Origin of the sequence: Photobacterium minamisatsumaniensis (genome assembly GCF_050336695.1) — a bacterium.
In the GTDB taxonomy this organism is placed as follows: domain Bacteria; phylum Pseudomonadota; class Gammaproteobacteria; order Enterobacterales; family Vibrionaceae; genus Photobacterium; species Photobacterium minamisatsumaniensis.
Genome location: NZ_JAKJSI010000010.1, coordinates 1 through 115343 on the forward strand (window position 1 = coordinate 1; position 115343 = coordinate 115343).

Genomic DNA, 115343 nt, shown 5'->3' on the forward strand with positions numbered 1-115343 from the left:
TATTAGTGATTTAATTATAAATTAAAGCTTTAATTTGCTTACATACGCTCTAGGGTTTCGATACCTAGAAGGTCAAGACCCTGTTTGATTGTATTTGCTGTTAATAGTGCTAATTTTAGACGGCTTTGTTTTACGTCTTCTTCAGCATTTAGAATTGGGCAAGCCTCGTAGAAGCTAGAGAATTTACCAGCCAATTCAAACAGGTAAGTACACATCAGGTGTGGTTGACCTTCACGTGCTACCGCAAGAATAGATTCTTCGAACTGAAGAAGCGTAGACAGCAGCGCTTGCTCTTTTTCATCTGTGATAACAACAGGATGAGTAAGATCAGCTTGTTTTACGTCAGCACGCTTAAAGATAGACGCAACGCGGGTATATGCATATTGCATGTACGGTGCAGTGTTACCTTCAAACGCTAGCATATTATCCCAATCGAAGATGTAATCTGTTGTGCGGTGCTTAGACAGATCGGCATACTTCACGGCAGCCATTGCTACAGTGCTTGCGATTTTCGCTTTCTCTGCAGCATCTAGATCAGGGTTTTTCTCTTCGATTAGCTTAGCGGCACGAATTTCTGACTCATCAAGAAGATCAGCAAGGCGAACAGTACCACCTGCACGGGTCTTAAATGGGCGACCATCTTTACCTAGCATCATACCGAATGCGTGGTGCTCTAGGCTCATGCTTTCAGGGATATAATCTGCTTTACGAACAATTGTCCATGCTTGCATTAGGTGCTGGTGCTGACGTGAATCGATGAAGTAAAGTACACGATCGGCGCCAAGTTGCTCGTAGCGGTATTTTGCACAAGCAATATCGGTCGTGGTGTACAAGAAGCCACCGTCACGCTTCTGGATGATAACACCCATAGGCTCGCCGTCTTTGTTCTTGTACTCATTAAGGAAAACAACCTGTGCGCCATCACTTTCAACGGCTAGGCCTTTTTCTTTAAGATCAGCAACGATCGTTGGCAGCATGTCGTTGTACATTGACTCACCCATAACGTGCTCACGTGTTAGTGATACGTTTAGGCGATCGTAGTTACGTTGGTTTTGGATCATCGTAACATCAACAAGCTTTTTCCACATATCAGCGCAGTATTCGTCACCGCCCTGTAGTTTTACAACGTAGCCACGAGCGCGTGCTGCGAACTCTTCATCTTCGTCGTATAGCTTTTTAGATTCACGGTAGAAGGTTTCTAGGTCTGATAGCTCCATTGAAACTTCGCCAGATTCTTTCTGAACACGTTCAAGGTTTGCGATAAGCATACCAAACTGTGTACCCCAGTCACCGATATGGTTGGCACGAATAACGTTGTGGCCAAGGTGCTCAAGCGTACGTACAACAGCATCACCGATAATGGTCGAACGTAGGTGACCAACGTGCATTTCTTTTGCCACGTTGGGTGCAGAATAATCGACAACAATGGTTTGTTGCGTTTCTTTAGCGACACCAAGGCGTACATCAGCAAGTGCTTTTTCAGCTTGCTCGGCAAGCCAAGTTTTGCTTAGGAAAATGTTGATGAAGCCAGGGCCTGCAATTTCAACTTTTTCAGCAATACCATCAAGGTCTAGTTGTTCGATAACTTTTTGTGCGAACTCACGAGGGTTAGTACCAATTTTTTTGGCTACGCCCATTACACCGTTAGCTTGGTAATCACCAAACTGAGCTTTCGCAGACTGGCGAACAGCAGCAGGGCTACCCGCAGGTGCTCCTGCAGCTTCTAGAGCCTGGGAGACTTTGTCGTTAATTAGTGCTTGAATGTTCACACGCTTATCCTTTAAATCATTCGTAACGCCAATAAATATTAGCGAGGCAAAAACGTCATCGTATTCAAGTGTAATTGCCGTCAAAAATAATCACGTTCTTTGATCTATAAAGATAGCACCAAAGGGTTTTTAGTTAACGTGAGTATTGTTGACGGAGCCACCTCAAAGGCGTCGAGGAGGGCATCTTGAATACGTTGGTTGCATTACCCTAATAATACCCACAAATTTAGGTCGTTTGGCAAGGTGAAAAGGCGAATGTTGGCGATTTTTTTTTTACATTCCTAAGCGGGTGAAAATTATGCACGAGTCAAGATACCACAAGGCCTGTGCTGGCGTAGTTCGCACTTTCATCAAGATGAAAACTATGGATAATTATGCGTTCGAAACAATGGGGCGTTTAAGTGGTTTATTTTTGATATAAAAGGCTTCCCGCTTCATGAGAACAATATTGGAGAAAAAACATGCAGACGCTTGAGCAAAAAGGCTTGTTACCCGCCCAGATGTTGGAACAACTACCAACGTTTATGGCTAAGATTGAGCAACTTGCGAGTGAAATAGGCATATCGCTAGAGAACCACCAAGCTGACCATATTGCACTGCGTGTTAATGATTGGAAAGCCGCGGAGCAATTACACCAAGCTTGGTTATCCTATGGTGAAGAATGGTCAAATAATGAAATTAATGGCCGGCCAATTATTGTTATAGGCTTTCATTCACCGATAACGGTTAAAAACTGGACTATTGAGGCGTTAGAGTTGCCTTATCCTGGTGATAAAGCCTATCCGCAAGAAGGGTGGGAGCATGTTGAGTTTGTGGTGCCTGCTAAGGCTGCCAGTACTGATGCATTGAAGGTAGTGCTGGATGAAACGTTTCCCGTTCTTAAAGCTTCGTGGAATACACTCGGCGATAAAGGTATAAAAGTGAAGGCCAGTTGTCCATCGGGGGAGCATGAGCGTTTAGCAAACCCAACTTATGCATTCAAAAAAGGGGGGGTATGTATCAAGCTACACCCTTGTTCCTTAAAAGCCGTTATCGAGAGTGAGCAAGCATAACGGTTACCAAAATGGTTACTGGTATTGGTAAAGAGAAAAGCGAAAGACCGGTCTTTCGCTTTTTATCATTACGCTCAGACCTAAAGGATTACTGTGCGGTTTCCGTGAACAAAGACTTTGTCATCAAGTACTAATCCAAGCGCTTTACTGAGTACCGATTTTTCGACATCACGCCCTGCTCGTGCCATATCAGTGGCACTGAAGTTATGATCGATAGGGATGACGTTTTGCGTAATGATTGGGCCTTCATCAAGATCGTTGGTCACAAAGTGGGCCGTGGCGCCAATAATTTTTACGCCACGTTCAAAAGCTTGTTGATATGGCTTCGCCCCAATGAATGCTGGTAAGAAGCTGTGATGAATATTGATGATTTTATGGGGGAATTGAGCAACAAAGTGCGGGGTTAGAATTCGCATGTACTTTGCCAAAACGACATAATCAGGATCGTATTGATTCACTGCATCGAGTAAGCGCGCTTCATGTTCCTCTCGGCTTATCCCTTCATGGCTAACGTGGTGGAAGGGAATATCAAAGTTTTTTGCCAGCTTGGACAGGTGATCGTAGTTACCCACAATCGCCGTAATATCAATGTCTAATGTCCCATCAAATGCTTTAACCAAAATATCGCCAAGGCAGTGCGCCTCTTTGGTCACCATTATTACGACGCGTTTACGCTCGGGGCCAACGAGTTGGCGGTGGCTGTTTTCTGGTAAAGCACGGTCGAGATCAAACAGGAAGGTTTCGTCGTTGAAATACCCTTCAAGCTCTGTGCGCATAAAGAAACGGCTATGGGAGTGATCAACAAATTCATTGTTATGCACAATATTGAGCTGATGTTTGTAGCAAATATTGGTGATTTTCGAGATCAGACCCATTGCGTCAGGGCAATCTGTCAGGAGAGTTTTCTTATCCATGCTGTTCCTTGCACTAAAATAGAGGAGTTCCTTTCTTTTATTTACAGGGGATTGTTTTCAGGGTCAAAGAAAAACGTATTGAGTTAATGGATTTAATGCATGGTGATAATGACATTAATGAGGATCGACCTATGTTAGGCCTTCTGCGAAAACGAGCATTATTTTTTAGTTTATTAGTTTCATTTACCTTGATGAATACAGCTGTTGCCGAAACAAAGGCCGCAGATGATCCAACATCGTTATATAACCGTTTAGGTGGTTTGGCACCTATTACTGTGGTTGTGAATGATTTTATTGATGTCATGGTGGTCGATGACACGTTGAATGCGAACCCTGCGATTGATGCTGCACGCAAAAATATACCCGCTGCTTATTTAAAATATCACGTTACCAGTATGGTCTGCCAGGCAACCGGAGGCCCTTGTCAGTACCATGGCCGTGCAATGAAAGAGTCACATAGCCACTTAAATATTTCGGTTGCAGAGTGGCAACATATGGTGGTGTTGCTTAAAGGGGTCTTTGATAAATATGAAGTACCAGAGCAAGAACAACAAGAGCTGCTCGCTATTGTTGATTCCACCCAAGATGACATTGTCATGGAAAAATAGGCGACTAGCGGCAAGCACCAGTTACTGGCTGGCGATAGGTTAAATCAGTAACTTGTGCCTTGTTGAGTCAATGGGAATTGCGAGTTGGGCGGTGCTGTTTGAATTAGTCGTGGTCGGCACTGTGTATAGTTGGCATAATGGGCAGCTGTCTTACTGTATAAATAACCAATACTCATATTGCGATGATAGCTAAATTTTTTGCTTCAGGTGGCGCACTCGATAAAGCCATTCCCGGATTCCAAGCTCGTCAGCCTCAAATCGACATGGCTCAGGCTGTCGCCGATGCGATAAAAGCAGAAGATCAGCTGGTGGTTGAAGCGGGAACAGGAACGGGGAAAACGTTCGCCTACTTGGTGCCGGCCTTGGTTAGCGGTAAGAAAACCATTATTTCAACAGGTTCAAAGAACCTGCAAGAGCAATTGTTTCATCGTGATTTACCGTTAATGACAGATGCACTGGGTTTTACCGGGCGCGTGTCATTGCTAAAAGGTCGCTCTAACTATTTGTGTCTCGATCGAATGAGCCGACAAATCACTGAGAGCCACGGTATACATTCCGATCCTAAATTATTGAGCCAGTTGGTTCAGGTACGCACTTGGTCATCATCGACTAAGAGCGGCGATTTAGGTGAGTGTGAAATTATTGCAGAAGATAGCCCAGTGATCCCGATGATCACCTCAAGCAATGATAATTGTATTGGGCGAGAGTGCCCATCTTATGAAGAATGCTTCGTTGTCAGAGCCCGGCGTCAAGCGATGGAGTCGGATGTCGTGGTGGTTAACCATCATCTATTTCTGGCTGACTTGGCCATTAAAGAAACGGGGTTTGGCGAGCTGATCCCTGAGGCTGAAGTCTTTATTTTTGATGAAGCTCATCAAATGCCTGATATTGCGAGCCAGTATTTTGGCCAAAGTTTGTCGAGCCGCCAAATTCAAGAGCTGGCAAAAGACGTTGAGATTGGCTATCGCACTGAAGCCAAAGATATGAGGCAGTTGCAAAAAACGGCTGATCGCCTATCACAAGCGGCGGCTGATATGCGCATTGTACTGGGTGACCCTGGTTTTCGCGGTAATTGGCGAGAAGTGATCACCAGCCCCGCGATTCAGCGTGAGATCACCCGTTTGACTGATGCCTTAGATCTAACTCATGAAGTGTTAAAACTTGCGTTAGGTCGAAGCCAGTTATTGGATACCGCTTTTGAACGGGCAACGTTATTAAAAGCGCGTTTGAAGCGTGTGTGTGACACTTCCATAACCGGTTATTCGTATTGGTATGAATGTACCCCCCGTCATTTTAGTCTGAATATTACACCGCTATCGGTGGCAGAGAAGTTCCATGAGCAAATGGAGCAGCAGGGTGGAGCATGGATTTTCACCTCTGCGACACTCGCGGTAAATGACGACTTTAGCCACTTTAGCCAGCGGCTTGGCTTAACACCCAAGCAACAGTTTTCCTTAGAAAGCCCTTTCGATTATGCGGAGCAGGCCCTGCTCTGTGTTCCTCGATTTTTGCCTGAGCCTAACAGTATGGGAATCGCAGATCGATTGGTGGATATGCTCTCACCGTTAATTGAAGAAAATAATGGTCGTTGTTTCTTCTTGTGTACATCACACCAAATGGTCAGAGATTTAGCCGAAGGTTTCCGAGCAAGGCTCGATTTACCGGTTTTAGCCCAAGGCGAAACAACAAAACAGAAGCTATTAGCCGAATACCTTGAACGTGGTAATGCTTTGTTAGTTGCTACGGGAGCCTTTTGGGAAGGGGTTGATGTTAGAGGACAGGCATTAAGCTGTGTTATTATCGACAAATTACCGTTTACGGCACCGGATGACCCGTTGCTGAAAGCACGAATAGAAGATTGCCGCTTACGTGGTGGCGATCCCTTTTCGCAAGTGCAAATCCCTGATGCCGTGATAACCCTTAAACAAGGGGTTGGCCGCCTGATTCGAGATAAAAAAGATAAAGGTGTATTAGTGATTTGTGATAACCGTTTGGTTACTCGCCCTTATGGCGCAGTATTTTTACGCAGTCTACCGCCCATTCCACGTACTCGCGATGTGGAAAGCGTTGGCCAATTTTTGTCTTCGGTGAATGGCGCTACAGTGCCAGTTAACCATGAAGACCAGCATTCAGAGGCTTGAATGAGCACCAAAATTCTTGCAGTCGATACTGCAACTGAAAACTGTTCCGTTGCCCTTATGGTAGGTAACGACATTATTTCTCGCTGTGAGTATGCTCCGCGTGAGCATACGACTAAGATTTTACCAATGGTTGATGCCGTCTTAGCTGATGGTGGTGTAAGCCTCAGTCAACTGGATGCATTGGCATTTGGCCGTGGCCCAGGTAGTTTTACGGGTGTACGTATCGGCATTGGTATTGCTCAAGGGCTTGCGTTTGGCGCTGACTTACCCATGCTTGGGGTTTCAACACTTGCGGCCATGGCTCAAGGCACTTACCGCACTCACCAAGCAGAACAAGTACTCGCCGCTATTGATGCCCGTATGGGGGAAATCTACTGGGGACAGTATATCCGTCAAAATGATGGTGATTGGGCGATTAAAGATCGTGAAATTGTTGTCAAACCAGAGATCTTGCTTGAGCAATTCCAAGCCGGAAATGGTACTTGGTTCACGGCTGGTACAGGCTGGGATAGCTATGCTGAATTGTTAGCACAGTTACACGCAGTACAGGTAAAAGGTTCTATTTTGTATCCAGATTCAGTGGATATGGTGCATTTAGCTCGGTACGCATTAGCCCGTGGTGAGACGGTGGCAGCAGAAGAAGCCAGCCCCGTTTATGTACGTGATACCGTGACATGGAAGAAGTTGCCAGGTCGTGAATAAACGGCCGCATTAAAAAACGAGCAAGGCTGTGTCATCTTTATGGTACGGCCTTGATGAAGCTTAACTAGGCTAACTGGACAGTCTCTATGGTTTCTATTCAGCGCTTACCCGTAACAATCCAGCCCCAACCGAAGGCAAAAGCAAGCCCATCATCGGCCCCCATTTCCTCTAAGCCGACTGTTGTTGCGCAAGCCGTTGCTCAAACCGTTCGCGATCCTGAATTAATTCAAGATGCCCACTCTCGTATTCAGTATGATCAGCCTGAAGGTAAGAACCGCGATGCGATGGCATCTTACATGGGGGTTATGCACCAGCAACGCAAAGATGAACTGTCTGCGATGGTCGGGGTCGATCTCTATGTTTAAGCCCATAGAGTATCTATGGGAGGTTGTTTGTATCTTCACCACTTATATCGGAGTTTCTGATGTTTAGAACGCTATTTCTTGGGCTGGTTACAGCCTTTATGGTAGGCTGCGCATCGTTGCCGCCAAGCCTCCATACGACAACGGAGACACCCGTTACCGATGTAAACGTATTGATGAGTGATCTTGAAGCGAATACAGGCCATGAAGTACGGTTAGGCGGTATTATTGCCGCACTGAGTAATGGTAAGGAACGTACCCGATTAGAAATCGTGGCGTTACCTATTGGCAAAGATGGTAAGCCGAAATTGAACGCAAAGCCACAACACCGCTTTGTTGCTTATGTTGATGGTTTCCTCGAGCCACTTGAGTACAGCATGGGCAAGTTAATTTCTGTTGCTGGTAAGGTTGCAGGTGAAGAGCAGGGCACAGTGGGGCAATTTGCTTATCAATTCCCTGTTATTGACGTAACTGGCAACCAGCTGTGGCAAGTAAAACAAGAAATTTGGTTTGATGACTTCGACCGCTTTAACAATTGCATTGGTACTCGCTGTCCAGTGAATCAGCTGGGTTACGGCCTATCACGCGGTGAAGTCCGGGAGCGAGTAACACAGTAAATGAGCCAATATATGCAGCGTATTCAATTTCATTTACCTGCCACCAAGCTTGAAGGTTTGTGTTCATTTGAGTATCCACAGCAGGTCGTGAGCATGGCTATGCCATTGCAGGCTATTCCTACCAATAAACCAATTATGTTGCTGCTTCATGGCTGGCAAGATAACGCGGCGAGCTTTTCGCCGTTGTTTACATCATTAGCCGAAAGTTATCGCTTAATTGCACTTGATTGGCCTGGTCACGGCTTGTCTGAAGCTAGATCGAACGACAATTACTATCATTTTGTAGATTATGTTGATGATCTAAACCAAGTGGTCGATTTGTTATCAGAGAGTCCCGTATTTATTTTAGGGCACTCTCTGGGGGCACTAGTTGCGCTGTGTTATGCCGCAGCATTTAGCGAAAAAGTGCAGGGGCTGATCCTTATTGAAGGTCTTGCTCCACTGCATGAAGGAGCCAGCTTAGCTCCCCAGCGCTTGAGGCAAGGGTTGCTCAGCCGTCAGCGTTTTCGTGATCGAGAAACACATAGACAAAAGCGGTCAATGGCGTCATTTGAGCAGGCATTGGATTTGCGCTGTAATATTAACAACCTGACATCAGAACAACTTTATCCGTTAGTACAAAGGGCCACTTACCAAAAAGGTGGTCGTTGGTACTGGCGGCATGATAATCGGCTACGTTGTGATTCTCTCTACCGTATGGCAGAAGATCACGCTTTAGCGATGGTAGCTTCAGTGGCATGCCCCGTATTATCAATCATAGGCCGTCAAGGCTATCGCCAGCTGAAACTTGACCCGTTTGAGCAAGCGAATTGGCAAAATATGATCCAGCATGAGGTGGATGGTGGACATCATTGTCACCTTGAAAGCCCGCGAGCAGTGAGCCAGCAGATTACTCTGTTTAGTTCACAATTTAACGCCCTAGTATAATTGTTAGGTGCTAATTATTCAGTAAACGTGCTGTAGTATGTCGTAATTAGATGACTTATATACCCTATAGCATAGTGGTGGCGTGTCACCAATAAAAATGAGGAGAGTGCAAAGTGGATAAGGTGTGGCTTAACCGCTATCCGGAAGATGTACCGGCAGAAATAAACCCTGATCAGTACCCGTCGTTAGTTGAAATGTTTGAACAATCAGTACAAAAATATGCTGATCAGACTGCCTTCATTAACATGGGGCAGGTTATGACATTCCGTAAATTGGAAGAGCGTAGCCGTGCATTTGCTGCTTATCTGCAAAATGACCTTAAACTGCAAAAAGGCGACCGTGTCGCAGTAATGATGCCAAACCTACTGCAATACCCAATTGCGTTGTTTGGTATTTTACGTGCTGGCTGTGTTGTGGTTAACGTTAACCCGTTGTACACCCCGCGAGAGTTGGAGCATCAGTTAAATGATTCTGGCGCGAAAGCCATTGTCATCGTCTCAAACTTTGCTCATACGTTAGAAACGGTGGTTAAGAACACCAATGTTCAACATGTTGTGTTGACTAGCCTTGGTGATCAGCTGTCTCGTCCGAAGCGTACAGTGGTAAACTTTGTGGTGAAGTACATCAAAAAGATGGTACCTAAGTATCATTTACCGCATGCTACCTCGATGCGTATGGCGCTGAAAAAAGGCCGCCGTATGCAATATGTTAAGCCGTTTATGTCTGGTGAGGATACTGCCTTTCTTCAGTACACCGGTGGTACAACAGGTGTAGCAAAAGGCGCTATTTTAACGCACCGCAATATGTTGGCGAACGTCATGCAAGCGAAAGGTGCGTATGCACCAGTGCTGACCGAAGGCCGTGAGCTGATTGTGACCGCATTGCCGCTCTACCATGTTTTTGCGTTGACCGTAAACTGCTTACTATTTGTTGAAATGGGTGGTCGAAATCTACTGATCACTAACCCGCGTGATATTCCAACGTTTGTGAAAGAGCTGCAACGTTATCCGTTTACCGCGATCACGGGTGTTAATACCTTATTTAATGCACTTGTGAATAATGAAGATTTCCATGAAATCGACTTCAGCAACCTTCGCTTGTCTGTTGGTGGCGGCATGGCGGTGCAACGTGCTGTCGCTGAAAAATGGAAAGAAACCACGAATAACTATTTGCTTGAGGGTTATGGTCTAACTGAGTGTTCCCCACTTGTCGCGGCATACCCTTATGATCTAGTAGACTATAATGGATCTATTGGTTTACCTGTTCCATCAACAGAGGTACGAATTGTTGATGATGAAGGACAAGTATTAGCCAATGATCAGGTAGGTGAGCTGCAGGTTCGTGGCCCACAGGTTATGCAAGGCTACTGGCAACGCCCTGAAGCAACCAAAGAAGTATTGACAGATGATGGTTGGCTGTCTACTGGTGATGTTGTACGTTTCGATGATGAAGGTTTCTTGCATATTGTTGACCGTAAAAAAGACATGATTTTGGTCTCTGGTTTTAATGTCTATCCGAATGAAATTGAAGACGTTGTTGCGCTTAACAGTAAAGTGTTAGAAGTTGCAGCGATTGGCCAGCCGCATGAAATTTCAGGTGAAGTGGTTAAGGTTTGTATCGTGAAGCGCGATCAAAGCCTTACACGTGAAGAACTACTCGACCATTGTCGTGAGCACTTAACGGGTTATAAAATACCGAAAATTGTTGAGTTCCATGACGAACTACCGAAAACAAATGTTGGTAAAATCTTGCGCCGTGTTTTGCGTGAAGAGTCTGAAAAGCAAGAACAACAAGCCTAAGGCTTAGCGTATTGTTAACATATTCTAATGCCGGCTATACGCCGGCATTTTATTGGTGATTTGATAGTGAATTTTGAAATAATCACAAGTACAACCCGTTTGGAAACTGTGTGCTTGCATGCTCGAAACCAAACTGCGGTAATGCTTGATACCGAGTTTGTTCGAACCCGTACTTTATATCCAAAGCTGGGTTTAATTCAGTTATTCGATGGTGAATTACTGTCATTAATCGATCCACTTGAGATCGAAGACATGACACCGCTTTGGGATTTGCTGCGTGACCAGTCTGTCATTAAAGTGCTACATGCTTGCGGTGAAGACTTAGAGGTGTTCCAGCATTATGCGGGCTGCCTACCAGTGCCGATGATCGATACACAATTGATGGCATCTTTCTTAGGTTATGGTGTCTCTGCTGGCTTTGGAACGTTGGTGAAAGACTTCCTTGGTGTTGAGCTTGATAAAGGCGAGGCGCGCACCAATTGGATGGCTCGCCCTCTTACCGATAAGCAATTAGACTACGCTGCTGCTGATGTTTACTACTTGATGCCGCTATATCAAAAGCTGCTACCACTGGTAGAAGAAAAGGGCTGGTCTGAAGCATTAGAGCAAGAGTGTGCAGGGTTGATGTTAAAGCGCATCAAAACTGTTGATCCTGATAAAGCCTACCTTGATATCAAAAATGCATGGCAACTGAACCCTCAACAACTGGCCATTTTGCAGAAAGTAGCAAGGTGGCGAGTATTAGAAGCCCGTAAGCGTGATTTAGCGTTGAACTTTGTTGTGAAAGAACTCAACCTTTGGAAACTAGCGCGTTACAACATTAAATCTAAAGCCGTAATGGGCAGTGAAGGGTTTGAACCAATGGAAGTGCAGCGCCATGGTACCCGTTTATTAAAAATGGTTTATGACACTGACGATATGTCGCCAGAGCAATATCCAGATAAAATTGTTCGCTTGGTAGATTTAACAGGTTATAAGCAAAAGGTGAAAACGCTAAAAGATGTTGTTACTCGCGTTGAATCTGAAACGGGTTTAATGCCAGAATTTTTAGCCTCAAAAAAACAAATAAATCAGCTTATTTCTTGGGCATGGAAGAAGCAGCGTCCACAAGATGATTTACCCGATATGCTTAAAACTTGGCGTAAGGCATTGTTTGAAGAAAAAGTACTGCCTTTGCTAGATAAATAAGCACTCGATTCGATATTGAGCAAAAAAGCCCTCACGACTATTAATTTGCTGCAACTTAATAGTTATGAGGGCTTTTTTATTTTCAGTGGTATTGCTCTATTCGACTATTTATCTTCGTCTGGGAGCGTTACGTTCAGTTCTAGCACTGATAAGTCTTCTTCTTTTTGGTCTAAGTTGACTGTTACTTGCTCAGGGCGGATCTCAACGTATTTTCGGATCACGTCCAAAATGTCTTTTTTCAACTGAGGTAAATAGCTTGGCGTACTGTGATCACCTGAACGACGCTCAGCAACAATAATTTGTAGCCGCTCTTTGGCTAAGCTCGCAGTTGTTGTTTTTTTGGGACGGAAGAATTCTAGCAAAGCCATAGTTCATTACCCTCCAAATAGACGTTTTAGGAAGCCTTTCTTTTCTTCATCAAGAAAACGGAATGGGCGTTCTTCTCCAAGCAGGCGAGCAACAGTATCTTCATATGCTATGCCGGCGTCAGATTCTTTATCGAAAATAACGGGTTCACCTTTGTTTGATGCGTTTAAGACTGCCTGACTTTCAGGGATAACACCTAAAAGAGGGATATGGAGAATTTCTTCCACATCAGTGACGCTTAGCATCTCACCTAAGGTGACACGCGCCGGGTTATAGCGAGTGAGTAGCAGATGCGTTTTCACTGGGGCTTCGGCATTTTCAGCACGGCGAGACTTGGAATCTAGAATACCTAGGATTCGGTCAGAATCTCGCACAGAAGAGACTTCAGGATTCGTGGTCACAATGGCTTCGTCAGCAAAGTACAATGCCATGAGCGCACCAGTTTCGATGCCTGCAGGTGAATCGCAAATAATGAATTCAAAGCCCATTTCAGCCATGTCATTAAATACGCGTTCAACCCCATCCCTGCTCAACGCGTCTTTATCACGAGTTTGAGAAGCAGGTAGTACGAAAAGGTTGTCCACGCGCTTGTCTTTGATTAATGCTTGATTAAGGTTTGCTTCACCATTAATCACGTTAACAAAGTCATATACTACTCGGCGTTCACAGCCCATGATCAGGTCAAGATTACGCAGGCCGATATCGAAATCGATCACCGCTGTTTTCTTGCCCGTTAAGGCAAGGCCTGATGCAATAGCTGCACTTGAGGTTGTTTTACCCACGCCACCCTTACCAGAGGTAACAACGATAATACGTGCCATCTTTAATTCCTTATCAAACGTTATAGAGCCAAATGCTCTATGTTTAAATTATTTTCAGCAAGTGAGATAACGACACCTTTACCCCAAAATTCGTCCTGAATTTTATCGCTTAACCAGTAGTTACCAGCTATCGAGATTAGTTCTGATTGGACGTTTTTACAAAAAATTGTGGCCTGTTGCTGGCCATTTGCACCTGCAATTGCACGCCCACGTAATGTACCGTAAATATGAATACAGCCATCAGCAATGATTTCAGCGCCGGCGCTTACATGGCTCATTACCACTAAATCACAATTTTTTGCATAAATCTGTTGGCCAGAGCGTACCGGGTTTCGGATTATTCTTGTTGGCTCCATCATTGGTTCAGCGGCATTTACTTGTTTGGCTGCATTCATGATGGCAAAGCCGGCCTTTTTAGCCGCTTCTTGTCGATCAGCACCTTTACAGCCGCTGATGCCAACAGGGATCATACCTGCAAGTTGCACACTTTCTTTTAACCGTAAAAAGTCAATGCCATTTCCTGCCTGACTGATATCAATAACGACAGGTGCAGCAGCAAAAAAATTAGGTGCCTGTTCGACTTTCTTTTTTAAAAAGTCGGCTGCTTTTTCTATGTCGCTATCCACTAGGTGGAGAGCGGAGAGGGTGAATGACCCTCCTTTAAATTCTGCTGTCTTTGCCATATAAGTAGGACGACTGACGCTAAATTAGCCGTTCGGGTACGTTATCTCTAGGTACTTAGCATGTTATATTCCCAAGCGTATATCAGCAAGCTATCCTTGCTTTTGCGTTGGAAATTCAGACAACCGTCTCATCCAAATGGTAGATTGCCCTTAGGAAGGGAATGATTCTTTGATATTGTGGTCTGAATGATGAGTCATTATAACGAATAGGTTAGATTCGTATGTTGTGTTCTATTTATAAAAGCCCGAAAAAAGACGGTACATATTTGTACATTAATAAGAAAGATGACTTTACTGCGGTACCACAAGAGTTGATGACAACCTTTGGTATACCTCAGTTTGTGATGGTGCTGAAACTTGAAGGTGAGCGGAAGTTAGCTCAAGCTGATATAGAGAAGGTAAAGGCGGCATTGGGTAGTACGGGGTATTATCTGCAAGTTCCGCCTCCTATAACGAATTTGCTTGAAGAGTATAAAGCTGAGAAAGCAGCAAAAAATACATAAAGGTAAATGTATGCAAAAGCGATTGATATCGGCCTTAGTGGCCCTAGGAATAGGATTTTCATCTGCAGCAATGGCTGCAGATGATGGCTTCAATAAGTATGTTGAAGGGCTAAAAGCAGAAGCTAAAGAAAAAGGAATTTCAGAGCCAATTATCAATTCTGCTTTCGACGGAATTACTTTTATTGAGCGTGCTGTAAAAGCGGATAAAAACCAACCTGAGCGAAAATTAACGCTGGATGAATATATCCCAAGAGCGGTACCCGATTGGAAAGTAAAACAAGCTAATGATCTTTATCAAAAGCATAAAACAGTACTCGACCGGATTGGAACACAATATGGTGTACAACCACGGTTTATTGTTGCCCTTTGGGGGGTTGAAAGTAATTTCGGTCGCTTAATGGGAAATTATAATGTTATAGAAGCTTTATCAACATTAGCGTACGAAGGGCGTAGAGAGTCCTTCTTCCGTACCCAAGTTATGGCGGCATTAGAAATATTAGATGCCAAACATATCAGCCCAGAAAATATGAAAGGTTCATGGGCGGGAGCAATGGGGCAGCCACAGTTTATGCCAACCTCGTTTTTATCTTATGCCGTTGACGGTAATAACGACGGGAAAGTTGATATTTGGCAAACAGAAGCCGATGTTTTTGCCTCTGCCGCTAATTACTTAAAGCAGGCTGGTTGGAATGATGATTATACTTGGGGGCGCCAAGTTAGCATTCCAAATAGTATTAACCGTGATGCATTAGGCACCGATAAAGAGAAGGGCCGATCCCTTTCTGATTGGCAAGAGCAAGGTGTTAGGCGCCTTAATGGGCAAGCATTACCTCAAGTTGATATAGACGCTTGGCTTATTCAACCAGATGATGGTAAAGGCAGGGCTTATTTGGTTTATGGTAACTATCAGTCGTTACTCAAATGGAATCGATCTCACTATTTTGCACTAGCGGTGAGTCACTTAGCAGATCAGATACGCTAACAATACGCAGCAATTACATAGCAGACTAAACCAGACTTCATTGTCTGGTTTTTTATACCTGTCGCGCAATGACGTGTCAGGAAAGGTTATTCTTTGTGAATATATTAATCTATATATATAAACGGAAATAACTGAGTGCGGTAAAGGAATATAACAATGTTTAAGAAAAAAAAACAGGGTGAAAAGGCAAGCAATTCATACTGTGAATGATTTTACAATGTGCCCTGTAAGCACTAAATGGTTGTTATTTAATGAGTTAGAAACAAAAAACCCAGCTTTAAGCTGGGTTTTTATTAGAATTTAACAACAAGAGTAAAGTTATTAAAGTTCGAAATCTTCTAGAGACTTACCTTCATCAAGTGCTTTTTTCAATGCGCTTGGTGTACGACCTTGACCAGTCCACGTTTTTTCTTCACCGTTTTCATCGATGAACTTATATTTAGCTGGACGCTGAGCTCGTTTTGCTTTTGGAGATTTATTTAGGCTAGAAAGTAATTCTTCTGGGTCGATACCATCAGCTAGAAGCATTTCACGGTATTGAGCTAGTTTATCTGTACGTTCTTTTTCTTTCGCGATTTCTTCAGCTTCAGATTCTTCACGCTCAGTAACAACTGTTTGAAGCTTTTCTAGTGCTTCCTGAAGTTGTTCTAGAGAATATTCACGAGAAAGTGCGCGAAGACTACGAAGGTTCAATAGTGCTTTCATTGCATCAGACATTTTTTTATTTCCTGTTGGTCTAAAACTATAAAAATAATAATAGCAGTGACAATTCTATAATTGCAATAATAATACTTTTAATCAGTGAATGACAAATAAAAAATGTATTCTTGATTTGTTTTTTTTGTATTTAGCGGGGAGAATTCTCATTTGTAATAAATTGTAATGGGTATTTACAGTCAGATCCTTCAGTAAAAGACTTTTTTTGTGACTATGTTTGCCATTTGTTTCATATTAAAAAGCGTATTTTAAATTATTTTTAACATCACTTCGCCATTGTTTCTTTTTTAACCATAGTAGCAAGACTATTCACTATTTCTGTTAATTTTTTCACGTTAAGTTGTTGCAATCGGATTTCTATTCCGTAGAATCAACCATTCCTTGACTAAGGGTAGAGGCGCATTATCTATAAGTAATAAACCGGAGGTGATTCCGATGAGGGTTTATGAAAGGAGCTAATGCCGAAGTAAATAAAGCTATCGAACTTTGTTTGCTGGGGTTGTCACCGAATAGGGACAGCACTGCCATAGTATATAATTACATTAACTATGGAGCGCTACTGTGGAGTCGGAAAAGGGTAACTTCTCTTCCTTACACTCTCTTAATCACGACATGATGTCGTGCCAACAGTAGATCTCCAACCAGGATCGGTTGTAGTAGAGATCATGAATATTGTAGATTTTTCACATTCCTCAATGTCGTTGTTACCACCTTTGGTAGCATTGGCTCTTGCGATTTTAACCCGACGCGTCTTAGTGTCTTTGGGTGTTGGCGTAGTGCTTGGTGCATTCTTGCTGACAGACTTTTCTATTGGAAACACAGCTAGTTATATTGGTACAACGGCATTCGGACTATTTATCGATGACGGTGCTATTAATAGCTGGAATATGAGCATTGTTGCATTTTTGGTGTTGTTAGGAATGACGACAGCATTGCTAACGCTTTCTGGTGGTACACGAGCATTTGCTGAGTGGGCGCAGACTAAAATTAAAAGTAAGCGTGGTGCGAAGTTATTAGCAGCATTCTTGGGTGTCTTCATTTTTGTTGATGATTACTTCAATAGTTTAGCTGTTGGCTCGATTTCGCGCCCAGTGACAGATCGCTATTACGTTTCACGTGCAAAGCTTGCTTATATTTTGGATTCAACTGCTGCACCAATGTGTGTACTAATGCCGGCATCAAGCTGGGGTGCATACATTATTACGTTGATTGGCGGCATTCTGGCATCACATGGTGTGACTGAATATACGCCATTAGGCGCGTTTGTTCAGTTGGCTCCGATGAACTTTTATGCTGTCTTTGCATTGATCATGGTGTTTGTTGTGGCTTGGTTCCAGATTGATGTGGGCCCAATGAGAAAGCATGAGCTAAACGCGAGTCATTGCCGCGGCTTCGATGAAGGTGATGAAGACAAGCGTGCTAAAGACTTAAATGACGAGCTAGAAATTGAAGAAAGCAAAAATGGCCGTGTTTCTGATTTGGTTATGCCAATTGTTGCTCTTATCCTTGCCACTTTCTTCTTTATGATCTTTACAGGATACCAAGCACTTGCAGCTGATGGTTTAGCATTTAACCTTCTTGGCGCTTTTGAAAATACCGATGTAGGTATGTCACTCGTTTATGGTGGTACTATCGGATTTATTGCTGCCCTTATTCCAGTGCTGCGTCAGCGTCTTCCTGCTTCAGATGTTGCTGTAACATTGTGGATTGGTGCTAAGTCAATGTTTGGTGCGATTCTGATCTTATTGTTTGCGTGGTGTATCGGTAGCGTGATCAGTGACATGGCAACAGGTAAATACCTATCAACCTTGGTTGAAGGTAGCATTAACCCAATGTTTCTACCTGTTATCTTATTTATGCTTGCTGGCTTTATGGCATTTTCGACCGGTACGTCATGGGGTACGTTCGGTATTATGTTGCCAATCGCTGGTGACTTAGCAGCGGCAACCGATATTATGCTGATGCTACCAATGCTGGGCGCTGTACTAGCCGGTTCAGTTTTTGGTGACCACTGTTCTCCGATTTCTGATACGACTATCTTGTCGTCGACGGGCGCACGCTGTCACCATATCGATCACGTATCTACTCAGCTACCTTATGCGTTGTCTGTGGCTGTTGTATCGTCGATTGGTTTCTTAGTATTAGGCTTTACAGGTTCACTTGCTGTGGCCTTTATGACGGCAACACTCGCCTTTATCTTAGCGTGTGTAGCGTTATCTTGGTTGTCTCGTCGCCCACAAGTTGCGACAGCGAAAGCTTAATTGCTTAAACCACATTGTTAATAAAAAGCCTGCGTTTTGCAGGCTTTTTTTATGGTTACGGCTTAGGGTGAATAACTACAATCGCTCACCGTAAAGCGCTGCTTAATGACTGGCCGGCATGAGTAGTAGAACGCGATGAAAATTGTAAGAAATGTGCTGACTCTTGCGCTTGCTCCTTTCAATTTCTATGGCTTTTCTGTAGCATCTCGGCAGTTTTTATGCACCAATCGTATGACTAGGGAAGCTTAATGGCCCAGATGTATTTCTATTACTCTGCAATGAATGCGGGTAAGTCAACCACACTGTTACAGTCTTCTTTTAACTATCGCGAGCGCGGAATGACACCTGTCATTTTTACTGCCTCTATCGACGATCGTTTTGGCAAAGGTAAAGTTAGCTCACGTATTGGCTTGCAAGAAGAAGCTGAATTATTTAACTCAGCCGATGACTTGTATGCACGCCTTCAAGATATTCAGCATGCACAAAAGATAGACTGTGTTTTAATCGATGAATGCCAATTCTTAACCAAAGAGCAGGTATATCAATTAACTGAAGTCGTCGATAAGCTCCATATTCCTGTGTTGTGTTATGGCTTACGCAGTGATTTCCGTGGTGAGTTGTTTGACGGAAGCCGCTACTTGCTGGCTTGGGCAGATAAGTTGGTTGAGTTAAAAACCATTTGTCATTGTGGTCGCAAAGCAAATATGGTGATCCGCCAAGATGAAACTGGCCGTGCAATTGCCGATGGTGATCAAGTTGAGATTGGTGGTAATGATCGCTATGTCTCAGTGTGTCGCAAACACTACAAAGAAGCACTAGGTCGTTAATCAAATAATGATGAATGTAATGTAAGCCGTTCACTTACGTTTTTGTTTAACTCGCTTCTTTAAACAAATAAGCCTTACAATCGTGAGGCTTATTTATTTATTCCCTCGTAAATTCTCCCACTTTTCTTAATCTTAGTTTTCTGATTTTGCCATGTAAAATTACTCATAACTATGCATATGCGGGTAAGCTGATGTTTTATCCGGAGAATAGCGCATAGTTATCCGAGGTGATGTTTTTGGGGAGTATTACGCTCAATAATTATTACTTAACAAGTTACTTGAACAGATTTAAGATAGCCCACTTTTTCTCACGCTCTAAATTTAGCCATCTCTATATCGCTAAACGAGGCCTGAAATCTAAGGAATATCGTGATATCTAAATTACCCCGTTGGGTCGAGTCTGGGGCTTTCGTACTCGCATTGGTTGCTGGTTTTATTAATGCTGCAGGGTTATTGGGTTTCCAGCATCAATCAGTTTCACACTTATCCGGTACAGCGACATTGGTAGGCACTGGGTTTGTAAACTCTTCAATGAGTGATGTATTTTATTTATTTGCGATCATATTTAGTTTTCTTATTGGCTCTGCAATATCAGGCTACTTTCTACATGGTGGCACACTAAAGTTAAGTCGTAATTACAGTGGTGTACTGACGTTAGAAGCCATTTTTCTTTTTTGTGCCGCTTATTTGTTAACTAAAAACTCTTTTGGTGGGCTCTATTGGGCTTCTGCGGCTTGTGGACTACAAAATGCACTCGCGACCAAATATAGTGGTGCCGTCATTCGAACCACGCATGTGACGGGAATATTTACCGATTTAGGCATTATGCTTGGCGCAAAAATAAGGGGTGAGCAATTTGATAAAAGAAAGGCATTACTGTTTCTGTTAATTATCTTGGGCTTTATTTCTGGCGGTGCGCTTGGGGCCTACTCCTTTAATTACCTTCAATTTTATGCGTTGTATGTTCCAGCGAGCTTTTGTTTATTTTTAGCGCTGTCTTATTCTCTTTATCGCACCAAAGTTAGACGCTGATGTTGGGAAGAAAAACAGCCAATAGCCACTCTCTTGGCTGTTTTTGCTTATGAGGTCGTCTTGTTCGTGACGTGGACAGCAAGCGTTATGCTTTGTTGTGTCTTTCTTCTAAACGCTTCGTGATGTCCGCCAACGATAGCCCTTGATCTTGTAGCAAGACAACAAGGTGATAAATCAGATCTGCTGATTCGTTAACTAACTCCGCCTTGTCACCCGACGTTGCCGCAAGCGCGACTTCAACGCCTTCTTCGCCCACTTTTTGCGAAATACGTTTGGTACCGCGGGCATAAAGGCTTGCGGTGTATGAAGAGTCAGGATCTGCACCTTTACGAGCAGATAAGACTTGTTCAAGTTGATGAAGGAACACCAAGGCTGGCTGTTGTACTTCGCCTTCTTGCGCGCTATCTCCATCAAAACAGGTCGTAGTGTTTAAGTGGCAAGTTGGACCAATAGGGTCAACTTGTACTAGTAATGTGTCTTGATCGCAATCGAGCTTGATGCTTTTTAGTTGCAGCACATTGCCAGAGGTTTCCCCTTTTGTCCAAAGGCGTTCTTTGGTACGCGACCAGAATGTCACTTGCTTGGTTTCAAGCGTTTTGTTTAGCGCTTCGTCATTCATGTAGCCAAGCATTAAGACTTGGCCACTGGTGTTGTCTTGGACAATAGCAGGGACTAATCCGTCTACTTTATCCCAATTAATACTGCTTGTTAGGCTCATAGTCGGATCTCCACATCTTGATGTTTCAGGTATTGCTTAAGTTCATTGATATTAATGATTTGTTTATGGAACACTGAAGCTGCTAATGCGCCATCAACATTCGCTTTGTTGAAGGCATCGGCAAAGTGCACCATTTCACCGGCACCACCCGAGGCAATAAGTGGCACATGGCAAACATCGCGCACCATATTCAGCTGGGTAAGGTCATAGCCATTACGAACGCCGTCTTGGTTCATCATATTTAGTACAATTTCACCTGCGCCACGACGCTGAACTTCTTCAACCCAGTCACGGGTTTCCCAACGTGTTGCTTTGGTACGGCTTTCGTCACCAGTAAATTGGTAGACTTGATACTTACCCGTGTCGGCATCGAAGTACGAATCGATACCAACAACAATGCACTGCACACCAAACTTATCAGCAAGCTGGGTGATGAGTTCAGGATTGGCCAGAGCTGGTGAGTTGATTGATACCTTGTCAGCCCCAAACTGCAAAATACGGCTCGCGTCTTCAGCTGACTTGATCCCACCTGCGACACAGAATGGGATATCGATCACCTCTGCGACACGGGCGACCCAACTCTTATCCACTACGCGACCATCGCTCGACGCGGTAATATCATAGAAAACTAACTCATCGGCGCCTTCTTCGGCATAGCGTTTGGCGAGAGGTACAATATCACCGATGATTTCATGGTTACGAAACTGCACGCCTTTCACGACTTGACCGTCACGGACATCAAGGCAGGGAATAATACGTCTTGCTAGCATGGTGTTACTCCTTTGCCTTATTCATTCCAGCAAGTAAAAGCTTGCTCTGCAGTAAACTTACCGTCTAATAGCGCACGACCAACGATGACACCTGCCACGCCGGAGCCTTTCAGGGCAGCAATATCATCCAGTGAGCCAATGCCACCAGATGATTGAAACTGTACTTGCGGGTATTGCTGACACAGATCGATGTACAGCTCTACGTTAGAACCTTCCAGTGTACCGTCGCGTGAAATGTCGGTGCACAGCACGTGCTTTAATCCGACTTTGAGAAAATCGTCCAGTAGTGCTTCAATCGTCACTCCTGAATCTTCCTGCCAGCCAGATACTGCGACTTTACGATTGCCGTTAGCATCAATGTTGACATCCAGTGCTAGCACGATGTGCTCAGGACCATATTTTTCCATCCAGCCTTTAACAAGCTCAGGCTGTTTAACCGCCGTGGAGCCGATTACGACACGTTGTGCGCCAGCATTGAGCAAATCTGCGACGTCTTGCTCGGTGCGAACACCACCACCAATTTGAATATTGGCTGGTGTGCTGGCAAGTAGCTGCTGAATTAAATCAAGCTGACGAGCTGAAGTATCTTTGGCACCAGTAAGGTCAACGAGGTGAAGCCAGTTTGCACCAGCTTGATGATAGAGATTAAATTGCTCGGCTGGGTCGACCTTATATTCGGTTACCTTGCCATAGTCACCTTGAAACAGGCGGACAACCTGACCTTCAATTAAATCTAGCGCGGGAATAATCATAACAAATCCTTTTGGTGTCCTTACATTTCAAGAAAATTCTGAATCAGCTGTGAGCCTGCTTTACTTGAACGCTCTGGGTGAAATTGTACGCCAAAGTAATTACCGCTCTGCACTGCGGCGGTGAAGGCATTGCCATAATCACTACGGGCTATAGTACGGCCGCCATTGGTTTGGCTATTTTCCATATTAAAGACTGGCATGGCGTAGCTATGAACAAAGTAAAAATAACTGCCCGCAGGTATATCTTTAAATAGCGGGTGATCTGCTTCTGGCGTGATAGTGTTCCAGCCCATGTGAGGTAGTGGTAACTCACCGACCTCCATCTTTTTCACGGGCGCATCACATAGACCAAGGCATGATACAAGTTCCGTCCCATTTTGGCCTTGCTCTTCAGATAGCTGGCCGAGTAACTGCATACCGAGACAAATGCCCAACAGTGGTTTATCAACCTGTTTTACCAGATTGATCAGATCACGCTCCTCGAGGTTTTTCATCGCTTCACTTGCTGTTCCCACACCGGGAAGGAACAGCTTATCAGCAGCCAGTACAACCGTTGAGTCTTTGCTGACCGTGACGGCATAACCAAGTCGCTCGATTGCGAAGCGAACAGAGGAGACATTGGCACAGCCAGTATCAATGATCACAACCTGTTGGTTTGTGGTACTCATTACAACACTCCCTTGCTGCTTGGTAGCTCATTACCTTCAACCCGAATAGCCTGACGTAATGTACGGCCAAAGGCTTTGAATAAGCTTTCAACAATGTGGTGATCATTGTTGCCGTCTGAGGAGAGGTGCAGTGTACACGCTAGCGTGTCGGTGAGAGAGCGGAAGAAGTGCGATACCATCTCTGTTGATAAATCACCAACTTGTTCGCGGCTGAACTGCGCATCAAACTTCAAATAAGGGCGTCCAGATAAATCTAATGCACATTGTGCTAGGCATTCATCCATCGGCAGGCTAAAGCCAAAGCGACCGATGCCGCGTTTATCTCCTAGCGCACGTTTTAGGGCTTCCCCTAATGCCAATGCGGCATCTTCCACACTGTGATGATCATCAATGTGCAAGTCACCATCAACCGTTAGCTCCATACGGAAACCACCGTGAGTGGCAATTTGATCTAACATATGGTCGAAGAAACCAAGGCCTGTTTCAATACGGTTACCGCCTGACTCATCAAGGTTCACTTTAACCCGGATGTCAGTCTCTTTGGTTGTACGCACGACTTCTGCGATCCGAGGGCGAGTAGTAAGATCTTTAACGATCTGTTGCCAGCCTAAAGTCTCAGGGTTGTATTGAATACCTCGAATAGCCATATTTTCAGCTAATTGAAGATCTGTTTGGCGATCTCCTATTACCGCTGAGGTTTCAAAGTTGACTTTGCCTTGCTGCAGGTAATCTTTCACCATACCCAGTTTGGGTTTGCGGCAACTGCAGTTGTCTTCTTCGAAGTGCGGGCAGATCAATACATCGTCGAATTTGACCCCTTGCGACTCAAAGATCTCCATCATCATGTCATGCGGGGCATCAAAATCAGCCTGCGGGTAGCTGTCGGTACCAAGGCCATCTTGGTTGGTTACCATTACCAGTTTATAGCCAGCATCTTGCAGTTGCAGTAGGGCTGGGATAACAAAAGGCTCTAGCTTTAGCTTATCAAGACGGTCAACTTGAAAATCGACTGGTGGTTCAACAATCAGTGTACCGTCACGATCAATAAATAAAATGTTTTGCTTGCTCACAATGTACGTCCTTAATACTTAATTCTTTCCTAGCTGCTCGCGAATAAAGGCCAGCGTCTTTTCGCATTCGTCACGGTTGCCGACACTGATGCGAATGCAGTTTTCAATGGGTGAACGGCGTAGAATAATACCGTGATTCCACAGTGCGTTGAATAAGGCATCGGCATCGAGGAATTTCACGAGTAGATAGTTGCCGTAGCCGTCATAAACGGTGACGCCTTCGAGCATGCCGAGACCGGCTTGCAAATATGCACGGTTTGCACTGATATCCAGTACTTGGAATTTAGTTTTAGCCTTGCCTGCAGGTGACAGTGCCTGTACTGCGATATCTGCTACGGGAACAGGCACGGGGTAAGGGGCAATAACCTTAAGCAGCAACTCTATAACGTCTGGGTTCGCAAGGGTAAAACCACAACGAAGCCCTGCAAGTGCAAATGCCTTTGATAACGTTCGTAAAATGACGAGGTTAGGGTAGCTGTCGAGTAAATTGGCTGTCGTCGCCTCTGGGCAGAAATCGATATACGCTTCATCAACCACAACCAGTGCTTTATTCGCAGTCATATCGAGTAGCGCTTCGATATCCTTGCGGTTGATTAGGTTGCCTGTTGGGTTATTTGGGCTACAGACAAAAACCAGCTTGGTGTTGTCTAAGTTGGCTTGAATACCGTCAAGATCAAGTTGCCACTCACCGGTTAGTGGAACGGTTTTGGTTTTTACATCAAAGGTTTCTGCACTTATGGCATACATGCCATAAGTAGGAGGACAATAAATAATACTGTCTTGGTTTGGTTCACAGAAAGCGCGGATTAGTAGTTCAATACCTTCATCGGCACCACGTGAAGTGAGCACCTGCTCTGTGCGAACACTTGCGTAGTCAGCATAGGCTTCAATTAATTCTGTTGGCTGGCATGTGCTATAGCGATTAAGGCGTTCACATTTGATATTGTATTCGTTCACAAAAGGAGACTCGTTGGCATTTAGCCAGATATCACCATTTCCACCTAATCGTCGAGCTGACTGATAAGGCGTGAGTTCTCGTATTGTTTTTCTTGCGAGTTGTTCAATACTCATCGTATATCCCTTAATTAGCTTGTTTGTCAGCTTGTGCGGCCAATTTTTCCATACGAATGGTGACTGCTCGCTTATGTGCATCAAGGCCTTCAGCTTCGGCAATAGTGACAACTGTTGGAGCTAATTCACTTAAGCCACTTGCTGAAAGTTCTTGTACCGTCATACGCTTAGAAAAATCAGCTAAGCCAAGACTAGAATAGGTACGGGTATAGCCGTATGTCGGAAGCACGTGGTTTGTACCTGAAGCGTAATCGCCGACCGATTCTGGCGACCAATTACCTAGGAAAATCGAACCCGCGTTGTCTAGTTGCGACACTAACTCTCGAGGGTTACGTGTCTGCACAATAAGGTGCTCAGGACCATAGTGGTTCGAAATTGACACACACTGGGTGAGACTATCAGCAATGATTAGAATACTTGAGCCAAGTGCTTCACGGGCAATGTCGGCTCGTGATAATTGCTTAAGCTGCTGTTGAATGGCATCAGCGGTGCGATCGGCAATACTCGGGTCGGGTGTCACAAGCACGACTTGAGAATCAGGTCCGTGCTCGGCTTGGCTAAGTAAATCTGCGGCGATGAAGTCGGGATCCGCTGTACTGTCCGCGATGACTAATACTTCTGAAGGACCTGCTGGCATGTCGATAGCCGCACCTCGAAAGTCGTTGCTGACTTGGCGCTTTGCCTCGGTGACGAAAGCATTACCCGGACCAAAAATCTTATCTACTTTCGCTACGGTTTCAGTACCGTAAGCCATTGCAGCAACCGCTTGTGAGCCGCCAGCATTGTAGATTTCAGTAATGCCACATAGTTCGGCCACATACAGAATTTCATCGGCAATCGGTGGTGGTGAGCAAAGAACAACTTCACGACAACCCGCAATTTGTGATGGTACGCCTAACATTAATACGGTTGATGGTAATGGTGCACTTCCGCCTGGAATATATAGACCCACAGAGTTAATCGGGCGAGTGACTTGCTCACACACAACTCCTGGCTGAGTTTCAACACGTAGTGTTGGCTGCTTTTGTGCTTTGTGAAACGTCGCAATATTCTGATAAGCCTGCTGGAGCGCCTGCTTCATCGTGCTCGTTAAACGTGCCGATGCCGCAGATACTTCCTCTTGACTGACTTTAATTGAGTCTGGCTTTACACCATCAAACTTCTCAGTTAGCTCAAGCAAAGCCTGATCGCCACGTTGACGAACATCGTTAATCACATTAGCAACAATTGCTGTGATGTTAGCCCCTTCAGTGATAGCGGGGCGTTCAAGCAGGCTTTCTTGTTGGCTTTCGCTGAGTGATTGCCATACAACCGTTTTCATGGCTTACTCCATCATTTTTTCGATTGGTAGAACAAGAATGGAGCTTGCACCAAGCTCTTTAAGTTGCTCCATGGTTTCCCAAAATAGGTTTTCTGAACTCACTAAGTGAATCGCTACGCGAGTTTTATCTTGTGATAGTGGCATTACAGTTGGATCTTCTGCGCCAGGTAATAGGTCTTTGATTTGATCAAGGCGATCTGTTGGCGCGTGTAGCATGATGTACTTCGATTCTTTCGCTTGAATAACACCTTGCATACGGGTTAATAGGCGCTCGATAAGCGCTTGCTTATCTGTAGAGAATTCACCTGTACGTTGAATTAAAACCGCTTTCGAACGAAGAATCACTTCGGCTTCTTTTAAGCCATTAGCTTCAAGTGTTGCACCAGTTGAAACCAAATCACAAATCGCATCGGCTAAGCCAGCACGTGGAGCGACTTCAACTGAACCATTGAGCATACAAGTACTAAACTCTACGCCTAGCTCATCCATGTAGCGTTTAACAAGCTGCGGGTAAGTCGTTGCAATACGCTTACCTTGTAGATCTTGCGGGCCGTTGTAGTCAGCATCTTTATCGACAGCGATAGACAGGCGGCAACCACCAAAATCTAGACGTCGTAGTTTGGTATATTCTGCAGGTTCACCACGAGCAATTCGCTCTAAACCGACTTCTTCAAGCTCATTTTCACCAATGACACCAAGGTCAACCACACCATCCATGATTAAACCTGGAATATCATCATCTCGTACAAGGAGTAGGTCGATAGGCATGTTTTCGGCGTGAACGACTAAACGCTCGCCCACCATATTGAATTTTACGCCACAGCGCTTGAGTAGGTTTTGGCACTCTTTACTTAAGCGTCCTTTCTTTTGAATTGCAATTCGAAGTCGTTGTGTCTGCATTGTATTAATCCCTATACTCGATGTTGAGCTTAAAATTGAAAAACCCCCGGAAGATTGCTCTTCCGGGGGTCTGAATTTTATTTTTCGCTGACCGCTGGAAGAGAATTTTGCGTCTTCCAGAGCGAGGCGTATCCTCCCGAAAGACTAATCAGGATGATGATGGTGATGTAGGTTAACCATTGGGATACGCATAAATATGTACTCTGTATAAATCTTTATTAACGCTTGCTTGTTAATCACATTAACCAAGCTGGATTTATTTTGCAATGGTATTTTTACGGATTTATTAAATTTCTTCGAGGCTTAGGAATTCATATCTGGATTTATCGTATTTAGCTCAAAAGTTAGCCTTATTTACCATGGGTTTTAATGTGGAACAAGGCTGTTAAATAAGGGCGCATTACAAGTGGTTAACATAGAATGGGTGGAGATATTTGGTTTTTATACATAGATATCTAGCAGGCCTTTAGGTGGTCGTTTTTTGGGCTGCTGTTTTTGATCCTCATTTTCAGGTTCAGTTTTTGGCTCAACTTTTTGTTTTCGCTCGTTGATAAGTGATGCTTGTGTGACTTTTTTTAATTGTTTCTGGGCAGACAGTGGGAGATTGCTATTAGGGTTTATCATGTCATTACCTCATCATCATCGCTTCAGAATAAAAGTGCTGGTCACTATTTAGTCGGCAAATAAAGGAAAAGGTTGAATAAAATTTGTTCGAAAATGTGATTTTTGTGGGGAAGATCGACGTTTTAGTGGGGGGGGGGCTATATGAAAGAGCGAGACCCTACCTTAGCAAAAGTAAGGTAGGGAACTTTAATGAGGATTAGCCGCAGCACTTTTTGTGTTTTTTGCCACTGCCGCATGGGCAAGGGTCATTACGACCGATTTTTTCGTTAACAGCTGGGCGACTTTCTACTTCTGATGCGGGAGCTGGTTCAGGGTATTCGCCATCAATGTAATACCATTGACGCTGACCATTAATGTCTTCTTGTAAAAAACGCGAGCGCTCTTGAAGGCAGTATTCGTTTTCTCCGTCACGGTAGTAGGCTTTGAACTCGACGAAACCTTCGCCAGAATTAGCAATTTCACTCGTGATTATTTCAAGACCAAGCCATTCACTATGTACCGAATCGGCAATTGCGTCTCGGTGTTGTTCTGCTTCACAGCTTGGGTGATAAGTAGCAACGACATAATCAACAAGACCAAGTACATGCGCGCTGTATCGTGAGCGCATCAGTTGTTCAGGGTGTTGGGCATTCGCTGGATTTTGATGGATAGGTTGACAGCACTCTGCGAGAGGGCGTTGACTGCCGCAGGGGCATAACAAACTTTGCTGGGCCATGGTTTACTCTGTTACTGTTCGCTCAAAAATAGTCGCCCATTTTAAGGACTCTAAGTACAGTTCTGCAACGATAGATTCACTGAGGTTCAATGATTGACAAATAAGTTTGATTTTTTGCCAGTCAGCATTGTCATAGGCGATTGCTAAGCGCAATAAACAGCCGAGTTTACCTTGTTGGAACACGAGCGCTTGGCGAACAATTACTTCCAGAGGCAGTTGTTCTATCAATACTTCAATAGGTTGATCTAGCATTGAATCTAGTAGCGAAAATAATCCGGTTAAAAAGGCGTGATTACGGCTTATCTTCGGCTCAAGGTGCTGCGAGAGGCGTTCACAAAAGCGTGCTCGTTGTATCGATAGGTTATATAAAGAGGCTGGCTTATCTTCAGTGGCATGTGATGTTGCCACAAACATAATAAAGCGCCTGAGCTTTTCTTCTCCGAGGTATACCAAGGCTTGTTTGAATGAAGATATTGGCTTTGCACGGGTGTAGGTTATGTTATTAACATGATGGAGTAGCTTGTATGAAAGCGATACATCGGTTGCAATAATCTTTTCTATTTTATCGAAATCAACGTTATGTTGACTTATCTCTTTGTATAACCGTAGTGTCGTCAGTGCCGAAGGTGACAATGTTTTACGGCGCACCATTTCTGGCTTACTAAAAAAGTAACCTTGGAAAAGATGGAACCCCGCATCGTAGCACTGTTGAAACTCCGCTTGGGTCTCAACTTTTTCTGCCAGAAATATCAGTTTACTTTTTTTGTGATATTGAATAAAAAAGCTAGCTTTTTCGATCGGAGTAACTCGAACATCGAATTTAATGATATGAACATAGGGCAGAAAACGGTTCCACTGTGGTGACGGAACAAAATCATCAAGAGCTAAGGTGTACCCTTTTTGGTTTAATTCAATGATCGCTTCTAGTAATTCATCCGTCGGCTCACATGTTTCCAGTATTTCAATAATGAAACATTGTTTTTTAAATAGGAGTGGTGTGCGGTTAACAAGGCTGGTGTAAGGAAAATTAACAAACGCTTTTCGGCCTGCAGTAATATCTGTTGTACTCGAAGACAGAAAGTTATCTGCTAGTAAGCGGTTAGTCGCTTGTTCATCGGCAATATTGGGGAAGGCGTTGTTTGGGCCATCCCGAAATAATAATTCGTAGCCAATGGTTTCCTTGTTCCTGTTCATCACTGGTTGGCGAGCAAGGTATGATTTCATGAAAAACTGTCAAATAGAAACGATCAGATGAAAAATTGTATGCTGTTATTCATACAAAGATATGTCTGAACAATTGGTATTAGTATTACAGATATTTGCACATATAAACAGAGTTACTTATGTAAGAGCAAGCACAACTGATTTAGAACATGGAATTATTTATCGTAATGATAAATAATGGTACTTCGTTCGCTAAAATTATAAATGATTCATGACTGTATTTATGGTCATACAAGCGGGATTGCTTGTAGGTGCTGGTGTGTTTGTGACGATGTTATTAATGGCATGGCGCAAGAACCGAAAGCAGGAAGCTCAAACTAAAATCCTCCCTATTGGGCTTATTGGTGGCTTTGCCAATTTTTGCGACACACTTGGTGTCGGTAGTTTTGCCATTAAAACGGCAGGTTATAAACAATTCAAATTGGTTGATGACAAGCTACTGCCCGGTACATTGAATTGCCAGGCGGTGTTGGCAACGGTCATACAGTCTCTGATTTTCCTAACAGCAGTTGACGTTGATCCGATTACTTTGGTTTCAATGGTGGTTGCTGCATGCTTAGGTGCGACCGTTGGTGCTCGTTTGGTGTCTAGCTGGGACCGTCAGTTGATCCGGATCGTGATGGCAGGGGCTTTGCTGGTGGTTGCCAGTCTGATGCTGGCCGGTCAGCTAGAGTTGTTCCCGCTGGGTGGGATGGCGTTAGGTTTATCGGGTTGGAAGTTGGCCGCCGCTATCCTGGGTAACTTCTTGTTCGGGGCATTGATGACCGTCGGTATTGGCTTATATGCACCATGTATGACTTTGGTCTATTTGCTGGGCATGCACCCGTTGGCTGCTTTTCCTATTATGATGTGCTCATGTGCTTTCTTAAGCTTTTTCTCTGCCGGTGGTTTCATTCGTATGAACCGGATCAATAGCCGCGCGGCACTAATAGTCGCAATTACTGGCCCTATAGGTGTGGTGATTGCGGCGTATTTGGTGAAATCGCTAGATATGCACTTGCTGGCTTGGTTAGTGATTGGAGTGGTGTTATATACTTCTATCACCATGTATCGCTCATGGCTCAAAGAGAAAAGCGTGTCCTCGCAGCAGCTGGCAGAATCCTAAGTTATCGGGTAATTATTATAAAAAAGGTACGCAATGCGTACCTTTTTGCTATTTATTCGTACCGTTTAACAGGAAGTCGCGCGTTTCAAGTTGATAGCCTTCCGCGGAATAAACCAATACTGAACCATGATCATACCAGTCACCCAGTACGATCCGTTCAGCGGGAAGGCCTGCGACTTGAAGTTGGTGGACTGCGGGGCGATGAGTGTGTCCGTGGATCATTTGCTGAACACCGTTATCAGCCATGACTTTCTCAACTTCTTCAGCAGTAACATCCATAATGCTGAGACTTTTCATCTGGTTATTTTGGTTGCTGCCGCTGCGCATTTTATTGCCGATTTGCTGGCGATAGCGTAGAGGCAAACGAAAGAACAGCCATTGAATAATGCGATTGTGTACTTTTTTTCGATAGCGTTGATAGCCTTCGTCTAGGGTACACAAGGTATCTCCGTGTAAGAGTAGGGTTGGCTGTCCATACAGGTCGACAACCGTATGCTCAGGCAGAAGTTGCACACCGGTCTCTTGGCTAAAACGCTTACCAACCAGAAAATCTCGGTTGCCATGAATGAAGTAGCAAGATACACCGCTATCGGTTACTTGCTTGAAGGCGTGTTTGATTTTCTGATGAAAAGGAGAGTCGTCATCATCGCCAATCCACATTTCGAACAAATCCCCAAGTACATAGAGTGCATCAATGCCTTGGGTTTCCTGCTGCATAAATTGGAGGAAGCAAGCGGTAATATCTGGACGGTCAGCACTTAGGTGCAGATCTGAAATAAAAAGAGTTGTCATAGGAATGAAGGGTGACACAGAGGCCACCCTTTGTGAAGAATTACTCTTCGATAGTTACGTTGTTGATAACAATATCTTCAACAGGCACGTCTTGGTGTACATAACCCCAGTTGCCAGTAGAAACAGCTTTGATTTTGTTTACTACGTCCATACCTTCAACAACTTCTGCAAATACACAGTAGCCCCAGCCATCAGGCGTCTCTGATTTGAAGTCTAGGAATTTGTTGTCATTAACGTTGATGAAGAACTGAGAGCTTGCAGAATGCGGTTCCATTGTGCGAGCCATTGCCAATGTACCTACTTTGTTGCTTAGGCCATTGCTTGCTTCATTTTTGATTGGAGCACGCGACTCTTTTTCTTCCATGCCAGGTGCCATACCGCCGCCCTGAACCATAAAGCCGTCGATTACACGGTGGAAGATAGTGCCGTTGTAGAAATCTTCACGACAGTATTGCAAGAAGTTTGCACACGTTTCAGGCGCTTTTTCTGTGTTAAGCTGAATTTTGATGTCACCAAAAGTAGTGTGAAGCGTTACCATGAGATTGTCCTTTAATGGATGTACATTGCTTTAAGTCTTGGATTCTATCCTACTCGGTTTGAGCGTCAATATTAACTCGTATTGATAGCGATCTCAGGCTTAAATAGGTGAAAATTTAGCCTTTTGCCTAACTATAGATGATGGGTGTTTAGTTGGCATGGATCTAAAGGGGAGGATTGATGGTTGAATATATGGTCGGTCTGTATTCTTTACGCAGCCATAATTCGTTAGAACGGCATTTTTCCTTGCCTTAAACAGCCAATAAAGGTGTAATTACCCCCTTATATCGTAACCCCCAAAATGAGTACCGAAGAGACATGTTGAAGATCTATAACTCACTTACAAGACAGAAAGAGGCATTCCAACCCATCCAGCCTGGTAAAGTAGGCATGTACGTCTGTGGGGTTACCATCTACGATTTATGTCACATCGGTCACGGTCGTACTTTTGTTTCTTTTGACGTGGTTTCTCGTTACCTACGCTACTCAGGCTACGATTTAACGTTCGTGCGTAACATTACTGATATCGACGATAAGATCATCAAGCGTGCGGCTGAAAATGGTGAAAGCTGTGATTCTTTGACTGAACGTTTGATCGGTGAAATGCACACTGACTTTGATGCGCTAGGTATGAAACGTCCTGATATCGAACCACGTGCGACAGAATTCATTGCTGAAATCATTACGATGTGTGAGCGTTTGATTGAGCGTGGTTTTGCATACGTTGCGAGTAACGGCGATGTCATGTTCGAAGTGAGCAAGTTTGAAGAATACGGTCGCTTGTCTAAGCAAGATCTTGACCAGCTTCAAGCGGGTGCTCGTGTTGATATTGAAACAGCTAAACGTAGCCCACTTGATTTCGTACTGTGGAAAATGTCGAAGCCGGGTGAGCCAACATGGGAATCACCATGGGGCGCTGGCCGTCCGGGTTGGCACATTGAGTGTTCAGCGATGAATTCAGCAATTTTGGGTGATCACTTTGATATCCATGGTGGTGGTTCAGATCTTCAGTTCCCGCACCATGAAAACGAAATTGCGCAATCGTGCTGTGCGACGGGCTCTCAGTATGTAAATACTTGGATGCACAGCGGCATGGTTATGGTTGACCGTGAAAAGATGTCTAAGTCTTTAGGTAACTTCTTCACTATTCGTGATGTACTAGGTCACTTTGATGCTGAAACAGTTCGTTACTTCCTTATGTCTGGCCACTACCGCAGCCAGTTGAACTACAGCGAAGATAACCTTAAGCAAGCTCGCTCTGCACTCGAGCGTCTTTACACGTCATTACGTGGTTTAGATTCGTCAGTTGAAGCTGCTGGTGGTGAAGAGTTTGTTGCTCGCTTTAAAGAAGCAATGGATGATGATTTCAACACGCCAGAAGCATACTCAGTACTGTTTGATATGGCGCGTGAAACTAACCGCCTAAAAACAGATGACGTAGCTGCCGCTTCAGCATTGGGCGCACGTCTGCGTGAATTGGCAGACATTCTTGGCTTGCTTGCACAAGAGCCAGAAGCTTTCCTTCAAGGTGGTGCTGGTGAAGATGATGATGTCGCTGAAATTGAATCGCTGATCCAACAGCGCCTTGATGCGCGTGCTGCCAAAGACTGGGCCGCTGCCGATGATGCACGTGACAAGCTACTTGCGATGGGAATCATCTTAGAAGATGGCCCACAAGGTACCACTTGGCGTCGTAAATAAGCCTCTGAGTCATCGTTAAATTAGCGTTCTAAAAGCCGGAGTTTTTACTCCGGCTTTTTAATGCCTGTTATTGTGAATTATATTTTCTCTGGCAGCTCGGCGCCGCATTTCTTGCAATAATCGGCATCTTCTTCATGGCCGCTGGTCGAGCAGTTCATACAGCGAATGAGATTTCGCTGGGTTTTCATTTCTTGGCTTAGTTCTGCGGTAATGATCCCCGTTGGTACTGCCAGAATAGAATAGCCCAATAGCATGGTGAAAGATGCTAAGGCTTTACCTAGATCTGTCTGCGGTACGATATCGCCATAACCTACCGTTGTTATGGTGACGATAGCCCAGTAAATGCTGGTAGGAATACTGGTGAAGCCATTGTCTGGCCCTTCAATCACATAAAGTAATGATCCTAATACAGTCACGAGAATAGCGACGGTACTGAAGAAGACGAGTATTTTCCGCTGAGCCATCAATAACGAACGCAACAGAATATTAGAATCTCTTAGAAAGCGTGCGAGCTTCAATATCCGGAATATCCGCATTACCCTGATCAAGCGAACAATCAATAGGTAATTTGAACCAGGGAAAAGGAAAGCAAGGTAGCTAGGCAGTATGGCGATTAAATCGATGACGCCATAAAAGCTACGGGCATAGGCCCATGGCTTGGGAGAGCAATAGAGGCGAAATAGGTATTCAATGGTAAATAGAATAGTAAATAGCCACTCAAGAGCAAAAAGTGCCGTTGGATAGTGGGTTTCTATACTGCTAACCGATGACAGAATCAGAACCAGTTCAGAGCAGAGGATTGCGATAATCAGTGCAACATCGAAGCGCTGTCCTGCTTTGGTTTGGGTGCCGAAAATAACTTGGTAAATTTTCTGACGCCGATTGAGAGTAACCATAGTGCCTTGTTTCTTAGGTGATAATTACTAAGGATATAAGCAAATGGTAAAACTATGAAGCGAGAGGCTGTAATGAGAGGCAGAAATTACGAGAGGCAAGCTGCCTTGCCTCTTTATATTAAGCTTAGCCGAGCCGACAGCTATGCGAGGCCGGGGAATAATGCCCGCAGACCATTGGCGATAAACTCAATACCTAATGCTGCCAAAATCAAGCCCATTATACGAGTGATTACGTTGATTCCTGTTTGACCTAGGAAACGAACAATAATGGGGGCGGCCCTAAAGAGTAGCCAACAACTGAACGCAAATATCACAATGGTGGCGGCGATACCGAGTGTATTGGAAACACTCGGATAACGTGAGCCGTAAACAATGGTGGAACTTATTGCACCAGGGCCAGCCATTAGTGGCATAGCGAGAGGTACAACACCGATTTGCTCGCGGCTAATTGATTCCGACTTTTCTTGTTTATTCTGTTTATCTTCACCCAACTTACCGCTCATCATTGAGAAGGCGATAGTCAGTAGTAGCAATCCACCAGCAACACGAAATGAATCCAGCGAGATGCTAAACATGTCCAGTAGAAACTGGCCTGCTAGCAATGAAACCGTCAGGATAATAGTAACGGCAATATTGGCAGTATAAGCCGTTTTATTTCGTTCTTCTTTACTCATGTGAGCGGTAAGCGAAACGAAAATGGGCATAATGCCGATTGGGTTAACGGCAGCAATTAAGCCGACAAAAAATTGCAGAAAAATGGCAAGTTCGAGTGTTTGCATTTTTAGTATTCTAATTGAATTATATAAAGAAGCAGGCTTCGTTACTCAACATCCATCAGTATAGGCAACCGTTGTTAGTTTACAGAAAGAAAGGCAGGCGAAAAGCATGTCGATCCATAGAGTAAACTTTCGAGTAATACAGTGATGAGTTATTGATCGGCGATACTTTAAGCCAAACGATTGCTGAGTACCAATTAAAAATAGTTATATCCCCCGTTATTTTAAGTAATTTATAAATGTGTTGTTACCGCCCTGTGAACGATTACTTTTTGCGGTTACTCTTAGTGGGTAAGTTTTGTGCTACAAAGATGAAACAAATCACTCTTGCAAAGATTTGATAACGTGATGATGATCACGAATAAATCTGAATATGATCGTTTATGTAGAATTATTACGTAATATAGAACGCAGATTAATGCTTCTGAAAATCGCAAAAGGTTACTTTTCAACCGATGAGGTCTCATAGTCGCCTTTAAAGTTATTGGATTAGAGTGGTTGAGATCAAATTTTGGTAAAGTGTAATCCTAAATGGTTACAAGTGATCTAAATCAATTATTTTCACGGCGTGAAATAATATAATCAGTTTTGAAAGCAATTTACTAAGTATGTGTGTTGCGGGATTGTTGAAATGATGCATTTCCTCCATCCAGCCGCCTTAAAGGATTTAAGACGTATCCTTACTAAAGAATTTTCAATATTAAGTTAGGAGTTAACTATGCCTGTAACAAATATGGCTGAACTAGATGCAATGGTTGCCCGCGTCAAAGCTGCTCAGAAAGAGTTTTCAACTTTTTCTCAAGAGCAGGTTGATAAAATCTTTCGCGCAGCTTCTCTTGCTGCGAACAACGCGCGTATTCCACTAGCTCAACAAGCTGTAGCAGAATCTGGTATGGGTATTGTTGAAGATAAGGTTATCAAAAACCACTTCGCTTCAGAATTTATCTACAACAAATACAAAGACGAACCAACTTGCGGTATTTTGGAAGAGAACGACGAGTTCGGCACCATGACTATCGCTGAGCCAGTAGGTATCATTTGCGGTATCGTACCGACAACTAACCCAACATCTACTGCAATCTTCAAATCTCTAATCTCCCTTAAAACACGTAACGCAATTATCTTCTCGCCACACCCGCGTGCTAAAAACTCAACGAATGATGCTGCTAAATTAGTACTTGATGCTGCTGTTGCTGCTGGTGCACCAAAAGACATCATTGGTTGGATTGACCAACCTTCAGTTGAGCTTTCAAATGCACTGATGAAGCATGACGACATCAACCTTATCCTTGCGACTGGTGGTCCAGGTATGGTTAAAGCAGCTTACTCTTCAGGTAAGCCAGCTATCGGTGTTGGTGCGGGTAACGTACCTGTTGTTATTGATGAAACGGCTGATATTAAGCGTGCTGTAGCATCTGTACTTATGTCTAAGACATTCGATAACGGTGTTGTATGTGCTTCTGAGCAAGCAGTTATCGTTATGGACGAAGTGTATGACGAAGTGAAAGCACGTTTTGCTTCTCACAACGGTTACGTATTGTCTAAATCTGAAGCGGATAAAGTACGTAAAATATTGCTTATCAACGGTAACCTAAACGCAGATATCGTAGGCCAGCCAGCGACTAAAATTGCTGAAATGGCAGGTGTTACTGTTCCTTCTGATACTAAGATCCTTATCGGTGAAGGCGTTGAAGTTAAGTACGAAGACGAATTCGCACACGAAAAACTATCTCCAACATTGGGTATGTTCCGCGCAACTTCTTTTGAAAATGCAGTAGAACAAGCTTGTACTATGGTTGATATCGGCGGCATCGGTCACACATCGGGTCTTTACACTAATCAAGATGTAAATAAAGATCGTATCAAGTACTTCGGCGACAAAATGAAGACTGCGCGTATTCTTGTAAACATTCCGACGACTCACGGTGGTATCGGTGACCTTTACAACTTCAACGTTGCACCTTCTCTAACTCTTGGTTGTGGTTCATGGGGTGGTAACTCTATCTCTGAGAACGTAGGTCCTAAGCACCTTATCAACAAGAAAACTGTAGCGAAGCGAGCTGAGAACATGTTGTGGCATAAACTACCTAAGTCTATTTACTTCCGTCGTGGTAGCCTTCCAATCGCAATGAGCGATCTAGAAGACAAGAAACGTGCATTCCTAGTAACAGACCGTTTCTTATTCAACAATGGCTACGCTGACGAAGTAGTATCACTGCTTAAAGCACAAGGTATTGAAGTTCACACTTTCTTCGACGTAGAAGCGGATCCAACGCTATCTGTTGTTGAGAAAGGCGCTGAAGCAATGAAGAGCTTCCAACCTGACGTGATCATCGCTCTTGGTGGTGGTTCTCCGATGGATGCAGCTAAGATCATGTGGGTAATGTATGAGCACCCAGATACTCACTTTGAAGAACTAGCAATGCGCTTTATGGATATCCGTAAGCGTATTTACAAGTTCCCTAAGATGGGCAAGAAAGCTGAGCTTGTATGTATCACTACTACATCTGGTACAGGTTCTGAAGTTACACCTTTCGCTGTTGTTACTGACGACAAGACTGGTGCTAAGTACCCACTTGCAGACTACGAGCTAACACCACAAATGGCTATCGTTGATGCGAACTTGGTAATGAACATGCCTAAGTCGCTAACGGCTTTCGGTGGCTACGATGCAGTAACTCACGCACTAGAAGCCTACGTGTCTGTTCTTGCTAACGAATACTCTGATGGTCAGGCACTTCAAGCACTTAAGATGCTAAAAGAATACTTACCTTCAAGCTATGCGAATGGTGCAAACGACCCAATCGCTCGTGAGAAAGTACACAATGCTGCGACTATCGCTGGTATCGCGTTTGCGAATGCCTTCCTAGGTGTGTGTCACTCAATGGCGCATAAGATTGGTGCTGAATTCCACATTCCACATGGTTTGGCGAATGCACTACTAATCTCTAACGTTGTTCGTTACAACGCGAATGACAACCCAACGAAACAAACAGCATTCTCTCAGTATGCTAGCCCTCAGGCTCGCCGTCGTTATGCTGAAGTTGCTGACCACTTGGGTCTGTCGCAAGCTGGCGACCGTACAGCTCAGAAAATTGAGCGTCTACTAACTTGGTTAGAAGAGCTGAAGATTGACCTAGACATCCCAACATCTATTCAAGGTGCAGGTGTTGCAGAAGCTGATTTCTTCGCGAAGATTGATACACTTTCAGTTGAAGCGTTTGATGACCAGTGTACTGGTGCTAACCCACGTTACCCTCTTATCAGCGAGCTGAAAGAAGTTCTAACGTCGGCTTACTACGGTACTCCGTATGTTGAAGGTGAAACTTTCGAAGGTACGACTGTTATCAAAAAATCTGAGCCAGTTGTTGTAAAACCAACAGCGAAAGCAAAGAAAGAGAAAGCTGAAGCTTAATCACCATTATTGCTAGCGCATAATGCAGTTATTATTTAGCCCGCCACTTTGGCGGGCTTTTTATATCTGTGTATTTATTGATTAAACAAAATAAGAGTCGCTTTATCGTTGAGGCTCCGTTTGCATAACCAACAGATCAACTGACTTCCGCTTCAATCATTCTGCCGTTGAAGTAGTCGTTAGCAACGATGTACTCCGCACTTCTCACTATTTCATACTGCATAGGCAAGCTCACGACATTGCTGTTGTGTTCTGACTGGCAAGATGAACAATTAATCGTCAGCGGGACAACACCCCCTACACGAATGTTGAACTCCGCTAATTCTTTGGCCCAGCTTTGGGTTAAGCCAGACACCATCGCTTTAGAGCCAGAGTTGAGCATGTTTTGTGAGTTTCCCTCATTAACTGCGAGGTTAATAATGACTCCCCGGCATTCGTGCTCACGCATGTAGTGGGCTGTTTGCTTGCCAAAAGTGAAAAATGACGTCGCTTCTTCTGCCATTGATCGACTGAACTGATCAACGGCTGACGGGCTTAGTAGTGACGGTAGTTCAGCGCCTAGCCAGCAGTTGGTGAGTACATCAATTTGACCATAGTGCTGATGGACGTTACCTATCATGGTGGCGATAGAAGGTTCTGACTGATCGGCAATAAGATAAGATTGACACTGTGCCCCAATCGCTTGGCAAGCTTTCAGCGTTTGATGTAGTTCATACTGACGTACATCAACCAATGCAAGCTTTGCCCCTAAAGAGGCAAAGTGAAGTGAAATTGCCTTGCCTAAAGGGCTGCCTGCAGCAGTAATGAGTATGACTGATTGAGCAATATTCATAACTCTTCCTATCTCAATTTGGCTGAAATTTAGTTTTAGTCGAGTATTCAGCACTAAGGTTGAATCAACCTGCTTACAAATAATTAACCTAACATTACGGCGTTATCAGTAACATAACTGTGAAAATGCGCCCAAAGTGCCGTTGTCTGTTTTTAAATGTTAGTGAACTGTGATCGTAGTGCGGGGTCTTGGTTGCAAAGCTATGAGGGTGGTCACGAAATGAACGATTTTGTGATAAATGATAGATTTAAATGCAATTGGTTGCATTTGTTGTGTTTGTGTAATTAATTGTACATATTCGCGGGCTGATGCACCTAGGGTTAAACTGGCGAGCACGCTAGCTTTGATGCATCTCAGCAAATCGTTTTGCTTGAATCAGTGATAGGTATAAATCTTGTGGTGATGCTTGAATGGTTGCGTCTTCTTTCGGCGGTAAAAGACGGCGTTCATGACCTGAAAGGTTGTGGTAAATCTCCTCTGGCATGCCTTTAGTCCCTTGCGGTGGAAAAGTAAGGGCTGTTGGTTGTAGGCCTTGCAGTAAACGTACATCTGCTAAGCCACTATCTTGAAATAATTGGGCTTGCCGTGCGCCATTCTCATAACAGCGTTCAGAGGTCGTTAAAGGTTGTGGATCTTGCAGCTCAAAATAAGCGCGAAGCTCTGATTCTGTTTTTCCGGGTTTGGGCAGTGCATCAACAGGGGTTGTTTCAAGGTAGTCGGGCGACAACATCGCAAGCATTAATCCAAAGTCAGCACGGCGTCCACCTTCAACCGCATGGTTGAGGTGAGTACCTAGCTGCACTTCGCTTATCAGCTGTGCTTTGTCTAATGTATGGATCTGCATTCAATCGCACCGGAATTAAGGTAGCAAAGAGTTTGCTACTTAGAGGTATATCGGTGCGAGTTGGAATTTCTTTAGTGAAAAAGAGGTTTATTTTTCAAGTGAGGCGATTGCTACACGCATTCGGTGTAAGGCTTCATCCAGTATCTCGGTGCGGCAGGCAAAATTTAGCCGGACAAATTTTGAATTACCAAAATCAGCACCTGGTGAAAGCCCTATACCTGCCTGCTCAAAAAATTTAAACGGGGAAGGTACCGGCAGCGGTGAAGCGTCAATCCATGCGAGGTAAGTCCCTTCAATTGGGTGGAGTGTTAAATAGGGCATGCTATTGATGGCGTTCTCAAGCTTCGTTTTATGATTCTGTAAGAAAGAGAGCTGATTATCTAACCATAGCTGACCGTGCGCATAAGCGGCCTCTGCTGCCGTATAAGCCAACACATTTACACCGGGAACAATGCCCGCCTTGGTTTTGATAAACTGTCGACGTATTTGTGGATTTGGAATTATTGCCATTGAAGCGCCTAGACCTGCGATATTGAATGTTTTGCTGGGCGCTATCAGGGTAATTGAACGATTAGCTGCACTGTCATTTAAACTTGCAAATGGAATGTGCTTGCAGCTTGGGTCAAGAATGAGATCGCTATGGATTTCATCGGAACATACTGTGAGGTTATGTTTCTCGGTAAACGCCAATACTGACTCAAGATCACTTTTATTGTAAACCGTACCGCCTGGGTTTAATGGGTTACAAAAGAGCATTAACGTTGAGTTTGGGGTTACAGCACCATCATCAAGCGACATCAACCAACGCTGTTGCTCAAGGTTAACCGTAAGAGTTGAAAGCTGTCGGTTAGCAAGTTTGATGGATGATTTGAAGGGAGGATATATAGGGCTTGGACATAGTACACTTTGCTCAGGCGAGGTCTGTGAGCGTACAGCCAAGTTGATCCCGCAAACCAGCCCCGGTAAATATACAATCCATTCTGGCTCGATATGCCATTGGTAAAGATCAGCCATTCGCTCGACTAACAGTGTTGTCAGTGATTCTGGGGCGCTGCCGTAGCCAAAGACACCATGGTCGACATGTCGGTGTAGTGCTGCCGTTATGGCCTCTGGTACTTTGAAATCACTGTCTGCTATCCACATGGGCAAGATATCTTGCCCTTTGTATTTATTCCACTTGATACTGTTGCTTTGGGTTCTATCGACGGGTTGTTCAAACAGGTGGTTCAAAGGTGTTTCTGCCATGGTGAGTTCCTTGACGGTGAGTAATTCCAGCGATCTCCATGTGTATTATTGCCACAAAAAACAGATATAAAAAAGCCTTGGTCAATAATGCCAAGGCTTTATATTTGCATTCCCTATCTTTGCTTAGTTATTGATAACTTTGCAGCTTAGAATGTAGGTTTCATGCCAAATTGATCTGCAGCGTAGGCTACACGCTCTTCAGGTGTCGGTGGCTTAGCGGGAACACCCAAATTTTCAATATGTCGAAGGCGAGGTAATAAGCCTGCACCATTAGCCGTTTGAATCGCCAACCCTGGCCTCGCATTGAGTTCAAGTACCATGGGGCCGTAGACTTTATCGAGTACCATATCGGTACCCATGTAGCCTAGCCCTGTCATTTCCCATGCACTTGATGCAAGGGCCAATAGTTTGTGCCAATCAGGTACCGCGAGCTCACTCAGTAAGCGGTCGGTATCAGGGTGATGCTCAATGGGCTGATCAAACTGTACAGCACGAACAGCCTTTCCTGTCGCAATATCAATACCAACGCCAACAGCACCTTGGTGCAAATTAGCTTTGCCATCTGAAGCGGATGTTGAACAACGCATCATTGCCATTACAGGGTAGCCTTTAAATACGATCACTCGCACATCAGGCACACCTTCATAACTAAAACCATCGAAGACATCATCAAATTGGATGAGGTTCTCAACCATCGCAACATCGTTTTTACCACCTAGCGAGAACAAGCCCGCTAAGGTATTGGTAATGTGACGCTCAACATCCTGCTTGTTGATTTCGGCACCAGATGGTTTGACATAAACACCATCTTTATGACGAATGATAACCAATATGCCTTTGCCACCCGATCCCTGTGCTGGTTTTATGACAAAACCCGGCCAGTTCTTCACCATATCGTGAACGCGTCTAACGTACACTTGGCTATCGATGACACCAATCAATTCCGGCACTGTCGCACCCGCTTGTTTAGCGATGAGCTTGGTTTTTAGCTTGTCATCAACAAGTGGGTAAAGGCTACGATCATTGTAACGACCAATGTAGCTGTGATTACGTTGGTTCATCCCCATAATGCCGCGGTCGCGTAACTTAAATGGAGACGTAAACTGTGATAACAGTGACATCGTTAGTCCTCCACAAGTGGTTTGAAGCGGCGAAGTTCACTTAAACGGTAGCCGGTGTAATTACCGAGCATTAAAATTAACGCCAGAATAATCAGCTGAATACCGATGAAATTGAACGTCAGGTGGCGAACCAGCGGGTTAGTCATTGCGAGGTAAACCAATATAGCGGTAAGTAATGAACCACCACCTTGGATTAATACTTCTTTTGCCCCTTCTTCTTCCCAAAGAATCGACATACGTTCAATGGTCCAAGAAAGAATGATCATCGGGAAGAACGTAATCGAAAGCCCTTCAACCAAACCAATCTTAAAGGCGACAACGGTGAAGACAGAGATGATCATTATGACCGTTATGATCACCGCGGATATTCGCGCCACCAGTAATAGGTTCAGTTTCGATAGGTAGCTGCGAATAACCAAGCCTGTACCGACGATGAGTAAGAAACCCAGAATACCGGTGACGAGCTGTGTTTGAACAAACGCAACGGCAATCAACACCGGCATGAAGGTTCCCGAGGTTTTCAAGCCGATAATAATACGCAGGAACACAACGATCAGTGCACCGATAGGCACCAGCATAATGGTTTTGAACATAGCTTGTTCTTCAACCGGAAGGCTATGAATCGAGAAGTTCAGTAAGTCTTCTGCTTGTACCTTTTCGCGGGTTGCTTGTTGCGGGGTAATATCTTGCGCAATAATAGAGAAGCTGATATTTGAATTGCGACCGCCAATAACATCAAGCAGTGAATGGCCTTGTTGATTCCATAATAAAATATTATCAGGTTTACCTTCTTGACCGGTTTGAAGGTTAAAGAGCTGCCAGATTTGACCATCCCAAACCTCAACCATTGGGCTGATACTTTGACGACGGCGACCATCTTCTAGTTGTAAACCACCCACAATTCGGGCGTGAATACTTTCTAGCGAGAGAAGGTTAATAATGGCATCTTCACGGCTGAGATTATTAAGCAGTAGCGATGCATTTTGATTGTTGCGGTCGTTAAATTGTTTAATGAGCTCACGGGTTAGGGTGGTGTTATCTGCAGAAAGGTTGCGAGCTTGATCCAATAGAGCGGTTGCTGCTGTTTGTTGAGGGTTATCTAAGCTAACAGCAACAGTGTCTCCTTTTGGAGGTTGAGCTTTAAAGCTGGCTTGATCATCGACTAACATCTGCGTTTTGTAATACAGGATCTGTTTACCGCTGGCTTGTCTGATGGACCATTCAGCTCGGCGGCCTTTATCGGTGTCAATGAGCGCTACGCCATAACCTGGCGATGAGGTGCTTTCATCTATTTGAGTAAAACCTTGTTGAGTTTCTGGTGCCGCCATTGAAACTTTGACTGGGTCACCAATAGCATCAAATTCAATACGGGATTCGAGCTCCCACATTGCGCGCTCTTCACCTGGCGTCCACGGCACGCCATAAATATCATGGCGGTACATGCTTAGAGCAGTACCCGCAATGACTAGCAGGGTGATTAAAAAGTAAAACGGAATTCTTGACGTCATGACATCCTCATCAAATTGTTATTAGTTTTTTTGTACTTGCTGTTCATTCATTCCTTGAACGAATTTTTTACCGACATCAACTAAAGCGATGTCTTTGAAAAATTCACGACCTAATAATACTGGATAGGTCATTTGACTGCGATCTGCCAAGGTAAATTGTGCTTTTTCGTGAAGATCACCTAATTTTATCCATGCTTCAATAACAGGGCGGCGAACGGCTTCACTTGCATTGACTTGTCGAATTTTCACCCAGCGGATAACGGGGGCTTCAACAACTTCAGCTTTTTCAGCAGTCTCATCAGAGGTGTGATTTAAACTGAAACGCGCCCATTTTTTACCATCACGTTCGAATATTTGAATATCCGTTGCACTCAGTGATGAGGTTGTAGCACCTGTATCAATTCGAGCCTTAAAGAATGATGTCATTGAGTCAATCCAGACCCATTCTTCTTCACCTAAAATTACTTTACCATGGGCAACACGTGTGTTGACTGCAGCAGCTTCAACAGCGATTGGCTCTTCCTCTTCAACTTGAAGGGGTTCAAAGGCTAGCGAGTTAGCGTTACTGAGAGTCATTTCCTTTGATATTGATGATAGTTCTTTTTCCAAGTTTGCAATATATTCATTTTGCTCATCTATTTGCTTAATCATAGTAGCAAGTTGGAAATTAACGCGATCTTCCATCGTATTGATGGCAAGCATGGTTTTTTCTTGATCTTGTTGCGGTGTTAGGGTGCAACCAGAAAGGATAGCTAGGGTAAGTAATGGCACATAGCGGCGAAGCATTATGTCTCCCGGAAGGAATTATTTTTCTATAGTCGGCAATATTTTATCTTAGAAAAAGGGATGCTAACAGCACCCCCTTGTCAGTACTTAGTCAGGATTTCGAGCGATTAGCACGGCACGTTTCGGTGCAGGGTATCCTTCAATAGTTTTAGTTGGATCATTTTGGTCTAAATATTCAGGTAATGAATTGTTTGTCATCCACTCCGTTGAGCGCTGTTCGTTGATACTCGTGACACATTCGTCGACAATTTTCACATCAACAAAACCGCATTTTTCCATCCATACCTTAAGCGCTTTTGCAGAAGGGAAAAAGTACACATTGTGCATTTGGGCATAACGATGAGTAGGTACTAATACCGTATTTTCATCGCCATCGATGACCAATGTTTCCAGAATGACTTCACCATCTTTACGCAGTTGGTTTTTTAACTGGATGATATGATCAAGCGGCGAGCGACGGTGGTAAAGTACCCCCATGCTAAATACAGTATCGAAAGCTCTCAGTTCAGGTAAATCTTCAATGCCTAAAGGCAACAAAAAAGCACGGTTATCTTGGCCCATAAGACGCTTAATAGCTTCAAATTGAATCAAGAATAGGTTTGATGGGTCAATACCAACGGTTAATGCTGCATCTTCACCAAGCATTCGCCACATATGGTAACCGTTACCACAGCCAACATCTAAAACACTGCGCCCTTTTAATGGGGAAATGTGAGGTAGCACACGATCCCATTTCCAGTCAGAGCGCCATTCGGTATCAATGTGAATGCCATGAACGTTATAAGGCCCTTTACGCCATGGATGAAGCAGACGCAATAAGCTTTCAAGGCGTTTTTGCTCACCATCGGCGATGCCACCGTCATTACTAACACTGACTTCATTTTTGATATCGATGATATCAGGTTTATCTGTTGGGAATTTTTTCAGGGCGCGCATCCAACGGTTCATATCACCATGCGCTTCAGACTCCCAATCACTTAGCTGTTTTGGCAACGTATTTAGCCAAGGGCGAAGTGTCTCGTGTTGAGCGAGAAGTTGGTAGAATTCAGAAAAACTAAACATAAACAACAGGTAACCTTATTTAATCGCGAACATAGAGCCAAAGTTAAAGCACTGGAACCACACTTCAGAACTGCTGAAGCCAATGCTTGCAAAGCGTTGTTTGTGGGTATCAATGCTATCGGGGCGCATCACATTTTCGATGGCGCTTCGTTTTTGGCTGATTTCTAACTCGCTATAGCCATTGGCTCGTTTGAAGTCGTGGTGTAAGTCGATAAGCAGTTCGTTAGAGCGCTCATCGTCAAAAATATATTTTTCAGACAAGATCAAGATGCCCCCAGGGCGTAATCCTGCATAGATTTTTTCTAGCAGTGACTGACGGTCTTCAGGAACAAGAAACTGTAGAGTGAAGTTCAGTACAACAACGGATGCATCTTGAATGTCGATATCACGGATATCAGCCTCTACAACCGAGACTGGCGTATCAGAGCGATAAGCGTTGATGTGTAAGCGGCAACGTTCAACCATGGCTGCTGAGTTATCGACCGCGATGATTTCGCAGCCTTCTTGGTTGATATGACGACGCATTGAAAGCGTTGCGGCACCAAGAGAACAACCGAGGTCATAGATTTTAGAGTGAGGCTTGGCAAAGCGTTCAGCAAGCATACCAATCGCAGAAATAATATTGCTATAACCCGGCACTGAACGCTGGATCATATCTGGGAACACTTCAGCGACACGTTCATCAAACGTGAAATCTCCCATCTTTTCGATGGGCGCTGCAAAAATATTGTCGTGACTTGCCATTCTCACGAACCTCTTATCTATATAAAGAACTGGGATCCAACGTATCGGGCTGATATCTCAAAGTTCAAATGCACTTTTAGATACCGATAACCTAAGGTGATCCATCACCCCTGAAAGGTCGCGTATTGTAGAGAAAATGTGGGCATTTGTCTTTATAGATTTTCTTCGATAAATAATAGTTTCTGAGTGTTAATGGTGTCTGAATAGGGTTATGCGCTTTTATGTTTGTAACAAAATGTATGTTACCAAGGTGTGATGAGGCACTTATCAATAAAGCAAGATTCCGCCTATTGATTGGTGCTGTCAATATTAAGACTGTTAACCAATTGTTTTATCGTATTTTTCAATGGCAGCGTCCACTTTTTTCAATTGGATAGATTTAGAGCAGATCTTTACCTTTATCCTTAAATTCTATGGGGAGATTGGGTAGTGAATAAATTTAAGGTCGTTGTCGGTCTTGGTGTGGTCGCCTATTTTGCAACAGTGGCGGTCGTCGATCATTATGATCAGCGTTTGAGTGAAAGCCGCGCAGCCCGTGTGCAGACACAGACAATCAGTGAACTCTCGACTGAAGCTTTTGCTATTTTGAATAATAATGGCTGTTCATACTGCCATACCAGCGATAGTGACATGCCTTTTTATGGTCAACTTCCTGTAGCAAAACAATTGATGGATAAAGATGTTGAAGTGGGTATGCGTCACTTCAACATTGAAGCGATGATGGATCAGGTGAACGCCGGAGAACGAGTTTCGGAGCTAGAACTGGCGAAGCTGGAATCGGTACTTGATGATGGCAGCATGCCGCCAGCACTTTATCTCGCGATGCACTGGCGTTCGAAACTTTCAGTAGAAGAAACGACGACACTTACGCGTTGGGTAAAGGAGGAGCGTCTTCGTCATCATAACCAAGTGAATATTACAAAAGAGTTTAAGTATGACGCTGTTCAACCCATTCGCACGGTGTTTGACGTAGATAGCGCAAAAGTTGAACTGGGCGATAAACTTTTTCACGATACGCGTTTATCTGGTGACAATACGGTTTCCTGCGCAAGTTGTCACTCATTAGACACGGGGGGAGTCGATCGCCTGACGACTTCGCTGGGTGTTAATAATGCGATAGGTCCAATTAATGCGCCAACAGTATTTAACTCTGCATTCAATACGCACCAGTTCTGGGATGGCCGAGCTGCTGATTTGCAAGAGCAGGCAGGCGGCCCACCATTGAACGCACTAGAGATGGCGTCTGATTCATGGCATCAAATTTCAGATAAGTTGATGGATGATGAGCAAATGATTGAAGCGTTTGCGGCTATCTATGAAGAAGGAATTACAGAGCACACCATTACCGATGCCATTGCTGAGTTTGAAAGAACGTTGGTGACACCTAACAGTCGTTTTGACCAATTTCTGCGTGGGGACGCTTCGGCGCTGGATGCCGCTGAGCAAGATGGTTATGCACTATTTAAACAGTATAAATGTGCCAACTGCCATGTTGGTGAAGCGATGGGTGGCCAAGGCTTCGAAGTCATGGGGTTAAAGAATGACTACTTTGCAAATCGTGGCGACGTCACAGATGTTGATTTTGGTCGATATAATGTGACGGGCAACCCTGGTGATATGTACCGATTCAAGGTACCAACACTGCGAAATATTGCCCTGACAGCCCCTTATTTTCACGATGGTAGTGTTGCGACACTAGAAACGGCTGTTGATAAGATGGCTTATTATCAGGTAGGGGTTCGGTTAACTGAAACTGAAATCAGCAAAATTACCGCCTACTTGGAAACCCTGACTGGGGAGTACAACGGTCAAATGCTTCAGTAATAACGGCATATAGCATATAGCGCTTCAGCATTCGTGGTGAAGCGCTTTTTTATCTGCATTCTTTGTTGCGTGGTGTCACTGGTATTTCAGTTAGAGCAACTTGAACTGTGGGCTTGGCGCTTGTGTTGGTAGCTCAACATCAGGAAGTAATCTTGAGGTGATTTTTTGCTGTAATTGGCGGTAAAGCCGAACAGCGAGCTCTGGAGCGTGATTGTTATCTGGGGTATGAATGAATAAGTAGGGCTGTTTGCCTTCATCTAGCCATTTTGGTAAACGGTTAAGCCAATTTGCGAAAAACGGGTCATTACTCACCTCGTCGGGGTGGCCAATAAAACGGACCATAGGGTGATTGGCTGTGGCAATAGCATGTACTGGCACATGGGGTTTTTTCTGGTGGGCATCAATGACCGCAGGGGTGGTTGGTGGCGCAGAAAAAACAGGCCGGCTATCCATAATAATGCGATTGACGTTATGTTCGACCAGTAGGCGGTTCAGCGCTTTCTCTTCTTCCCCTTTAGCAAAAAAGGCGGCGTGTCTAACTTCGACGCCAACAGGAAAATGTTTAGGTAGCCGTTGCAGGAACTTCTTGAGAGCAGGCAGTGAACTTGGGCCAAATTGTGCCGGTAACTGAATTTTCCACAACCCGACTTTATGAGCGACAGGGGACATCACGGTGAAAAAATCAGCAAGTAGCTGATCGCAATGCATCAGTTTATTTTGATGGGTAATGGCTTGTGGCAGCTTGAAAGTAAAACTGAAATCATCCGGGGTGGCATCATTCCACTTGGTCGTCGTTCGGATCGCCGGCGTAGCATAGAAGGTTGTATTGCCCTCGACTGTATGGAATACCTCGGCATATTTCGCGAGTCGATCACCAGGCTTACACCCACTGCCATATAACGTTTGCTGCCAGTGACTGTGGGACCACATGGTCAAGCCTAGTAAAATAGGACGGGGTAAAGGTACTGTCATTGTCATTACCTGCTTGAAACGAATTTATTGATTCCCATTATCTTTCAACCTTCGACTGTTTTAGGTTAATGCTTTTCTGCCAGGACGAGTGGCTAAATTTAAGGGCAACAGTACACAAAACACAAGCGATGCCAGTGATCCACCAAGCATCATTACCGCTGGCATAGCGTAACACGGTCAGTACAGCGAGGAGCAAAGAGCAACAAAGGTTGATCATAAAGCCGAGCTTTTGTTGATTAATTTTCCTATCAAGCTGGTTTGTGGAAGTCGTCTTATCCATCGGTTAGTTCCTGCTATATATGAGTACGTTGAATTAAGTGCCAATTAACCAGAAGCTTTTAGCTTTGGGGCTATTTTGCAGATTTTATTTGTGCTTGGTCAACGTTTGCCAGCAACAGTGGTGAAATTCAGTTGATTTCGAGGCCGGATTTTACCTACAGTGAGTTTTTACGGGTATCCAAGTTACCTCGAAATGACCACTTCAAGATAGTTACTTCAAGATGCAAGGTTCATGTTAGGCGTACTTGGGTATATAATACCTCGTTATTTTTGTCTCTCGGCACCTGTTAACTCACCGTATTGTGTGAAGTTTAACCAAATTGGCCGGGAAGGATTCAGCCGGTACATGGTTAAAGGTTGCTAGCCTGCCATGTATTTAGGAATGTTAGTAAACAGATCGGGAATTTCATATGCGCACCCAATATTGTGGTCACCTGAACAAGTCCCTAGCAGGGCAAACAGTAGAGTTATGCGGCTGGGTTAATCGTCGCCGTGATTTAGGCGGTCTTATCTTCGTTGATATGCGAGATCGTGAAGGTATTGTTCAGGTAGTTGTTGATCCGGATATGAAAGAAGTATTCGAAATTGCCAACCAACTGCGCAACGAATTCTGTATTCGTCTAACGGGTGAAGTACGTGTTCGTCCTGAAAGCCAAGTGAACAAAGACATGGCGACGGGCGAAGTTGAAATTCTGGCGAGTGGCCTAGAAATCATCAACCGTTCTGACGTGTTACCGCTTGACTTCAACCAGAAAAACACTGAAGAGCAGCGCCTAAAGTACCGTTACCTAGATCTTCGTCGTCCAGAAATGAGCGATCGTATTAAGCTACGTGCAAAAGCATCAAGCTTTGTTCGTCGTTTCCTAGACACTAACGAGTTCCTTGATATTGAAACGCCAGTACTGACGAAAGCGACACCAGAAGGTGCACGTGATTACTTGGTACCAAGCCGTGTTCATAAAGGTAGTTTCTACGCACTGCCACAATCACCACAGCTATTTAAGCAATTGCTGATGATGTCTGGTTTTGACCGTTACTACCAGATCGTTAAGTGTTTCCGTGATGAAGACTTACGTGCTGATCGCCAGCCAGAATTCACACAGATCGATATCGAAACATCGTTCATGTCTGCTGAGCAAGTACGTGGCATGACCGAGACTATGATCACTGAAATGTGGAAAGAGCTACTGAATGTAGATCTAGGCACATTCCCGATTATGCCATTTGCAGAAGCAATGCGCCGCTTCGGTTCAGACAAGCCAGATCTACGTAACCCACTAGAATTAGTGGACGTTGCTGATATTTTGAAAGATGTCGACTTCAAAGTTTTCTCTGGTCCTGCAAACGATGAAAAAGGCCGTGTTGCCGTTATCCGTGTTCCGGGTGGCGCAAAACTATCGCGTAAGCAAATCGACGAGTACACCAAGTTTGTTGGTATCTACGGTGCGAAAGGCTTGGCATGGATGAAAGTGAACGACCGTGAAGCAGGCTTCGAGGGTGTTCAATCTCCAGTGGCTAAGTTCCTTAATGAAGAGGTTGTTGCACAGTTGCTTGACCGTACTCAAGCGGAATCTGGCGATATCATTCTATTTGGGGCAGACAAAAAGCGTGTTGTTGAAGAAGCAATGGGCGCACTTCGTCTGAAAGTAGGTACAGATTTAGAGCTAACAGATACTAAGGCTTGGGCACCACTTTGGGTGATCGACTTCCCAATGTTCGAAGAAGATGGTGAAGGTAACTTGCATGCTATGCACCACCCATTCACTTCGCCTTTAGGTGTATCACCTGAAGAGCTAGCGTCGAACCCTGCAGCGGCAAACTCAAATGCTTACGATATGGTTATCAACGGCTATGAAGTGGGCGGCGGTTCTGTTCGTATTCACAATGCAGATATGCAGTCGACTGTGTTTAGCATTCTGGGTATTGAAGAAGACGAGCAAAAAGCGAAGTTTGGTTTCCTACTTGATGCACTGAAGTTCGGTACTCCACCGCATGCGGGTCTAGCATTTGGTTTAGACCGTTTGGTGATGCTGCTATGTGGTACTGATAACATTCGCGATGTTATTGCGTTCCCGAAAACAACAGCGGCTTCATGTCTTCTGACGAATGCACCAAGTTTAGCTAACCCAGCATCGCTAGAAGAACTGGCGATTGCGGTAGCGCTAGCGAAGAAAGACGACGCAGAGCAAGAATAATAAATTGCACTGAAAACAAACTGGCCGAAAGGCCAGTTTTTGTTTCTAATGTATATACCCTACATAGTGTGAAACTTGAGCAATTGATAGCTCAATTAAATCCGGAGAATGAAATGGCTGGTCACAGTAAATTTGCCAATATCAAACACCGTAAAGCCGCACAGGATGCGAAACGCGGTAAAATTTTCACGAAATTAATCCGTGAGATTGTTGTTGCTGCTAAAGAGGGCGGTGCTGAGCCCGATAACAATCCGCGTTTGCGCGCTGCAATTGATAAAGCATTATCAAACAATATGACTCGCGATACCGTAAACCGTGCTGTCAGCCGTGGTGCTGGTGGCGAGGGTGAAGATAACATGGAGACCGTGATCTATGAAGGTTACGGCCCTGCAGGTACTGCGGTTATGGTTGAATGTATGACCGACAATCGCAACCGTACCGTATCAGGTGTTCGCCATGCATTTTCAAAAGCCAATGGCAATCTAGGTACAGATGGTAGCGTAAACTATTTGTTTGATAAGAAAGGTGTGATCTCTTACGCAGCGGGCCTAGATGAAGACGCGATTATGGAAGCAGCGCTAGAAGGCGGTGCTGATGATGTAGAAACCAATGATGATGGTTCTATTGACGTGTTCACTACGCCATCTGATTTTGGTGTTGTTAAGGATGCGCTAGACGCGGCTGGGTTTGAAGCACAGAACGCGGAAGTAACGTTAGTACCTTCAACCAAAGCTGAACTTGATGTTGATACAGCACCCAAATTACTGCGTCTGATTGATGCACTAGAAGATTTGGATGATGTGCAGGAAGTTTACCATAATGGTGAAATTTCTGATGAGGTTGCAGAGCAACTGTAATCGTCAGGGTTACTTTTTCTCGCAGTCTCCTGATGAAGGAGCATGACTGAATGTCAGTCATTTTAGGGATCGACCCCGGCTCGCGTATTACCGGCTATGGTGTGATACGACAAGTAGGGCGTCATCTTGAATATCTTGGTAGTGGTTGTATCCGTACCTCTGTTGATGATATCCCGGGTCGCCTTAAGCAAATTTATGCCGGTGTATCCGAAGTGATAACCCAGTTCCAACCCGATGCATTTGCCATAGAAGAAGTCTTCATGGGTAAAAATGCCAGCTCGGCACTTAAGCTGGGCCAAGCGCGAGGCAGTGCCATTGTTGCTGCAGTTAATGCCGATTTACCCGTCAGTGAATATGCCGCTCGTTCGATTAAGCAAGCTGTGGTTGGCTCGGGGGGCGCTGATAAAGCGCAAGTCCAACATATGGTCTGTTCAGTCCTAAAACTGCCAGGTAAACCACAAGCCGATGCCGCAGATGCATTAGCGATTGCAATTTGTCATGCGCATACGCATAAGACACTCATTGCGATGGCTGGGCAAGCTCGGGGAGCAAAGCGCGGCCGTTATCGGTAATGAAGCAATAACAATGAATTACACCCGTTATTATGTAATTTATTAGAATGAGATTTAGATCAAAAAGCAGCCATCGGCTGCTTTTTTTGTTTGTTAATATATTGTTTAGTGGCATATATTGGTCGGAGGTCATACAACTATAATATAAGGAACATATTTCATGACCCCATTTGCAATATGGCGGGCATTATTTTTGCCGTCTTCACATAGCTGGAAACAGGAAGATGCGCGTTATGTGGAAACCCTTCTTTTTTTTACTCTACTCTCACTATTTGTTGGGTTGTACAGCCTAATCAAATGGTCTAATCATGGCCATGATTTACTAATTATGACTTCAGTCTTCCTGATTGGCTGTGAATTACTCGCTGGATTGGTATTACGTGTATTTCGAGCACCAGAAGTTGCGCTCAATATTGGTTTTTTAGGGATGGTGGTACATGCCTTCAATATCGTTTATCAAAGCGGAGGGGTCGTCGCCTCTACTCAGGCTTTTTGGATGCCTTTATTGGTGGTGGCATTCTTTCTTGCGGCAAGGCCGATCATGGCCGGAATATGGACCTCGATTGTTGTTCTGACAACTGGCTGGATGATTGATAAAGCCCTTTCTGGATATGATTTTCCGTTGATTGAGCTAACCACAACGGCAGAGCGACTGGATGTTTGGTCTGGCATTATGATGCCATTAATTGTTATTGGTATTGCGCAGGCATACACCGTTCGTCAACGGCAAAGTGCCATTTATGCCGCTGAAACCGCAAGGAAAGCGAGTCAAGATATTGCGACAAAGGCAAGTGAAGGCGAGCAGCATTTAACGACGGTGCTGCAACAAGCCAGTGATAATGCCAACCAACTAACTGAAGCGGCAAATAGCTTGGATCTACAATCGCAAACGCTTCACCAGCAAGTCAGCGGTTTAAATTTAAATTGCGACTCACAAGCAAGTGCCGCTGAACAAATGAATCAGCAAGTACAACAGCTTACTGTCGGTATCGATGAATCTGATAAATTTGTCACAGAGTTAAAATCTCGAAGCAGCACCATTCACCGTCAAGCGGAAACAAGCTCTGCATCGCTATATGCATCCACTGATGCCATTGGGCGGATTCTAAGCAGTAATGCTGAAATTATGTCAGTCGCAGATTTGATCACCTCTGTGGCGGAACAAACGAATTTATTGGCACTGAATGCTGCCATTGAAGCGGCTCGTGCTGGTGACCAAGGGCGTGGTTTTGCTGTTGTGGCTGATCAAGTCAGGGAGCTGTCCGCAAAAAGCAACCGTTCCGCGATAGAGATCCGCGCGTTACTTGAAACCAGCCGTAAAGAGGTTGAGCAGGGCAAAGCGATTGTAGAGGCCACCGCGAGTGAGTTGTCGGGTATTATCGAGCAGGTCAGTATTATCTCCAATGATGTAGCCCAACTGGCTGACACGATGGGGCATCAGGTCGAAGCATTGAAAGAATTAAATGTTGCCAGCAGTGCGGTGGCAAATGGCGTAGTTGAAACCAGCCAAGTGTCAGATTCTGTTGCTCAGCAGGGAGCCCAGCTTGCCAAGCAAGTTGAGAATCTCAAAGGTGTCGCTTCTAGCCTGAATGCCGCAGTCGGTGGGAGGTAGTCATAATACACTGCGAGCTCAAAAAGAGCTGGATATATATCCAGCTCTTTACTATCCTAAAGCCTATTTTGTGAATCAATAAAGAGAAGTTGCTGTGATAGGCCGACTACGTGGAACCATAATCGAAAAACAACCGCCTGAAGTCCTGATTGAAGTCGGTGGCATTGGCTATGAAGTCCAAATGCCAATGAGCTGTTTTTACGAATTGCCGGAAGTTGGCCAAGAAGCCGTACTCTCTATTCATTTCGTTGTGCGTGAAGATGCTCAACTTTTATATGGCTTTAATAAAAAGAGCGAGCGCGAGCTCTTTCGCGAAGTGATTAAAGCCAATGGCGTAGGGCCGAAGTTAGGGTTAGCCATCTTATCGGCCATGACGGCAAGTCAATTTGTATTAAGCGTTGAAAACGAAGATATCACGACCTTGGTTAAAATTCCGGGTGTCGGAAAGAAAACCGCAGAACGCTTAGTGGTTGAAATGAAAGACCGTCTTAAAGGCTGGGGCGAAGGCGATTTGTTTACCGCAGCGCTTGATACTGCCGCTTCAAACGCACCGGTACAAGATACTGTTTCTGCCGCGCGTGCGGAAGATGAGGCAGTAAGTGCATTGGTTGCACTAGGGTATAAGCCACAACAGGCATCTAAAGTGGTAGCACAGGTTGTTCAACCAGACATGACAAGTGAAGCGATTATTCGTGATGCACTGCGTTCTATGGTCTAAAGGTAGGTCATTATGATTGAAGCTGACCGACTGGTTGCCAACGACTTTCCTACCCCGCGTGAGGAAGATGTCATTGACCGCGCGATTCGCCCTAAACTGCTAGATGATTACCAAGGTCAAGACCATGTTCGTGGCCAAATGGAAATTTTCATACAAGCAGCAAAACTACGCGATGAAGCGTTAGATCATCTGTTGATCTTTGGTCCTCCAGGTTTAGGTAAGACAACATTGGCTAATATCGTTGCCAATGAAATGGGCGTAAGCATTCGTACGACATCAGGACCTGTTCTTGAAAAAGCGGGTGACTTAGCTGCGTTGTTGACCAACCTTGAAGAGAATGATGTCTTATTTATTGATGAAATCCACCGCTTAAGCCCGCAGGTTGAAGAGGTGTTGTATCCGGCAATGGAAGACTATCAGTTAGACATTATGATCGGTGAAGGGCCTGCAGCGCGTTCCATTAAAATTGATCTTCCACCATTTACGTTAATCGGTGCAACAACCCGCGCTGGCTCGTTGACCTCACCGCTGCGTGACCGCTTTGGTATTACCCAGCGTCTTGAGTATTACAAAGTAGACGATTTAAGAGATATCGTTCAGCGCAGTGCTAATTGTCTTAATCTTTCGTTGGAGTCTCAAGGGGCGATGGAAGTTGCGATGAGGGCACGTGGTACGCCTCGTATCGCGAACCGGTTATTACGCCGTGTGCGTGACTATGCTGAAGTAAAAGGCGATGGTCATATTTGCCCTGACATTGCGAGTAAAGCACTTGATATGTTAGATGTGGATAGTAGCGGTTTTGATTATATGGACCGCAAACTACTGATGGCTATTATAGACAAGTTTATGGGTGGTCCTGTGGGGCTTGATAACCTTGCTGCAGCAATCGGTGAAGAAAAAGATACCATCGAAGATGTCCTTGAGCCATACCTCATTCAGCAAGGCTACCTTCAGCGTACGCCGCGCGGGCGGATTGCCACCCATCGCGCCTATTTGCATTTTGGCTTAGATATTCCAGAGTCAAAGTAACAATTTCGGCATCTAAAAGATGTATATATAATGTAACAAAAAGCGAGGCCAGTTGGCCTCGCTTTTTTTATGTGCTCGTTTTGCTTGCAACTTGATACATGTCCCAGTGTTAAATTTACATTTATATGACAAATAACCAAGGGGCTAAACCGGAATTGCTTAGTGAGTGCAAGCTTACTCACAGAATAGTGCTTATTTAGTGAGCGTTTTCTAGCGGTGGTTTTTGTACATCTCTGTAAAACTTGGCTGATAGAGTGCAATCACTTTCTCAATAAAACGAGCCATAACGACGTCCTCATCTAAAAAAATCGATTGTGGGGAAGCAGCATACAGTCCACGCAAAAGGCGACTTTTATTGTCTGGGTGGCATAATCTGTTTCTGCGGCTGATTATAGGCGTTTTGCCTAATGGAAAAAGAGATTATTATTATCAATTTGGATTAGATTAACTAATGCGACTGGTGTGGGTAGAATCTTTATATAGCCCATTAAATCAGGCTTATTTATCGGTTTTATTATTGATGTATGAGCTGAGTCACAAGTTGATTCTGCCTTTTTTCTAAGGTCAGTATTGATGATATATGACGTTTTAAAACAGAATATGAAAGGGCATGAATCTGACGGTGAAAGTTATGATAAACCTTGAGTTTACTAGCAATTTTGGTTGTTATTTTGGGAATGCATTTACTTGATCTAGATCAATCAAAAGCCAGTCGATTAAATTTTGAACAGTGTTTATTGATATTCATCAAAGAAAATTGTGCGATAAATTCATTGAGACCAACCCCGAATGTAAGTAATATTAGCAATGACTTTATTAGCTGTAGCTTAACAACAAATTAACTAATTTGGCACAGGATCGCAACATATCAAGGATGCCGTTATTTGATAACTAACGAGCAACCAGGAAGGTGAATAATTGCGGTTATGTTAGCTACTTTGCTACGCCCAACCATCGGTACACTTGTTGTTGTACTGTCGCCATTCAGCCTGGCGAAAAAAGGAGTTCTCAATGTTCACTGATATCGTCGAACTATCGCGGTTACAGTTCGCATTAACTGCGATGTTCCACTTTTTGTTCGTCCCCTTGACTCTTGGTCTTGCATTTTTGCTTGCCATTATGGAGTCAGTTTACGTAATGACCGGAAAGCAAATCTACAAGGACATGACCAAGTTCTGGGGTAAGCTTTTTGCGATCAACTTTGCTCTTGGTGTATCCACGGGTCTTACCATGGAGTTTCAGTTCGGTACTAACTGGGCTTATTACTCTCACTATGTTGGTGATATTTTCGGTGCGCCTTTGGCTATCGAAGCACTTGTTGCCTTCTTCCTTGAATCTACCTTAGTTGGCCTATTCTTCTTTGGCTGGGATCGATTATCTAAGCGTCAGCACCTTACTGTCACTTGGTTAGTCGCTCTTGGTTCTAACTTCTCGGCGCTATGGATTCTAGTTGCGAATGGTTGGATGCAGAACCCTGTTGGTGCAGAGTTCAACTTCGAAACCATGCGCATGGAAATGGTAAGTTTTGCGGAAGTTGTTCTTAACCCCGTTGCGCAGGTGAAATTTGTTCACACTGTTGCATCAGGTTACGTAACGGGCGCGATGTTCGTTCTGTCTATCAGTTCGTACTACATTCTGAAAGGCCGTGATATTGCGTTTGCTCGTCGTTCATTCGCGATTGCAGCTGCATTCGGTATTGCATCTATTTTATCTGTAATCGTACTTGGTGATGAATCTGGCTATGAGCTAGGTGATGTTCAGAAAACGAAGCTAGCAGCGATTGAAGCGGAATGGCATACAGAAGAAGCACCAGCCGCTTTCACGTTGTTTGGTATCCCGAACCAAGAAACGATGGAAACCGATTACGCGATTAAAATCCCATACTTAATGGGCATCATCGCTACCCGTTCTATCGATACTGAAGTGACTGGCTTACGTGATCTGAAAGACGAGCACGAAGTACGTATACGTAACGGTATGGTTGCTTATGGTTTACTCGAAAAACTACGTGCCGGTGAACGAACGCCAGAAAACATTGCAGCATTTGACGCGGTGAAACACGATTTAGGCTATGGCTACTTGGTTAAGCCATATGCTGACAACGTTGTTGATGCAACCGATGAGCACATTTCACAAGCTGCTGATGACTCAATCCCAACAGTATGGCCGTTGTTCTGGAGCTTCCGTATCATGGTTGCTTGTGGCTTTATTATGCTTGGTATTATTGGTGCTGCATTTATTCAGTCTTGCCGTCATAAGATCACTGAAAACAAATGGGTTCTGAAAGCAGCATTATACGGTTTACCGCTGCCGTGGATTGCTATCGAAGCTGGTTGGTTTGTCGCTGAGTATGGACGTCAACCATGGGCAGTTGGTGAAATTTTACCGGTGTCGATGGCCGTTTCACATCTTCAACCGTCAGATGTTATTACCTCATTAATTGCAATTATTGCTCTTTACACAGCGTTCCTAGTTGCTGAGATGTACCTGATGATCAAGTTTACTCGTCTAGGTCCAAGCAGCTTGAAAACAGGCCGCTACCATTTTGAACAGAACGATTCAGCACAGAATGCAGTTTCGCGTCAAGTTGAAGTATAAGCAGGGAGTACTGAGCAATGTTTGAATATGAAGTATTGCGATTCATCTGGTGGGCGTTGATCGGTGTGTTATGCATCGGCTTCGCTGTTACCGATGGGTTTGATATGGGTGTTGGTGTGCTGTCTCGTGTAATCGGTAAGACAGACTCTGAACGTCGAGTAATGATCAACTCAATCGCCCCGCACTGGGATGGTAACCAAGTATGGCTTATCACTGCTGGTGGTGCGCTGTTTGCAGCTTGGCCTCTGGTTTATGCAACTGCATTTTCCGGCTTTTATTTTGCAATGATCATAACGCTAGCGGCACTTTGGTTACGTCCAATTGGCTTTGACTACCGTTCTAAAATTGAAAACCCACAGTGGCGTGAATCATGGGATAAAGCGATCTTTGTTGGTAGCTTTGTTCCACCCGTTATCTTTGGTGTTGCGTTCGGTAATTTACTTCAGGGCGTGCCGTTTGAGTTAAGCGAGTTTTTGGTCCCGACCTATAAAGGATCATTCTTTGGTTTGCTTAACCCGTTTGCACTATTGTGTGGCATCGTCAGTATCTTAATGATCACGACCCAAGGTGCTGCTTATTTGCAAATGAAAACTACTGACGCTCTTCGTGAGCGTGCTCGTCGTGTTGCGATGATCACTTCTGTCGCGACTGCAGCGTGTTTTGCGATTGCTGGTATCTGGGCTCAGAGCATTGAAGGCTACGTGATCACTTCGGAAATTATTAAAGATGCACCTTCGAACCCACTAACGAAAGAAGTCATTCGTCAGTCTGGTGCGCTATTTAATAACTTCGATGCTTACCCACTATTGTGGATTGCGCCTGCTCTAGCGGTATTTATGCCTCTTCTGACGTTACTACTGTCACGTGCTAACCGTTGTGCATTGGCATTTGTGACCTCAAGCCTAACAATGACTGGTGTGATTTTAACTGCGGGTTTTGCATTATTCCCGTTCGTAATGCCATCAAGCCTTGTACCAGCACACAGCTTAACGATGTGGGACTCAACCTCATCTGAGCTAACGCTGAACATCATGACTGGTGTTGCTGCGGTAATGGTACCCATCGTTCTCGGCTACACAACATGGTGTTACTACAAAATGTTTGGTCGCCTTGATACCAAATATATTGAAGACAACAAGAACTCACTGTACTAAGGAGACTGACTATGTGGTATTTCGCTTGGATCCTGGGTGTGCTGCTTGCTTGCTCGTTCGGTATCATTAACGCGTTGTGGCTAGAAGCAACAGAAAATATGGACAAAGAGACCGGTGAGTAATCTCAATCTCTGGGTGAAGCGTGTTCATCAGTGGGTAGATATTGCTCCACTGCGTTTGTTGGCTTTGATGCTGTCAATAGCCACCGCAGGGCTGGTGATTTGGGAACCGACACTCTTTGCTCAGGCGATTGGCGGATTTGGACCTGTGATCTCGCCAGCCTTGATATGGGCAACATGTTCAGCAATGGTCTTCGGTGTTGGGTTTGTTCCACACCGTTGGTACTGGCAGGTATTTTTTACCCCGTATATCTCATTGCCAATTATGCTTTATATTATGTGGCTTCGCTTAGGTTGATAGCAGTAGCTACCATTGCTAAGTGAAAATTGAAAAGCCCAGAGCAGCAATGCTCTGGGCTTTTTTCTGACTAAAAATCAGACAAATAATGATGAATTATTCAAATCATGGTTTATTCATATTCTGGATTAAGTGACCCAGACATCAAAAAAATGAATGATTTGTAAGTGTTCGTCACATGATAATTCCATTGTGATAAGCAATTTAGGTATAGTAAGCCACTAACTGTAGATACCTGCTTGATTCTAAGTAGATAGCCACAACAACGTAGGTAATCATGACCGAAGACAATGCCTTTGAATGGCCAATAACGGTTTATTACGAAGATACAGATGTAGGTGGGCTGGTTTATCATGCCAACTACATTAAATTTTTTGAACGAGCCAGAACTGAACTCTTCAGAAGTTTTGGTGTCAGTCTTAACGACCTATTTGCGTCTAAAGTCAGTTTTGTTATTCGTCATATTGAGATTGACTACTTCAAAGGTGCCAAGTTAGACGAACAATTAGTTGTAAAGACATGGACGAACAATATACGTCGTGCCTCTATCGAGTTCTGTCAGGTTTTAGTTAACAATGAAGGGCTGATATTGTGTAAAGCACTGATTCAGGTAGCCTGTGTGCATCCTGATACCCTGAAGCCTATTAAGATTCCAGAAAAAATTATGTCGGAGATATCCAAGTGAACGCTGAACTTTCGATTTTAGACCTATTTCTGCAGGCGAGCCTGCTGGGTAAGGTTGTCGTACTTATTTTGATGGGTATGTCTGTTGCATCTTGGGCGATGATTATCAAGCGCTCTCAAGTGCTATCTCAGGCAAAGACGAATGTAGAGCGTTTTGAAGACCGGTTTTGGTCTGGTGTCGATTTATCGCAACTTTACCAAGAAGTACAGGCACGTAAAGATAGCCTGACTGGTACTGAACAAATTTTCCATGCAGGCTTCAAAGAGTTTGCCCGTTTGCACCGTAATAATGGCAAGGCGCCGGAAGCGGTAATGGAAGGGACGGGACGTGCCATGCGCGTTGCACTGTCGCGCGAAGTCGAAGAACTTGAAACCAGCTTGCCATTTTTAGCGACGGTTGGTTCAATCAGCCCATATATCGGTCTGTTTGGTACTGTATGGGGTATTATGCATGCATTCATCGCACTCGGTGCAGTAAAGCAAGCGACGTTGCAAATGGTTGCTCCGGGTATTGCAGAATCGTTGATTGCAACGGCTATCGGTTTGTTTGCCGCGATCCCTGCCGTTATGTTTTTCAATAAACTGACAAATCAAGTTTCAAAGCTTGAGCACGATTATGCAACGTTCATGGAAGAGTTTTCTAGCATCTTGCACCGCCAGGCGTTTGCTGCTCACGAGGAGTAAATTGCATGGTCTATCAACCTAAGAAGCGTAAAATAACTTGTGAGATCAATGTTGTCCCTTATATCGACGTGATGTTTGTATTGTTGATCGTATTTATGGTCACAGCGCCATTTATTACCCAGGGGGTCGATGTTGATCTGCCGGCCACTTCGACAGCGAAGACGGCTGCAGATCTGATCGGTGAAAATAGTAATAAATCCCCGATCATTGTGGAGGTGAACCAAGATGGTAATCTTGGTTTGAGTGTTGATGATCAGGATATGGTACGTGGACTTGGCTTAAATGAGCTACTTACCCGAGTACGTGCTGAATTACAGCTAAACCCTGAGTCTACCGTATTGGTCGGTGGAGATGCTCGTGCGCCGTATTCTTATATCATTGAGACGCTCGATGCACTAAGTCAGGCCGGTGTAGGGTCTGTAGGCTTGATGACTGAGCCACTGGAACAGTAAATAGGCGGGTAGGATGAAGAAGAACGACTACAGTGCCGCCGTCATTATTTCGTTACTTATGCATGGTTTACTGGTCGCAATGCTGTTGTGGGGCTCGGATTTCGTGATGACAAAACGCGAACCTGCGGGGAATATTATCAAAGCGGTAGTTGTTGACCCAGCGTTGGTCAATCAGCAAGCTCAGCGTATCCGCCAGCAACGAGAAGCGGCAAAGCAAGCTGAACAAGATCGCTTAAAGCGACTAGAGCAGCAAGCCGCAGCATTAGAACAGCAGCGGCAGAATGAAGAGCAGCGATTACGCCAGCTAAAAGCAGATAAGCTAAAAGCTGAAAAAGCAGCGCGAGATGCAGAAGAAGATCGTAAACGGATTGCGGTCGAAAGAGAGCGTGCCGCTGAAGCAAAGCGCAAAGCTGATAATGAAAAACGCAAAGCCGATGAAGCCGCCCGTGTTGCTCGTAAACAAGCAGCTGAAGCGGAAGCTGATCGTAAAGCGAAACAAGAAGCAGCCCGCCAAGCGGAAGCTGAGCGTAAAAAGCAAGTTGAGCAACAGCGTAAAGCTGAAGCCGCTAAACGCAAGGCTGAAGCAGATGCAAAACGTGCGGAAGAAGAACGCCAAGCTCAGGTAGCGGCGAAGAAAAAAGCCGAAGAGGAAGCTCGACAGGCTGAAGCTGCGCGTAAGGAAGCGGAGCGTAAAGCCGCCGTTGCACGCGAGGCTCAAAAGCAACAAGAAGCAGCATTGAATGACATGTTTGCTGGGCTTGAAGCTGAAACCGAACAGCGTGGGGGAGCGAGAGGTCAATTTGTTGCTGATGAAACCCAGCGCTATGGCGCTATCTATACTCAGATGATCCAACAGAACTTATTAGTAGAGCGGAGCTTTATTGGTAAAGAGTGTGTGATTCGTATGCGCTTATCAGCGAACGGATTGGTACTTGATGCCTCTGAAGAAGAGGGTGATCGTAACTTATGCCAAGCAGCGAAAGCGGCAGTGGTAAAAGTTAGCCAGTTCCCGATGCCAGAAGACCCAGCAGTGGTAGAAAGGCTGCGCGGTATTCGGTTGATTGTAAGCCCACAATGATGAAGGAGTTGTTATGAAACGTTGGTTAATGGGCTTGTGTATTGCTCTTCTGAGTTTTAGCCAAGTCGCACAAGCTGAATTGGAACTGGTCATTACCGAAGGTATTGATTCTGCACGCCCTATCGGTGTAGTGCCTTTCCAGTGGGAAGGTGAGGGCAAAATGCCGACTGATATATCGGCAGTTGTTGCTTCTGACTTACGTCGAAGCGGTAAGTTTTCGCCAGTGGCAACGAGTAAGATGCCACAAACCCCATACGGTGAAGAGCAAGTTAACTATAACGCATGGACATCGCTTGGTGTTGATGCGCTGGTTACAGGGAAAGTTAGTTTAAATGCCGATGGTAACTACGTTATTCACTACCAGCTTATTGATTTGGTACGTGGGCAGTTAACCAGTGGTGAGAGCCGAGGCCTTGAAAATGGTGAGTTGGTACTGACTAAAGATCACCTGCTAATCAATAACCGAGCCACGGTAAAAGAACCCCGTTTACGCCAATATGCACACCGTATTTCTGATGTAGTATATGAAAAGCTGACTGGTGAAAAAGGGGCTTTTCTAACGCGTATTGCGTATGTTGTGATTGATGATAAGTCCCAATACCCATATCAGCTCCGTGTGGCTGATTACGATGGATATAATGCCCGTTTGGTGCTGAAATCTCAGCAGCCATTGATGTCACCAGCTTGGTCGCCTGATGGCAGCAAATTGGCTTATGTGAGTTTTGAGAATCAACAAGCTCAGCTATTTATTATGGATATCTATAAGGGCACGCGTGAAATGGTGACCTCTTACCCTCGTCATAATGGTAGCCCCCGTTTCTCGCCAGATGGTAAAAAGCTTGCGATGGTATTGTCGAAAAGCGGTAGTTTACAGGTCTACATTAAAGACCTTGAAACCAAAGAGCTGACGCAGATCACTCGAGGCCGAGCGAATAATACTGAAGCATTTTGGGATCCCTCTGGCGACTCGATGATTTTCACCTCAGACAGAGGTGGTAAACCACAGATATATCGAGTAAATTTAGCTGATGGTTCGACTAAGCGCCTTACGTGGCAAGGAAGTCAGAACCTAGGTGGTCAATTGACACCTGATGGAAAGTTTTTGGTGATGGTTCATCGGTCTGATGCTGGTTATAACATTGCAAAGCAAGACTTAAAAACTGGCGCGGTACAGATTTTAACAAAGACATTTTTGGACGAATCACCGAGTATTTCACCGAACGGTGGGATGGTGATTTACAGTTCAGTGAATAATAAATCGAACGAGCTGTCATTAGTGTCTATTGATGGACGATTCAAAGCAAGGTTACCTGCAACGAACGGTCGGGTAAGGGCTCCAGCTTGGGGACCATTCCTGTAAATTCGAGCATTTAGATATAAAAAAGGAAAAAAAATGCAACTGAATAAAGTTTTAAAGGGACTGGCAATTGCGCTGCCAATGTTTACTCTTGCGGCATGTAGTTCAAGCGAAAGCACTGATAGCTCTGCAGCTTCTGAAACAAACACAGGTACAGGAACTGAGCAGTCAACAACAGTTGCAACACCTGTTGACTCAGGTTCTGCAGCACTTTCTGAGCAAGAGCTACGCAGCCAGGAGCTACGTCAAGAGCAAACAATTTACTTCAAATTTGATAACTCTGAGATTCAACCAGACTATCAAGAGATGCTAACAGCACACGCAGATTACCTACGTGATAACACTGCTGTAAAAGTCATTGTTGAAGGTCATGCTGATGAGCGCGGTACGCCTGAATACAACATTGCACTGGGTGAACGCCGTGCAAATGCTGTAGCAACGTACCTTCAGACTCTGGGTGTTTCAGCAAGCCAAATCTCACTAGTTAGCTACGGTGAAGAAAAGCCACTAGTACTTGGCCACACTGAAGCTGATTATGCTAAGAACCGTCGTTCGGTTCTTGTTTACTAAGCGAAGGTTAACATTATGAACAGTAACACAATGCGCTCTATCGCATTAACGTTGCTGGTTGGTGCGGCGACCCATGCGGTCGCCGCACCTGCTCCTGTTACTGAATTAAGTGGTAGCAGTGCGCAGGGCGGTAGCCTAGAACGTCTGGAAAGGATGATTGAGGCTCGCAACCAAGTGCAGCTGGGTATGCAGCGACAGTTGGATCAGCTGTCAACCGAAATGGATGAATTACGCGGGATCGTTGAACGTAATAGCCATGACCTTAGTCAAATGCTAGAACGTCAGCGCGAGCTGTATCGTGACGTGGATGCGCTCAGTCGCCAACCGCAAGCGAAGTCTGCAGCTACGCCTGCAGAAGAAAGCAAATCGTCTGAAACCTACTCCAGTAATCTAAGTGAAAACGAAGCTTATGAGTCTGCCGTTAATCTGATCTTAAAAGAAAAAGATTACACGGGAGCAATTACTGCATTTAAAGGGTTCCTCACGACATACCCTGAGTCTGCTTATAAGCCAAATGCACATTACTGGCTAGGGCAACTTTTCTTTACCCAAAGCCAATTACCTGAAGCCGAAGAGCAGTTTAAAGCTGTGGCAAGCTTTAGTGATTCCAACAAGCGAGCAGATGCCTTGTTAAAGTTGGGTATTATTGCTGAGCGTAGTAAGAAAATAGAGGAAGCGAAGAAGTATTACCAAGAGGTGATATCTAGCTACCCAGACTCAACGAGCTCACGACAAGCAGCAAACAACTTGAAGCAGCTCTGATCTAATTCAAGTTTTTGAATTCCTGCACCTCTATTTGAGGTACTTAAAAAGGCCAGTTTTCTGGCCTTTTTTGATCCGTGCATCTTAATGAGTTTGCGGTGTATAATGACCGGATTGGTATAAGGACAGCAGACAGAGCAATTGAGCCATGAGCCTAACATTTGACCCTTCAGAAATGGTTTACCCGTTTCCACCTAAGCCGACCCCGCTGACTGTCGATGAACAGCAGACGTATAAAGCTAAAATAAAAGCATTGCTTGCTGAAAAGAACGCAGTGCTTGTCGCCCACTACTATACTGATCCTGAAATTCAGGCATTGGCAGAAGAAACAGGTGGTTTTGTTGGTGATTCGCTTGAAATGGCGAAATTTGGTAACCAACACCCTGCGCAGACGCTTGTGATCTGCGGGGTAAGATTTATGGGTGAATCAGCAAAAATATTGACGCCAGAAAAACAGGTATTGATGCCAACATTAGAGGCTGAGTGCTCGCTCGATCTAGGTTGTCCTGCTGATAAATTCTCAGAATTCTGCGATGCTCATCCTGACCATATGGTTGTGGTATACGCAAATACATCCGCTGCTGTAAAAGCCCGTGCAGATTGGGTTGTAACATCAAGTATTGCATTAGAGATTGTTGAGCACCTTGATAGTGAAGGTAAAGATATCATTTGGGGGCCAGACCGCCATTTAGGTTCTTACATTCAAAAACAAACGGGTGCTGACATGTTGTTGTGGCAGGGCGAGTGCATCGTACATGATGAATTCTCGGCCAAAGCGCTCCGTGACATGAAAAATGTTTACCCAGATGCGGCTATTCTGGTGCACCCAGAGTCACCGGAGAGTGTCGTCGCTCTCGCTGATGCTGTTGGCTCTACCAGCCAATTGATCAAAGCGGCGAAAGAGCTACCGAACCGACAGTTAATTGTGGCAACAGATAAAGGCATTTTCTTTAAAATGCAGCAAATGGTGCCGGGTAAAGAACTCATTGAAGCACCAACTGCGGGGGCTGGCGCGACTTGCCGTAGCTGTGCACACTGCCCGTGGATGGCAATGAACGGCCTGAAAGCGATTGAGCAAAGTTTACGTGCTGGTGGTGAACAGCATGAAATCTTTGTTGACGAAGCATTGCGGGTTAAATCATTGATCCCACTTAATCGTATGCTGGATTTTGCGGCACAACTGCAAAATAGGTAATCATTTACGGTTATACTCTTAATTGATATATGAAAAAGGCGACCTCAGGTCGCCTTTTTGCTTTTCTGTACGATTATCGCAGGGCGTTACGCTTCTTCAACGATAGCATGCGCGCGAAGCGTTAAGCCCGCTAACATGGTTGGCACTGACGTATGAATCTCTTCGAATTGTGCTAACCCATCAGCGCCTTCTTGAGATAATGCCTCCATTGCGTTCTCTGGATCATAAAGCAGGCTGAAACAAAGCAATACACCCCCTAATAGGGCATTGTCTTCGCTATCCTCTGGCATAATTGTATCCCAGTCATCACGTGCTAACTGCCAGCCTTGTAGTAGGCCTTCAGAAAATTCACGCGTTGCTGCTGAGACAATCTCTTTATCGTCGAGTGTACAGCCTTCTGGCCACTGCCATGTACCTGTTAATAGGGCTTCTCGGCTTTCATTCCATAGGTTGATGATCGCGTTAGCGTACGCTTCAAGATCTTCCTGACTTGTGAATGGTGAGTTTTCTTCTCCACCCCACATAAACGCTAGCCACTCGCTAGGGTTAATTAGATGCGGAGCAGCAGCCATTGCAACAACAAAGCCATGGGTTTGGGCTTCAGAAAGCAGTTGCTCAGCCAGTTGCGGATTATTTAGCAACTCACGTAAAGATGAAGACATAGGACTCTCTTAGGATAATAGGATCACTCAATAGTGGCAGTTAGCGGCAACTATTACTGTTTTAGTTTAGCGTTATTGTAACAGGCTAGTATCAAGGGTGTTAGTGCTGGAGGAGGAATCTAGCTAGTTGATATAATTATGAACATTTAAGACAAACCTGCTTGTTTATGATTGACTGTTTCCCATTACCACCTTATATTACACGCCTTGTTGAAATCTCATGTTTCAACCAACAATTTGGTGAGTTGTCCGAGTGGCTGAAGGAGCACGCCTGGAAAGCGTGTATACGGCAACGTATCGAGGGTTCGAATCCCTCACTCACCGCCATATTTTAAAAAACCGCCTATAGGGCGGTTTTTTGCTATCTAGCATTTATGTTTTGAATTTCTTCAAGCAAAAGTCACTTATCCCCCCCTTTTTCTTATTTACATTATTTTCTTAAAAAAAACAAACCGTACGCCATTTTAAATAATCATTTAATTTCATTGTGTTGCAGTGGAGTAAAAGCTCTACCTTGGTGTTTGCATTAATGTGATTGTCGTAAAAAACAATGACTTAGTTAGTGTTTTTAGAATTTTCCACTTAACAGTTTTGTCGTTGAATATTTGATATATAGAATAACGTTCTGTAAATTGCTGCCATAACGAATGACTCGCAACGCGAGCTAATACGCTACCCAAAAACAAAAAAGGCTAGCAAGAGGCGGAAATACATGAAGAAAAAGCAAGTAGTGGTGGCACTAAGTTGTTTAGGGCTGTGGAGTAGCTATACATCGGCTGCAGGCTTTCAAACTGCTGAGCACTCCGGTTCAGGTCTGGGTAGGGCATTTGCTGGTGAAGCTGCGATTGCTGACAATGCAGCGACGCTAGCCCGTAACCCAGCATCTATAAGCTTACTGCAGGGAACTAATGTCAGTGCTGGTATTGCTTATATTGATCCGGACATCCAGATTGAATTCAGTAAAGGCACGACCGTTGATGCATTTGAAAGTGAAGCTGCGCCACCTGCTTTTGTGCCGAATTTCTTCTTAACTCACCGGGTCAATGACAAATTATCTGTCGGTGTAGGCTCTTATGCTGACTTTGGCCTCGCGTCTGAATACAGCGATGAAGTGAACGAAGACTTTGGTGTAATAGCCGGTGATACCTCTGTCACAGTCATTAATCTGAATTCAAGCGTTGCCTATGAAGTGACAGATCAGCTGTCGCTTGGCGCCAGTGCGAGTATTTTATTAGCCCATGCTGAACTTAATCGTTTTTCACCGATTGCAGAGCTGGTTACAGGTGGTGATACCAATGTGTTTGCCAATCTAGAAGGCAACGGTATCGGTTTTGGTTATAAGCTGGGGGCGCTATATCAGCTTAATAATAACCACCGTTGGGGCTTTGCTTATACGGGGGCTTCTGACATTCAAATGGATGGTGAATTCAGCGGCGTTCAAATGAATACTAGTAACGGCTTGTTTGATTATGTTGAAGGTGCCGATGGTGAACTAACGCTGAGTTTACCCTCTATCATGGAGCTTTCTGGCTATCACCAGCTCACCAATAAGTTTGCGGTTCATTATAGCTGGGTGCATATCGGCTGGAGCAGTTTCCAAGAAATTAAGGCAACCTCAAAGGGCGATGAGTGCAGCACAGCAGGTGAGGGCGATAAAGTTTGTCTGCAAAAAGCGGAAGAGTGGAAAGACTCAAACCGTTACTCAGTTGGTGCGACCTATCAGATTAATCGCAATTGGACCGTTCGTTCTGGTATTGCCTACGATGAAACGCCAACCGACCAGCATGTTACTGCCAGTATCCCTGACTCTGACCGCATTTGGTATTCCGCAGGCCTTTCCTATTACCGTGGTCCACACCAACTTGATCTTGGTTTAACTTACCTTGAGGGTGAAACGGGTGACATTATTGAAGAAGAGGGACTCTTTTTCAAAACCACGACCAGTACCGCCATGATATACGCCCTGCAGTATTCGTACTCCTTCCAGTAATACTTTGCTCTGCGCTGAGAGCAGAGTATGAACAGAGAGAAAATGATGAAACTAAATCAAATATCAAAAGCCATGATCGTTGCTTTAACGGCGGGTGCCTTAGCGGCTTGTAATTCTTCAGACAGCAGTGATGGTAAAACACTAGCACCTGCTAACTTACAGTTTTCATTCGGGATGGAAAATACCAAATTAATCGCCAATGATACGAACATCCCGATGCCAAATGATCTGTATTTCATTGGAGAAGATGCAATTGATAGTACCGATGATAAGCTCATTATCTTTGGCTGTGGTGTAACGAATGATGGTGCAGCAGCTGAAAACGCGATAGAAAACGCCACTAAATGCTCGTTAGAAGACTTGGATGGTTGGTCTACCACAGCGCCGTTTTCACTGGCGATGACAGGCGATGTTTCTCAGTTAGATAAAAATAGCTTTGAAAGCAATATACGCCTGTTTGTAGAGCGCTCTTTTCCTTTCAGTGGCTATGGTGAATTAAAGTACGGTAGAGATTTTACAGTGCAGGTGACAGACTTTAATCATCTACAAGTCTTGCCTTTACGCCCTTTTGAAGCTGAAACACAACTAATTTTTGTTGTATCGAATGGTTTGCAAAGCACCAGTGGTGATGCGGTTAAACCGTCAACGGCTTTCAATGAATTGTTGTTCTCTGGACCGTCAGATCCATTACTCTCTGCTTATAAAACCCAAATTGATGGTTTATTTACTCAATTAGCGCTTGAAGATATAAAACCTGAAAATACATTTTATATCGCGGGTGTTAAAACACAGTCGATTGGCTCGGTGTTAGCGAATTTGGCTGCAAAACCAGAATCAGATAGTCGTGGATTGCAATCTAATGATATTCCAGAAGAGCATTTGGTTGGTGCAGGTTTACCACCAGAAGTGTTAGATAAAATTGTTGGCGGTATTGTTGGCGGTATTATCGACAATCCGACGATCGACCCGAATTTCTGCGATAGTTCGTTTGGCGACGGGTTAATGGTTGAATGTGTACGTAAATTACAAGCCACAGTAGAGCTGCCATATTATTTATCTGATTCAACTGCTATGGGCGCATCCAACTGTGTGGTGGATAGTAATAACCAAGCTAATGCTCGTTTTTGGTTTAAAACTGACGGCATTAATGTTGATGATAATGAGAGCTACTTTGAGAGCTATCGTTATACTCGAGAGAGCTGTCAGCCTCTATATAGTTCATGGCAAATAAAAGGTTCTGGCGGTCGGTTTGATCCATGGCTCCCTGAATCTCAAGCTAAGCAGCAATTGAATGTTCAGGTTGTACTGCCGAACCCAGATCGCACGCCTAAACCAAACAATGGTTGGCCTGTTGTTTTGTTTGCTCATGGTATTACCGCAGCCAAAGAATTTGGTAACGGTGGCATGCTACTGCTCGATAGCTTCGTTCAAGCAGAACTTGCTAACCAGGGGTATGCAGTTATTGCTATTGATCATCCACTGCACAATACTCGCGCGGTCGACTTTGATAATGATGGTAGCTATGAAGTAAACGTCAGCCAATCTTTACGTGGGCTATTTAGTGGCCATGAACAGGCGGATGTGAAGAACTTTTTAAAAGCCGGCGCACTTTTAACGTCACGTGATAATTTACGCCAAAGTATTGCAGACTTGATAAACCTTCGTTCTTCACTTGAGGGAGGCCTTACTTATCAAGACGCAGGTATTGAGACCGTAGATAGTTTTGATACGAGTAATGTCTTTGTTATGGGGCATTCTATGGGGGCTATTGCGGGGGCTAGCTTCAGCGGTGTTGTTGCACAGAGTGATTTAGCGCTAAAAGGTAGTATTCTCGCTAACCCAGGTGGTGGTATTGGCGGGATCTTAATGAACTCAGTATGGCTCGGCCACAGTGAAGTGCCTCCTTCAATTAAAGCTATGCCAGAATTTCATGCCCGTATGGCCACTGAACTTGGCTTAGATGGTGTTGAAGCCGTTCGTCAATATGCTGAGCTTAATCCTGCTGATTATAAAACCGCGTCAGATGAAATTGCTAAAGCATACTTCAGCGAGTTCCAGTACTTGATGCAGGCTGTTGTCGATACAGTCGACCCTCTGAACTACGGCGACGAGTTATCAGATACACCTATTTTATCTTTCTCGGTAACAGGTAGTATTTCAGATCAACCAGAGCTACAAAACATTGCAGGTAATTACTTCACAACCGCAGATCAAACGGTGCCAATAAAAGTTGAGCATACGGCGCCAACGATGTATGAAGTCTGTAAGTCTGCATCGGAATCGGCTGGTCAAGTATCTAGTCAAGATATGGGGTGTTTTAACGGTTCTGCATTTAAGCCTTACTACTCGCTGGATACTACTGAGTTTCCATTGGCAGGTGCCACACCATTGGAAGAAGTATATGGTCTGAAGAATACGCTAAATAGTACGGATCGTTCGTATACGCGCTTTTTAACCGGAACCCATAATATTGGTGCTGGTACACTAACGACCTCTGAATCTGAAGGAAACGCCGATTATAGCTCTGTCGATTCAGCGGCTACGGAACTAGCGGTTCAGGCAGCATCTTTCGTTGAATACACATTATCGAACGGAACGCATGGGGATTACATTGAAGGGACCCATCGTATTGCACCAGAGAATCTTTCGATTATTGAGCGCTAATAATAGCGATTGACGGTGAAACACAGAAGCCCAGCTAACTAGCTGGGTTTTTTTGTGCGTAGAGGTTGTAACCTTATAAATGATTATATTTACAATAACCCACTGATTCAGGTTTAAGTGGGTATAAATGATGCAAAACTTATCGATTAAGTGGTTATTATGGTGGGGTAATTTTCCATATGGTGATTAAATACAAAGTCGCGCAATAAGCAAAAGTAAACCTTGTTTTTATTACTTGTTTATCAATTGCTTATGCTTGGTTGTGTTAAGTGAAAAACCTCGAATTATTGATGCCTTAAAAGTATAGGTTTCAGCACTCTATTAACACTCTTCTACCATGCCGAAGTAAATATACAGATAACTCGAACTAATGATGCAGATAGTCATCACTTAAATGCTTTTTTTGATGGCTAGGAGAGGGGGAGCTCACCGCGTGTAGCACGTCAGTGCCGCCTGTGTAGTAAATCATGCCAAAGAGTTACCTTAAATTAGTAGTAAACTTACAAACATATAGGATCTTTGGTGTGTAATTCTAAATAAAGTCTGTTCTAATACGCACATCAACTGCTTACACCTCTACATTATAGTGGAAGGGTCTGGTTAAGCTAATTATAACGGTTATATACACTAGTTTCGGGGTCTAATCATGTCTGTTAAAGGGCAATTTAACGTAAGAAGTGCTGCTGCTGATACATTCGCAATGGTAATTTTTAGTTTTATTACAGGTATGTTGATTGAGATTTTCATTTCAGGCATGACGTTTGAGCAATCTCTTGCTTCACGAACATTATCAATTCCCGTGAACATTGCGATAGCTTGGCCTTATGGCGTGTTTCGTGATCTAGTGATTCGCCAAGGGATGCGTCTGTCTGGCAACGGTTGGATGAAAGCGGTATCTGACATGATTGCTTATGTACTTTTTCAATCTCCAGTATATGCCGCAATTCTTTTTGTTGTTGGCGCTGGTACCGATCAAATTCTGACTGCTGTTGCAAGTAATGCCGTAGTTTCAGGTGCACTAGGTGTTGTTTATGGTCAATTTCTTGAAATGTGCCGCCGTATGTTCCGTGTTCCGGGTTACTACCAGCAAGCGTAATAACCACTCTTTATAAGTAAAGAGAATATCAAACTGTTAGACTTTTCTTTCTAAGCCCTAGCTAATTATTTTAGCTGGGGCTTTTTGCTTTTAAATTGCACGATTGTGCTTCTATCTGTAGTAAAAACTCTTAATATTTCTATTTCTATTTGTAAATTCTTATAACCATATGTGATTAATGTTTAAAACTGATAATATTGATTTGCATCAATATTACGCTGCATTATGGCGTTGGTTGTTGTTATTTTGTTATTTTATTCGTACGTGATTTTAATGCTAACGATCTAATATCAATGACTTAGCTTTGTTGTTTGCGTGTGTGTTGCAATCTTGTTCCTTATTATCGCAGTTGCCATACATGCAATCTTTGTTCTCAAAAATGGCGATCTGAGGGGTTTAGTATTCAGTTCAGGTTAAATTCAGTTACAGGCACAGGCTTCTTCGTAATACTTTTATAGGCATATTACTACTTAGTTTATTTAGCCTGTTATCTCACACAGATGAGAAAACCTGTAAGGGGAGTATGTAGAATGATTGAAGTACATTGGTCGCTAGCAGCTATGTTTGGATTAAGTCAATTCGTCTTATGGGTAAAAATTGGCGTTTTTGGCCGTTTTTTCTCGTTTGTCGATCGTTGCTGCCAAGCTGTCGCAAAAAATATGCTTGGAACGCTTTATGTAAGAATGCGTCCTGTAAGTAAAGCGAAAACTGAAACCGAGATCCCATACATCCTTCGTGGTAAGCCTGCGTCGATGCATTTAGGTAGCTACATCCAAATGCAAAACAAACTGGCTGAAGGCCGAGATAGTAAATAGTACTAACTCAGTAATATGAAACGATTTAAAATAAACCTCTCTTTAGAGGTTTATTTGTATTTCGGGGTAAAGAAATGGCGCCGAGGTGCACTTTGTCTCTTTTTCATCTCTATCTCTAATTGTGGATGTGCGATTTCTATTCCATGATGATTGAATTTTTGTTTTATTCGATTATGTAGATCATGAGTTAAGGTTAGACGGTGAGCGGTTTCCGCTGCATAGGCTCGTACTTCAAAATTTTGACTATCAGCGGTGAGCGTTAAGAAAAACACCTCGGGGGCAGGGTTATCCAATACCAGCTCACATTCCTCAGCCGCTTCAAACAAAAGTTTCGTCACTAAGTCGCTGTCAGCAACATATTTAACGCTGATAGACAGGGTTACACGAGTAATTGGATCAGACAGTGACCAGTTAATAAATTGCTCGGTAACAAAAGCTTTATTTGGCACGATAACTTCTTTCCTATCCCAATCCACGATCGTTGTTGCACGGGTTTGTATTTTCGCAACTACACCTGTGAGGTTACGAATCGTCACGGTATCGCCGATGCGGATCGGTTTTTCAAATAAGATGATCAAGCCTGAGATGAAGTTGGCGAAGATCTCTTGCATCCCAAAGCCTATCCCGACACCCAAAGCAGCGACTAGCCACTGCATACGCGACCAATCGAAGCCTATGAGCCCTGAACCAATAATGATACCGAGAAAAATGGCAATGTAGCGTGTTAGTGAAGTAATCGCGTACCCAGTTCCTGGGGAAAGATCTAAATGTTGTAAAATTAATAGCTCCATTGCCCCGGGCAAATCTCGTGTCAATATTGCGGTTAGCCAAAATGCTAAAAATGCCAATAATAGATTTTTCAAAGAGATTGAACTGAGCTCGTCGATACCATCAATGGTATTGGTGACATCCCATAATGTAATATCACCAAGGTATGAAATAGCTTGGTAGAAATCAGCCCAGACGAATGAGACGCATAATAAATAAATCAATAATAATAATGAACGTAATAAACGAAGCGATTGGGCACTGATTTTATCGAGATCAACTTCGGGTTCATCAACATCAATTTGCATTTCACTGCTGCTATAGCTTTCCTCTTTTTCTTCAAGCTCTGCTATCCGTTGAGCAATAATTTCTTGCCGCTTGGCCTTAGCTCGTTCAAATGCTAGTCGCCTTTTTTGCAATAGCATCAGGCGTTTGATGAGGTAGTAAATCAGTAATGTAATTACCCCTATGACAGCAGAGACTTCAAGTTTATCCATTACCGATTGTGATGAACTGAGGTAGCCTTTGAGCGCGGTGTAATTTAATCCTTGTGGTATTAGAATTAACGTCCACCAAAATAGGTGGTGGCCAACTCGCGCTTTACCTTCAGGTAAGTCGGCATAAGTCATTGGTAGTTTTTCTTGGCATAAACGCCAAAGGAAATAGCTGACTGAAATATTACTGATCACAAAGGCGAGGCGACCGATAGTAGCATTGACGTCGATATCACTATATAGCTGGGCAAAGTTCTGGATAACCATCATTGGCAGGTAAATCCAGAGGAAGTGCTGATAGTGCGCAAAAGAGCGTGAGATGAGATCTTCCGACCAACCAAAGTGGCTGCTCAATAAGCCATTACTTCGTACTAGCTCTCGCATAAAACAGTACATGACCAAGGCCATTGGTAGTGAAAGCGATTGGCCAAAGTGGTGAACAAAGGGGTATTGCCAAGCGGCGCTTAGGATAAGGCCGATGAGTGCAACGATGAAAGGAATCGGCCAAGCAAGGCAGAATGAGAAAAATACATTGTTGAAACTAAATAGGAATTTATCTCTGGTGACTTTGCCTATTCGTTGGCTGGTTTCATTAAGGTATTTTTTCCAGTGTCCACGGAGCCAGCTTAAACCGAATATAATGATGACGATGACACTTGATGAAATAACCAGAGGCACCTTTTCAATCGAGCTTGGGAATTTGAGAAAACTGACCCATTGAAAAGGAGAAAAGAACCACTTTAGCTTTTCCCATGTTGCATTAACAAGGTTGAGGCTTAATGGATTGGTATCAGGAGCCCAAAAAAGCTGTTTTTTGGCTTGGTTTTTTAGCTGGTTAAGCGTGCTATTTAACCGTTCATAAGAGACTTTTAAGGTTGCCTGTTGATAGATTAGGGTATCGGTATTATCGATAAGTTTATCCAGCAGAATCAGATTAGCTTCAATTAGTGCCTTTTCTTGTAGCTGTTGCTCTGGCGTTAAATCAGCGGTTGCAGCCGTATTCACTCGCTCTTTTAACAAGTCATTTCTTTGTTGGTATTCATATTTATTAATTTGATTTTGTGCAATATCTTTATCGAGAGAAATTATGGGTGGGTTTGCCGGTAAACGATTAATACGTGTGCGTAAATTTTCACTAAAAGCAGGGCTGAGCTTTAACCATTCGGCCATGGTGTTGAGGTCATCGGCGGTTTTTTCAACGACACGAATTTGATCTGTAGTACTTTGCAGTTGTTGCTGTACTTGCTCATTGCTGGTCGAGATTGAAGAAAGCGCAGAGAGGTAGCGTTTATTATTATTGGTTAGTTGCCTAATTTGAGATGGCAAATCACTGGTATCACTTTGGAATTGGTTATTTTCATCACTTGAATCTTCTGCTTCGTCTCTTAAGCGACGAGAAAGCTCTCGCTGTAAATTATTGCGATAAGCCTGCCGCGCATCAATTTCAAGGTTAGTAAGCTGGATATTTTGTTTAACCAGTGTTCGTCGGTTTCCTGCACTTAGTTGTTGAGCCTCGATAAGATAAAGATGACTAACAAAGTACTGGTGTGAGATCTGGTGGATTAGCTGCAAGTTATCAGTATTAGGTTGGTTCTGTATTTGTTTAAGAGCACTTTCTTCTTTTTGAATTTGAGCGCGTAGTTGTTCTGAGTCGAATGAGAAATCATCAATGCCTTTCTCAATACTTTGAAGCTCGTTTTTACTATTGCTTCTAATTTGTTCAAGTTGTTTAAGGGTATTATCTTGTTGGCTGATTTCCTTGTTGAGCTCACTTTGATTAAGCTCGGAAAAGTTAGGAAACTCGGTCATGGAAAATGAATTGATTTGCTTTTTTAATGCACTGGTACGTTCAGGAAATTCTGTGACCAACTGGCGGTAAGTCAATGTTTGTTGTTCAAAGTCTTGGGTTTTATCGAGTTGGTTTTGTGCCTTTAGTAAAATATCTAATTCTTTGATAATTTCAGGGGTGTTCCCCTGTGTTTGGAGTTGTTCTATTTTGTTGGTTAAGGCCGCTTCACGAGCGGCATAGGCTTCTTCAGCTGCAAAAAGCGTGGAGCTGTAAACTGTCGTACAAAGAATAATAAGGAGTCGTAACCAATCACTCATAGCTCACCAAAAATAACCAAAATACAAAACGATAGCTTTCAATTAGTCTAGCAGTGAATAAAAACAAAAGATTGGTGGAGAATGGAACAATTTGATCCAATCCTCATCACTTAAACAATATTTTATGAAAACCCCTTGACCCAAGTTCGTTAAATCATTACATTAGCCGCCGTTGAGACGCACAGCGTTAAACAACAATGTGGTGAGGTGTCCGAGTGGCTGAAGGAGCACGCCTGGAAAGCGTGTATACGGCAACGTATCGAGGGTTCGAATCCCTCCCTCACCGCCATATCTCTTTTGGAGATATAAAAATTAGGAGAGATGGCTGAGTGGCCGAAAGCACCTGACTTGAAATCAGGCGAGGGGCGACCCTCCTAGGGTTCAAATCCCTATCTCTCCGCCACATTTAGAGAGCCCAGCAGAAATGCTGGGCTTTCGTCGTTTTAGCCGTAGCAAAAGAGATTTGAAAATCCTGCTATACCAAAACAGCTCCGCCACATTTAGAGAGCCCAGACTGCGCGTCCCGGCAGAAATACTGGGCTTTCGTCGTTTTAGCCGAAGCAAAAGGGATTTGAAAATCCTGCTATACCAAAACAGCTTCGCCGTATTAGAAGAAGCCGCTGATTGATCAGCGGCTTTTTTGCGTCTGGGTATATAGAACTCAAGCTTCAGCGAAGCGAGACAGTGTTACCACTGAAAGTGCTTTAAAGTTTCCTTTTTAACCTATGTGTTTTGCTGCTATCTCTCGACTATTCATCCATTTTGTTTATGTGTATTTAATGGCAGGTATAAGGTTATTTATCTGAGTTGCTTGTTATATGCCCAGTGCTCGCGAGGGTAACTAAATAATTAAAACTTTTTTATTCGACTGCGGTTACGATTATCGGTTAGAAAGTCGATTAGGATGCTATTTAGATGGCTTAAATTGGCGATTTGAGCGATTTTAAATGTTTGTTTTGAAAGGTTTTATTTTTGTTGTGATCTGCTAGGTAAATGATAGTCTTCGATTTATTAAGCACGAGGACTATTTATGCCAAAAGACTATGAAGAATATCATTACGTTGATTACTCTAATCAAGATTTAAGCGAAGCTTATTTTAATCGCTGTAAGTTTTATCGGTGCAATTTCAGCCGTACAAATCTTAGAGATGCCCAGTTTGTTGATTGTATTTTTATAGAGCGAGGCGCAATAGAAGGCTGTTACTTTGGTTATAGTGATTTACGCGATGCCTCCTTCAAAAACTGCCAGCTAGCGATGTCTAATTTTTCTGGCGCTAAATGTTTCGGTGTGGAGTTTAGAAACTGCGATTTAAAAGGGGCCAACTTCCAGCAAGCGGTTTTTTCAAACCAAGTGAGCAACCGTATGTACTTTTGCTCTGCATATATCACTGGGTGTAATTTGTCGTACGCAAACTTTGAAAGGCAGTGTATAGAGAAATGCGATCTGTTTGAAAATAAATGGATTGGCACTAATTTACAAGGGGCTTCTTTGAAGGGGTCTGATTTAAGTCGGGGAGAATTCTCTGCTGATTGTTGGGGGCAGTTTCGAATGCAAGATTGTAACTTGAGTAATGCAGAATTAACGGGGTTGGATCCTCGCAAGGTTGATATTAGTGGCGTGAAGATTTGTGTCTGGCAGCAAGAGCAATTATTGGAACAGCTCGGTGTGATTGTGTGTCCGGATTAGAGCTCGGAGGATGAAATACCAAGCTGCTAACCATAAAGGCAGCAGCTTGGGTATTATTCTACTGGTGCTTAAAGTGTTTCCTCACTGCAATACAGCTCTGCGTGATCAATACCTTGAAGTGCGCAGCGTTCGTCTAGATCAGAGAGATCGCCGCTGACGCCTACCGCGCCGAGTACCATTTCATCTACATCTTTAATCAGCAGGCCACCAGGTACAGGCACCATGTTGCCATTTGCCAGTACATTGACTGCACTGATAAAGGCAGGCCTGCTGTCAGCGTCTCTTGCCAGTTGTCGGGATGAGCAGCCGAGTGCGAGTGCACCCCAAGCTTTGGCCACTGCTATATCTGGTCGCATCATACTAGAACCGTCTTGTCGCTGAAGCGAAATAAGCTTACCACCACTATCGAGTACAGCAACGGTGAGTGGGGCGCTTTGTTGCGCTTTTCCTGCATTGAACGTGCCTTGTGTAATAGTCAGCGCTTGCTGAAGTGTTAAATTAACCATCAATTTCTCCTGACTGTTCATCGACCAAACTGGCGATGGGTAAATTATTCGTTTTTGCGGTTAAAGCTGCCTTCGGTAAGTAAGCTATAACTTGGCAATGTTAAGAAAGCGGCAAACTCTTCGGTTGTTGAAAGCTCATCAAACATTTGAGCAGTTTCCTCAAAACGTCCTTTGTTGTAGCGCTCATCACCAACTTCCGAGCGAATAGTATCGAGCTCCTCATTTAGCCATTGTCTGAATAATGGGGCTGTAAATGTTTGTCCATCATCGAGCTCTACACCGTGGTGAATCCATTGCCATATGCTTGCACGTGAAATTTCAGCCGTGGCGGCGTCTTCCATCAAGCCGTAAATTGGTACGCAGCCGTAGCCTTGGATCCAGGCCTCAATGTAGTAAAGCGCAATGCGAATATTCTTACGTACACCAGCTTCATCGCGGCTACCGTTACATGGCGATAGCAACATTTCTGCAGTGATCTCTTCCGTCGGGCTGTGGAAGTCAAGCTGGTTGGTTTTACCTGAAAGGTGATTGTCGAAAATCTCCATTGCCGTGTTTACAAGGCCGGGGTGGGCAACCCAAGTACCATCATGGCCATTACCGGATTCACGTTGCTTATCTTCAACAACTTTTGTCACGACTTGCGCCATAACTTCTGGATTTTTATTGGGAATAAAGGCAGACATGCCCCCCATCGCGAGTGCGCCACGTTGGTGGCATGTTTTGATTAATAGTTGGCTGTATGCGGTAAGAAAAGGTTGATCCATGCCAACACCGTGGCGATCTGGGAGGATCCGATCCTTATGGTTTTTCAGTGTTTTTATGTAGCTGAATATATAGTCCCAGCGGCCGCAGTTCATGGCAACAATATGATCACGCATGGCGTAAAGCATTTCATCCATCTGGAAAACGGCGGGTAGGGTTTCAATCAGTACGGTGGCTTTAATTGTGCCCGTCGGCACCTTAAAGTAGCTTTCAGTAAAGCTGAATACATCATCCCACCATTGTGCCTCTTCCATACATTCTAATTTTGGAATGTAGTAGTAAACACCAAGGCCTTGTGCCTGGCGAGCTTTGTAGTTGTGGAAGAAATACAGTGCAAAGTCCATCAAACAGCCAGCAATAGGCTGACCATTAATTTGTATATGTGCTTCTGGCAAGTGGATTCCACGTGGACGAGCAATCAATAATGCCGGATCTTTGTTTAAGCTGTAATGCTTACCTTTTTTCAGGTCGGTATAACTAATGGTACGGCTGTTGGCATCACGCAGGTTAATTTGGCCATCAACCATATTTTCCCAAGTCGGTGCTGATGCATCTTCAAAGCAGCACATGAATACCTTTGCGCCAGAATTTAAGGCATTAATCACCATCTTACGTTCGACGGGACCGGTAATCTCAACACGGCGATCTTGTAATGCGAGAGGAATAGGTGCGACAGACCAGCTTTTATCTTCCCGTATAGATTGCGTGTCAGCTCGGAAGCCGGGAAGCTCACCCTGATCAAAACGCTGTTGGCGTTGTGACCGCAGTGCCAGCAGCTCATTACGGCGTGCATTGAATTTAGTGACAATGGCATCTAAGAAGTTAAGTGCATCAGGCGATAGGATCTCTTCGTACCCTTCATCCTCTATTTGACCAATAACCTCTATACACCTTGTGTGTTTTTCTATCTCTAAATCATCTGTAATCATTGTGTCGTCTCCTTTGAAACAATAATTGTCGTTTGTTGTGTACAAAATGTTGTTGTTTATTTGTTTTATATCCTGATATCCACGTGCTTGCAAAGAGTATTTAACATTTGTTTTTCAATGTTATTTTTTGCGATTAACTTTTACCTCATCGTACCAGTTTGTATTTTATTGTATTTTAACGATAAATATTTGGCTTTTCGCTTTCGTTAATCTGTAATGTTAAAAAACTGTTGCGTATTGCTTGCCTAAATCATCGTTCGCTGCATAGAATACAATTATGTTGTAAATTGTATACAATCTTGAAAATGGAGTCGTGTATGGCAAGAATGAAAGCTATTGAAGCTGCGGTAGAAGTACTAAGGAAAGAAGGGGTAGATATTGCGTTCGGTGTACCTGGAGCCGCAATTAACCCGATGTATGCAGCAATGAAAAAGCTGGGTGGAATCGACCATGTATTGGCCCGCCACGTGGAAGGTGCCTCGCATATGGCTGAAGGTTATACCCGCACGACTCAAGGAAATATCGGGGTTTGTATTGGTACTTCAGGCCCTGCTGGTACTGATATGATCACTGGGTTGTATTCAGCGTCTGCAGACTCGATTCCGATTTTATGTATTACAGGTCAAGCGCCACGGGCTCGGTTACATAAAGAAGACTTTCAAGCCGTTGATATTGAAACTATTGCTAAACCTGTAACCAAGTGGGCTACAACGGTATTGGAGCCAGCCCAAGTTCCACGAGCTTTCCAACAGGCGTTCCACCTTATGCGCTCAGGTCGACCAGGCCCAGTCTTGATTGATTTGCCGCTTGATGTCCAGTTGGCCGAAATTGAATTTGACATTGATAGTTATGAACCACTTGAACCTTATAAGCCGAAAGCAAGCCGTCAGCAGATAGAAAAAGCGCTGACCATGTTGAATGAGTCTGCGTCTCCGGTGATTGTATCTGGTGGCGGTGTAATTAATGCTGGGGCATCGGAGCTATTACAGCAGTTTGCTGAAATTACAGGTATACCAGTGATCCCTACCTTAATGGGATGGGGTTCTATACCGGATAACCATGAGTTGATGGCTGGTATGGTCGGGCTACAGACGGCACACCGTTATGGTAATGCCACGTTACTGAATTCTGATTTTGTTTTTGGTGTCGGTAACCGTTGGGCGAACCGCCATACTGGTTCGGTTGATGTTTATACCGAAGGGCGCAAGTTCGTTCATATTGATATTGAGCCAACCCAAATTGGTCGGGTGTTCTGTCCTGATCTTGGCATTGTATCTGATGCTAAAGCAGCGCTGGAGCTACTGGTTGAAGTGGCTAAAGAGTGGCAGCAAGCAGGTAAGTTGCAAGATCGCTCACAGTGGGTGGGGGAGTGCCAGCATCGTAAGGCTACCATGCTACGTAAGACGCACTTTGATCAAGTGCCGATGAAGCCAATGCGAGTTTATGAAGAAATGAACAAAGCATTTGGTGAAGACACTTGTTATGTCAGCACCATCGGCCTTTCACAGATTGCGGCTGCGCAGTTCCTGCATGTTTATAAGCCCCGCCATTGGATCAACTGTGGACAGGCCGGCCCGTTAGGCTGGACGATCCCTGCTGCCCTTGGTACTCGTGTCGCCGATCCCCATCGTCCGATTGTAGCTATCTCGGGTGATTATGATTTCCAGTTCATGATTGAAGAACTAGCAGTAGGTGCACAGTTTAACCTGCCTTATATCCATGTTGTGGTGAACAATTCATACCTAGGGTTGATCCGCCAGGCCCAGCGTCAGTTTGATATTGATTACTGTGTACAGCTTGCTTTCGATAACCAAAATGCCCCAGAGCTAGAAGGCTATGGTGTTGACCATGTCACCGTTGTTGAAGGACTAGGCTGTAAGGCGATTCGTGTTACTGACCCAGATAACATTGCCGCTGCTTTTGAAGAAGCCAAAGTACTGATGGCGAAACACCAAGTGCCAGTTGTGGTAGAGCTGATGCTTGAGCGCGTTACCAATATTGCTATGGGGGTTGAAATTGATGGCGTGAACGAATTTGAGCCGCTAGCTGAAGGTGTTGATGACGCACCAACTGCGATCACATTCAACCAATAAAATGTTAGATAAGCAGCAGCGGGCAACCGCTGCTAGGCAAAATATATTAAGGGATTTAACAATGCCAAAGTTCGCCGCTAATTTATCCATGTTGTTTACCGAGTTCGATTTTCTTGAACGTTTTGATGTCGCCGCAAAGGCTGGCTTTCAAGGGGTTGAATACCTGTTTCCTTATGCATTTGAGCAGCAAACCTTAAAAAACAAGCTAAGCGAAAATGGCCTTAAGCAAGTGCTATTTAACCTGCCAGCTGGCGATTGGGAGCAGGGCGACCGAGGTATTGCTGTTGATCCTGCCCGTGTCGAGGAGTTTAAATCTGGCGTGGCAATGGCCATTGAATATGCCAAGGCATTGGAGTGTGACCAGCTCAACTGTTTAGCTGGCATTGTGCCGACAGGCGTTAGTGCTGAACAAGCTGAAACGACATTTATCAGTAATTTACGTTATGCCTCAGAAGAGCTTGAAAAGGCAGGTGTTAAGCTCATCATTGAAGCGATTAATACCCGTGATATACCGGGGTTCTTCCTGACAAATACCCAGCAAGCTTTAGCGATTATTGAGCAGACCGGCAGTGGCAATATTCAGGTGCAATACGACATCTACCATATGCAGATCATGGAAGGTGACTTAGCGCAGACGCTAAGTAACAACCTCGCACAGATCCGCCATGTCCAGCTAGCTGACAATCCAGGTCGCCACGAGCCGGGTACCGGTGAAATTAACTATCCGTTTGTTTTACAGCACCTCGATAGCATCGGCTATCAGGGCTGGGTTGGCTGTGAATATAAACCGAAAACGACCACGCTTGCAGGTCTTCGCTGGCTAGAAGAATACAACTAATGTTAAGGAAAGCATCATGAGTACTATTGCATTTATCGGAACAGGTATTATGGGTAAGCCAATGGCGGCAAACCTACAAAAAGCAGGCCATCAGCTGCTGTTTTCAACGCATTTCAATGAGGCTCCGCAAGATCTTGTTGCTGCGGGAGGCAAAACATTCCCATCGGTACAGGCTGCCACTGAGCAAGCTGACGTGGTGATCTTAATGGTACCTAACACGCCACAAGTTGAGGATGTGTTATTTGGTGACAATGGGGTTGAGGCCGGGCTTGCAAGTGGGGGCGCACAAGGGAAGTTGGTGATTGATATGAGTTCGATATCACCGATTGAAACCAAGCAATTCGCAGCGCGCATCAAAGAAAGTGGTGCCAGTTATTTAGATGCTCCTGTTTCTGGTGGTGAAGTGGGTGCGGTGAATGGCAGCTTGAGTATCATGGTTGGCGGTAGTCAGAGCGACTTTGACCAAGCAAAATCACTGTTTGAGATCATGGGCCAGAATATTACGTTAGTGGGTGATAATGGTGCTGGGCAAACGTGTAAAGTTGCCAACCAAATCATTGTTGCATTGAATATTGAAGCGGTGTCAGAAGCCTTGGTGTTCGCGTCAAAAGCGGGGGCGAATCCAGCACGTGTTCGCGAAGCATTACTGGGTGGTTTTGCCAGCTCGAAAATTCTTGAGGTACACGGCGACCGTATGATCAAAGGGACGTTTGACCCTGGGTTTAAAATTGCGCTTCACCAGAAAGACTTGAATCTGGCGATTAGCGGAGCAGAGGTTCTGGGCGTTAGTTTACCAAACACCATAAAGGCAAAAGAGTTGCTGGATGATTGTGCCGAACAAGGTGGTTCTGATTGGGATCATTCTGCGATGATCAAAGCGATTGAAAAACTGGCTGATCATTCTATTCGTGAAGAATAGGTAGTGACTAGGTTGGTACGTATACCTTACCTCATACTGCTAAGCGTGGGGTAAGTCATTAAACATTAATAAAACGCGTATTTTTTGTCTCCTTTCCTACGCGTTCCCGAAGCAACAAGAGTTTGAAGGTAGGTGTTCTTCGTATCCTTGGGACCTACTTTCACCCTGACAGGCGCTTTTGTATAGCTTCGGGATCCTTTAGCCCATTCTTTTTGTTCATTGCACCTGTTTTATGGTGTCAGTCACAACTCTGGCTTTCGTTATTCCTAGTGTGTTTCTGCGCTTTAACCCCTTCAGTATATCGACTACCATAATGCTGTACCTAAGTGCCAGGGAGAAAGGCCATGTCACGGATCAGACAAAAGAACCAAGATCGTATTATCGAAGTGGCCTGTCGCTTGTTTGCCGAACAAGGCTATGCTGCGACAAAAATGGCTGACATTGCCAAAGCGGCAGATATCCCCAAACCGAATGTGTTTTATTACTTCAGTGCCAAAGATAACCTGTATCGTGCGGTACTTGATACGGTAATACAGCCGCTTCTAGAGGCTTCTCAACCAATAGAACAGCTTGATGACCCGGCTGAAGCATTGACCGAATATATTAAGACCAAACTTCGGATCTCTCGTGATCACCCACTTGCCTCTAAAGTGTTTGCGAATGAAGTCATGTCAGGAGCCAACTACTTACCTGAAGACATTGCCAGTGAACTGCTGAAGCAGTCAGAAATGATCATGGGTAAATTTACTTATTGGTCAGAAAAAGGGTATATGGCTCAGCTACCGGCCCATCATCTTATGTTTACCATTTGGGCGGCGACCCAGACGTATGCGGATTTCAGCTGGCAAATTTGCAATGTGATGAAGAAAGAGAGGCTGGATGATCGCGATTTCGAGGAAGCAGCCAATTTTCTGACTCAGTTTGTGATCAATGGTTGCCAGCTTCGTTAGTACTGGTTACAGCAGTCGTAGAACCTCTTGATAGCGATGTTTTTTCATCAACCAGCCTTGATGGTGGAAGCCTGAAGTGATATTTCAGGCTTCTAATGGTTTATTACTCAAAGTTACCCGTTACTTGTAATTCGCCGTTAAGCAGCACTGGCTTTCCTCGGGCGACAACACTTTCGAGTGTAAAGTCAGGATTGAAAATACACAGATCTGCATCGGCACCAATTTCAGCTCGACCTTTTGCGATACCAAGTGAGTCAGCCACGTTGGCTGTTAGCATGGCGATAGCTTGCTCGGGTAAAATACCGTTGTTGATGAGTTTTGGTAGCAGTAGAAGGTTACTATCAACATCTGCAGCAGCCATGCCTGTGAGTTCATTATTGTCATCAAAAGTCGGGATACTGCCGTTACCATCGGTACTGATGGTAATGCGACGGGCGTCGACACCGTTTTCTAATGCAAGTTTGGCTGCCTGCTCAGGTGCCACAAAACGGCTACCACCAGAGGTGATATCAATGAACCCACCTTTGCGGGCAAAGCTCATTGCCTCGTTATACAGACTCTCGGTACGAGCGACATGGGTAGGTGAGAAGTGGTGAATTGGTAGTCCCATTTCAAGCAGCTCGTTAACTTGAGCAAAAGGGTTATCTAACCCGCCCATGTGCATGTGTAGCACACCGCGTTTGCCCGATAGCATACCTGCAATACGGATGTCTGAAACGATTCGGGCAAGCTCATGAGTACTTGGGAATGAGCAGCGGTGATCAGCGAGCGCGACCTTTACGCCAAGTACTGCAGGGATGAATGCTATATCGTCACGGATCGAACCTGTAATCGTTTTAGTCGGCACCTCGTAAGAACCCGTGTGCATGTAGGCACTTAGCCCTTCCTCTCGCAGTGCTGATGCTTTAGCGTAGAGATCACGAGGCGAGCGGGAAATGCCATCAGTTCCAAGCACTCCAATAACGGTGGTGGTGCCAGCCTTGATTAGTTTACTTAATGTAACTTGTGGTGTGCGGCTCGCAAACCCTGCCTCACCACCCCCGCCGGTTAGGTGAATATGTTGATCAATTAGTCCGGGGGTCACAATCTTCCCGCTGCAATCGATAGTAGTCACATGTTTAAGTCCAGCGACTTGCAACGACGGCTCAATTGCCAAAATCTTGCCTTGTGATAATAAAACATCCACCTTGCCGGTAGGCATTGGAGAATAAAGCTCAGCGTTTTTGAGTAGTGTAAACATGCAGTGGCCTTTTGTTTTTGTAGGGTGAAGGTACGCTGGCAAGCAGTACCTACCATCCCAGTTTGCGACAGAACCGTGATACCTCGCTCTAACAACATTTCAGCTAACTCTCTGTAGCTGATACCGTATTTGCAGTACCTGCGCACAGCTCAAAGAATGATATCAGCAGTGAAGTGGCGGCCTTTGAAATCTAACATGCGAGTAATTCCATTTAGGTATTTATTCCTAGCGTGCCTGAATCCTCAAACTTTGCAACGGAGCCCATATTTGAGTACCCAGCGATTCAATGTTGAGTGATCAACTATGATGCCACGCTCTGCCAATATCTCTTCAATTTCACGGTAGCTCAGTTTGTAGGAAAGATAGTAACGAACGGACTGAAGTATGATCTCGGAAGGAAAATGACGACCGATGAATGTTGATGAAGATCATAACTTACGACTCCAGTTTGCGACAAAGCCACATCTTGTGACATTCAAACTTAAGTTCCTGACCTGCGTAAACGCCCAAAACGAGAAATTACCTCTTGCTTGAATCTAAAGCTTTTTTTACATTTCGAGGGAAAAATGAAACATTGTTAAATTGATATCACAGGGCATATTGCACGCTCTACCTTTCCACTTAATGCTTGGAGATAAATTTATGCCGTCAGTAAAAAACATCAAAGTTAGGCAGGTTGAAGCGTTTAAGTATTTTATGCTTACTGGCTCAGTCACGAGCGCTGCTGAACTGCTTCATGTCTCGCAACCCGCGGCCAGTCGCTTATTGAATGATCTCGAATATCGATTAGGTTTTAGTTTGTTTAATCGCACCAAAAACAAGATGACGGCAACACCAGAAGCGCACATTTTTTATAGAGAGGTCCAAAACCTGTTTATAGGCATGGATGCACTAACCAAGGTAGCGGAATCAATCTCACGCAATAACACCGGAAGGCTTAGGGTAGGGTTCATGCACATCATGGAGGACTTCATTACAGGTATAGTGATTGAGTTCTTAGCACTACACCCGAAAGTAAGCATAGAGCTTGAGCCTGGTGGCCGTGCTTCATTAGAAGAGATGATAAAAGCGGATAAGATAGATTTGGCTATCGTTGTCGATCCCTTAGTTGATCCCTCGCTGGTCATTGAGCCACTAGGCATACACAAAGCAAAGGTTGTCATGCACACGGATAACCCACTAGCGCATTATGAGTCACTAACAGCAGATGAGCTTGAGAACGAGGGCTTTATTGTCCTGGGGTTTGGTAGTCCGTTCAGGCGTAAAGTTGAATTAGCTTTCGACAAAGCGCAAATCAACAGAAAGATTCTTCTAGAAGCACGAACCCAGCGCCACCTACATACATTAGTGAGTAAAGGGGTAGGAACGGCCATCCTGGATGAGTTCGCCCATGACAATAATGAAAATGTCGTTTTGATCCCATTTCTGCCAGAAGTTACGTGGGAATACAGCATTGTTTCACTTAAAGCTAAACAAAACTCAAGGCTGTTTGATGCCTTCAACGAATTGGTTTTTGAACACTTCAAGTAAGCCAGGCCTAGCTTTCCCGGCATATCTCCAGTAATTAAGCGCCTGCTTAATCTTCTGCAATTTCATTCACTATCACATTTAGTTATAGCCAGCATTAAAAATGTAATTTGTTCTTAAAGTGAACATTATTAATAATTGGGATAATTATTAAATAAGGTGCTTTTTCTATGAGTGTGTTGCTATTATTAGTAGTGGCTTTCTTCGCTGCTACATTACAAGCCGCGACTGGTTTTGGCTTTGGGATTGTTGCTGTTTCTGCATTTTTTATTCTATTAAAATCAACTGACGCCGTTCAAATTGTCATTATTATAACATTGGCAATGTCAATTGTTCACTGCTATAAAATAAGAAAGATAATACCATCTTATTTAGTTAAGAAACTATTAAATGGTTGCGCGATTGGTTATCCAATTGGTATTGCTCTTTTCTATTTTGCTGACACTGAAACATTAAAAATTTCTGTTGCCGTACTAATCCTATTAATGTGTGCTCAGAATTGCTTTGAGCGTTTCCGCTCTAGAAATCAAGCACATCAAAGCTTCTTGCCTATCAACGGAAAGTACACCGGAATCATTGGTACCATCTCTGGCGCAATGGCTAGCGCACTTGCTATGCCTGGACCTGTCATGGTTGGTTATCTATCGCAGTGTGACCTTGAAAAGAACACAATCAGAGCGGCGGTTATTGCAACATCAACAATCTCTTACTCAGTCTCTCTAATATTACAAATGTCTATATTCGGTATTGACGCTCAAACTTGGGAATATTCTCTAATGTTGCTACCCGCTACATTTGCAGGTCTTTTCTTTGGGGATTATATCGCTAAGTTTATTAATCCTAAATTATTTGAAAATATCGTTCTATTCGTATTACTAGGTAGTGGCGCAAATATTATAGTCACTCTATGAAACTACAATCTAATAACTAATTCCACCCTACAGCGGAGTAATAAATATGTTAACAGGCAAATTCACTAAAGCGCAATTAGCTCACCTTCCTACACCACTTGAACTAATGCCAAATATGACCAAGAAGTTTAATGGTCCAAATATTTATATTAAGCGAGACGATGCAACTGGTTTAGCATTCGGTGGTAATAAAGTGCGTCAGCTTGAATATTATGTCGGTCGTGCTTTGGATTTGAATGCAGATGCTCTATTAACTACGGGCGCCGTTCAATCAAACCATGTTCGCCAGACAGTAGCAGCTGCTCGTAAAATGGGTTGGCACGTTGAGGTACAGCTTGAACACCGCGTTGATACTCACGCGAAAGAGTATCAAGAAAGCGGCAATCCTTACCTAAACAAGCTAATGAGCGCAAAGGTTCACTCATACGATGTAGGTGAAGACGAAACAGGCGCTGACCAGGCGATGTACGACCGCGCTGCGGAGCTCAAAGAGGAAGGTTACAACCCGTTTGTCATTCCACTAGGCGCAACAGATAAAACACCGTGGGGCTCTCTGGGTTACGTTGAATGTGTAGAAGAAATGTATCTACAATCTCAAGCTACGGGGACGCCAATTGATGCAATTATCTTAGGTACGGGCTCTGCAAACACTCACGCGGGTGTAATGGCTGGTTTGATTGCTCTAGACCTTGATATCCCTGTATATGGGTTTTGTGTACGCCGTGACCAAGAAGCTCAAACAGAACGAGTGGAAATTAAAACGCGCAAAGTGTTGAAGATGCTTGATATCGATGAAAGCAAACTAAAGCCGGGTATGGTTAAGTGTGCTGACTGGGTATTAGCTCCAGGTTACGGCGTACCGAGTACGAAAGTTGTTGAAGCGATTCACATGACAGCATTTGAAGAGGGCATCTTGCTTGATCCTACCTATACGGGCAAAGCAATGTGTGGCCTTATCGGAATGATTGAAAATGGTGAATTTAAAGACACTGACAACGTTGTATTCATTCATACAGGCGGTACACCGTCACTATTTGGCTACCCAGAACTAGTCGAAGGTAAGTAGTTAAGAACACAACCGGATAAGGGAGTCATTGATTGACTCCCCCCTTTGATTAAAGGATTTAGTTATGTCTGAACATGCACCACAACCTAAGCTAGAGTTCTATATAGGTAAGATAGGCGGCATAGTCCCTCTATTTCTAATGATAAGTTTAATGCTGTTGCTTACTGCGCATGGCATGGGTGGCCCTAAAGGGGCTTGGGCTCCTGGCTTCCTAGCAATTCTCGTTGGTCTTTTGCTGGTTAAAAACAAAGGCCAATACTGCAAATCTATTCTTGATGGTATCGCAAACAAAACAGGGGTCGTTGTAATCACGGCCTGGATGTTTGCAGCAGTCCTCGGCGGCTTAATGCGAGCTGGTGGCTTGGTCGATGGGATCTTATGGTTTGGTTTATCAACCGGGATACAAGGCAGTGCCTTTTTAATAATAGTCTTCTTCTCCAATGCAATATTTGCTGCGGGTACAGGCTCATCGAACGGCGCTAACCTAGCACTTTCCCCAATCTTATTCCCTGCTGCTGTCATGCTTGGCGCAGATCCAATCTGGGCGGCGCTAGCGTTACTTTCTGGTGCGGTATTTGGTGATAACGTTGCTCCAATCTCTGACGTGACCATTGTTGGCTGTGCGACTCAAGATGCCGATCTTGGCCAAACAGTAAAAGAGCGTTTCCCTTTGGCCGTAGTGGCCGGGACAATTGCCCTGACTGTTTTGTTTTTCTTCGGTGGTAGTGGTGAAGCCGCTCAAGTAGCAAGTCATGTTGATCTTGATGCACTAGAGCCAAGCAACCTAGTTATGTTGCTAGCGGTAGTAGCCGTTGTTGTTACAGCTCTAAAAGGTCGCCATCTAATCGAAGCGCTTAGCTACGGAATTCTAACGGCCATAGTTGTAGGTGTTGGCCTTGGTAAGTTTGGCATTTCTGACCTGTTCCAGATTCCGGGAACGCGTGGAGATAGCACAGGTCTTATTGAGTCGGCTATCAGTGGTGTTACTGGCGCGGTTATGTTCGTGTTGATTCTTCTTGGCATCATCAGAATATTCATGGATTCAGGTCTTATGGATAGCATCTTGAGAGCCATCAAGAACAACTTAGGCGATAGCAGAGTCAAGAGCGAGATGATCATTTTTTTCTCTGCTGCTGCATCATCGTTACTAGTGAGCGCGAACGCACCATCTCAATTATTGGTTGGTCCTACTATCGTTCGTCCAATAGGTGAAGAGCAAAACATCACGCCAGAACGTCGAAGTAATTTGATGTCAGCTGCAACGTGTTCAATCTTCTACATGATGCCTTGGTGTCTAGCCGTTATGGTTTGGTACTCAGCAATCGAAGCCTCAGCGATTAACTCAAATATTCAGGTACCATCAGCGGCAATCAGCTTCATTGCGCCGTATCCATGGGCTCTGTTCCTAGTATTTATGTTCTCTATTGTTACTGGTTGGAGGCAGGGTGCGAAGGCTTCCGCTAAAGCACCAGGCAAACCAGTCGCTTCTTAATTCAAAAATTATTAAGGTATATAAACATGATGAACGCAATTAATACGACTTCAGCACCAGCCGCTATCGGTCCTTACGTTCAAGGTGTGGATTTAGGAAGCATCGTTATTACATCAGGCCAGTTACCTATCAACCCTGAATCAAAAGTGATTCCTGAAGGCGTAGCAGAGCAAACAACGCAGTCTTTGAACAATGCTCTCGCTATCGTGAAAGAATCAGGCTTGGAAGCTAAGAACATCGTTAAAACAATGGTGTTTGTGAAAGACCTAAATGATTTCGCGCTAGTGAATGCAGCTTATGAAGCGTTCTTTACAGATAATGAAGCGCCTTTCCCAGCACGTTCTTGTGTTGAAGTAGCGCGTTTGCCTTTGGATGTAAAAGTTGAAATTGAAGTAATGGCTTTAAGATAAGACCAGTAACATAGTAATAGTCTGCACCTCTTGATAAGGTGCAGAATTCTAATCCCCTCTATGGCCATTTTTGCCCATCCCCCGATATTGGGTTCTGTCGCAAACTGGGATGGTAGGTTATGATCAGTGCCAACATTCATCACTTCCAACACCATGACAATTCAATTCACAGGCCGACATTTTCCTTCTGAGATTATCCTTCAAACTGTTCGTTATTATGTTTCTTATAAGCTCAGCTACCGTGAAATCGAAGAGCTCATGGCTGAGCGGGGTATCCATGTTGACCACTCAACGATTAACCGATAGGTCATCAAGTTCGCTCCACAACGAGAACACCGAGCTCGCTGAAGAAAGAAGCCTGTCACCGCCTCGTGGCGGATGGATGAGACCTACATTAACGTCAAAGGCCAGTGGAAGTATTATTACCGGGCCGTAGATAAATACGGCAATATTATTGATTTTCTACTGCGAGATACACGAGATGAAAAGGCCGCGAGAGCCTTTTTCCACAAGGCCATTGGCTTACATGGATTACCCAAAAAGGTGGCGATTGATGGCAGCCATTCCAACGCGTTAGCCCTGCATCATATTAATGTAGCGCTTTGGCTGAACGGCTAGATACTCAATTTAATTGAAGTCCTTCAGGTAAAATACCTGAACAATCTTGTCGAGCAGAGCCACCGGAAAGTGAAAGGCAAAATGAACCAGGCACTGGGCTGGAAATCAGACGAAGGGGCAAAGGCCACCTTAGCCGGTGTAGAGCTTTGGTCGATGATTAAAAATGGGCAGCTCGACAATCCTGATAGTTTATCTGTTTGGGATGAATTCTATGCGTTAGCAGCCTAATTGTGTCTGTAAATCAGTACGCTTGTACATTTGAATAACTTTGCGACAGAACCCATTATTGCAACCAAGCCGTCTAGAAAATGTGGTTCATTTTATAGGGGCTTGGCTGGTTTCATTATCGGGGATGGTCGAAGTGTTAGCGTAAAGCTTGAGCTTTTTCCGCTAGGCGCATTGCCGCTTTTCGGTGACGAGTTAATAACTGGTTGATATCAACACCAATAACTTGGCCATCATGAACTCGCCACTGGCCATTGATCATGACTCTATCTGCTTGCTGTGCACCACATAACAGCAGAGCCGCAAGCGGATCATGCGAGCCAGAGAAGCGGATTTCATCTAATTTAAACATTGCGATATCAGCTTGCTTACCGACGGCCAGCGTCCCAATATCGTCCCGTCCCATGGCTTTGGCTGACCCAGCCGTTGCCCAACGCAGCGCATCAAAATGACTCACATTAGCCGAACCATAGCGCAAGCGTTGCAAATACATCGCCATCCTCACTTCGGCAATCATGTTCGAACCATCGTTGGAGGCTGAGCCATCGACGCCCAGTCCGACGCTCACGCCTGCAGCTTCTAGCTCATTGTTACGGCAAATTCCAGAAGCCAGCATCATGTTGGATGTCGGGCAGTGGCTGATCCCAATATTCGCCTTGCCTAAGCGTTGGATTTCTTCATCATTAAAATGAATACCGTGGGCGAGCCAAGTCCTGTTATTGAGCCAACCAACCTCTTCAAGGTAGTCGACAGGGCGGTAGCCAAATCGCTCGAGGCAGAAGTCTTCCTCGTCAATGGTTTCACACAAGTGGGTGTGCATCATGACGTTTTCTTGTTTGGCGATGTAGGCGGTTTCTTTCATTAGCTCGGTGGTGACAGAAAACGGCGAACAAGGCGCGAGGGCAATTTGTGTCATCGCGCCTGCATCACGCTGGTGGTAGCTGCGAATCAATCGTAAGCTATCATCGACTATGGCGTCTTCGGTTTGAATGGTATGGCGAGGGGGAAGTCCACCATCATCTTCGCCTAAACTCATCGAACCTCGGGTAAAGATCGCTCTTATCCCTAACTTTTGAGCGGCTTCGACTTGCAGGTCTATTGCATGCTCCAATCCTGTGGGGATCAGATAGTGATGATCAGATGCGGTGGTACAGCCCGACATCATCATTTCAACTAATGCCAACTCAGTGGCGACACTCATCATGTCTTCATCAAGGCCAGCCCATACGGGATAGAGGCTCTGTAGCCAGTTGAATAACTCTTTATTTAGCGCGTCAGGGTAGGCGCGAGTCAGGGTTTGATAGAAGTGATGGTGAGCATTGATCAAACCTGGAGTGATAACGTGTTGGCTTGCATCAATGACTGCATCAATTGGGTGATGAGGGTTCTGCCCGTTGGCCACAAGCTCTATAACGGTATTCCCCCGTACTACCACACCGCCATTGGCGTCATAATGTGTACCGGTATAAATTGCTAATGGGTTCTTAAGCCATAGGGTTTGCATTCATAATAGTCCTTAGCCATCTCAGCCTTTTCAGGGAAGAGGGTCTTTTTTAAGGTGGCATCATGCCTTTGGTGAATAAACGAGATAGCCTTGGTCAATTAGGCTATCTAGCGAAATGAGTGAAATTTAGCGTTCTTGCTGTACTTGTAATGGTGCTTCTTTGCTAGCTTGTGGCTCATCAGCTAACTCATCCGACTCGTCGTGCATCATTTGTTCTTGTGCTCTGGCCTCTTCGACTTCTTTGGCTGTCGATTTTGGTAGAATTTGGTGCAGCAAAGCAGTCACAATAGTACCTGTGGTGATCCCTGAGTGCAGGAAGTTGGCAATATCATGCGGTAAGTGTTGGATAAGGCGAGGCTCGAATGTTACCGCAAGACCCGAGGCAAGACCGACGCAAATAACCAAGGCATTACGTTTGGTATCGGCGGCTTTCACTAGCATACGGATACCAGCATAAGCAATCATACCGAACATAACAAAACCGACCCCACCCAACACAGGTTTAGGGATAGTGACAGCCAGTGCCGCGAGTTTCGGAAATAGACCGCCTAAAATTAATAGACCACCTGTTACAGCGACCACGAAGCGGCTAGCAACCCCTGTGATCCCGACGATGCCGACATTTTGGCTAAAAGACGCTAATGGCATGGCGGTTAGACAGGCTGCTAAGGTGCTACCAATACCATCACCTAATAGCCCACGTTTTAAATCTTCACCCGAGACTTTGGTTTGGCAGTTATTACCCAGTGCCATAAAGTCACCTGTAGCCTCGGCAACAATAACGATATACACCAAGCTCATACTGATGATGGCACCGGCAGAAAATGTAAATCCGTATTTGAATGGCTCTGGGCCGCTAAACCATTGGGCTTTACTGATCTGTTCGAGATCAACCATGCCAAGAGACAGCGCAACCAAGTAGCCGCCGGCAAGGCCGATAACTATCGCAGAGGCTGCGACTGCACCTTTACAGTAAACCGATACCGCAATCACGATACCGAGTGAAATGAGGGCTAAGAAGAGCTTGGGCAGGGTGGCAAATTCTTCGCTGACAGCTGGCGCATCACCGACCCAGTTCATTGCTACGGGTAAGATAGTTAAACCGATTAAGGTTACGACGACACCACTGACAACCGTCGGGAATAACTTACGGATCTTATCCATAAAAAAGCTAGCAGCGATAACGAAAAATGAGCCGACGAGGGCGCCCCCCATGATGCTGCTCATTCCTCCGTCCTTCCCCACGGAAATACAGACCCCGAGAAAAGCGAAGCTTGATCCCATCACAATGGGCAGCCTGATCCCGACTGGGCCAATCCCGACGCACTGAGCAATGGTGACAATACCGGAAGCCAGTAGGGCAGCATTGATAAGTGAGACAATTTCTTCTGTTGGTAAGCCGATAGACGTACCGACAATCAGTGGTACGGCAACAATACCGCCAATGGAGGCAAGCATGTGTTGTAACGCCAGTAAAAAAGTTAGGCCGTGCGGCGGTTTTTCGTTAAGGGTATAGAGAAGTTTCATTGGTTGTCCTCTACCGTTTTATTTAACGGAATTAAACTTCTACAAACTGCGTAGGGTGAGTGTGTGTAACTATGGTGGATCAGCTACCGCCAGTCGACATTGACTGGCGGTGAGCGAATTAACCGATATAAACTAACTTGGCGACAAAAATAGCCGTCAGCACATACATGCTGATTGAGACATCTTTGGTTTTACCAGTAGCCAGTTTTAGAACGGTATAAGTAATAAAACCGAGCGCGATACCGTTGGCGATAGAAAATGTCAGTGGCATCATTAAAGCAGTAATGGCGGCGGGTGCTGAATCAGTAAAGTCTTTCCAGTTAACGTGTTGCATGCTACCCATCATTACAAACGCGACATAAATTAGCGCGCCTGATGTAGCATAGGCAGGGATCATGCCAGCAAGTGGCGAAAGGAAAATAGCAGCGACAAAAAGCAGGGAAATCACCACGGCTGACAGGCCTGTACGGCCTCCAGCAGCAACACCAGAAGCACTCTCGACATAACTGGTCACTGGCGGACAGCCAACGCAAGCCCCAGCTACGCTGGCGATACTATCGGCTTTCAGCGCTTTACTGAGTCCTTTGATTTTCCCAGTATCTTTATTGATAAGGTTGGCGCGCTCGGCGACTCCCATCAACGTGCCTGCAGTATCGAACATGTTGACGAATAAAAAGGCCAGTATCACGCTCACCATTGATAGGTTGAGTGCACCAGCGATGTCCATTGCGAACAATGTTGGTGCGATACTTGGCGGTGCAGAGAATACGCCATTGTATTCAACCAGCCCAAGCATCAGGCCAATCAATGTGACACTAATAATGCCAATCAATACCGCGCCAAACACTTTACGTTCGCTCAGGACAGCTATGATCAGAAAACAGATAGCGGCTAATAAGGCATGTGGTTGAGTAAAGTCACCGAGTGATACTAGCGTGGCTGGGTTTTCAACCACAATCCCCGCGGTTTTAAGCCCTATAAGCCCTAGGAACAAACCAACCCCTGCTGTCATGGCATAACGAAGGCTCTCGGGAATACTTTCGATGATCCATTCCCTGACCTTATAAAAACTCATACCAACAAATAACAAACCAGAAATAAATACTGCCCCTAGTGCCACTTCCCAGTTGTAGCCCATTTCGCCAACAACGGTGAAAGCAAAGAAGGCGTTTAGCCCCATACCAGGCGCAAGGCCTACCGGCCAGTTAGCAAATAAGCCCATAAGCAAGGTGCCAAGGGCTGCACCAATACAGGTTGCGACAAACACGGCACCGGGATCCATCCCCGAAGATGCCATGATATTTGGGTTTACAAAAATAATGTAAGCCATGGTTGCAAAGGTTGTAACACCACCAATGACTTCATTCTTGATGCTTGTTCCGTGTGCTTTGAGCTGAAACAAACGTTCTAAAAGGGATGGTGATCCCATATCTTTATTGAGCACTTCCGCTTTCATGTCACTCATGAAAAAGTTCCTCTTACCGTCCTGGTTGAATTCACTTATTGTCGTTATCGTTTATTTTTGTGTTTGAATTCATTGGTTTGTTGCACAGCGAATGAGGTTGTAATTATTTTTGTATAGGTTATTCGCTGCTTTATCATTCTGTTATGACATTGCCTATTATGGTTTTGTCATTGGTGGTTATTTAGCTTCCGCGATAGGTTGAAAAGCTAAACGGAGAGACAAGTAAAGGGACGTGGTAGTGTTCATTGGTGTCAGCAATGCTGAAACGTATCACTACATCATCAAGAAACGGGTGCTTAGGCAGTGCGACACCTTGTTGTTTGAAATAATCAGCAGTATGGAAAATAAGTTGATATTTCCCTGTTTTAAAATCGTTGCCAGACAGCATTGGTGCGTCTGTGCGGCCATCTGCATTGGTATAAACCGAGTTAAGCAACTCAGTACTGTTGCCATCAAGGCGATATAGTTCGACCGGTATCTCAGCGCCAGGCAGACCATTGGCCGTATCTAATACATGCGTTGTTAATTGTCCCATATTCATTTGCGCGGTTGCGCTCTCCTTATTAAGCACTAAGCAAGTTGACGAATGCCACTTCGTACACAAATTGTTTTTCTACACTACTAACTATGTACACAATCCTATCATTATGTAAAGCAAGTTGTTGCAATTATGTTGCGCTGAGTTCCGGTTTCCTCACCGTGGCTTTATGGATATCGACGCTTAACTACTGTTAAAACAGGCTTTAAGTGGGTGGGCCAGTTGGCATTTAAAAAATAAACAAAAAATTTACATTTTAGATTTGGATTGTATACAATTTATGGTACAACTTAATTAAAAGAGCGTCTCGACAGGTAAAACACACATGTGAGCGCAGTCTAAATTATTTGAGCAGCGTATTGATCAAGGAGTCTTCAATGAGTAACGATTATCCACGAAACCTCATTGGCTATGGAAAAGTGCCACCGCATCCTCAATGGCCGGGCAATGCTAGAGTTGCCGTTTCATTTGTCTTAAATTATGAAGAAGGTGGCGAGCGTTGCGTATTGCATGGGGACGATGAGTCAGAAGCTTTCTTATCAGAAATGCCAGGTGCGCAGTCTTTAGCAGGTGTTCGCCATATGAGCATGGAATCTATTTATGAATACGGCAGCCGAGCTGGGGTGTGGCGCTTACTGCGTTTGTTTGAGCAATATGATATCCCACTGACTATTTTTGCTGTGGCGATGGCACTAGAGCGCCACCCTGATGTTGCAAAAGCCATGGTGGAAGCAAAGCATGAAATTTGTAGCCACGGTTATCGTTGGATTGACTATCAATATATGGATAAATCGGAAGAACGTGACCACATGGTGAAGGCTATTGAAATTATCACCAAGATCACGGGAGAGCGTCCATTAGGTTGGTATACCGGCCGTACTGGGCCGAATACCCGTAAATTGGTGGCCGAAGAAGGTGGCTTCTTATACGACTCCGATGCGTATGACGACGATTTACCCTATTGGCATGAGGAAGGCGATAAACCACAGTTGGTGATCCCGTATACCCTCGATGTGAACGACATGCGCTTTGCGACCGCTCAAGGTTTTAATTCTGGTGAGCAGTTTTTTCAGTACCTCAAAGATACGTTCGATACCTTATATGAAGAAGGTGAAACCGCGCCGAAGATGATGTCGGTAGGGCTACATTGCCGCTTGATTGGTAAGCCGGGTCGCATTGCGTCACTGAAGCGTTTTCTCGATTACGTGAAACAACACGATAATGTATGGCTATGCCGCCGTATTGATATTGCCAAACACTGGCATGAACACCACCCGCATCAAAGCATGAAGGAATATTAAGATGGCTGAATTTCAAACCTGTCGCCCTACTACCTTGTCACGTGACGCGTTTGTCAGCCAATTTGCTGACATATACGAGCACAGCCCTTGGGTGGCAGAAGCTGCCTTCGATGATGGGCTTGTCCCGGGTGATAATAAGATTGAATCTTTGCATAAAAAAATGGCTGCCATACTGGTTGCGGCTAGTAAAGAAAAGCAGTTAGCCCTAATCAATGCTCACCCTGATTTAGCAGGAAGAGCGGCGGTTAACGGCGAGCTAACCGCTGCGTCAACGTCAGAACAAGCAGGCGCAGGCATAGACCAATGCTCTGCTGATGAGTTTACGCAATTTACGGATTTTAATAATAGCTACAAAGAGCGTTTCAATTTCCCTTTCATCATGGCAGTGAAAGGGGCCAATCGTTATCAAATTCTTGATTCCTTCGAGGTGCGATTAGGCAATGATAGTGAAACTGAGTTTGCAACCGCGATAGAAGAGATCAATAAGATCGCTTTGTTCCGCCTCCGGGATATGTAAGTCACAAGGAGAGACGACTATTACCGGCAATACGTTGAGAAACGTTACTCATCTGCGAGTGCTTGAAATTATGTATGACCAAGGAGAAGGATAAAATGAGCCTACCAGCCCGTCAGCTCACCATTGAACCGCTAACTCGAGAGGCGTTTGCGCCATTTGGTGATGTGATTGATAAAGACGTGAGTGAATACTTCATGATTAACAACGGCTCGACCCGTCGTTACCACAGAATGGCAGATGTTGATGTCACTGAAGGTGGTGGAGAACCAATCATTAGTATTTTCCAGGCGACACCGCTGGAATACCCGTTACCTGTCAAGATGATGGAGCGTCACCCGCTAGGCTCACAGGCTTTTATTCCGCTGCTTGGCAATCCGTACCTGATCCTTGTTGCCCCTAAAGGTGACACGCCAGACCCTAGTCAATTACGGGCTTTCTTCAGTAATGGTAGGCAAGGTGTCAATTACCACAAGGGGGTGTGGCATCATCCTGTACTGACTTTAACGGATAAAGATCAGTTCCTCATTGTTGATAGGGCAGGCCCTGGCAACAATTGTGATGAGGTGTTTTTCAGTGATGATGTGCAGCTAGAGTTAGCCATAGATGCGCTAACGCAGCAGGGGGATCAGCGTCTCGTATCAGCTGCATCTTGATAAGCCAGGGAGCAATCAAGGTGCCATAAAAAGGAGTTAATTATGGATCCACATATGACGGAATGGTTGAATTTAGCGATTCGCTGGGTTCACATGGTTGTGGGGATAGCATGGATTGGCGCATCATTTTACTTTGTTTGGTTGGAAAACAACCTTAACAGGGTCAATCCAAAAACTGGCCTATCTGGCGATTTATGGGCTATTCATGGTGGCGGTATTTATCACCTTGAAAAGTACAAGCTTGCGCCGCCAGAAATGCCTGAACATTTACACTGGTTCAAATGGGAAGCTTACTTCACATGGATATCAGGCGTGTGTTTATTGGGTGTCGTTTACTACCTTAATGCTGAGATTTACTTGATAGCCCCAGGCTCAGGTATTGATCCAACAACCGCGATTGCTTTAGGCATCGGTTCGTTAGTAGCAGGGTGGTTTGTGTATGATCTGCTGTGTAATTCGCCATTAGGCAAGACACCGTTACTGCTAGGGATCATTCTGTTCTTGGCTTTAGTGGGAACGGCTTATGGTCTAACGCAAGTCTTTAGTGGCCGAGGCGCATACATACATGTTGGTGCCATTATTGGTACTATCATGGTGGGTAACGTCTTTCGGGTTATCATGCCAGCACAGCGCAATTTGGTGAAGGCTATCGAAGAGAAGCGCGAACCTGATCCAGCATTGCCTGCAAAAGGTTTACTACGCTCTCGTCATAATAACTACCTGACGCTACCAGTACTGTTCATAATGATCAGTAACCACTTTCCAAGTACGTATGGCTCACAATACAACTGGCTAATTTTGGCTGGGCTAGCAGTGTTCAGTATCTTGATCCGCCATTACTTTAATACCCGTCATGGTAGCCAAAAGTTTGCTTGGGCATTACCTGTCGCAGCATTTGGCATGATCACACTTGCTTTTGTAACGTCACCTAACATGAACCGTCCTTCGGCGCCAGCCACGGTGGCAGTGCCGACAGAAGCAAATGCACCGGCGGCGAATCATTCTACTGAAGGCGTTGCGGGTGATATTGCAGCGACAAGTAGCAGTAATGGTATTGCGTTTGCGTCAGTCAATACGGTTATCCAAGAACGTTGTAGTGTATGTCACTCAGCTACGCCAACTCATGCTGCATTCCAGACTGCTCCTGGCGGGGTGATTTTAGACACTGCTGATGAAATTAAGGTGAATGTACCGAGGATCATGGCGCAGTCAGTACAGACTAAAGTGATGCCACTGGGCAACCTGACGCAAATGACCGATGCAGAGCGTCAGCTTATCGGTGATTGGGTTGAGCAAGGGGCTATTATTCAGTAAAAGATGTTCTATCCGTTGTAACAATCTCTATTGCATCAAATCTGTGCACCCCCAGCCACGAAAGTGGCTGGGGTTTTCTTTTTACAGTTTTTCAGCATCAACAGCTTTGATGGTGACCCAGTTGGTATTGGCTGTATAGATATAGCCTGAGACATTCTCTAACCAACGTTTCTGGACACTTTTATCAAGGTTCAAATACAGTTTTCCATCGACCAATTTCCATGCATTCGGATCCGTTTCAAACTTCTTGCCCATTGCCACACCAAAAGCACAATAACCACCATATTGGGGGACATATTTTTCAGGGGCCTTTTTGAATGCATCACGATTATCGGTACTGCTAAATTGGTAAATCGCGTTTTGATAGGTGGCGGTTAGTGACGGATCTCCCTTAACTGCTTTGCTGTCGGTGAAGTAGGCGACAGGATCGTAACCTTTAATCGCGATGTCGTTACTATCGGTACTTATACCCACATCTGCACTAAAGGTTATCGTCGAAATGCTTAACAGCGCGATAGCGACTGTAAGGCGAATGAATTGAATGAACATACTCATAGTGGATCTCCGTTTTCGAGTTACCGGTTGGCATTGACTATAATTTAGACGTGAATATTGAACGTTTGAGATATTATCATCCGCTTTTTTATACCAATCGTACGAGGTAACGGCATGGATCCGCTGTCAGAGGTATTGAGTCGATTTTCAGTTTCTGCCGGGGTGTTTTATTCGGGGCAGCTGTGTGGAGTCTCTCAATTTGAGAAAAAACATAATGCGGTGGGCCACTTACATCTGCTCAAGACTGGCACGCTAACCGTACAAAGAGCAGGGCAGAAGTTGGTATTAACCGAGCCGAGCTTACTGTTGTTCCCCAAGCCAACAGGTCACCGTTTGCATGCCAGCCAAGAGGACCATGCCGAAGTGGTCTGTGCGGAGGTGAGCTATGGTGCAGGTCGGCATAGCCCAATAGCCAGCGCCTTACCTGAAATGGTTTTATTACCGCTGTCGCGCAGCCCAAGTTTGGCGGGTATTGTGAGCAGTTTATTCGAAGAGGTACACGACTGTCGGCACGGGCGAGCTCTAGTCATGGACAGGCTAACGGAGGTGCTGATAGTGATGCTACTCAGGGAGCTGGTCGCACAGAACGTTGTTACCCAAGGTATGCTTGCAGGCTTAAGTCACCCCAAAATTGCGTCTGTGTTACTGTTGATCCACCAGCACCCTGAAATAACACGAACAGTGCCTGAACTTGCTCGGCAAGCAGCAATGTCACGGACTACCTTTATCGAAACTTTCCGCCAAGTCTTGGGCGTGCCCCCCGGTGATTATATCCTTGGCTGGAAAATGACCATTGCCCAAAGCATGCTGAAAAAGGGCATGCCTATCAGTTATGTTGCAATAGAAGTTGGGTATAGCAACACCTCTGGCTTTGCCCGTGCATTTCGTAAGAAAACAGGTATGTCACCGAAGGCTTGGGTTGCTATAAATTATTAAATATTAACGCTAAATTCAACGTTTAGGCTGTTATCTTTTAAGACTTGATAGCAAGTAAAGAACCAAACGTAATTAACCCCGCTCCGCAAACTTGATTGAGCCTTTTCTTCATTCTAATCAACGGCGATTGGAGCGCTTTTGATGTGAATAGTATAGCCACGAGACTGAACCAAAGGGCATGCACAATGATCATATACCCCCCATATAACAATGCCGTGCTGTTTTCATCCATATCAGGGGAAATAAGCTGGCTGAAGATGCTGAGGAAAAAGAGCATTGTTTTTGGATTGAGTACATTACATAAAAAGCCTTGTATTAAAAACTGAGGTGCAGTTACTTTATTTAGCTCTCCAGCCGATAGCTCAACCTCAGCACTATCACTAATGAGGCCTTTAATTCCGATGAAGATCAAATACGCAGCACCTGCATATTTAATCGAGGCGAACAGTGCCGCATTCTGTGAGATTAAGTAGCTTATTCCTAATAGTGAATAACTAATATGTACACAAATAGCCAAGCTAATGCCTATTGCTGTCCAAACGCCTGCTTTTCTGCCCTGATTAAGACTGTTTTTTAAGACTACAACGAAATCAGCCCCCGGACTGATAACAATTAGGATGCCGAAGATAGCAAGACTTAAAAGCTCCATATGTACCTCATATTCGATATGTTATGTGTAATTAGGGCTCATTGTATGTGTTTTTAATGCTGGCTATAATCGAAATGAAATCTTGCAACCTGTGAGGAAAAGTCACACGTGAGACATTTGAAAGCCTTTCATGTATTCCATATAGCAGCAACATCGCAGAGCTTTAGTGAAGCTGCTATTAAATTAAACATCACCCATGGTGCGGTAAGTAAACAAATAAAGACCCTTGAAAGCCACTTATCTCAATCTTTGTTTTATAAGCAAGGGCGGAACTTGTACTTAACCCAAGAAGGTGAATTATTAAAAGGCTATACAGAGCAAGCATTCCAAACCTTAGAAATGGGGGTGGATAAGCTCAATCAGCTGAAGAAACTGTGCTTGGAGGTTTCTTGCGAGCCAACACTAACAATGCGTTGGTTGATGCCGCGTTTATCGGCGTTTCATGAACAGTCGGGGATAGATGTCAGGCTGTCAACGGCTGGTGGTCCTGTCACATTAGGGTCGACGGGGTTGTCGTTAGCCATCCGGCGTGATGATTTTAAACTGCAACATGATTATAGAAAGACAAAACTTGTTGAGGAATGGGTTGGTCCGGTGTTTGCTCCAGATTATTGGGAGCAGATAAAACACGATTTAACGAAAGTGAAGCTTTTGCACAGCCAAACAAGACCACAAGCTTGGGATGACTGGTCAGGTTGTGTTGGTGGTCAGGCCCTAAGCGGCAATAGTTATCAAACCTTTGCGCATTTTTACTTCTGCTTTCAAGCTGCGGTTGATGGGCTAGGGGCGGCGATAGGTGCGTATCCGTTGGTCTTTGATGATTTGAAACGCGGAAATTTAATTGCGCCATTCGGTTTTGTTTTATCTGGGCATGATTACATCTTACTGAGTCAGCAGGGCTCTGGTGATGAGCTGGAGTTGAACTTTACCCATTGGTTACAGCAAAGCTTGCGATTATGCACACCGACGGAAAACGAAAAAAATCCCCAGCTTTCACTGGGGTAATGTCAAACACAAACAAAACGATTTAAAGGATATTGCTAGGGTTAGTGGTGCCTTTCAGTCTGCTATTTCGTTTGAAATAGCCTACCGAGGGTAAATAGTTTGTCGGCCACAGCCAGAACAAACACCATGCTGGATACGTAGCTCGCAATCATGGGTGGTTGGCGTGCCATGAGGGCAGTCATCATCAACACCAGCGACATGATCAATGCTGAATTGGCCAAGGCGGGCATCACCGCGCGGATCAAGTTCACCGTGTAGGCCAAAGCCCTCACTGTCTTTTATACTATCGAGTAGGCGATTTAGATCAGGAGCAAACAGCTCGGAAAAACGAGGGTCGGCCTCGACGAGATCGGTCATGCGTTGCAATACAGTTGTGATTCTGGTTTGCGGGTTTTTGTTATTTGCCATATCCGGAGTTTCCTGTTTAGCCTGCAAGTTGGTGAATGTTGTTATTGCCTTTAGTACCGTCATTGCCTTTTATGTCGTATGCTTTTTCACCATAGATATAGGTTTGGCTAACCGTACGGTCATCACCAAGGCTCATGAGTACGAATAGCTTCTCTTCAAGGGTCTTAGCTTGTTTCATCCTAAACCGCATTAGCTGGGTGGCATGCAAATCAAGCACGACGAAATCAGCTTCTTTCCCGACGGCAAGGTTGCCAATTTTGTCATCTAAGCGCAGGGCTTTAGCACCACCAAGGGTCGCCAGAAAGAGTGACTTGACGGGGTGAAGCTTCTCTTGCTGAAGCTGCATAACTTTGTAGGCTTCACTCATGGTTTGTAGCATTGAAAAGCTGGTGCCTGCACCTACATCGGTACCCATGCCGACATTGACCTTGAATTTTTCCAGTCTCGGTAGGTTGAATAGCCCTGAGCCTAAGAACAAGTTTGAGGTCGGACAGAATGCAATCGCAGAGCCGGTATCAGACAACCTTTGGCATTCGCAGTCTGACAGGTGAATACCGTGGGCAAATACTGAGCGGTCATGCAGTAAGCCGAAATGGTCATAGACATCGAGGTAGTTTTCCCGCTCTGGGAATAAATCGAGTACCCACTCAATCTCTTTTTTGTTTTCCGATAAATGCGTGTGCATGTATACGTCAGGATATTCTTTTAGCAGTTTGCCTACGGTTGCTAACTGCTCGTCGGTACTGGTCGGGGCAAAGCGTGGTGTAACGGCATAGAGCAATCGACCACGGTTGTGCCAGCGCTCGATCAATGCTTTCGAGTCGTGATAACCGGACTCAGGTGTATCGGTTAGGTAGGCTGGCGCATTACGATCCATCAATACCTTGCCTGCTATCATCCGCAGGTTGCGTTTTTCTGCTTCTTGGAAAAACACATCAACCGACTCTTTATGTACCGTACCAAACACCAGCGCGGTGGTGGTTCCGTTGCTGGCCAGCTCGTTTAAAAACAGAGAGGCAACTTGTTGAGCATAAATCGGGTTTTTAAATCGCAGTTCTTCTGGGAAGGTATAGTTTTCCAGCCAATCGAGCAGCTGCTCACCGTAAGAGGCAATCATGCCTGTTTGCGGGTAATGGATATGGGTGTCGATAAAGCCAGAGGTGATCAGCTTATTGTCAAAGGTCTCCACGGTTACCGCTTGTGGTAGCCGTGCCAATACCTCGTAGGCATTACCAATATCGACAACGTGGCCATCTTCTACCACCATGATACCGTCTTCAAAATACTGGTATGAGTGCTCAAGCCCGACATCTTTGGGATCAGCAATGCTATGCAAAATAGCAGATCGGTAAGCCTTGCGTTGTGCTGTCATTGTTTGTTCCTTGTGTACTCACTGTGTACGGGATCAACTTCATCCGTTGGTTGACTGTTCTCATGACGACTTGTTTGGCTAGGGCGTTTTTGCTCTATCGTTTCGCCCTGATAATGCGCAATCAGCTCGCCCGCCACTGAAACGGCAATCTCTGCGGGGTGCTTGCCTTTTACCGATGCAATACCGATAGGGCAAGTCATGGTGTTGATTGCCGTTTGGTCATAGCCGCGCTGGCTCAGGCGGTAATCAAACTTCTTACGCTTGGTAAGTGAACCAATCATGCCGAAGTAGGCACTGTCGCCTTTATCTAAAATGGCGCGAGTCAATTCGAAATCCAGCTGATGATTATGGGTCATTACCAAGTAGTAGCTGTTGGCCGGCATGTGGCGTATTTCGCCAACCGGATCATCAGACACTAACTTGGTTACGCCCATTAGCAGCTGCTCGGGGAATTCATTTTCCCGCTCGTCTATCCACGTTACCTTGAAAGGCAAGGTAGAGACAATATGCAATAACGCTTTTGCCACATGGCCGGCACCAAACAGGACAAGGTGGTTTTGCTGTTGGCCTATCGGCTCGAAGCTGAGGGTCGCTGAGCCACCACAGCATTGCCCTAGGCGTGCACCAAGGTTGAATTGCTCGACTTTCAGATGGCGATCACCAATCAGCAGCATTTCACGTGCCATTTGAGTGGCTAAATGTTCTAAGTGGCCACCACCGATAGTGGCGATAAGTGTGTCGCGTGTGACCAGCATTTTGGTGCCAGCATCGCGAGGTACCGAGCCTTTATCTTCCAGTACCGTGACCATGACACAGGCTTCGCCTTTTTCTTCGAGTTTTGCCAGCTCGTGTATCCAGTTGTCATTGAACATCGTCAACTCCTTAATGCTTACTCGGCCTGCTCGGTGATCTTGTGATGATCTTTGGCTTGGTGAAAAGAGGGCTGTACTGCTTGAATTGCCATCAGTACGCGCTCTGGGGTCGCAGGGGTATCCAGTTTGGGGATCGTCCCGTCTTCTGCAACTGAAGCAATAGCGTCTTTCAAGGCACTCCAAACCGACATGCCTAGCATGAATGGTGGTTCGCCCACGGCTTTAGAGTTAAAGACGGTGTCTTCAGGGTTACTGCGGTTTTGCAGTAAATGGGTTCGAAAATCTATCGGCATGTCGGCAATGGCCGGAATTTTGTAGCTGGCAGGCCCATTGGTCATTAAGCGGCCCTGTTCATTCCAGATCAGCTCTTCAGTTGTCAGCCAGCCAACGCCTTGGATAAAGCCGCCTTCAATTTGGCCGATATCAATCGCCGGGTTGAGTGATGCACCGACATCATGAAGAATATCTGCCCGTAAAATTTTATACTCGCCAGTTAGGGTGTCGATAATGACTTCTGAGCATGAGGCTCCGTAGGCAAAGTAATAGAATGGGCGGCCTTTGGCTTGCTGGTGGTCGTAGTAGATTTTTGGGGTGCGGTAAAACCCTGTGCTCGAGAGCGAAACCTGGTTGAAATAAGCCAGTTGAATAAACTCTTCGAATGGGATCAGCTTTTCTCGCACTATAACCATGCCATTTTTGAAAATGACATCTTCGGGACTGACACTGAAATGGCTGCTGGCAAATTCAATTAGACGTTGTTTGATCGTCATTGCCGCATTCTGTGCTGCCTTACCATTAAGATCGGTGCCTGACGATGCCGCTGTCGGTGACGTATTGGGCACTTTATCAGTATTGGTTGAGGTAATTTGAATACGTCCAACATCCACTTGGAATTCTTGGGCTACGATCTGGGCAACTTTGATATTTAGCCCTTGGCCCATTTCTGTACCACCGTGGTTAAGGTGAATACTGCCATCGGTATAGATATGGATAAGCGCACCGGCTTGGTTCAAGAAGGTGGCGGTAAACGAGATACCGAATTTCACAGGGGTGATCGCCAATCCTTTCTTTAATATCGGACTGCTGGCATTGAATGCCGCAATCTCTTTACGGCGGTTATGATAGTCACTGCTGGTTTCTAATTCAGCGGTGATTTCCGGCAGAAAGTTATCTTCGACGGTTTGGTAATAGTGGGTGATATTGCGTTCATCTTTACCGTAGTAGTTGCGCTTACGTACCTCTAGTGGATCTTTTTTCAGGTAATGTGCTATCTCATCCATGATGTGTTCAATGGTCATCATGCCCTGCGGGCCACCGAAACCTCGATAAGCCGTATTCGAGGCGGTATTGGTTTTACAGCGGTGGCCCGTTACAGTAGCGTCACCAAGGTAATAGGCGTTATCGGAATGGAACATGGCGCGATCGACGATAGAGCTTGATAGATCGGGGGAGTAGCCACAATTACCTGATACGGTAATATCAATGCCGCAGATGCGGCCAGTATCGTCAAAACCGACTTCATACTGGTTATAAAACGGGTGACGTTTGCCGGTTGAGGTCATGTCTTCATTGCGCAGTAAACGCATTTTTGTCGGCCGGCCGGTTAAGTGGGCAATCACCGCCGATAGACAGGCCGGCGAGGCGGCTTGGGTTTCTTTACCGCCAAAACCGCCGCCCATACGACGCATATCAATCACGATTTTATGCATCGGTACACCCAATACTTCCGCAACTAACTTCTGAACTTCGGTTGGGTTTTGGGTCGAGGTATAGACAATCATGCCACCATCTTCGGTCGGCATCACGCTACTGACTTGGGTCTCGAGGTAGAAGTGCTCCTGACCGCCAATGTCGATATCACCTTCCAGTACATGCGGAGCCTTTGCTAATGCACTGGCGGAGTCACCACGTTGTTGTTGGTGGCTGTCGGTAACAAAATGCTTTTTGGCTAATGCTTCTTTGACATCAAGGATTGCGGGTAATGGCGCATACTCAATGATGGCCGCATGGGCTGCTTTACGAGCCGTTTCCAAATCATTGGCTGCGACGGCGATAACAGGTTGTCCGTAGTACTCAACTTTGCCATCAGCCAGAAGAGGATCGCCCGGTAAAATCGCACCGATATCGAGTTGACCCGGTACATCTTTACTGGTTATGGCAATGGCGACACCGTCAAATTCGTAGCATGGATTGACGTCAATATGGGTAATGGTTGCATGCGCTTGGGTACTAAGGCGCGCATAAACATGAAGTTGGTTGGGAAACTCCAAGCGGTCGTCAATATAGACGGCTTCACCAGTGACCTGCTTGGCAGCGCTATCATGTTTAACACTTTTACCAACACCCGTTTTCAAGTCTTGTTTAGCGATGGCAACCATCTCTTCGTGGCTCATTGCCGCTTTGTGTTGATTAGACATAAGACGTTACCCTCGTTTGAATCGTGTTGTTGGTATTTTGCTGTTCAATGAAATAACGGTGGAGCATATTGGCTGCGGTGAGGGTGCGGTATTCCTTGCTAGCCCTGAAATCAGATAGCGGCTCGAAATCGTCACTAAGCGCTGCCATTGCGGCTTTTATGGTGGTGAGATTCCAAGGTTGATCAAGTAACTGCTGTTCACAATGTGTCGCGCGTTTTGGGGTCGCCGCCATGCCGCCAAAGGCGATACAGGCATGGGTCACAATCCCTTTCTCAATGGTGATATCAAACGCACCACAGACGGCCGAAATGTCATCATCTAAACGCTTGGAGAGTTTATAAGCCCTAAATGTAGGGGCTTGATTATTCATCGCCTGCGGTTTAGGAATAATGATTTTTTCTACAAACTCCGACGGCTGCTGTACGGTGACTTTATAGCTGATGAAGTAATCTTCCAGTGGAAGAACTCTTGTTTCATTGCCTCGGCGCAGCTGAACACTGGCGCCAAGGGCGATAAGGAGTGGCGGCGCATCGCCAATAGGAGACGCATTGGCAATGTTGCCGCCGAGGGTGCCTTGATTGCGAACTTGCAGCGATGCAAAGCGGTGCAGCAGTTCGCCAAAATCTGGGTAGTAGTGGTGGAGTGTACTGTAGCTATCGCTGATCGGCAGGTTGGCACCAATAACAATATTATCTCCTGCGGTATCACACACCTTCATGTCGTTGACTAAATTTACACTGATCAACGTTTTAATTTCACGATGGAACTGTGTCACTTCTAAGGCGAGATCTGTCCCCCCTGCGACCAGCTTAGCTTCTGGGTGTTCCAGTAATAAAGCTGCAAGCTCATCGGTAGTCGTGGGTGAATAGCTGGAGAGATCGCCAAGTGCTAATGTAGCAGGCTCGTCTGCAATGGATTCAAGCTTTGTGAGTGTTTGCTGCTCTAATTCAGCAAACTGATCAAGTAGTGGCTTTTCGGTTGAAAGTGACAGGGCAGCATCGACAATCGGGCGGTAGCCGGTACAGCGGCATAAGTTACCGGCCAATGATTCCATGACCTGGGCTTTACTGGCGTTAGGTGAATTTTTGCCTAAGGCAAACATCGACATGATAAAACCAGGGGTGCAATAGCCACATTGCGAGCCATGAAAATCGACAACAGCTTGTTGAACGGGATGCAGCGAATGATCGTTGCTCTGTAGGTCTTCAACCGTGATCAGCTGCTTACCGTGCAAAGCAGAAACAAACGTGAGGCAAGAGTTTACGGAACGATAGCGTAATTCACCATTGACCAGCTCACCCAAGACTACGGTACACGCACCGCAGTCACCAGATCCACAGCCCTCCTTTGTACCTGTTTTATTGATTTTTGTTCGCAGGTAGTTAAGCACTGTCATATTGGGAGACAGATCTGTTTCTTGTTTTATTTCCTGATTGAGTAAAAACGTAATCAAGAGACCTCCTCGTTGTCGATTCGATTATTTTCTGACCTTTGGGTCAATAATTATTCAAATTGACCTTTTGGTCAACTATTTGATTACAAAAATGCAACATCTGTGTGAGGGCGGGAATTATCATGATCCTTTATAATCAGTGGGTTAGGTTTTTTCGAGTCTGTTAGTTATGTGTTAAATGGGTCAGATAAATAAAAAAGTGAGTAAGAAAGGCTTTAAAGAAAATGGATGGTTATATCTGTGGTTAATCGTGCAGATGTTAGGGTTTTAAAGTTGGTTATGGCTGAGTTTCTGGGCTTATATGCTGGCGGGTGTTTTGTGAAGGGATGGGGTTCATGATTTTAAAATCGTTAACTATCAGTAAGTTACTGTTTTGTGGTGAAGTGAGGGGAAAATTGTGTACAAAATAAAGATGAAGCCGCGTTGATGCGGCTTTATCGAGGTTAACTTTTTTGCTTGATCACGTTAGAGAAGACGACATGGAGATCGTTAGAAGTGTCTTCTGCATCAAGGTTTAGCTTTGAGCGGATATGGCTTAGGTGGGCAACCATTAGCTTATTTGCCGTGTATTTATCGCCGGCCTCAATGGTATCAAGTAAAATAGTATGTTCATCGAGTGAGCAATTAGATTGGTGGCCAGATTCATACTGTGCAATAAGGAGTGATGTCTGTGAGACAAGGCTACGCTGGAAGGTTAACAGTGGTGTATTGTTAGCCATTTCGGCGATCTTGAGGTGAAACTCTCCAGAAAGACGAATGCCGCGGCCTAGGTCATCTTGTTCGTAGGCGGCAGATTCTTCTTCAACTAATTTTCGGCACTCTTTTATCTGCTCTGCGGTTGCATTTTCTACGGCCAATTCCGTGATAGCGAGTTCTAATATTTCACGGGCTTTAAATATTTGTTTGGCTTCTTCTATCGTCGGCTCTGCCACTATGGCACCGCGGTTTGGTCGGATAACAACCACTTGCTCTAAAGAGAGGCGGAGTAAAGCACGGCGGATAATGGTTCGGCTAACACCGAATATTTCAGCCAGTGCTTCTTCATTCAATTTTGTGCCGGGCGGTAACCGCTGCTCAAGAATCGCGTCAAAGATGTGGCAGTAGACAATGTCATCTTGAGTTTGATTTGGAGATTTGGGCTTATTCTTTTTTCGCACCGACTTATTAAGGCTTGTCATGCTGATGCAAAATCCTCTTTCGCCTGATAAAACATATAAATCTATTATGGCGTTTGCAGGCAAAGAATACTGGGTTTTGTATACAATTTTCTAGCTGCGTCATGTTTTTGTATGCACGATTGGGTTTTGTTCAAGCAGGTTTTGAATTTCGGCCGTGCAACTGCCACACCCTGTGCCTGCTTGGGTGGTTTGAGCGACTTGCTGTACTGTTGTGAGTTGCTGATTTTTTATGGCTTGGCAGATGGCTTTTTCTCCTATTTTTTTGCACACACATACCATTCTTCCTGCTCGCTGTTTTGGATCCGTTTTTCCTGTGAACAGTGACTGTACTACGCTGTCGTTGAGTGTCCGGCCAAGTAGGGTAAATAGGTATTCAGTATCATGTTGCTGTATATCACGTGAAATAACCAAAGCGGCTTCGATTTTTCCCGCCA

104 protein-coding genes, 3 tRNA genes, 5 pseudogenes, 1 riboswitch and 1 other annotated feature (1 of these 114 running past the window's edge) are annotated in these 115343 nt (G+C 44.7%); of the genes and pseudogenes, 61 read left to right on the forward strand and 51 right to left on the reverse strand.

Annotated elements, in window-relative coordinates; translation table 11 throughout:
* Window positions 1–38: 38 nt before the first annotated feature.
* Window positions 39–1769 (reverse strand): arginine--tRNA ligase, encoded by a 1731-nt coding sequence (gene argS, locus L4D78_RS00380; RefSeq protein WP_428465111.1) that lies wholly within the window; start codon window positions 1767–1769, stop codon window positions 39–41.
* Between the two features lie 461 nt (window positions 1770–2230).
* Here argS and L4D78_RS00385 point away from each other — a divergent pair, with 461 nt between their 5' ends.
* Window positions 2231–2821: a VOC family protein gene (locus tag L4D78_RS00385; protein WP_428465112.1), complete on the forward strand. Its 591-nt coding sequence runs from the start codon at window positions 2231–2233 to the stop codon at window positions 2819–2821.
* 80 nt (window positions 2822–2901) lie between these two features.
* Here L4D78_RS00385 and purU read toward each other — a convergent pair whose 3' ends face one another.
* Window positions 2902–3735: a formyltetrahydrofolate deformylase gene (purU, locus tag L4D78_RS00390; protein WP_428465113.1), complete on the reverse strand. Its 834-nt coding sequence runs from the start codon at window positions 3733–3735 to the stop codon at window positions 2902–2904.
* A gap of 131 nt (window positions 3736–3866) precedes the next feature.
* Here purU and L4D78_RS00395 point away from each other — a divergent pair, with 131 nt between their 5' ends.
* The 8 genes from L4D78_RS00395 to rnd all read left to right on the forward strand — a co-directional run bounded on the left by L4D78_RS00395 (window position 3867) and on the right by rnd (window position 12079).
* A complete protein-coding gene (locus L4D78_RS00395; RefSeq protein ID WP_428465114.1) occupies window positions 3867–4343 on the forward strand; it encodes a group I truncated hemoglobin in 477 nt (158 codons plus the stop codon).
* A 182-nt stretch (window positions 4344–4525) separates the two neighbouring features.
* Entirely contained in the window at window positions 4526–6484 is a 1959-nt protein-coding gene (gene yoaA / locus L4D78_RS00400) for a DNA repair helicase YoaA (RefSeq protein ID WP_428465115.1), read from the forward strand.
* Complete coding sequence (tsaB, locus tag L4D78_RS00405) at window positions 6485–7186, forward strand: tRNA (adenosine(37)-N6)-threonylcarbamoyltransferase complex dimerization subunit type 1 TsaB (RefSeq protein ID WP_428465116.1); 702 nt, start codon at window positions 6485–6487, stop codon at window positions 7184–7186.
* 86 nt (window positions 7187–7272) lie between these two features.
* Window positions 7273–7551, forward strand: a complete 279-nt coding sequence (locus L4D78_RS00410) for a hypothetical protein (RefSeq protein ID WP_428465117.1) — start codon at window positions 7273–7275, stop codon at window positions 7549–7551.
* A gap of 59 nt (window positions 7552–7610) precedes the next feature.
* Window positions 7611–8165, forward strand: coding sequence for a Slp family lipoprotein (locus L4D78_RS00415; protein WP_428465118.1), 555 nt, complete (start codon window positions 7611–7613; stop codon window positions 8163–8165).
* A 12-nt stretch (window positions 8166–8177) separates the two neighbouring features.
* A complete protein-coding gene (locus L4D78_RS00420) occupies window positions 8178–9092 on the forward strand; it encodes an alpha/beta fold hydrolase (RefSeq protein ID WP_428465119.1) in 915 nt (304 codons plus the stop codon).
* 113 nt (window positions 9093–9205) lie between these two features.
* Window positions 9206–10891, forward strand: a complete 1686-nt coding sequence (fadD, locus tag L4D78_RS00425) for a long-chain-fatty-acid--CoA ligase FadD (protein ID WP_428465120.1) — start codon at window positions 9206–9208, stop codon at window positions 10889–10891.
* Window positions 10892–10957: 66 nt separating this feature from the next.
* Entirely contained in the window at window positions 10958–12079 is a 1122-nt protein-coding gene (rnd, locus tag L4D78_RS00430; RefSeq protein WP_428465121.1) for a ribonuclease D, read from the forward strand.
* Window positions 12080–12183: 104 nt separating this feature from the next.
* On the opposite strand, the gene minE is transcribed toward rnd, so the two are convergent.
* The 3 genes from minE to minC are packed head-to-tail and all read right to left on the reverse strand — an operon-like array spanning window position 12184 to window position 13949.
* Complete coding sequence (gene minE / locus L4D78_RS00435) at window positions 12184–12447, reverse strand: cell division topological specificity factor MinE (RefSeq protein ID WP_428465122.1); 264 nt, start codon at window positions 12445–12447, stop codon at window positions 12184–12186.
* Between the two features lie 6 nt (window positions 12448–12453).
* On the reverse strand, window positions 12454–13266 hold the full coding sequence (gene minD, locus L4D78_RS00440) for a septum site-determining protein MinD (protein ID WP_428465123.1): 813 nt from the start codon (window positions 13264–13266) through the stop codon (window positions 12454–12456).
* Between the two features lie 20 nt (window positions 13267–13286).
* Entirely contained in the window at window positions 13287–13949 is a 663-nt protein-coding gene (gene minC, locus L4D78_RS00445) for a septum site-determining protein MinC (protein ID WP_428465124.1), read from the reverse strand.
* Window positions 13950–14170: 221 nt separating this feature from the next.
* Between minC and L4D78_RS00450 the strand changes: the two genes are divergently transcribed.
* Together L4D78_RS00450 and L4D78_RS00455 are read left to right on the forward strand one after the other, a co-directional pair.
* Window positions 14171–14452, forward strand: a complete 282-nt coding sequence (locus tag L4D78_RS00450) for a YcgL domain-containing protein (protein ID WP_428465125.1) — start codon at window positions 14171–14173, stop codon at window positions 14450–14452.
* Between the two features lie 10 nt (window positions 14453–14462).
* Window positions 14463–15434: a lytic murein transglycosylase gene (locus tag L4D78_RS00455; protein WP_428465126.1), complete on the forward strand. Its 972-nt coding sequence runs from the start codon at window positions 14463–14465 to the stop codon at window positions 15432–15434.
* Window positions 15435–15755: 321 nt separating this feature from the next.
* Here the strand turns inward: L4D78_RS00455 and L4D78_RS00460 are convergent, their stop codons facing one another.
* On the reverse strand, window positions 15756–16151 hold the full coding sequence (locus L4D78_RS00460) for an H-NS family histone-like protein (RefSeq protein WP_428465127.1): 396 nt from the start codon (window positions 16149–16151) through the stop codon (window positions 15756–15758).
* Window positions 16152–16535: 384 nt separating this feature from the next.
* Window positions 16536–16718, forward strand: a riboswitch (Lysine riboswitch).
* A gap of 98 nt (window positions 16719–16816) precedes the next feature.
* Between L4D78_RS00460 and L4D78_RS00465 the strand changes: the two genes are divergently transcribed.
* The 3 genes from L4D78_RS00465 to L4D78_RS00475 all read left to right on the forward strand — a co-directional run bounded on the left by L4D78_RS00465 (window position 16817) and on the right by L4D78_RS00475 (window position 20271).
* Window positions 16817–18412, forward strand: coding sequence for a Na+/H+ antiporter NhaC family protein (locus L4D78_RS00465; protein WP_428465128.1), 1596 nt, complete (start codon window positions 16817–16819; stop codon window positions 18410–18412).
* 248 nt (window positions 18413–18660) lie between these two features.
* Window positions 18661–19239 (forward strand): thymidine kinase, encoded by a 579-nt coding sequence (locus L4D78_RS00470; RefSeq protein ID WP_428465129.1) that lies wholly within the window; start codon window positions 18661–18663, stop codon window positions 19237–19239.
* A 369-nt stretch (window positions 19240–19608) separates the two neighbouring features.
* Window positions 19609–20271, forward strand: coding sequence for a YoaK family protein (locus L4D78_RS00475; protein ID WP_428465130.1), 663 nt, complete (start codon window positions 19609–19611; stop codon window positions 20269–20271).
* A gap of 85 nt (window positions 20272–20356) precedes the next feature.
* Here L4D78_RS00475 and hisIE read toward each other — a convergent pair whose 3' ends face one another.
* From hisIE to L4D78_RS00530, 11 genes are all read right to left on the reverse strand, one after another.
* Window positions 20357–20989: a bifunctional phosphoribosyl-AMP cyclohydrolase/phosphoribosyl-ATP diphosphatase HisIE gene (gene hisIE, locus L4D78_RS00480; RefSeq protein WP_428465131.1), complete on the reverse strand. Its 633-nt coding sequence runs from the start codon at window positions 20987–20989 to the stop codon at window positions 20357–20359.
* Window positions 20986–21759, reverse strand: a complete 774-nt coding sequence (gene hisF, locus L4D78_RS00485) for an imidazole glycerol phosphate synthase subunit HisF (protein WP_428465132.1) — start codon at window positions 21757–21759, stop codon at window positions 20986–20988. The genes hisIE and hisF overlap by 4 nt, the downstream gene beginning before the upstream one ends.
* 17 nt (window positions 21760–21776) lie before the next feature.
* A complete protein-coding gene (hisA, locus tag L4D78_RS00490; RefSeq protein ID WP_428465133.1) occupies window positions 21777–22511 on the reverse strand; it encodes a 1-(5-phosphoribosyl)-5-[(5-phosphoribosylamino)methylideneamino]imidazole-4-carboxamide isomerase in 735 nt (244 codons plus the stop codon).
* Window positions 22512–22531: 20 nt separating this feature from the next.
* Window positions 22532–23179 carry an imidazole glycerol phosphate synthase subunit HisH gene (hisH, locus tag L4D78_RS00495; RefSeq protein WP_428455780.1) on the reverse strand — a complete coding sequence of 216 codons (648 nt, stop codon included), beginning with the start codon at window positions 23177–23179 and terminating at the stop codon, window positions 22532–22534.
* Window positions 23179–24249 (reverse strand): bifunctional histidinol-phosphatase/imidazoleglycerol-phosphate dehydratase HisB, encoded by a 1071-nt coding sequence (gene hisB / locus L4D78_RS00500; protein WP_428455779.1) that lies wholly within the window; start codon window positions 24247–24249, stop codon window positions 23179–23181. The genes hisH and hisB overlap by 1 nt, the downstream gene beginning before the upstream one ends.
* Window positions 24250–24267: 18 nt before the next feature.
* The gene (gene hisC / locus L4D78_RS00505; protein ID WP_428465134.1) at window positions 24268–25320 is read right to left on the reverse strand and encodes a histidinol-phosphate transaminase; all 1053 of its coding nucleotides are present in this window, start codon (window positions 25318–25320) and stop codon (window positions 24268–24270) included.
* 10 nt (window positions 25321–25330) lie between these two features.
* On the reverse strand, window positions 25331–26641 hold the full coding sequence (gene hisD / locus L4D78_RS00510) for a histidinol dehydrogenase (RefSeq protein WP_428465135.1): 1311 nt from the start codon (window positions 26639–26641) through the stop codon (window positions 25331–25333).
* 3 nt (window positions 26642–26644) lie between these two features.
* Window positions 26645–27541, reverse strand: a complete 897-nt coding sequence (gene hisG, locus L4D78_RS00515; RefSeq protein WP_428465136.1) for an ATP phosphoribosyltransferase — start codon at window positions 27539–27541, stop codon at window positions 26645–26647.
* Between the two features lie 34 nt (window positions 27542–27575).
* Window positions 27576–27710: a sequence feature (His leader region), on the reverse strand.
* 272 nt (window positions 27711–27982) lie between these two features.
* On the reverse strand, window positions 27983–28165 hold the full coding sequence (locus L4D78_RS00520) for a hypothetical protein (RefSeq protein ID WP_428465137.1): 183 nt from the start codon (window positions 28163–28165) through the stop codon (window positions 27983–27985).
* Window positions 28166–28361: 196 nt separating this feature from the next.
* On the reverse strand, window positions 28362–28880 hold the full coding sequence (locus tag L4D78_RS00525) for a YchJ family metal-binding protein (protein ID WP_428465138.1): 519 nt from the start codon (window positions 28878–28880) through the stop codon (window positions 28362–28364).
* 3 nt (window positions 28881–28883) lie between these two features.
* A complete protein-coding gene (locus tag L4D78_RS00530; protein WP_428465139.1) occupies window positions 28884–30104 on the reverse strand; it encodes an EAL and HDOD domain-containing protein in 1221 nt (406 codons plus the stop codon).
* 211 nt (window positions 30105–30315) lie between these two features.
* On the opposite strand from L4D78_RS00530, the gene L4D78_RS00535 reads away from it, so the two are divergent.
* Window positions 30316–31209, forward strand: coding sequence for a sulfite exporter TauE/SafE family protein (locus tag L4D78_RS00535; RefSeq protein WP_428465140.1), 894 nt, complete (start codon window positions 30316–30318; stop codon window positions 31207–31209).
* 48 nt (window positions 31210–31257) lie between these two features.
* Here the strand turns inward: L4D78_RS00535 and lpxH are convergent, their stop codons facing one another.
* Both lpxH and L4D78_RS00545 read right to left on the reverse strand, forming a co-directional pair.
* Entirely contained in the window at window positions 31258–32001 is a 744-nt protein-coding gene (gene lpxH, locus L4D78_RS00540; protein WP_428465414.1) for a UDP-2,3-diacylglucosamine diphosphatase, read from the reverse strand.
* Between the two features lie 40 nt (window positions 32002–32041).
* Complete coding sequence (locus tag L4D78_RS00545; protein ID WP_428465141.1) at window positions 32042–32539, reverse strand: peptidylprolyl isomerase; 498 nt, start codon at window positions 32537–32539, stop codon at window positions 32042–32044.
* Window positions 32540–32856: 317 nt separating this feature from the next.
* Here L4D78_RS00545 and cysS point away from each other — a divergent pair, with 317 nt between their 5' ends.
* The gene (gene cysS, locus L4D78_RS00550; protein WP_428465142.1) at window positions 32857–34239 is read left to right on the forward strand and encodes a cysteine--tRNA ligase; all 1383 of its coding nucleotides are present in this window, start codon (window positions 32857–32859) and stop codon (window positions 34237–34239) included.
* 77 nt (window positions 34240–34316) lie between these two features.
* On the opposite strand, the gene L4D78_RS00555 is transcribed toward cysS, so the two are convergent.
* Both L4D78_RS00555 and L4D78_RS00560 read right to left on the reverse strand, forming a co-directional pair.
* On the reverse strand, window positions 34317–35135 hold the full coding sequence (locus L4D78_RS00555; RefSeq protein WP_428465143.1) for an ion transporter: 819 nt from the start codon (window positions 35133–35135) through the stop codon (window positions 34317–34319).
* 140 nt (window positions 35136–35275) lie between these two features.
* Window positions 35276–35914, reverse strand: coding sequence for a YchE family NAAT transporter (locus tag L4D78_RS00560; protein ID WP_428465144.1), 639 nt, complete (start codon window positions 35912–35914; stop codon window positions 35276–35278).
* 715 nt (window positions 35915–36629) lie between these two features.
* Here L4D78_RS00560 and adhE point away from each other — a divergent pair.
* Window positions 36630–39326 (forward strand): bifunctional acetaldehyde-CoA/alcohol dehydrogenase, encoded by a 2697-nt coding sequence (adhE, locus tag L4D78_RS00565; RefSeq protein WP_428465145.1) that lies wholly within the window; start codon window positions 36630–36632, stop codon window positions 39324–39326.
* A 136-nt stretch (window positions 39327–39462) separates the two neighbouring features.
* Here adhE and L4D78_RS00570 read toward each other — a convergent pair whose 3' ends face one another.
* The 8 genes from L4D78_RS00570 to cmoA form a co-directional block, all read right to left on the reverse strand.
* The gene (locus tag L4D78_RS00570; RefSeq protein WP_428465146.1) at window positions 39463–40158 is read right to left on the reverse strand and encodes an SDR family oxidoreductase; all 696 of its coding nucleotides are present in this window, start codon (window positions 40156–40158) and stop codon (window positions 39463–39465) included.
* A gap of 337 nt (window positions 40159–40495) precedes the next feature.
* The gene (locus L4D78_RS00575; protein WP_428465147.1) at window positions 40496–41002 is read right to left on the reverse strand and encodes a VC2046/SO_2500 family protein; all 507 of its coding nucleotides are present in this window, start codon (window positions 41000–41002) and stop codon (window positions 40496–40498) included.
* Window positions 41003–41089: 87 nt separating this feature from the next.
* The gene (locus L4D78_RS00580) at window positions 41090–42247 is read right to left on the reverse strand and encodes a MalY/PatB family protein (RefSeq protein ID WP_428465148.1); all 1158 of its coding nucleotides are present in this window, start codon (window positions 42245–42247) and stop codon (window positions 41090–41092) included.
* 146 nt (window positions 42248–42393) lie between these two features.
* Window positions 42394–43368, reverse strand: coding sequence for an alpha-L-glutamate ligase-like protein (locus tag L4D78_RS00585; protein WP_428465149.1), 975 nt, complete (start codon window positions 43366–43368; stop codon window positions 42394–42396).
* Between the two features lie 2 nt (window positions 43369–43370).
* Window positions 43371–44876, reverse strand: a complete 1506-nt coding sequence (locus L4D78_RS00590; RefSeq protein ID WP_428465150.1) for an inactive transglutaminase family protein — start codon at window positions 44874–44876, stop codon at window positions 43371–43373.
* Window positions 44877–44897: 21 nt separating this feature from the next.
* Complete coding sequence (locus L4D78_RS00595; RefSeq protein WP_428465151.1) at window positions 44898–45662, reverse strand: ATP-dependent zinc protease family protein; 765 nt, start codon at window positions 45660–45662, stop codon at window positions 44898–44900.
* A gap of 87 nt (window positions 45663–45749) precedes the next feature.
* Window positions 45750–46724 carry a tRNA 5-methoxyuridine(34)/uridine 5-oxyacetic acid(34) synthase CmoB gene (gene cmoB / locus L4D78_RS00600; RefSeq protein WP_428465152.1) on the reverse strand — a complete coding sequence of 325 codons (975 nt, stop codon included), beginning with the start codon at window positions 46722–46724 and terminating at the stop codon, window positions 45750–45752.
* Between the two features lie 15 nt (window positions 46725–46739).
* Window positions 46740–47468, reverse strand: coding sequence for a carboxy-S-adenosyl-L-methionine synthase CmoA (gene cmoA, locus L4D78_RS00605; RefSeq protein WP_428465153.1), 729 nt, complete (start codon window positions 47466–47468; stop codon window positions 46740–46742).
* Between the two features lie 429 nt (window positions 47469–47897).
* Here cmoA and L4D78_RS00610 point away from each other — a divergent pair, with 429 nt between their 5' ends.
* Window positions 47898–49292 carry a cytochrome c peroxidase gene (locus tag L4D78_RS00610; RefSeq protein ID WP_428465154.1) on the forward strand — a complete coding sequence of 465 codons (1395 nt, stop codon included), beginning with the start codon at window positions 47898–47900 and terminating at the stop codon, window positions 49290–49292.
* Window positions 49293–49382: 90 nt separating this feature from the next.
* Here the strand turns inward: L4D78_RS00610 and L4D78_RS00615 are convergent, their stop codons facing one another.
* Complete coding sequence (locus L4D78_RS00615) at window positions 49383–50264, reverse strand: DUF72 domain-containing protein (RefSeq protein WP_428465155.1); 882 nt, start codon at window positions 50262–50264, stop codon at window positions 49383–49385.
* Between the two features lie 37 nt (window positions 50265–50301).
* Window positions 50302–50544: a hypothetical protein gene (locus tag L4D78_RS00620; protein ID WP_428465156.1), complete on the reverse strand. Its 243-nt coding sequence runs from the start codon at window positions 50542–50544 to the stop codon at window positions 50302–50304.
* Between the two features lie 409 nt (window positions 50545–50953).
* Between L4D78_RS00620 and aspS the strand changes: the two genes are divergently transcribed.
* From aspS to nadA, 18 genes are all read left to right on the forward strand, one after another.
* The gene (gene aspS / locus L4D78_RS00625) at window positions 50954–52738 is read left to right on the forward strand and encodes an aspartate--tRNA ligase (protein ID WP_428465157.1); all 1785 of its coding nucleotides are present in this window, start codon (window positions 50954–50956) and stop codon (window positions 52736–52738) included.
* Between the two features lie 113 nt (window positions 52739–52851).
* Entirely contained in the window at window positions 52852–53595 is a 744-nt protein-coding gene (locus L4D78_RS00630) for a YebC/PmpR family DNA-binding transcriptional regulator (RefSeq protein ID WP_428465158.1), read from the forward strand.
* 50 nt (window positions 53596–53645) lie between these two features.
* On the forward strand, window positions 53646–54167 hold the full coding sequence (gene ruvC, locus L4D78_RS00635; protein ID WP_428455754.1) for a crossover junction endodeoxyribonuclease RuvC: 522 nt from the start codon (window positions 53646–53648) through the stop codon (window positions 54165–54167).
* 160 nt (window positions 54168–54327) lie between these two features.
* Window positions 54328–55779 (forward strand): methyl-accepting chemotaxis protein, encoded by a 1452-nt coding sequence (locus L4D78_RS00640; protein WP_428465159.1) that lies wholly within the window; start codon window positions 54328–54330, stop codon window positions 55777–55779.
* 94 nt (window positions 55780–55873) lie between these two features.
* The gene (gene ruvA / locus L4D78_RS00645; protein WP_428465160.1) at window positions 55874–56497 is read left to right on the forward strand and encodes a Holliday junction branch migration protein RuvA; all 624 of its coding nucleotides are present in this window, start codon (window positions 55874–55876) and stop codon (window positions 56495–56497) included.
* Between the two features lie 12 nt (window positions 56498–56509).
* Entirely contained in the window at window positions 56510–57526 is a 1017-nt protein-coding gene (ruvB, locus tag L4D78_RS00650; protein ID WP_428465161.1) for a Holliday junction branch migration DNA helicase RuvB, read from the forward strand.
* A 1011-nt stretch (window positions 57527–58537) separates the two neighbouring features.
* Entirely contained in the window at window positions 58538–60124 is a 1587-nt protein-coding gene (cydA, locus tag L4D78_RS00655) for a cytochrome ubiquinol oxidase subunit I (protein ID WP_428455750.1), read from the forward strand.
* A 17-nt stretch (window positions 60125–60141) separates the two neighbouring features.
* Window positions 60142–61278, forward strand: coding sequence for a cytochrome d ubiquinol oxidase subunit II (gene cydB, locus L4D78_RS00660; protein ID WP_428465162.1), 1137 nt, complete (start codon window positions 60142–60144; stop codon window positions 61276–61278).
* Window positions 61279–61289: 11 nt separating this feature from the next.
* Entirely contained in the window at window positions 61290–61400 is a 111-nt protein-coding gene (gene cydX, locus L4D78_RS00665) for a cytochrome bd-I oxidase subunit CydX (protein ID WP_428455748.1), read from the forward strand.
* The gene (ybgE, locus tag L4D78_RS00670) at window positions 61393–61695 is read left to right on the forward strand and encodes a cyd operon protein YbgE (protein WP_428465163.1); all 303 of its coding nucleotides are present in this window, start codon (window positions 61393–61395) and stop codon (window positions 61693–61695) included. Before cydX ends, ybgE begins: the two co-directional genes overlap by 8 nt.
* A 277-nt stretch (window positions 61696–61972) precedes the next feature.
* On the forward strand, window positions 61973–62380 hold the full coding sequence (gene ybgC, locus L4D78_RS00675) for a tol-pal system-associated acyl-CoA thioesterase (RefSeq protein ID WP_428465164.1): 408 nt from the start codon (window positions 61973–61975) through the stop codon (window positions 62378–62380).
* On the forward strand, window positions 62377–63063 hold the full coding sequence (gene tolQ, locus L4D78_RS00680; RefSeq protein ID WP_428465165.1) for a protein TolQ: 687 nt from the start codon (window positions 62377–62379) through the stop codon (window positions 63061–63063). Before ybgC ends, tolQ begins: the two co-directional genes overlap by 4 nt.
* Window positions 63064–63068: 5 nt before the next feature.
* Entirely contained in the window at window positions 63069–63515 is a 447-nt protein-coding gene (locus L4D78_RS00685; RefSeq protein WP_428465166.1) for an ExbD/TolR family protein, read from the forward strand.
* Between the two features lie 13 nt (window positions 63516–63528).
* On the forward strand, window positions 63529–64593 hold the full coding sequence (tolA, locus tag L4D78_RS00690) for a cell envelope integrity protein TolA (RefSeq protein ID WP_428465167.1): 1065 nt from the start codon (window positions 63529–63531) through the stop codon (window positions 64591–64593).
* Window positions 64594–64606: 13 nt separating this feature from the next.
* Entirely contained in the window at window positions 64607–65953 is a 1347-nt protein-coding gene (gene tolB, locus L4D78_RS00695; RefSeq protein ID WP_428465168.1) for a Tol-Pal system beta propeller repeat protein TolB, read from the forward strand.
* Window positions 65954–65986: 33 nt separating this feature from the next.
* Window positions 65987–66520, forward strand: a complete 534-nt coding sequence (gene pal / locus L4D78_RS00700) for a peptidoglycan-associated lipoprotein Pal (protein WP_428465169.1) — start codon at window positions 65987–65989, stop codon at window positions 66518–66520.
* A gap of 15 nt (window positions 66521–66535) precedes the next feature.
* Entirely contained in the window at window positions 66536–67282 is a 747-nt protein-coding gene (gene ybgF, locus L4D78_RS00705) for a tol-pal system protein YbgF (protein WP_428465170.1), read from the forward strand.
* Window positions 67283–67430: 148 nt separating this feature from the next.
* Complete coding sequence (nadA, locus tag L4D78_RS00710) at window positions 67431–68477, forward strand: quinolinate synthase NadA (RefSeq protein ID WP_428465171.1); 1047 nt, start codon at window positions 67431–67433, stop codon at window positions 68475–68477.
* A gap of 86 nt (window positions 68478–68563) precedes the next feature.
* Here nadA and L4D78_RS00715 read toward each other — a convergent pair whose 3' ends face one another.
* Entirely contained in the window at window positions 68564–69139 is a 576-nt protein-coding gene (locus L4D78_RS00715; protein WP_428465172.1) for a UPF0149 family protein, read from the reverse strand.
* 239 nt (window positions 69140–69378) lie between these two features.
* On the opposite strand from L4D78_RS00715, the gene L4D78_RS00720 reads away from it, so the two are divergent.
* The 5 genes from L4D78_RS00720 to L4D78_RS00740 all read left to right on the forward strand — a co-directional run bounded on the left by L4D78_RS00720 (window position 69379) and on the right by L4D78_RS00740 (window position 75704).
* Window positions 69379–69466 (forward strand) — tRNA-Ser (locus L4D78_RS00720).
* Window positions 69467–69851: 385 nt separating this feature from the next.
* Entirely contained in the window at window positions 69852–71129 is a 1278-nt protein-coding gene (locus L4D78_RS00725) for an OmpP1/FadL family transporter (RefSeq protein ID WP_428465173.1), read from the forward strand.
* A 42-nt stretch (window positions 71130–71171) separates the two neighbouring features.
* Complete coding sequence (locus L4D78_RS00730; RefSeq protein WP_428465174.1) at window positions 71172–73793, forward strand: alpha/beta fold hydrolase; 2622 nt, start codon at window positions 71172–71174, stop codon at window positions 73791–73793.
* Between the two features lie 646 nt (window positions 73794–74439).
* Entirely contained in the window at window positions 74440–74889 is a 450-nt protein-coding gene (locus L4D78_RS00735; RefSeq protein WP_428465175.1) for an L-alanine exporter AlaE, read from the forward strand.
* Window positions 74890–75419: 530 nt separating this feature from the next.
* Window positions 75420–75704 carry a hypothetical protein gene (locus L4D78_RS00740; RefSeq protein ID WP_428455734.1) on the forward strand — a complete coding sequence of 95 codons (285 nt, stop codon included), beginning with the start codon at window positions 75420–75422 and terminating at the stop codon, window positions 75702–75704.
* A gap of 50 nt (window positions 75705–75754) precedes the next feature.
* On the opposite strand, the gene mscM is transcribed toward L4D78_RS00740, so the two are convergent.
* Window positions 75755–79072, reverse strand: coding sequence for a miniconductance mechanosensitive channel MscM (gene mscM / locus L4D78_RS00745; protein WP_428465176.1), 3318 nt, complete (start codon window positions 79070–79072; stop codon window positions 75755–75757).
* A 201-nt stretch (window positions 79073–79273) separates the two neighbouring features.
* Here mscM and L4D78_RS00750 point away from each other — a divergent pair.
* The 3 genes from L4D78_RS00750 to L4D78_RS00760 all read left to right on the forward strand — a co-directional run bounded on the left by L4D78_RS00750 (window position 79274) and on the right by L4D78_RS00760 (window position 80759).
* Window positions 79274–79361, forward strand: a tRNA-Ser gene (locus tag L4D78_RS00750).
* A 26-nt stretch (window positions 79362–79387) separates the two neighbouring features.
* Window positions 79388–79475: transfer RNA gene (locus tag L4D78_RS00755), tRNA-Ser, on the forward strand.
* A 627-nt stretch (window positions 79476–80102) separates the two neighbouring features.
* Window positions 80103–80759, forward strand: coding sequence for a Qnr family pentapeptide repeat protein (locus L4D78_RS00760; protein ID WP_428465177.1), 657 nt, complete (start codon window positions 80103–80105; stop codon window positions 80757–80759).
* 68 nt (window positions 80760–80827) lie between these two features.
* Here the strand turns inward: L4D78_RS00760 and L4D78_RS00765 are convergent, their stop codons facing one another.
* Both L4D78_RS00765 and aceB read right to left on the reverse strand, forming a co-directional pair.
* The gene (locus L4D78_RS00765) at window positions 80828–81265 is read right to left on the reverse strand and encodes a GlcG/HbpS family heme-binding protein (RefSeq protein WP_428465178.1); all 438 of its coding nucleotides are present in this window, start codon (window positions 81263–81265) and stop codon (window positions 80828–80830) included.
* A 44-nt stretch (window positions 81266–81309) separates the two neighbouring features.
* Window positions 81310–82956, reverse strand: coding sequence for a malate synthase A (gene aceB / locus L4D78_RS00770; protein WP_428465179.1), 1647 nt, complete (start codon window positions 82954–82956; stop codon window positions 81310–81312).
* Between the two features lie 317 nt (window positions 82957–83273).
* Here aceB and gcl point away from each other — a divergent pair, with 317 nt between their 5' ends.
* The 4 genes from gcl (at window position 83274) to L4D78_RS00790 (ending at window position 87756) form a co-directional block, all read left to right on the forward strand.
* Window positions 83274–85049, forward strand: a complete 1776-nt coding sequence (gcl, locus tag L4D78_RS00775; protein WP_428465180.1) for a glyoxylate carboligase — start codon at window positions 83274–83276, stop codon at window positions 85047–85049.
* A 61-nt stretch (window positions 85050–85110) separates the two neighbouring features.
* The gene (gene hyi / locus L4D78_RS00780) at window positions 85111–85887 is read left to right on the forward strand and encodes a hydroxypyruvate isomerase (protein ID WP_428465181.1); all 777 of its coding nucleotides are present in this window, start codon (window positions 85111–85113) and stop codon (window positions 85885–85887) included.
* Between the two features lie 16 nt (window positions 85888–85903).
* Entirely contained in the window at window positions 85904–86806 is a 903-nt protein-coding gene (locus tag L4D78_RS00785; RefSeq protein ID WP_428465182.1) for a 2-hydroxy-3-oxopropionate reductase, read from the forward strand.
* A 344-nt stretch (window positions 86807–87150) separates the two neighbouring features.
* Window positions 87151–87756 (forward strand): TetR/AcrR family transcriptional regulator, encoded by a 606-nt coding sequence (locus L4D78_RS00790; RefSeq protein WP_428465183.1) that lies wholly within the window; start codon window positions 87151–87153, stop codon window positions 87754–87756.
* A gap of 103 nt (window positions 87757–87859) precedes the next feature.
* Here L4D78_RS00790 and iadA read toward each other — a convergent pair whose 3' ends face one another.
* The 3 genes and pseudogenes from iadA to L4D78_RS00805 form a co-directional block, all read right to left on the reverse strand.
* On the reverse strand, window positions 87860–88996 hold the full coding sequence (gene iadA / locus L4D78_RS00795; protein ID WP_428465184.1) for a beta-aspartyl-peptidase: 1137 nt from the start codon (window positions 88994–88996) through the stop codon (window positions 87860–87862).
* 71 nt (window positions 88997–89067) lie between these two features.
* A pseudogene (locus tag L4D78_RS00800) lies at window positions 89068–89193 on the reverse strand (IS6 family transposase); the annotation flags it as partial.
* 66 nt (window positions 89194–89259) lie between these two features.
* Window positions 89260–89409, reverse strand: a pseudogene (locus L4D78_RS00805) (IS6 family transposase); the annotation flags it as partial.
* A gap of 229 nt (window positions 89410–89638) precedes the next feature.
* Between L4D78_RS00805 and L4D78_RS00810 the strand changes: the two are divergent.
* The 6 genes and pseudogenes from L4D78_RS00810 (at window position 89639) to L4D78_RS00835 (ending at window position 95248) form a co-directional block, all read left to right on the forward strand.
* Window positions 89639–90526, forward strand: coding sequence for a LysR family transcriptional regulator (locus L4D78_RS00810; RefSeq protein ID WP_428465185.1), 888 nt, complete (start codon window positions 89639–89641; stop codon window positions 90524–90526).
* Window positions 90527–90693: 167 nt separating this feature from the next.
* Window positions 90694–91434: a sulfite exporter TauE/SafE family protein gene (locus L4D78_RS00815; RefSeq protein ID WP_428465186.1), complete on the forward strand. Its 741-nt coding sequence runs from the start codon at window positions 90694–90696 to the stop codon at window positions 91432–91434.
* Window positions 91435–91480: 46 nt separating this feature from the next.
* Window positions 91481–92500, forward strand: a complete 1020-nt coding sequence (locus L4D78_RS00820; protein ID WP_428465187.1) for a D-cysteine desulfhydrase family protein — start codon at window positions 91481–91483, stop codon at window positions 92498–92500.
* 64 nt (window positions 92501–92564) lie between these two features.
* Window positions 92565–93992, forward strand: a complete 1428-nt coding sequence (locus tag L4D78_RS00825) for a Na+/H+ antiporter NhaC family protein (RefSeq protein ID WP_428465188.1) — start codon at window positions 92565–92567, stop codon at window positions 93990–93992.
* A gap of 26 nt (window positions 93993–94018) precedes the next feature.
* Entirely contained in the window at window positions 94019–94402 is a 384-nt protein-coding gene (locus tag L4D78_RS00830) for a Rid family detoxifying hydrolase (protein WP_428465189.1), read from the forward strand.
* A 153-nt stretch (window positions 94403–94555) separates the two neighbouring features.
* Window positions 94556–95248 (forward strand): annotated as a pseudogene (locus tag L4D78_RS00835) (IS6 family transposase).
* A 136-nt stretch (window positions 95249–95384) separates the two neighbouring features.
* On the opposite strand, the gene L4D78_RS00840 reads toward L4D78_RS00835, so the two are convergent.
* The 4 genes from L4D78_RS00840 to uraH form a co-directional block, all read right to left on the reverse strand.
* Window positions 95385–96749 carry an 8-oxoguanine deaminase gene (locus tag L4D78_RS00840; protein WP_428465190.1) on the reverse strand — a complete coding sequence of 455 codons (1365 nt, stop codon included), beginning with the start codon at window positions 96747–96749 and terminating at the stop codon, window positions 95385–95387.
* 126 nt (window positions 96750–96875) lie between these two features.
* Entirely contained in the window at window positions 96876–98276 is a 1401-nt protein-coding gene (locus L4D78_RS00845; protein ID WP_428455722.1) for a nucleobase:cation symporter-2 family protein, read from the reverse strand.
* Window positions 98277–98394: 118 nt separating this feature from the next.
* The gene (locus tag L4D78_RS00850) at window positions 98395–99741 is read right to left on the reverse strand and encodes an NCS2 family permease (RefSeq protein WP_428465191.1); all 1347 of its coding nucleotides are present in this window, start codon (window positions 99739–99741) and stop codon (window positions 98395–98397) included.
* A 181-nt stretch (window positions 99742–99922) separates the two neighbouring features.
* The gene (gene uraH, locus L4D78_RS00855) at window positions 99923–100276 is read right to left on the reverse strand and encodes a hydroxyisourate hydrolase (RefSeq protein WP_428465192.1); all 354 of its coding nucleotides are present in this window, start codon (window positions 100274–100276) and stop codon (window positions 99923–99925) included.
* A gap of 380 nt (window positions 100277–100656) precedes the next feature.
* Here uraH and puuE point away from each other — a divergent pair, with 380 nt between their 5' ends.
* From puuE to L4D78_RS00880, 5 genes and pseudogenes are all read left to right on the forward strand, one after another.
* The gene (gene puuE / locus L4D78_RS00860) at window positions 100657–101580 is read left to right on the forward strand and encodes an allantoinase PuuE (protein ID WP_428465193.1); all 924 of its coding nucleotides are present in this window, start codon (window positions 100657–100659) and stop codon (window positions 101578–101580) included.
* A 1-nt stretch (window position 101581) separates the two neighbouring features.
* The gene (uraD, locus tag L4D78_RS00865) at window positions 101582–102097 is read left to right on the forward strand and encodes a 2-oxo-4-hydroxy-4-carboxy-5-ureidoimidazoline decarboxylase (RefSeq protein WP_428465194.1); all 516 of its coding nucleotides are present in this window, start codon (window positions 101582–101584) and stop codon (window positions 102095–102097) included.
* A 95-nt stretch (window positions 102098–102192) separates the two neighbouring features.
* Complete coding sequence (locus tag L4D78_RS00870) at window positions 102193–102750, forward strand: ureidoglycolate lyase (RefSeq protein WP_428465195.1); 558 nt, start codon at window positions 102193–102195, stop codon at window positions 102748–102750.
* A 42-nt stretch (window positions 102751–102792) separates the two neighbouring features.
* Window positions 102793–103680 (forward strand): annotated as a pseudogene (locus L4D78_RS00875) (urate hydroxylase PuuD); the annotation flags it as partial.
* Between the two features lie 138 nt (window positions 103681–103818).
* Window positions 103819–104064 (forward strand): annotated as a pseudogene (locus L4D78_RS00880) (urate hydroxylase PuuD); the annotation flags it as partial.
* A gap of 81 nt (window positions 104065–104145) precedes the next feature.
* On the opposite strand, the gene L4D78_RS00885 reads toward L4D78_RS00880, so the two are convergent.
* Window positions 104146–104619: a YHS domain-containing (seleno)protein gene (locus L4D78_RS00885; RefSeq protein WP_428465196.1), complete on the reverse strand. Its 474-nt coding sequence runs from the start codon at window positions 104617–104619 to the stop codon at window positions 104146–104148.
* A gap of 114 nt (window positions 104620–104733) precedes the next feature.
* Here L4D78_RS00885 and L4D78_RS00890 point away from each other — a divergent pair, with 114 nt between their 5' ends.
* Window positions 104734–105555 carry an AraC family transcriptional regulator gene (locus L4D78_RS00890; RefSeq protein ID WP_428465197.1) on the forward strand — a complete coding sequence of 274 codons (822 nt, stop codon included), beginning with the start codon at window positions 104734–104736 and terminating at the stop codon, window positions 105553–105555.
* 37 nt (window positions 105556–105592) lie between these two features.
* On the opposite strand, the gene L4D78_RS00895 is transcribed toward L4D78_RS00890, so the two are convergent.
* Window positions 105593–106204 carry a LysE family translocator gene (locus L4D78_RS00895; protein ID WP_428465198.1) on the reverse strand — a complete coding sequence of 204 codons (612 nt, stop codon included), beginning with the start codon at window positions 106202–106204 and terminating at the stop codon, window positions 105593–105595.
* A gap of 108 nt (window positions 106205–106312) precedes the next feature.
* On the opposite strand from L4D78_RS00895, the gene L4D78_RS00900 reads away from it, so the two are divergent.
* Window positions 106313–107209 carry a LysR family transcriptional regulator gene (locus L4D78_RS00900; RefSeq protein ID WP_428465199.1) on the forward strand — a complete coding sequence of 299 codons (897 nt, stop codon included), beginning with the start codon at window positions 106313–106315 and terminating at the stop codon, window positions 107207–107209.
* 81 nt (window positions 107210–107290) lie between these two features.
* Here the strand turns inward: L4D78_RS00900 and L4D78_RS00905 are convergent, their stop codons facing one another.
* From L4D78_RS00905 to L4D78_RS00935, 7 genes are all read right to left on the reverse strand, one after another.
* Window positions 107291–107617, reverse strand: coding sequence for a hypothetical protein (locus L4D78_RS00905; RefSeq protein ID WP_428465200.1), 327 nt, complete (start codon window positions 107615–107617; stop codon window positions 107291–107293).
* Between the two features lie 16 nt (window positions 107618–107633).
* Window positions 107634–108989, reverse strand: a complete 1356-nt coding sequence (gene guaD, locus L4D78_RS00910) for a guanine deaminase (protein ID WP_428465201.1) — start codon at window positions 108987–108989, stop codon at window positions 107634–107636.
* Window positions 108986–109861: a xanthine dehydrogenase accessory protein XdhC gene (xdhC, locus tag L4D78_RS00915; RefSeq protein ID WP_428465202.1), complete on the reverse strand. Its 876-nt coding sequence runs from the start codon at window positions 109859–109861 to the stop codon at window positions 108986–108988. Before xdhC ends, guaD begins: the two co-directional genes overlap by 4 nt.
* A gap of 17 nt (window positions 109862–109878) precedes the next feature.
* Window positions 109879–112278 (reverse strand): xanthine dehydrogenase molybdopterin binding subunit, encoded by a 2400-nt coding sequence (gene xdhB, locus L4D78_RS00920; RefSeq protein ID WP_428465203.1) that lies wholly within the window; start codon window positions 112276–112278, stop codon window positions 109879–109881.
* Window positions 112271–113731: a xanthine dehydrogenase small subunit gene (gene xdhA, locus L4D78_RS00925; protein WP_428465204.1), complete on the reverse strand. Its 1461-nt coding sequence runs from the start codon at window positions 113729–113731 to the stop codon at window positions 112271–112273. Before xdhA ends, xdhB begins: the two co-directional genes overlap by 8 nt.
* Window positions 113732–114174: 443 nt before the next feature.
* Complete coding sequence (locus L4D78_RS00930) at window positions 114175–114909, reverse strand: GntR family transcriptional regulator (protein ID WP_428465205.1); 735 nt, start codon at window positions 114907–114909, stop codon at window positions 114175–114177.
* Between the two features lie 99 nt (window positions 114910–115008).
* Window positions 115009–115343, reverse strand: partial view of a molybdopterin-dependent oxidoreductase gene (locus tag L4D78_RS00935; protein ID WP_428465206.1) — the 3' portion only. Its footprint extends 2374 nt past the window's final position; the window shows 335 of its 2709 coding nt (coding positions 2375–2709); its start codon lies beyond the right edge, outside the window — the gene reads right to left on this strand; it ends in the stop codon at window positions 115009–115011.

Excerpts from the sequence above, each read along its gene's own strand:
- L4D78_RS00385 (WP_428465112.1), top strand. The coding sequence starts at position 2,231 with ATGCAGACGCTTGAGCAAAAAGGCTTGTTACCCGCCCAGATGTTGGAA.
- purU (WP_428465113.1), bottom strand. The coding sequence starts at position 3,735 with ATGGATAAGAAAACTCTCCTGACAGATTGCCCTGACGCAATGGGTCTG.
- L4D78_RS00395 (WP_428465114.1), top strand. The coding sequence starts at position 3,867 with ATGTTAGGCCTTCTGCGAAAACGAGCATTATTTTTTAGTTTATTAGTT.
- yoaA (WP_428465115.1), top strand. The coding sequence starts at position 4,526 with ATGATAGCTAAATTTTTTGCTTCAGGTGGCGCACTCGATAAAGCCATT.
- tsaB (WP_428465116.1), top strand. The coding sequence starts at position 6,485 with ATGAGCACCAAAATTCTTGCAGTCGATACTGCAACTGAAAACTGTTCC.
- L4D78_RS00410 (WP_428465117.1), top strand. The coding sequence starts at position 7,273 with ATGGTTTCTATTCAGCGCTTACCCGTAACAATCCAGCCCCAACCGAAG.
- L4D78_RS00415 (WP_428465118.1), top strand. The coding sequence starts at position 7,611 with ATGTTTAGAACGCTATTTCTTGGGCTGGTTACAGCCTTTATGGTAGGC.
- L4D78_RS00420 (WP_428465119.1), top strand. The coding sequence starts at position 8,178 with ATGCAGCGTATTCAATTTCATTTACCTGCCACCAAGCTTGAAGGTTTG.
- minE (WP_428465122.1), bottom strand. The coding sequence starts at position 12,447 with ATGGCTTTGCTAGAATTCTTCCGTCCCAAAAAAACAACAACTGCGAGC.
- minD (WP_428465123.1), bottom strand. The coding sequence starts at position 13,266 with ATGGCACGTATTATCGTTGTTACCTCTGGTAAGGGTGGCGTGGGTAAA.
- minC (WP_428465124.1), bottom strand. The coding sequence starts at position 13,949 with ATGGCAAAGACAGCAGAATTTAAAGGAGGGTCATTCACCCTCTCCGCT.
- L4D78_RS00450 (WP_428465125.1), top strand. The coding sequence starts at position 14,171 with ATGTTGTGTTCTATTTATAAAAGCCCGAAAAAAGACGGTACATATTTG.
- L4D78_RS00455 (WP_428465126.1), top strand. The coding sequence starts at position 14,463 with ATGCAAAAGCGATTGATATCGGCCTTAGTGGCCCTAGGAATAGGATTT.
- L4D78_RS00460 (WP_428465127.1), bottom strand. The coding sequence starts at position 16,151 with ATGTCTGATGCAATGAAAGCACTATTGAACCTTCGTAGTCTTCGCGCA.
- L4D78_RS00465 (WP_428465128.1), top strand. The coding sequence starts at position 16,817 with ATGAATATTGTAGATTTTTCACATTCCTCAATGTCGTTGTTACCACCT.
- L4D78_RS00470 (WP_428465129.1), top strand. The coding sequence starts at position 18,661 with ATGGCCCAGATGTATTTCTATTACTCTGCAATGAATGCGGGTAAGTCA.
- hisIE (WP_428465131.1), bottom strand. The coding sequence starts at position 20,989 with ATGAGCCTAACAAGCAGTATTAATTGGGATAAAGTAGACGGATTAGTC.
- hisF (WP_428465132.1), bottom strand. The coding sequence starts at position 21,759 with ATGCTAGCAAGACGTATTATTCCCTGCCTTGATGTCCGTGACGGTCAA.
- hisA (WP_428465133.1), bottom strand. The coding sequence starts at position 22,511 with ATGATTATTCCCGCGCTAGATTTAATTGAAGGTCAGGTTGTCCGCCTG.
- hisH (WP_428455780.1), bottom strand. The coding sequence starts at position 23,179 with ATGAGTACCACAAACCAACAGGTTGTGATCATTGATACTGGCTGTGCC.
- hisC (WP_428465134.1), bottom strand. The coding sequence starts at position 25,320 with ATGAGTATTGAACAACTCGCAAGAAAAACAATACGAGAACTCACGCCT.
- hisD (WP_428465135.1), bottom strand. The coding sequence starts at position 26,641 with ATGAAAACGGTTGTATGGCAATCACTCAGCGAAAGCCAACAAGAAAGC.
- hisG (WP_428465136.1), bottom strand. The coding sequence starts at position 27,541 with ATGCAGACACAACGACTTCGAATTGCAATTCAAAAGAAAGGACGCTTA.
- L4D78_RS00520 (WP_428465137.1), bottom strand. The coding sequence starts at position 28,165 with ATGATAAACCCTAATAGCAATCTCCCACTGTCTGCCCAGAAACAATTA.
- L4D78_RS00525 (WP_428465138.1), bottom strand. The coding sequence starts at position 28,880 with ATGGCCCAGCAAAGTTTGTTATGCCCCTGCGGCAGTCAACGCCCTCTC.
- L4D78_RS00530 (WP_428465139.1), bottom strand. The coding sequence starts at position 30,104 with ATGAAATCATACCTTGCTCGCCAACCAGTGATGAACAGGAACAAGGAA.
- L4D78_RS00535 (WP_428465140.1), top strand. The coding sequence starts at position 30,316 with ATGACTGTATTTATGGTCATACAAGCGGGATTGCTTGTAGGTGCTGGT.
- lpxH (WP_428465414.1), bottom strand. The coding sequence starts at position 32,001 with ATGACAACTCTTTTTATTTCAGATCTGCACCTAAGTGCTGACCGTCCA.
- L4D78_RS00545 (WP_428465141.1), bottom strand. The coding sequence starts at position 32,539 with ATGGTAACGCTTCACACTACTTTTGGTGACATCAAAATTCAGCTTAAC.
- cysS (WP_428465142.1), top strand. The coding sequence starts at position 32,857 with ATGTTGAAGATCTATAACTCACTTACAAGACAGAAAGAGGCATTCCAA.
- L4D78_RS00555 (WP_428465143.1), bottom strand. The coding sequence starts at position 35,135 with ATGGTTACTCTCAATCGGCGTCAGAAAATTTACCAAGTTATTTTCGGC.
- L4D78_RS00560 (WP_428465144.1), bottom strand. The coding sequence starts at position 35,914 with ATGCAAACACTCGAACTTGCCATTTTTCTGCAATTTTTTGTCGGCTTA.
- adhE (WP_428465145.1), top strand. The coding sequence starts at position 36,630 with ATGCCTGTAACAAATATGGCTGAACTAGATGCAATGGTTGCCCGCGTC.
- L4D78_RS00570 (WP_428465146.1), bottom strand. The coding sequence starts at position 40,158 with ATGAATATTGCTCAATCAGTCATACTCATTACTGCTGCAGGCAGCCCT.
- L4D78_RS00575 (WP_428465147.1), bottom strand. The coding sequence starts at position 41,002 with ATGCAGATCCATACATTAGACAAAGCACAGCTGATAAGCGAAGTGCAG.
- L4D78_RS00580 (WP_428465148.1), bottom strand. The coding sequence starts at position 42,247 with ATGGCAGAAACACCTTTGAACCACCTGTTTGAACAACCCGTCGATAGA.
- L4D78_RS00585 (WP_428465149.1), bottom strand. The coding sequence starts at position 43,368 with ATGTCACTGTTATCACAGTTTACGTCTCCATTTAAGTTACGCGACCGC.
- L4D78_RS00590 (WP_428465150.1), bottom strand. The coding sequence starts at position 44,876 with ATGACGTCAAGAATTCCGTTTTACTTTTTAATCACCCTGCTAGTCATT.
- L4D78_RS00595 (WP_428465151.1), bottom strand. The coding sequence starts at position 45,662 with ATGCTTCGCCGCTATGTGCCATTACTTACCCTAGCTATCCTTTCTGGT.
- cmoB (WP_428465152.1), bottom strand. The coding sequence starts at position 46,724 with ATGTTTAGTTTTTCTGAATTCTACCAACTTCTCGCTCAACACGAGACA.
- cmoA (WP_428465153.1), bottom strand. The coding sequence starts at position 47,468 with ATGGCAAGTCACGACAATATTTTTGCAGCGCCCATCGAAAAGATGGGA.
- L4D78_RS00615 (WP_428465155.1), bottom strand. The coding sequence starts at position 50,264 with ATGACAGTACCTTTACCCCGTCCTATTTTACTAGGCTTGACCATGTGG.
- L4D78_RS00620 (WP_428465156.1), bottom strand. The coding sequence starts at position 50,544 with ATGGATAAGACGACTTCCACAAACCAGCTTGATAGGAAAATTAATCAA.
- aspS (WP_428465157.1), top strand. The coding sequence starts at position 50,954 with ATGCGCACCCAATATTGTGGTCACCTGAACAAGTCCCTAGCAGGGCAA.
- L4D78_RS00630 (WP_428465158.1), top strand. The coding sequence starts at position 52,852 with ATGGCTGGTCACAGTAAATTTGCCAATATCAAACACCGTAAAGCCGCA.
- ruvC (WP_428455754.1), top strand. The coding sequence starts at position 53,646 with ATGTCAGTCATTTTAGGGATCGACCCCGGCTCGCGTATTACCGGCTAT.
- L4D78_RS00640 (WP_428465159.1), top strand. The coding sequence starts at position 54,328 with ATGACCCCATTTGCAATATGGCGGGCATTATTTTTGCCGTCTTCACAT.
- ruvB (WP_428465161.1), top strand. The coding sequence starts at position 56,510 with ATGATTGAAGCTGACCGACTGGTTGCCAACGACTTTCCTACCCCGCGT.
- cydA (WP_428455750.1), top strand. The coding sequence starts at position 58,538 with ATGTTCACTGATATCGTCGAACTATCGCGGTTACAGTTCGCATTAACT.
- cydB (WP_428465162.1), top strand. The coding sequence starts at position 60,142 with ATGTTTGAATATGAAGTATTGCGATTCATCTGGTGGGCGTTGATCGGT.
- cydX (WP_428455748.1), top strand. The coding sequence starts at position 61,290 with ATGTGGTATTTCGCTTGGATCCTGGGTGTGCTGCTTGCTTGCTCGTTC.
- ybgC (WP_428465164.1), top strand. The coding sequence starts at position 61,973 with ATGACCGAAGACAATGCCTTTGAATGGCCAATAACGGTTTATTACGAA.
- L4D78_RS00685 (WP_428465166.1), top strand. The coding sequence starts at position 63,069 with ATGGTCTATCAACCTAAGAAGCGTAAAATAACTTGTGAGATCAATGTT.
- tolA (WP_428465167.1), top strand. The coding sequence starts at position 63,529 with ATGAAGAAGAACGACTACAGTGCCGCCGTCATTATTTCGTTACTTATG.
- tolB (WP_428465168.1), top strand. The coding sequence starts at position 64,607 with ATGAAACGTTGGTTAATGGGCTTGTGTATTGCTCTTCTGAGTTTTAGC.
- pal (WP_428465169.1), top strand. The coding sequence starts at position 65,987 with ATGCAACTGAATAAAGTTTTAAAGGGACTGGCAATTGCGCTGCCAATG.
- ybgF (WP_428465170.1), top strand. The coding sequence starts at position 66,536 with ATGAACAGTAACACAATGCGCTCTATCGCATTAACGTTGCTGGTTGGT.
- nadA (WP_428465171.1), top strand. The coding sequence starts at position 67,431 with ATGAGCCTAACATTTGACCCTTCAGAAATGGTTTACCCGTTTCCACCT.
- L4D78_RS00715 (WP_428465172.1), bottom strand. The coding sequence starts at position 69,139 with ATGTCTTCATCTTTACGTGAGTTGCTAAATAATCCGCAACTGGCTGAG.
- L4D78_RS00725 (WP_428465173.1), top strand. The coding sequence starts at position 69,852 with ATGAAGAAAAAGCAAGTAGTGGTGGCACTAAGTTGTTTAGGGCTGTGG.
- L4D78_RS00730 (WP_428465174.1), top strand. The coding sequence starts at position 71,172 with ATGATGAAACTAAATCAAATATCAAAAGCCATGATCGTTGCTTTAACG.
- L4D78_RS00735 (WP_428465175.1), top strand. The coding sequence starts at position 74,440 with ATGTCTGTTAAAGGGCAATTTAACGTAAGAAGTGCTGCTGCTGATACA.
- L4D78_RS00740 (WP_428455734.1), top strand. The coding sequence starts at position 75,420 with ATGATTGAAGTACATTGGTCGCTAGCAGCTATGTTTGGATTAAGTCAA.
- mscM (WP_428465176.1), bottom strand. The coding sequence starts at position 79,072 with ATGAGTGATTGGTTACGACTCCTTATTATTCTTTGTACGACAGTTTAC.
- L4D78_RS00760 (WP_428465177.1), top strand. The coding sequence starts at position 80,103 with ATGCCAAAAGACTATGAAGAATATCATTACGTTGATTACTCTAATCAA.
- L4D78_RS00765 (WP_428465178.1), bottom strand. The coding sequence starts at position 81,265 with ATGGTTAATTTAACACTTCAGCAAGCGCTGACTATTACACAAGGCACG.
- aceB (WP_428465179.1), bottom strand. The coding sequence starts at position 82,956 with ATGATTACAGATGATTTAGAGATAGAAAAACACACAAGGTGTATAGAG.
- gcl (WP_428465180.1), top strand. The coding sequence starts at position 83,274 with ATGGCAAGAATGAAAGCTATTGAAGCTGCGGTAGAAGTACTAAGGAAA.
- hyi (WP_428465181.1), top strand. The coding sequence starts at position 85,111 with ATGCCAAAGTTCGCCGCTAATTTATCCATGTTGTTTACCGAGTTCGAT.
- L4D78_RS00785 (WP_428465182.1), top strand. The coding sequence starts at position 85,904 with ATGAGTACTATTGCATTTATCGGAACAGGTATTATGGGTAAGCCAATG.
- L4D78_RS00790 (WP_428465183.1), top strand. The coding sequence starts at position 87,151 with ATGTCACGGATCAGACAAAAGAACCAAGATCGTATTATCGAAGTGGCC.
- iadA (WP_428465184.1), bottom strand. The coding sequence starts at position 88,996 with ATGTTTACACTACTCAAAAACGCTGAGCTTTATTCTCCAATGCCTACC.
- L4D78_RS00810 (WP_428465185.1), top strand. The coding sequence starts at position 89,639 with ATGCCGTCAGTAAAAAACATCAAAGTTAGGCAGGTTGAAGCGTTTAAG.
- L4D78_RS00815 (WP_428465186.1), top strand. The coding sequence starts at position 90,694 with ATGAGTGTGTTGCTATTATTAGTAGTGGCTTTCTTCGCTGCTACATTA.
- L4D78_RS00820 (WP_428465187.1), top strand. The coding sequence starts at position 91,481 with ATGTTAACAGGCAAATTCACTAAAGCGCAATTAGCTCACCTTCCTACA.
- L4D78_RS00825 (WP_428465188.1), top strand. The coding sequence starts at position 92,565 with ATGTCTGAACATGCACCACAACCTAAGCTAGAGTTCTATATAGGTAAG.
- L4D78_RS00830 (WP_428465189.1), top strand. The coding sequence starts at position 94,019 with ATGATGAACGCAATTAATACGACTTCAGCACCAGCCGCTATCGGTCCT.
- L4D78_RS00840 (WP_428465190.1), bottom strand. The coding sequence starts at position 96,749 with ATGCAAACCCTATGGCTTAAGAACCCATTAGCAATTTATACCGGTACA.
- L4D78_RS00845 (WP_428455722.1), bottom strand. The coding sequence starts at position 98,276 with ATGAAACTTCTCTATACCCTTAACGAAAAACCGCCGCACGGCCTAACT.
- L4D78_RS00850 (WP_428465191.1), bottom strand. The coding sequence starts at position 99,741 with ATGAGTGACATGAAAGCGGAAGTGCTCAATAAAGATATGGGATCACCA.
- uraH (WP_428465192.1), bottom strand. The coding sequence starts at position 100,276 with ATGGGACAATTAACAACGCATGTATTAGATACGGCCAATGGTCTGCCT.
- puuE (WP_428465193.1), top strand. The coding sequence starts at position 100,657 with ATGAGTAACGATTATCCACGAAACCTCATTGGCTATGGAAAAGTGCCA.
- uraD (WP_428465194.1), top strand. The coding sequence starts at position 101,582 with ATGGCTGAATTTCAAACCTGTCGCCCTACTACCTTGTCACGTGACGCG.
- L4D78_RS00870 (WP_428465195.1), top strand. The coding sequence starts at position 102,193 with ATGAGCCTACCAGCCCGTCAGCTCACCATTGAACCGCTAACTCGAGAG.
- L4D78_RS00885 (WP_428465196.1), bottom strand. The coding sequence starts at position 104,619 with ATGAGTATGTTCATTCAATTCATTCGCCTTACAGTCGCTATCGCGCTG.
- L4D78_RS00890 (WP_428465197.1), top strand. The coding sequence starts at position 104,734 with ATGGATCCGCTGTCAGAGGTATTGAGTCGATTTTCAGTTTCTGCCGGG.
- L4D78_RS00895 (WP_428465198.1), bottom strand. The coding sequence starts at position 106,204 with ATGGAGCTTTTAAGTCTTGCTATCTTCGGCATCCTAATTGTTATCAGT.
- L4D78_RS00905 (WP_428465200.1), bottom strand. The coding sequence starts at position 107,617 with ATGGCAAATAACAAAAACCCGCAAACCAGAATCACAACTGTATTGCAA.
- guaD (WP_428465201.1), bottom strand. The coding sequence starts at position 108,989 with ATGACAGCACAACGCAAGGCTTACCGATCTGCTATTTTGCATAGCATT.
- xdhC (WP_428465202.1), bottom strand. The coding sequence starts at position 109,861 with ATGTTCAATGACAACTGGATACACGAGCTGGCAAAACTCGAAGAAAAA.
- xdhB (WP_428465203.1), bottom strand. The coding sequence starts at position 112,278 with ATGTCTAATCAACACAAAGCGGCAATGAGCCACGAAGAGATGGTTGCC.
- L4D78_RS00930 (WP_428465205.1), bottom strand. The coding sequence starts at position 114,909 with ATGACAAGCCTTAATAAGTCGGTGCGAAAAAAGAATAAGCCCAAATCT.